The sequence below is a fragment of the Pedobacter sp. GW821-FHT01D05 genome (assembly GCF_059422505.1).
Genome location: NZ_JBWKXA010000008.1, coordinates 1 through 115,343 on the forward strand (window position 1 = coordinate 1; position 115,343 = coordinate 115,343).

The following is a 115,343-nucleotide window of genomic DNA, read 5'->3' on the forward strand; positions in this document are numbered from 1 at the left end:
AACGCTTACCAAGCTTTCTTCTTGTAATACTATTTGGAAGAAGAAAATCAGTTGGATAAACCAAAGGAGATGACGATACTTCAAGACCGTTTATCTCCTTACCTAGATTATAGCGGTCGTCATTCCCGCGCAGGCGGGAATCTTAATGCGTATTGCATGCTAGTCTTTAATTAATTATTAGAACCACCCACAACATAGATCCTGACCACAAAGTAGCTATTTGACTATCAAGAACAATAAACACAACTAATAAAACAAGTTCAGGAGGACGAACGCCCATGGAATGACGCCCGATTTTGAACTAAACAAAAAAACCAACAATCGAACACCTGTTCAACTGTTGGTCTTGTATACGTTTTCAATTAACAATTTTCAGTTCGCACAATCCAAACTGTCAACTGTTAACTGCCAACTGAATTATCCTTTCATAATCGAATGGCCCATTTTATCTCTTTTGGTGGTTAAATAACGCTCGTTATGTACGTTACTTGCAATTTCGATCGGGATGTTTTCCACCACTTCTAAGCCATAACCAATTAAACCAGCTCTTTTGGTTGGGTTATTACTCATTAAACGCATTTTAGTCACTCCTTCCGATCGCAGGATCTGTGCACCTACACCATAGTCGCGTTCGTCGCCTTTAAAGCCTAATTTAATGTTCGCTTCTACCGTATCGAAACCGGCATCCTGTAAGTTGTACGAACGTAATTTATTGATCAGCCCGATACCTCTACCCTCCTGGTTCATGTATACCACTATACCTTTACCTTCTTTTTCGATCATTTCCAATGCTTTGTGCAACTGCGGACCGCAATCGCAACGGCAAGACCCAAAGATATCGCCCGTTACACAAGAGCTGTGTACACGCGCTAAAATCGGTTCGTTGGCATTCCATTCGCCTTTAGAAATCGCTAAATGGGTGGCATTGTTATCTAACTGGGTATAAGCCGTCATTTTAAAATCGCCCCAAGCGGTAGGTAAATCGATGCTCACCTCTTGTTTAATCAAACTATCTATGGTTAAACGGTAAGCGATTAAATCTTCGATTGATATAATTTTTAACTGGTGCTGTTCGGCAATTTTAAACAAATCAGAAAGTCTGGCCATTTCGCCATCTTCTTTTAAAATCTCGACCAATAAACCTGCAGGTTTCATGCCCGCTAAACGCGCTAAATCTACCGCAGCTTCTGTATGACCTGCACGGCGGATTACGCCACCATCTTTGGCAATTAAAGGGAAAATATGTCCTGGTCTGCCCAGCTCTTCTGGGTTGGTTTTAGGATTAACCAGGGCCAGCATGGTTTTAGAGCGGTCGCTTGCAGAGATCCCTGTGGTACAACCGTGTCCAACCAGATCTACGGAAACCGTAAAATTAGTTTCGTAAGCGGCTGTATTTTTACCCACCATCAGGTTGAGGTTTAACTCTTTACAACGTTCTTCTGTTAGGGGCGCACAGATTAAACCACGGCCGTAAGTAGCCATAAAATTGATGATCTCGGGCGTTGCATTTTCGGCTGCCGTTAAAAAATCACCTTCGTTCTCTCTATTCTCGTCATCTACAACAATAATCACTTTACCAGCTTTTATATCTGCGATGGCCTCTTCTATTGTGTTTAATTTTGTTTGCATGTTATAAACATTATGGGGCAAATGGTGTGTAAAGCGTATTAAAATCAGTTTTTACCACAAACAATAACCCGTACAAATGTACAACCTTATTGAGCAATATTTGGATTAAAATATCATCTGTAAGTAAAGGAAAAGACGCCTATTTTTTCTTCTTTTTAAACAGCTGAACGAAGAGCTGTTTGTAATAATTTACATCAAACAAGGCCGAGTCTACGGTAGCTTTATAGGTCAAAAAGGCGGCCAGCGGCGATAAAACAATTACGGCAATCCACATCCCGAATATCGGGTTTAAATTACCTTCGCGTGCCGATTTTTCGGCCACTGTGGTAATAATGTGGTATACCAGGAAGAAACAAATGGCAACCACCACAGGTAAGCCCATGCCTCCTTTTCTGATAATGGCACCCAATGGTGCACCTATAAAAAACAACAGGATGCAAGATGCGGCCAGGGTAAATTTACGCTGGTATTCTACTGTGGTAAAAATAATCTCTCCGGTTAAATCGGTTTGGCGCGGGGCCCAGTTGGGTACGTGCTGCATAATATTCGCCACCGTATTGTTTGCATTATCGAGCGCCAGTTTCCGCGATCCGTTCGGGATACTCTTCAGTATTACATCATCAATCGCTTTCGGCACGGCTTTTACTTTGGTATAACCCTTAGTTACATTAAACTGCTTAAAGTTGCTGGTGAGGTTGGCAATGGTCCGCATTTGCAGCGTATCCAATTGTTTGGTCAGCGAGTCGCGCTTTTTCACGATCCCTTTCAGGTTTAACATGGGCGTACTGTTTCCGAAAGCATTCGGATCGGTGGTATTACCATCAAAAGACGACATATCGAAACGCGGTGAGGTTTCTTTAAAACGGTTCCGCGTAAAAATCTGCCTTGGGTTGTACATCCCATTTTTCGAAGATTGCTCTTCATACTGCACACCATTTTTAAGGTAAAGTACCAAAAACTTACCATCGGATGTTTTATTCATTTTACCCTCTCTGGCCAGAATTACTTTTGGAATCCCGTTATTTTCACGGTGATCGTAAATCATGATATTGTGCAGCGTACCATCTTCCTCTTTCGAATCGACACGGATGGCATAACCCGGAATGGCATTATTAAAAACCCCTGGTTTGATTAAAAATGAAAGTTTTTTGTTCCTGATATCGTACAGTAGCGAGCCAAATTTGAGGTTGGCTTTAGGCAGCATGTAGTTGGCAAAAAAGAAGGAGGCTATGGTGAGCATCAAAATCACCACAAACAGCGGACGCATGGCTTTCTGTAAAGAAATCCCCGCCGATTTAATGGCCACCAGCTCATAATTTTCGCCCAGTGTACCAAAAGTCATGATGGAAGAAAGCAGTACCGATAGTGGCAGTGCCATCGATACGTTGGCGGCCGAGGCATAATACATCAGCTCCAGAATGGTGTACCATTCGAAACCTTTTCCAATTAAATCATCAATCCATTTAAACAGAAAAAACATCAATAGAATAAACATCATAACAAAAAATGTTGCTATGAATGGCTTCACAAATGCTTTTATTAATAGAAGATGTATTTTTTTCACCTTACAAAGGTAAACAATACGAAGATAATATTACGCACCCAAAACGCTAATCAGATAATCGATCTGGTTATCCCAGATTAATTTTTTCTCTGCAAGAAGCTCATCGGTCGTAAAATCAGTAATCGAGAGGGCAACATCATTGGTTAGTTCGTCCTGTACAATTTCCATCTCAAAATAACATTGAGGTTCATCATCCAGCCACTTAAATTTAACGAGTTTATTTTCTTTAATGGAAACCAGTTTTGCTTTTTGCTGCTCATCGTCCCAGGTAAAAGTATATACCTGATCGCGGAAATTCACATCGTCCGCAAACCATTGCGATAAGCCGTTTGGTTCACTTATAAAACTATACAATATTCTTGGTGACGATCTAACTTCGTACTCTAGTGTAAATTTTTTCTTTTCTGCCATGTTAGTACACTACCAGGATAATTTCCGGACTATTTTTTAATATTATTTTTCTAAAGAAAGGTAATTTATTCTATATCTGCAACAATATAATTTTTATTGGTTCCAGGTGCATCAGTTCATTGGTCATTGGTTCATGAGTCAGTAGTCATTCCCCTCGTTAGTTCATACCAGAAGGCTATTTTGATGACGAACGCAGGGTGGTATTTGATTAATCGGCTCCTAATTTCTGCTCAACATCTGCAATACTAACCAATAAAAAATCTGATGTTTATATAAACCTGATATGATTAAGAAAAAGATGCCAAGTAGCTGACCCACTTTGCGGGGGAGTAAAGAATACCACTAAACCTGTTATAAAAAGCGGGCGTGAAGGTCTTTCAACATATAAGGAATTTTAGTCCATTTAAGTTTTCGATTGAACTGATATGAACCTGATCTGTCTTGTATGGTTAAGAAAGGCAGATAATTGTTGAAATTATTTCAATATAGAACAGGCAAAATGTTGTTTACCTTTCTCTACCTATTCTTTACCCTTTGTTTACCTTTTATTTACCCTTTCTGTACACCAAGTTAACCCCAGGCTTACCCCACGGTTACCTTTTCTTTACCCTGGCGTTACCTAATTTATTACCTAAAAGGTAAAGAATTGGCGAATATCAGCTATAGATAAGGTTACCTTAGGGATAACTTGGTAGCACCAAGGGGTAATCAATCTTTTTGAAACCATCAATTTTATCAGCACAAATGGCCAGTTGAAATATCCCCCGCACCTACCGTAAGCGATAAACTTGATCATATGCTAAGACCAGGAATGCGGTTAATTCTGCGGTATCTGCCGAAATGCTGCGTTTTGTTGTGTTGTTAATTTCTAAAAACAGGCTACCATTAAGACCTAAAATGGCTGCAACCGCCCTCCAAAAACAATCAAATTTACTGAGCAATAGGCCTTTAAAGTATTTTTCAAATTTCTTTTTAATAGAATGCATATTTATTCTATATTTGCAACTCTTAAAAATAACCACATCGATATTTACGTTATGTAGTAAATATTAAGCCCGGCGGGGTAGCTCAGATGGTTAGAGCGCAGGATTCATAACCCTGAGGTCGGCAGTTCGATCCTGCTCCCCGCTACCATAAGGAAACAGCATATCTTTGTTGTTTCCTTATTTTATACACACAAATCACTATATATCAATTAAATATACCTCTCCCATTACCGGTTCGACATTTTCCAACCAGTTAACCTCCACCAAAGTAATTTTGAGTCTAAAAAGGCCTATTTATCATACGCTGAGTGAATATTTGACTTGTTCGACTTTTCCTTAAGGATCTTTCTATCCATATGCGCATTTTTTTTGTTGTGAATCTTGGCCATGAGTATGATTTCTGCAATTGTAGATTTAAATGCCAATGAATTCATCGCAAGGATGCAGGAGCTTGTTTCAAAAGGGGGGATTGTTACCAGAGGAGTCCAGTTCAAGGAACAAGAGGTGCCACACTATATAGACCTTATAATTGAATATATGCTGAAGAATAATAAATTGCTTTCGGGCGAGGGTGTTCAACTGCTAAAAAAGCTAAAAAATGAGCGCCTAGACTTTGTCTCTATTTTAAATATTCGAGCTCATATTGAAGGCCTTTGGAGCATTAAGAAAAGAGTTGAAACGCACAGTGATCATATTGACCTATTGCGAATATCCACAGCCCTGCAAGCTTCAGATATACTGTTCACAGATAAAGCAAGAAAATCCGATTTGAGGGAACTGGAATTTGATGTAAAATATGGTACGAAAGTGCTATCGGGAACTAGCGAGGATATCGAATACTTTGAAAAATTCTTGCATAATTTGATTGAAACTAATGGTTCACTGAATCAAAAGCGGAACTAACCTCAAAACCATAAAATGTCAGTCAAAACAAAACAGGCAATTACAAAGTGCCTCAATAAAATTGCAGATGGCTCTTTCGATGAGGAGACCCTGAGGTCACTTCTCATCATATCCCGTGAGCACATAAAATCTAATGGACTTATAAAGGAACTTGCACATTTCGTCGCCCACAGTGACAGAAATCAAGGTATGTTTCATAAAAAGGTTAATAATAGGTATGCCAAACAGAAGCTGATGGATTCTCAAATGAAGGGTGCAGATGCAAAGGAGTTGATGGAAAAAATTAAAACTGAAGACGAGCTGAGTGACTTTCTTTTGGGTGGAATTTCGATTTATAAAATCGAGTCGAAACTTTTCCATATCCTATACTCGGATGGACTGGAAGATATCCCAGAAGCCCATTTAATAAAGTATACAAATTTCACAAAGACCGAGGTGAAAGAACTTTTTGATCGTCATTATTATAAAAAAGAAGGATTTCACTACCTGAGCACCTTGAAAACTAGATTGCTTAATAAAAAAATTAGTGAGCTGGAGAATATCAATGACGAGGAAAGAAAAACATTTGAAAAGCATAGATCAGGTTCAGAAATATTAATAGCTAATATTGAAAGTAAAATTGACCAAATCCAAAAGGTTATTCGAGGTGTAATATACTATACGTCAGTATTCGATTTAGAAACCTTCAACAACGAAATAGAGGCGAGTTTAACTATGGTTATAAAATCGTTCTCAATAGACTTAAAATACATACAGACCGTCAATAACCGCAGTCATGATATTTTACTTTGTATAATGTCACTGTTACATGATAGTAAGTTTATACTCTATGATAAAACTGAGGCAAGAAACTTTCTTGGTCTCTATCTTCATTCCCAGGATGATAATAATAGTCAGGACATGGATAGTCCATCAATCTATGAAAAAGGAGTATTGGCGCTATTTACCTGCGGGACGGGTGTTACTTTCCCTCTATATGTTTCTGATTTGCTTGTAAAGGAATATATCAGCGCTGATGAGTTTAACGAATTTCCTGAATTAAAAAGCTTTTCAGAATCACCGTGGATTACAGCAGAACGAATTGATGATAAACTTCAGCTTGTCCGTTAGCAGAATGTATTCCGCAGATTTTCAACAATGGAGAAATCAATCCGTATGTTAATACATAAAATTACGCTAACCATATGAATAGCAAACCTCACCACTTCAAATACAAACGCCTGACCAAGGCTGGAAACAGTTCCTTACGGCTAAGACCAGAATGCTTGCAGCCTACGATATACCAAAAGAACAAGGCAGTAACAGCCAGGTAAAAACTAGACATGGCCTAGTCACAGAAGCTGAATCTAGAAAATGGCTTAGCAAAACTGTATGGTATTACATCCGGCTTTATTATCTTGCCCGTCATTTCAAGTTCCGAGGACATGGTGTACTATGATGCGATCATATACGACCAGTTGGAATCACCGGTACTCTGGGTTCAGGACAATCCCCATTCTAGAAAGGCAAGGGCACATTGGCTCCACCTCACCAAAAGAACACAAACCGATAATCTGCTGGTTACAGCAAATTTACACAGCAAGTAAAATTGACAAAAACGGCGTAAATACACTTTAGTTTATGCAACCAAGATTAAGGGTAAACAGTTAAATCTCATTACAAATATTAATCGTCTAAAACAATTGGAGTTACCAGTTTCGCCTATTTCTTATCTGCAGAAAATAAATCGAGCTTTTGATTTATAGAAAGCATACACTTGAAAACCAGATCGAAATAAGAAAGCGCAATATCACGTGAGAATTCCTGTTGATAAAGCTGGGAAAATGTTGAAGATAACGTCGTGATCTCTGTTTTCACGCCAGGCTTGATCGGTTGCCCTGTTTTTAAGTTATTTTTAACCTCTTCAAAACTGAACATAAAACCAGTAAATTTTGTCGGTGCCTCTTTAATAATTTCTTTTGTCTCCGCATGGGAATAGGGATTTCGAATGTTCTTTCTAGCTGCCTCCAACTCATCAAATTCCTTCTGGATTAATAAACCCTCCTCTAAAGCAAGTTTTAAGGAGGTTGATAAAACGACACCATCATACTTCGTTATAGCCTCAACAGTAAGCTTGTTATATAAATCTGGCTCCGAGTAGTTTACTCCAAGTGTATACTTTTGAATTAGCGCCAATTTGATCAGTCTTTCCGCAAAATGATTGGTCGCAAAAATACTCACCTGAAATAGCTCTAGCATCAGGGATTTCAAAATTTCCAATCGAATTGAGGAAAGAGAAAGAAAATGATCAGCCTTTGGTTCGAGATATTTTGCGACCGACAGGTAATTTAGCTTAGTTTTCTCCGTAAATTCCTGAATAAATAATTGTTCCATAAATTATATTTAACTTAATTATTTGCTTCCCTTTTAGCTTATTATGATGCAAAAGGATCTGTGCATTAATTGATATATCGTGCACGACTGCAGTTATCCCATTAATCGCTTAGTCAATACCCATCCAAAAACCTGTTCAACTATGCAATTGGCTATTTCGATCATTCCGATAACTGCCTCAAGCTTGTTTTCCTCAGAAACATCACTATCCGTTCTTCCAATAAAGGTGCGCACCTTCCCATCTTTCATTTTACTAAACGCCGTTGCGCCATGGATATGCTTACTACTGAAATGTACAAAACCTGAGCTTTCCTCATATACTTTTTTCATCCAGGGATATCGTGATGTTTCTTTTTGAACCAAATAACGATCTGTCATCGGCTTATTATCCCGATCCTTCATCAGATCAATCCGTTCTCCTAAAAGGACTTTTCTGGCAAATTCATGCGGATTACTTACTAACCAGCTTGCTGTAAGGCGCAGATATGTATCCAAAAAGGGTCTTACCAAGTGGGCCGCAGAAATGTAATTTGAATTTCTCATAAGCGTAATGAAGCCAAAACTGAGCGACATGGCGCGATTAAGGACACCTGCCACATAAAAATCTAGATCGTAAAGGCCATTCCCTGAATACATCACCTCTTTACCCAGACTCAGGAATCTTTTATCGAAAGTTTCCAGGCGCTGCAAATAGAAAACAACCCATCCTTTCAGCTCATCATCTCTAGTGTCAGCGGGGATGACATTGTCTTGTAGCGATAAGCTTTGCCAGAATTTTCTTGCATTTAATTTGATAAACTTATCATTCCCTACATGCCAACACTTCTCTCCTTTCTTATTCAGAACCAAGCAGCCTAAATCGCATTCAACCTCATCAGCCTGGTCTGATTGGCTCAAGAATACAGGTTTCATTTCCTCGGGAATTTCTTTTACAGTCTCTTTCCAATTCATAGAAAAATAGCTTTTATTTTTTGTTAGTTTGATTAGCCGCCCTGATAAGGGCTCCAATCCATATAATGAGGCCTTGTGTAAAGCACAACATAAAATGTTCTCGCCTTAGGAAAATGACGCACAATTTGAATTTCTTTTTTATAGCGGAACTCAGCAGAAGAATCATAGCAGTATTGCCTGATCCTTCTAAGCAATTTTGTGTACAAATGAAATATAGCCATTGTCTTGTGAAATATCAACGTCCATTCTTCAAAGGAAACTCCATGTTTTGATCCATCTTTATCTGGCTCAAAATTATTAAAGCTGATAGATCTGCCTAGAATGGCATATTGAGAATGTGATATGGCGTTTCTGATTTGAGGAAAATGGCATTCTTCAAACCCCTTACTGAGCGCTGGCAGATTTTCCTTCAGCCCGGTTTTAATCTGATCTAAGAGCTGGCGACGTGAAAAACTTCCAGGCTTCGCCTTTCCAAATCCATTTATGCTGCAATGCCAATCATAACCTTTTCCCTCTACTAATCTTACCAACTGATAAAACTTTTTCAAAAAAGTTTCACCTTCCCAAATTTTAATGTAAATGAGCATTTCAATCTGAATGGTAAGCTCTTCAGCCGCTATCACATCCTTTAGCTCTGTGTCTGCCTCTATTCCCAAATCAACTGCTTTCTTATAATCCTCAAAACTCGCTACATCTACAGAATTTCCATAATGGGCAATAAAATTGTAGTTAGTCGTCTCACAATGCCCTGCCATGTCATCACCTATATTATAGTATTGCATAAGTTCTTCGGCTCCAGGATTTTCGAAGTCTTCCTCTTCTGATAAAAATGCCCCTTCCATAGCCAGGAGTAGGTCTCCGGGGTGAATTTGATTTTTATTTGCTAACTCAAATAGGCGATTGAAGGCCCCTTCGAGCTCTGATTCGGTTTGGAGTATGAGATCTTGAAAGAGCATTTGCTAATCTATTTAGATAAAAGTCAAATATAAGCTATTCAAACTCACCTTATGATTTAGCAATTCATTATATTTGTGCATTAAGGCAAAGGACCTTAAGATTTTAGGAGAACCTGTAAATGACTTCCCACGAAACAGCAAAGTAATTGGTTACATTCTGATTTTGTGTTTGATCCTATTGATATAAGAGTGCTTATTAATCAATACAGAGTAAGTCTTTAGTTCGAATCCCATTGTGTTCGCCACTCTGGGATTTTTTAAATTTAATATGCTCATTTTTCTACAATTTACGCTCACCGATATTAGGGGCCTCAATCATAACCTGGATGAGCTGCTTGATAAACCTGCCTGGCCATTGCCCGACCCTACGCAGTTTGTCAGGGGAACTGGTAAAATAAGGCCACGAAGGAAAAAAGGATTAAGGAGCTGGGTACATGAAGGCTATCTCTGTGATGTTAAGAAGGGAATTTCGGCACCTGCCATTTATCCTAGTTCGCAGATTCAATTAAAAAATGTTTACCGGAATTTCTATTCGGGAGATGAACAGGTATTGAACCGCTATGAATTTGTTTTTCGCACTAGTAAGATCCCTGGAACAATTTCCGATAATGAAATCAATCGTATTTTTGAGATTTTAGTAAACTCTACCGTAAAGATAAGGATCGGAAACGATCACATTCTCCAATTTTTGTTATCGATATCTACCAACTTAAAAAAGTTTTATAGGGCGAGCAGTACTTTTAAAGCCAAGCAATCTATACAGCAAGGCCTGAGTGATATCAAATTGTGTACACCCCAACTATATTTCCTATTAGACGAAGGAGAACAAGTAGATGAGCACGTGCTGTCCATGGAAAATATTTCGGGATCTAGTAAAGACTATCGCTTATTTACCTCATGGAACGAATATAAGGGGCAAAATATCAGATTATGGCTTCATGAGCGCTCAAATGCAACGGAGCCTGAAGTACACCGTCAACTTAGGATCAGCATACAACGTATTTTTGCTGAGCATTGCTGCTTGAAAAATGTTTTCGCATCCATGAACAGTGGTAAAATTTCAACCCTGCGCGGTACAACTCAATCCGAAAAGCTACAATGTTATTTCAATACTGCTATTTCTACTTTTTTAAAAGAGGAAAAAAAACTGCATCCCTCTAATGATCTTACCGGATTATCTGACGAGTTTTCAAAGATTTTTGATAATTTTCAACCAGGGGAACTGGAATTATTGCGGCAAAAAATATTAGTCTCTGATTTCAGGCCTGCCATTATTAATAAAACAGAAATATTTATGGGTAATTACAACTTTCAACATTCACAAATCGGCGCTGTTGGCGATCAAGCCAGCGCGAACAATGCAACTTTTAACCAGCAAACCAACTCTTTGCCAGCAAACACTGATTACGCCGTCCTTGCCAATGAGTTAAAAAAATTAACAGATTTTTTAACTGCTGAGGCAAAAACTGAAGAACAGCTGGCTGCTGTTACCAACATTACTCAAGCTCAGCTTGCCGCTGAACAGAAAGATGGTAACTCTGTTATTCACTATTTAAAAGAAAGTGGAAAGTGGGCGTTTGATACCGCTGTTAAAATTAGCATACCCGTTCTCTCGGCTATTTTCAAAGCTCAATTAGGCATGCCTTAAGCACGATTGGGATAAATAATGCACAGATCCTTGTTGGCTCTGTGCATTATCTATTAGCGAGCCTATTAAAATCTTTGGTTATTCTTCGGCTGAAGCTTTTCCGCTTCTAAGATCCTCAATCTTCTCATGCAGAACCTCAATTCTATCCGGTAGGATGAATAAAAATTCAATTAAGTAATCTAACAGGTCCATCAAAAGGATCGATGTTTCTGCATCCGGTTCCATCTCTTCGCTAAAATGTGCTCCGATATTTCCCATCTTACGTATCCCGTCAGCGATAGTAACTATTGGTTTATTAAGATCCACAATATCAGTTAATTTACTGAGCGCTTTACTCAAATTAAATGAACCATTTTGCTTATCAGTCTGTAGCATTTGAATCACCCCCTCTAGTAATCTTCTACTCATTACCGCAGCGGCAATCCACTGGTTGGTATTAAAAGATGTTAGCGTGGACTGATAGGATTTTTTAACCTGTGGCGTCAATGACTTTGCTGCATCTAAACCTGGCAAGGGTTGACGGGCCCGGGTAGCTGGGTGTACATATAGCGATCCTTTATCGGTATCTGATGGTGCATTTTCATCAACTACATAGAAAAACTTCATTTTTCCAGCACAATGCGGACAAATTGCTATACCAAAATTACCAATGGTATTTATTTCATTTTGCCATTTAATCTCTAAACTAACGAATATAACGCAATGAGAACAATGAATAGCAACGCGGGCAGGCATCGAAGTGCGGCTATTTGAAATAGATGATGTAAATTGAGACGGGTTAATATTAGATACCATTTTAATGTTTTATGTGTTAATGTATAATTAAATTTTGAAAAATGAAACCTTTTGGGAAGGAAGACTATCCATCAAAGCGCTTGTTAAATCCTAAAATTTTCCATTTGCTTAAGACATCTTTAAGCTTCAGACTTTGGAATTTGCAGTATAAGAGCTAGTTTGCTCAGATTTTAATGTATCCTTGTCAATATTCAATATCTTTTGATATTTTTCATTAAATATAGCTTTCAAGATATCATATACCTCCTTTAATAAGACTTCTAACTCACTATTAAATACTTCCAGTAATTTTTTAAGGTTAGCGACAACACGGTCAGTTCTACTTTAGCTACCACTTTGAAGTTCGATAGAAAGTCTGTATCATCGCCTATATCTAAACCAAGTAATACACTATACATTTCAACTGCCCTAAGCTCACTATAATCTATGTTTTTATGGTGGGCGATCATGTTCCTATCCTCTCTGTAAGGCTCTATATAGGCCTCTAACTTTAAAAGGGCATGGCGTAATCCAGGATAACTTTCTATTTTTTTCTTGTATTCTGTTTTGCCATTTTTGGGATGTAGTAAATATGCTGCTTTACACTTCTTTTGCTCGGCATTAAGACCCAAAACTAAATTAACCAATATCAATAACCTATCTAATACGCTTGTCGTTTTTAGCAAGTGTACCTCTAAATGATAAACAATATGATCATAGCGGGTAAATTCTTTTTTCTTGATTGCCGGGACTGAGCGATATGACGACATATAGCGAGCCGCTTGCTTTAATTGCTTTATTAGCAGCTCAACCTGGGAAAGCGCCAATAGGTTATCTCTTACATACTCTTCACTTTGTTCTAATGGCCTTTGCGGATTGAATCCACGTTTTTGTACAAGTGAGGGATCATCAATCATTGGCGCTGAAAGTCCTGTTAAGTGTTGCATGAATGATTCTTCGGCCATTTCTATATCTCTTTAATAAACTAAAGGTTTGATCTGCTCTGATTTCTTGTTTGGTATTATTATCTAAAGGTCTGGATTCAGGTTGTGTGACTAAGAGAAGCCATGCAATTCGTGTCGTTATGAACTTTCTAAAAGGCTCTCTTTAAATATTGATCCCTCTTTTGCTCTCGGCGCATTTGCGGCTTAACTGCTAAGACAGTTTTTTCTTTGCATTTGGGATAATGAACAACCGCGGCTTTTTTTACGGTTTATTTGAGCATATGTATCTACCTTGTGCTTAAATGGCCCCTAACCGATTCTCTTTATCAACCGACTAAACATCTTTGCAATAGCATTTTTAAACTTTAGCTGCTATGATTCCAAAGGAAGGGTAAACACCTGAATTTTGTCTTTCTTTGGTTTGTAATCTAAAATGTAACCAAGATCTTGCATTTGCATGATCAGATGAACGAACAGGGGGTCTGTTTTCAATTCGATCGTCTGGCCTCTGATGGCCAATCCCTGATAAGGTTCTGGCATCATTGATAGTATTCTCATCGTCTCCTGGTAAGAAAAGTTACTTACTACTTTTATTAAAAGCCTGATACTATCATCCTCTGAAAGGACTTTGGTCTCGAATATGGTCTTTAGCACAGTATTGTCAACGGTAAGCTCCTCTTGAACTATTTTCTGTAGGCCTAACGTTTTTAAAAGTTCCGCATTTGGACTGACCAGTAGTGCCGCTGCTTTATCTAACACTACATTTTTTTCCTCTAGGGTAAATATCGATGATCTTATAACTCCTATAACCAAAAGGTCATCAAGGCTGTACGTATCGATTTCGTCCATAAAGTCTTTACTCCATTTTTCTACCAAGGGGAACTTCAAACCTGACAGCTCGTCTCTCAGCTGGTCAAAGTTTTTAACCGTTAGCCTTAATTTCTTTTTTAAAATCAATGTTTTTACTTTGGCAACATTTAACCCTTGCAAATCTGCGTCCCGATAGTGGTAAGGTATTGATTTCATGATCAAATCATAACTTGCATCTGTTATGCTGTTACTTCGAACAAGTGCATAACAAAAAGCTTGAATGATTTTTTCATCAGGTATGGGGTTGCTTGTATCAATCTTGGTTTTCGAAAGGTCATCCGCGTTCTGGTTGATAAAGGTGATGAGTGCCTGGTTTAGGATATTTTTAGTTCTAAAAAAATAGTCTACCAAAGATGGCCAATTGGCATCGACCTTTTGCTCAGCCAGTAGAAATCCAATCATATCAAGATCTGGAATCTGAGCCAAGTCCTTTATTTTAGTTTTGACATGCAGGATGATCTCTTCTTTCTTATCCTGGTTTATATTCTCATGATTGATTAGTTTTATAAGTCCCTCCTGCTCTTCTAAATCATTTCCATCCAGCTTAAAATAAAGCTGCTCCAAGTAACTTTCCATATTGGAATCTACGTAGGCGATCAACTTCTCACAGCCGCTTTGTAAAATGGCGGTATAATTTGACTCGTTGAATTTCTTTTCTTCATAATGACCAAAAGCTGCAATAATCTCTCTGGTCATTTCCTCATTCAGCAGGTAAGCCGAATGGTCATATACATATTTGCTTAAAGCCTGGGGAGTGTCATGTAAATTTTGCCTGCTAAATTTGATGCTGAGCGTTTCGATAATTGAAGTGAGTTTGTCTTCTTCTACATCCATTTGTAAAAAATCTGCGCTTTGGGCAATTTCGGCTGACAATTTTGATTTATGGGCAAGCGACTTGATGTCATCAACATCGCAATATGCAATCACTTTTTTCAATAAATCAGCTGTTTCGATTTTTACATGTGTTTTTTTGCTAATCACCTGCCACATTTTTGGCCATACTTTGGCCAGCTGTTTAAAAAGTTCTGCCTCATTTGCACATCTTTGAAGATACTCGCTTAGGAAAGTTAAAGCATATGGAGATTCATTCGCAATTATTTTCAAGACTCTGGAATATTGCCCTTGGTAATTAAAATCATCAAGCAGGTAATCCAAAAGCTGAAAGTTAAGGATAGCAGGCTCAGAAAACTCAACTAAATCAATCTTTGTAATGAGTTTATCGATTTTATCCAGACCATAGTCAAATTCAGATATCAACTGCGCTTTGACATTAAGCAAAAATTCTCTATCGGCCTTGGTGATAGTCCCCTCGTAGAAAATCGATATAAAATCCTGATAATCCTCTGCTATATATCCCTTTCTCATTAAGATACTAACGAGCTGTAATTGTTTTTTATCTTCAATTTTAAGCTCCAGATCGCTCAATGCCATCACCTCTTTGAGCTTAGCGTGACTAGCATCGATCTTCTGCTGTTCCAACGTTTTAACCTGATCCGTTAGCTCTTTAATTTTGCGTTTTCCTCGCTCGGCTAGCAATGCCACACGATCTTCATAGCTATAAACAGTATCTACCAGGCGTTCAATTTCAGCAAATTCGACATTGACCGTTGCAACACTATTTATCCTGTAATAACTGCCATAATCATGAGAATAGTAAGTATAAGATGCTGTGCCATCTATGAGCGTTTTAAACTGATTTTCTTCCGCCATTTTAGAGGCTGAATCATTCTTTCCGTTAATATTAAAGCTAATGAAATTGTTCAGCCGCTCTGTATACTTTAGCACGTATAGCATATTCAGCTCTTTGATGTTCGGAACTCCTAAACTTTCTATTGAACTTATTTTTTGATTAAGCTTTACAATTTCCTGGTCCAGTGTTTCGAGCGCTTTTTTGATGAAAGCCTTTTTTTCATCGAATGCCCCATGGAGCACACCTTGATTCATTCCCAAGGCAATAAAATCATTTGGGTAAATGTTCTTATAGACAATCATTGCCAGTAATTTCCCTGGGTCTAGCCTCTCCAAACGGTTATGGTATACATGGTATTCATTAGTGATATTGTAAAGCAGGCGCATATCATCAATAAAAAATGAAACATCTTCAACTAAATCACCACTGATCAAATACTCATTTTTAACGACAATATCCATCAGTTTTTCATTCGAATTAGAGGAATTGATTACAGGAATAATTGGGATGATGAAATCAAAAAACTTCGTTCTATCCTTATCCTTAAACATATTATCCCGGACGGCATAAACAAAGACTATATCGCGGGTTATTTTTTTGGAGTTGTTTATTAGCAGGTTAAGCTCCCTAAGTTTAGTAAAAATCTCTGTCTGCTCAAACCTGTCCAGGTCCTCGATCACCACTACTGTATAATCTGTGACTTCGAAAAAATATAGTATTTCATCTAAATTGTCATTCAGAACAGATTTACTGATATTCTTACTGATCTCAATCTCAGCGTTATTGAAATTAAGCTTACTGATCGTGAGACTACTAATCAGCCTTAAGGATTTGCGGATGAGCAGAAAATATCCTGGGATCACGATCAGCAGGGAAACGATGAGAATAATGGTATTGGTAAGCTCGTAAAAGGAATAGCCAATGATATCTTCTAGAAAAGTTTTTTTGAAAAGCTGAATGGTAGCTAGAATCAGTAGGAACACCCCCGAAGTTATCCAGGCAATATTGGTATCGTTAAAGCTTTTGATTTTTTTAAACCTGGAGTCCGGGATAGTCTCATCTGCTTCTCTATAGAATATCTGCTGCAGGATGCTAAGCTCAATTAGACGTAGCATATCGGCGTGGCTGATCACCTCTCCGTTTTCTTTTGCTTTTTCGGCCTCCTCTTTGAATGTAGCCAGAGAAATATTCAGGAAAGATAAATCCGGATTGCTGTTGTGGTTTTGGAAAGTCTTCAATACTGTACTTTTCCCAGAACCATAGGTGCCGGTAATGGCAATATTTTTTATGTCCTCTGCTCCCCTGTTTTCAAGTGCCCATCTAAGTGCTCTTGCATAGGCTCCATCAGGATCCGCATCTCCTATTGGGGCTAGTGAATGGTATGCATGTTGGTCAGGCACTATGATGGCTGCCTGGGTTGGAGCCTCAAGCTGGGTAATATTACGGTTTACTTTTTCAGAAATAAATTTGAGTAGTGCTAATTTAATTTTCTTCATATAAAAATTGATGAATAGCAAATATAGTTAAAGCTCATATTGACTAATAAAAACATGGTCAGAACAAGTTACTTTTCATGAAAACGAATTCAAAAGTTATCCGACGCAACCGATTGAGCGAGGATAATTAACCAAGGGTGAGTACAAGGAAACTTGGCTTTCTAATTTGGAGTCTTTTTTTGGTCTCATCGTCATTATCCTTGTTGAACTGAGGAATGTTATTGAAAATAATCATCATCTTAATTGCTAATTCAAGGCATTCATTGCCTCATTAATAGGCTGGGTGTTATCTGTTGTCAATCTTAAGGTCCAATTGATTAAGATTTGGTGAAGTAATGGCGTATCACCAAAGACTGCCTGAACTTCGGGAAACAATCTTATGTAATCTGAAATAAACTTACTAAGCATCGCTGTAATATTTTTGGTATTAAAGATAGCCATACTGACGTGATCATTTCCCTTGTTGCTAAAAAGATCACGGTATTGAAAAACACTTACATTTGATGGATGGGCATATAAAGAAAAGTAAGTATAAAGCGATCCGGTAAGCTGAGCTTTAAAGCCCATAAATTGGATCATCTGTTGCCAATGCATTTTTGATGCTCTACCATTATCGAGATTGACCCGATATTCTTTTGCATCTATTGTTTTATCAATTAACTCCCTATCTTTCTCTGATAATACGGTATACGGTTCACATGTTTTGATTCGTTCGGTTATATCCGCAATTTCTGATGCTTCGATTGCCGCTTTCTGCTTATTTTCCTCTGAGGAATTCTCTCCGACGAATCTTTGCCTGTATTTTAAGCCTGCAAGAACCCACATTTCATAAAGCATTTCTTTCTCTGCTTCATTATATTCCGAGCAGTAGATGAGATGAAATGTTGCAGTTAACTCAACAACACTGCGTCCGGCAGAGGCAACAATAGTAGGATCAATAAAATTCCAGAGGCCGTTATGCTCTCCTGCATAATTGAGCCCATCCAGAAGCTGTCGCAGGTTAAGCATCTTGGTAAATACCATTTGCAGCACGAGTTTAGCTTCTCTCCTAGCTTGGATTGCGGGCTGATCTGTATGTTCGTTTATTATTTTAAATAATAGATTTATATAAATATCAATTACATCTTTGGAATCACTCAAATTTTCAGCAAACATCAAACGCTGGGATGCTTCTCGTAATTGGTCTTTGGTCATTATTTTTGATCGCGTTAGAAGACAAATATATTGATAATCCTAGATATAGCTACTCATCTCAAACCAAGACAAGACATTGAAATCAAAATAAAGCCAAACAAACTTCTCAATTTGAACAAAACCGTATTTATTATATTGGGCAGTAATCTGGGCGCATATTCTATGGACAGCGATTTGGCTTGATTGCCATGATGGGAAGATATTGGCGTTGTCAAAGTGAGAAGCCAATATCGATAAAATCTGAGATCGTTATTCCCCTTATTGCTTCTCCTGCCTCAAATGGATCGTCTAATTTGAATTTCCCTTTCGCAGCTCCATTTAACGCATAGTCATAACCACTGATACTGACAATGAGCCAATAATTTCTCCTCTTTTCTACAATGACTTCTTCAGCATAAAAAGGCCATTGTCTTTCAAAATCCCCTTTTCTAATTTTTTTTGATTTGATATTTGGATTGAATCGCCTATTCAGCGCATCCATTAACGTTCGCTTGTGTACGCGCCTGGGCTGTTGTTTAAACCTAGTAGTATCCTTTCTATAATCGGTTGTACCGACCTTATCTGGATAAAGCATAGCAAAATCAAAGACATTGGCTGAAAACCCCCTTGCATGATCCCCCAACGTCCCGAAATTAAACTGTCGAGCAAGCGCGGATACGAACTTTTCGAAGATGATGACAACAACGCGGGCAATGTCACCGAATATTTCATCCTCAAGATCTCGATTCTCATATTTAGAAATTCCTAATTGGTTAATAATCTTGCCCTCAAAAAGCTCCCAAAGTTCTTTAGGGTTTACACTTGGTTTGACTTTTCCTGTAATGACATCAAAGTTATGGTATCTCGCGAATTTCCCAAACTCTGACAAAATGTATATCAGTTCTTTTAAATCTTCATTTTTTTCAAGGAAGCGTCTATCTTCAATCAAATAGTAACGCTGATGATCATTGAAAAATTCCAACAAAATGCGTCGAAGCAAAGCTTCTAAATCATGACCTAGGTCTTTGATATATTGAAAATCCGGATATTTTCCATTTTTATTGTAGTATCCTAAACATATATACGACTTCATCAAGCGCTCAAAACCTTGGGAAAGTAACTGGAAAGGAAGGAAATAAAAGTTATTTACAAAATCAATATTTTGGATCTCTCCAAAACCCAGCCTGATGAGCCTATTTGCTGTTTCGATTTCTTCTAAAAGAGAAATATTTTTAAAACTGCTTGAGTTATTATCCATTGCTTCTGTGGTTGATTGTTAATATTTCTTCCCAAATTAATATTCTGGAATTAATTTATGATTGATTGGAAATCATCTCAGCTTCATGACCTGGGAATACGGCTATGTTCGCTAGGATAATATTAATATTTTTTTTTAATGTGCTTCTAAACTTGAAGGTATCTCCAATATTATTTTGTACTTTTTTATTTCTTTAATTTTATCAAACTGGCATCTATGGACAAACCACAACCCGTTGATCACATACCGCCATCAATTAAACTGGAGTTAAATTAAATCATTAATTATCTTGCGATTATAGATCTGGCAGAATGAGGTCAACTGGATTGGATTTCACATTAAATACCCGATGAACCAAGACTAAGTCTATCATGAAAAAGCACCAAAATTAGGGAGGAACCACTTTCGTTGAAACATACAATCCGGCATTTGAAAATAACAAAAGCTAACTATGGGTTCTGAATAATTTCAAGATCGCTATTAAGTCTTCAAAATCCTGTAACGTGATTGTGGTTGGGCTTCCATGAGAGATTGAATTTCTTTTTCCTACTAGTTGACCAATTCTTAGCAGATAAATATTATCCTTTGAAAATTTGAAAGCCATTGTGAAAGATATCTTACCCAACCCTCTCCGTGCTCTGACCTGACTAGTAGAGTTCTGAATTTGAAAATTGCGGTTGATTTCATCATGGACCATTCTATAATTTATGCCAACCTTCATCTTAATGAGGGCTCCACTAAGGTCAGTAATTTCTCCATGCGTGCCTGTAACCAACGCATCAGTATGCTGTTCGATAGGTAAAAATAAGCTGATAAAAGCTGTCTCCCACATGCCAAGCTTTAAGAGCTTAAAAAACTCATCTAGCGAATTTTGAGAATAAGCCATAAAGCTCCCATCACTATTACCGGTCTGGGCAATAGCTTGTTCTTTTAAAGTGAAGAATTCCCTTAGATATTTCTTTTCAAAACATTTAACAACCTGTCCTTTGAAGCTTTCATAGTTTTGGAGACTTAAATTATCTGGAATAAGGTATTTAGGAGATTCTTTTATATAGTAGCCGTCAGCTCCAAGATCTATCAGGTCTCGCATATTCCAGGCCTTGTTGGATGCTGTGAAAATCATTACCTGAGCGCCCTCATTAATGGCTTTAATCTCTTTGAGTATTTTAGTTCCGCTATAATAGCCGATTGGATGAACAGTTCCTGCAATATCTTCTTTCCAAGGTAGCAAACGCAAATCCAGTAAGATCAGATCCCAGTCTAAAACAATTTGAGCACGAATACTTGCCATAAAATCGTCTTCGGAAAGATTATAACCGGTCAGGGGAACAAAGGTTGCACCGTTAAAAATCTTTGTTAAGGCTTGAACCCAGCCTTTATCACCCTCGTCATCAATATGAAGTATTCTTTTCCCGGTAGCAGGTATTATGTTAGGGGTCGTTAATCCACCACTCGCCGGTGAAGCGGCTATTCGGGTTCTATTAATACTTAAAAGATATTTAAAATACAAGGAAGGTTTACGCTGTAAGGCAGGGGTAGAAGCGGTTAATGAACTTAAGTGGGCGATCTTATCGAGCTGTACAACACCCCACTCATTAGCCATTGAATGAGGTCCAATGGTTTCGGGGCCTTTTATAATCAGGTTGTCTAGAACTTTAGTCTTAAATTCAGATTTGGAAATAGCTGAGGTATATTTTAAGTGAGCTTCAATCTCCGCAATATCTAGAGGAGCCAATACGCTTCCCTCTGTAGCAGCAATTAGCGCATACCGATTATTTTGGTTTATCAACAGGGTTTCGAGTGAACTGTCAGAAACTAGAATGATGGGTATTAGATTATCATCTCCAATCCGTTCGCTAAGACGAATATGCAAAGCGATTCTTAATCCCAGCTCATTATTGCCACCTTCTCCAAGAGAAACGGGGACTACAAGTTTTTTGATCTGATTCTGTGAGAATATTCTTGCAACATAATCATCGATTTCTTTATCTGAGCGAAGATCTACATATTCGATGGAGGCTACGTCAATTTCATCTATGATTTTTTTGCTAAAAAGGCTATTATCGTCGTTAAGAATAAATGCTCCGCCCATATCTTACATAAAATTTAATAATCTTGTCAAGTAAATTTATATAGCTACGCCCGTCGAGATTGGCAAATTGTTTTTTAAGCTCTTCTCCGGACTCTGAAATTGCCGAGAACTTCTCGACCAAATCTATCGCATCCTTTCGAGCGACCTCTATTCCCTGAACTGCAATAATGTTAGCGATCTGCCCATGCAAATCTTCAAGTTCGCGGTGTTTAAAGTTTTTGCCATAGGCTAGGATTTTGAGCTCAATTTCGCCAGTCGCTTTGTAATGTAAAATGAAATCTTCAAGGTTTGTATAGAAAATTCTTTTATTAAGGCCAGAAATTTCTTTTTGTTTAATTTTTCCCTGTTCAAAGCCGGTGAAACTATTACTGAACAATACAAGAGGTCTCTCCTCTGCTCTTGCACCATCCTTGATCTTTTCGGCAACTTTGGTGCTGCCTTGTAAAATTTCACCCGCGGGATTGAAATCGGGAAAGGAATCATGTAGCAAAATGCATGCGGCAGATTTTAGCATACTAAAATCATCACCTTCGCTGCGCCTTTTCCAAACGGTAAGAACACCACTGTATGTACCATGGGCAATATAGTTGCAACCATACTCTCGCTGCTGCTCGCGCCTGTTATCATCAATGAGGAAAACCATCAGTAGAATCTTAATAAATGTGTAAATCCCGAAATGAGCTCTTTGTTGACTGGTCTTTTTTGGGAAAGGTTTTCTTTGTCGCTTAGCATATCAATTTCAAAATCTCCATCAGCAAAACTAGCTCTAACTGCCCAGTTGCAAAGTCCATGGAAAAGCTTTAGCGCATCTGAGAAATTACCGTTAAGTAATTCCTTGGGAATCGCATTTTTATAACAAATAGATCCGACATGGGTAATCTCCAGAACCTTCATAAGATTGCCGTTGACTTCTTGTTTACTGAAAGCAATATGGATAGTTTTTGAAGTCTTAATTCGATCAAGTATCCCATCTAAGAGATGCCTGACACCGCTTAGAAGCAGTTCAACATCTGTATAGAATTCAGCGGCCTCCAAATTTGAATAATCAATCTTTAATTCATAATAATCCTCTCCAAATTTTTCCCGTACCGTGCTTTCAATGTGATTACGTAAAGCGGGGGGGCGAAATTGGATGCTTTCTTTAAAGGGCCGGATTAAATTATCCCTTATCTGTTTTGAGCGGATAGGATGGGTTCCAGGATTCATGAGTACCCATTCCTTTATTTGCTTTGAACTCCAGCCAATATTAATTTCTACACGTTTCCCGTCTTCATATTTCCACCATTTTGGTTTTTCTTCGAACGCGAATTGATTGACTCTAGCGTATAATTGTTTGGTGATGTAATTTTCTTTAATGCCTCTGTAAAAATCTTTGGCTGCATACATCATTATCCTATCGTAATCAAACACCGCATCAACCATATCAAAATCATGAGTAAGGTATTTAAGTGCATCGCTGTCTTGAAAAAACCTTAGAAATCTTGCTAAATCCTTTGGTCGATGTTCACTAAAATCTCCCTTGTGCGTTGACGATGACTTCTGGTTTTTTTCAGCAAAACGCTTATTAGCTAGTTTTTTAAACCGTTTGGAAAGTTTAAGATACGTAGGATGATTTTCTCCTGTAACCATTTTCATATAATTCAGCCTGCCGTCGAGCGTTGAATGTAATGTCGATTTTATCTCCTTATCGGAAATCAACCTACAGTCTTTGAAAAATTTTATCTCAGCTTCTTGGTAACCATACTTTTCCCAATAGTATATATACATGCGCAAAGGCTTAAGATATTCCCTTTTAACATTAGTCTTTTCGTTTACGACGATTCCGGTAACCTCTTGACGGGCACTTTTGCCTAAAAGCCGGGTTTTAGATGCGTTGATTCGAAAGCCCTGTTCTGAAATAATTCTCACAAGTTCAATTAAGAAAGCAGAATCCTCTTCAAAAACATTGTTGCTACCTGAAAATGTGATATCATCAGCATAGCGCGTGTAAACCAATTGGTTTCCCTGAGCAAGTGATTCGAGTAAATTATCTAGATTTTGGCAAACCACATTGGAGAGTAAAGGGGAGGTTGGAGCTCCTTGAGGTAGTATCAACTTAAGCGCTGAATTTCGTATCCCTTTTCTCAACGGCGTTTTCATTGTACAAAGTCCAGAGATATGTTCTGCAATACTTTCTCTCTCTCCAGAGAGGTTAAACGGAGGACGCATTAGGGCTTCTTTAACCATCTCCCTATCAATAGAAGGAAAAAAATCTTTCAAATCTATGTTAAATACATATTTCTTGCCAACATGTACGACAGCGTTGGACACCACAGATGAGCCTTTCTTAAAGCCGTGTGAACTTTGATGTCCGTGAAAAACACAGGAAAGAAGAAAATTAATAAGCCGATGAATGAGCATAAGCTCGTCAGAAGGTGCACTGATATGGCGGTATCTGCCAGAACGCTTTTTTATAGAAAAATCATGATATGCTGGGCTAACTTTGCCAATTTCAAATTGACTCAAAATCTGGCAGCAGTGTTTCCGACCATGGTCATTTATATCTAGCAAACTCACCAGATGGACTAAGATCTGATAAAATTCCTGTTGCGAAGCACAGGCATGAAACTTTCTGGCGACTTCCTGCCGCTGTTCCTGGGTTATCTGCTTTAGTGGATCTTTCAAATTAGTAAAAGGATAGGGACTAGCGAATTCAATATATTAAGTCAAGATATAACCAGATTTCTATCTCATTATAAAGTGAACATTTCCCCTGGCCATAAGGCCCGGTGAATGTGCCGATCATTGGCCGCAGAACGACCCAGCACAGGATCAATTTCTTTGCCGTCCCTATCCATTCCAAATATAACATTTCATAACTAAATACAACAGAAAGCATCCCAAAAATGATTTTGAACGAACTGTCTACTTCTCCCATAGCTTATCACCAACCCGATTGTGAAAAACACTTACAATAATTTCTTTTTCCTATACTGTCCCTCAATTTTATTCTTCAACACTTTTTCAAAATTTACTATCGCTTCGCAATGTTCATACAGGGTCGATTTTCCGCCGATTAACTCTACCAAAACGGCAAAAAGCCTTGAAAATCGAACCTTTTCTTTGAAAGGAGCTCAAATTCAAGGCTTTTTCTTTTTATGAAATTTTCTTATGAAAAGAAAAAAACAGACATAAACCTGTTATTCATTGAAAATAAGGCAATCCTGCTTGAGTTAACCCAACCTGCAACATTGGCTCATATATATGATTATCAATTAATTAAGGTTCGACTTTTTTATCACTATCACTCCTCACCCACGCTTCTTTTTTCTCTTGCGACGATTTCTCGATACGGTCAACCAATTCATGAAGCGCAACACCATCCTCGAAATCCGGCGCTTTTCTTGAACCCGTACGGATATCTTCAGCGATCAAGGCATACAGATGGCCAACATTCCGGGCGCCTGAAAAAGACGGCCATCCGCTGTAGACACCGGCAGGCGGGGTAAGTGTTTTCAATTTTTTTTCTTCTCCTCTCGCGCCTTTAATAGCCAGCTGAACAATTTGGCCATGGCCATTTTCACCGGTTACCTGCAAGTCACCGTCTGTACCGTTAATCTCCCATAGTAAGTTAGTTCCCCTTGTTATGCCACCACGATAATGCACAGATAAGGCAGCACCGCTTTTGAGTGTACCATGTATCAATATCTGATCCTGGGTATTTTTAGGCTTTAACGCTCCTGTATCGGTCAACCTGACCTGGTCAAACTGGGTCAGCATCCGGGCCGACAACTCTTCAATGTTACCCAATACCTCCGTTAGGCCCACCAGCGTATGGGCTAAAGGTATGGCTTGCATTGTTGCACCATTAGCCTGATCATGGAGGTAATAAAGATCCGCTTCTGTTTCATTTCCCCAGCTACCACCGGCGCCAATCAACGTAGTGGATAATACCTTACCTACATAGCCATCTGCTATAAGCTGCTTCAGGTAGGCCACCTCCGGCGCGTAGCGCATCTGTGTTCCAATTGCAGCGATAACGCCTTTCTGCCTGGCCAACGCTGCCAGTTTCCTGCCTTCCCCTAGTCCGTTTCCCAAAGGCCACTCGCAAAAAACATGTTTGCCGGCATTCAGTGCTGCGCTGACCAGTTCAAAGTGATAGGGGACTTTTACGGTTACCACAACCAGGTCAATCTCGTTTGAGCTAACCAGTGATTGCGCATCCTTAAAGGCAAGGGGAAGATTTAAGGACTGTGCTGTTTTTTTTGAGCTCTCGTAACTTCGGTTGGCCACTCCAATGATCTCGAAGTCATCAGACAATGACCTTAATGCGGGTAAATGGGCTGCTGCTGCCCAGTGGCTGTCGGGATTAAGCCCGATGAATCCTATGCGGATTTTTTGCTTATTCATATGATGGGTGTTGTTAAAACATAAACTATTCAGCCTTTGCATAAAAATATTGCATAAGGGGAATCCGCCAGCTGACAGCGGCAGATTTGATCGGTTCGTAGCTGAAGATCTCTTTGCCCCTATCCTTAATCGTGATCCTGAAAGGCTGTTTAAGTTTTTTGGTAAAATGGGTGATGGTGAGGTATTCCGCCAGGTCTTCGTGCCAGCTGGAGGTAGCGTATAGTGAGACAAAAGGCTTTTTGGCAGCTGATTCATAGATCTCCCTTGCGAGATGTATAGGCAATAGCCTGGCCCCGCCACGAAAGCGGCTGCGCAAGGTGAGGGTGTCAGCAAGGTTTGCATTTAGCGCAGTCCGGTCGGTCCAGATGCCTTGTGTAAAGTTTTTTTTCAGGTCTGCCTCCCTGTCAAAAGTCCCCCTGGTTTTATTCATTCCCAGCAGGTCAAGGGAGCCATCTACAACATGGGTCGCCTCGTGCAGGAGTACATAAAGTATTGCGTCAAGCCTGCCTGCATCGATGGAAACCTGCAAATTTGGGTTATCTTTTTCATAATAGCCCATTTCCTTCCAGGTTAGCCACTGGGAGACATCCTGTTTTAAAATCTCGGCCCTAAAAGTGATGGTAAAAACCGGGAATGGGCTCTCCGGGTTCATCGTTGCAGTCAGCGCTGTATTGGGCATGTTGTCCAGAAAACTGATGCCCAACAGGTGGTCCTTCAGGACACGGGCATGTAACGGAGGAAGCATTTTAAAGGCCCTGACGACCTTAACACTGTCGGCTTTGCTAAGTCTGTGGCGTGTCGGGGACATCCCAGCATCCCGGAATTTCTGGATTACTTCGGGCGGTGTATTCCCGATCCTTGCGGTCAGTGGTTTAGAAGGATCAAGCCCGTACTTTTTTTGAACAACTGTTTTATGCTCACTTAGATCAAGGCTTGTCGATTGCCCCTTGATGATCAGGGGAGAAATGAAAAGTATGCTGAACAGTATCAGTATTGTGGTGCAGGTATTTGTTTTGATTGACATTTGGATTATGGTAAAAAAATAGCAATGCTGCCGGAGAAGAACAATTTCCATTGCTGCATTGCTATGGTCAGGTGATTGGCAATTGTATTCAGGCGGACGCGCTTTAACACCAGCTATCCGGTGATTTTTAGTGATCCGACCAGCCCGTTCTGAAACGTAAAATTAAAGCGCAGGACTGCCGGGCTACCGGGAAATGTTCCCGAAACCTCCGCTTCAAGTACCGAGCCATTTGCGCTATCATTATAACTGATCGGTTTTAGCACGCTCTGATATTCCTGGTTCGACTTTTCTATCCAGTTCTGGATTTCCTGTTTTCCGTTATGTGTCTTTCCTTCGTCGAATACTACTGCATCGTCTGAAAAAAGGGAAGCATAAGCTGCTCCGTCGTGGATGTTCTGTGCTTCCACTAAGTCTGATATTAATTTTGGTAGGTTCATAATATTTATTTTTAAATTAACATATTGATGTACAAATTTCGATAGTACCTGCATAACCTGCAATAAGGGAACTACGATTCAGATAGGGAATAATTTATCCCTATTGATTGTTAGCTGGTCTACATGCGTCCGAGCGAACTGCAACGTAAAATACCAGATGCAAGCCGCCGTGTCATCAACATCCAGCTAAAAGAACTGGAGGAACATGAACTGGTGACCAGGACGATCTACCCGGTAATGCCTCCAAAAGTTGAGTATACACTTACCGATTTCAGCTGGACGCTGATACCTTTACTTGCTGCTATCGGACACTGGGGAGATGAAAATCAGCAAAGGTTAAAGCGGGCCATACTGAAGGGATATCCGGACTATGATCAATCAATGGCGATTTAAATCGCTATGACATGGGGTTAACCGGCATCGATTATTCCTGGCAGCAGCTAATCAGTCGCTGATTCCATCCCTGTCAGGTAGCCTTTGAATCGATGCGCCCATCTGAATGATATGTAATCTTCTGCTCATCTGACAGGTCGTTCAAATGCGGAAACTGGCCATCTTTAAACTTCCGGTACAGCGGAGCGATTTCTTCCATCGAGTCGGCTACGAAAGGTCCGTGCTGGACAACCGGAACATGATGTGGTTGTCCAGCATACAGCACAAAATGCGTATCCTCATCCGGTGCCTCCAGGGTAAGCCGGCCACTGCCTTTTTCGTTCGTTCTTTCCAGCCATCCAGCTTGCCCGGAACTGATAATTTTGTCACCCACCTTTAGCCGGCCTTGAAGCACATAGACCAGGCCATGATACTGCAATGGAATTTCCTGATTTACCAACGCAAGCTTTTTCAGCCTGGATTCAATCAGGATAAATGGTGTATGGGTTTTCAAGGGAGAGACCAAACCGTTGCTGCTGCCACCGTAAACACGGATTTCATATTCACCGGTCTTAATTGTTGGCACATCTTCGAGTAATATTTTTTGCAAAAAAGGCTGGGCATACCGCTGTTCAGGTGGTAATACCAGCCACACCTGTAAGATACGCAGTTTTTGCTTTGAAGTGATCTCCTCGGTGTGGATGATTCCCTTTCCCGCCGTCATCAGCTCAAAACTTCCCGTTTTCCATTCCCTGTCATTACCTTCCAGCACCAAAGTCAGGGTCTCAAATCCAGCGTGGGGATGTGCTCCCCCCACTGGCGCTCCGCCGGGCAGGTCCAATATGTCATCCATAAACAGGATAAAAGGATCGCTGTCTTTGTAGCTGACACCATCAAGGACAGCCATCGCCTTATGCCCATTGCCCAAAAATCCATTGTGCCAATGGTTTTCAGTGATTATTGATATGCTTCTGTTTCTCATGGTTGTTCGATATTTTTTGCCGGAAAAATTCTCTGTCCCAGTTCAGGGAAACGCACGATAGCCGTGACCCAAAGCAAAATCTGGACAGAAACTGCCATTGCTATGGGTTGCTGGTGCTGCAGGTGGGTTACAATGGCTCCACCCAGATAAGCCACTAAGAGCATTGTTCCCAGCACCCCTGTTCTTGGAATGATGAAAAGCAGCAGCGAGAGGATTTCGATCACACCGATGAACTGATAAGTGGCAGTATTGACCCCGAACGCAGTGGCCTGTGCCGTGGCAGTTTCATTCAGCGTAATTTTCATTATGGCACTCATCGTGAGGAGCAGGCCTAAGATGGCCGTCAAAATCCATCCCGTAACTTTGATTGTTTTCTGTGACATGACTATCAATTGTTGATTAAGTCACAAATTTCCGAACAAATACTATACATTTGTTATCTGTTACAAAAAGGATAGTACTTACAAAAAGAATAGTATATGGCAAATCATACGATCGAAAGTTGTGCAAAAGCCAAAATGGCAATACGCGATACGCTGGACATAGTGGGCGGAAAATGGAAATTAATCTTGATTTCAGTGCTTCAGAGCGGCAAAAAAGGATTCAATGAGTTATCCAGGGAAGCGGCCATATCCCCGCGCATCCTGTCCAAGGAATTGCAGGAAATGGAAATGAACGGATTGGTAAGCCGAAAGGTATGCAACACTAAACCCGTTACTGTCCAGTATGAACTTACGCCTTATAGCCAAACCCTTGATGATGTATTGACAGCGATGGAAAAATGGGGATTCCAGCACAGGAATAAAATCATCCAGGGGATAAAGTAATCACGAACTGGTTACAGGAATGGTGTACTAGGTTGTAGGGATGGTGCCGCCGTCGATTACGAATTCTGTACCCGTTAGATAACCCGCCCTTGGAGAAACAAGGAAGCCAACCAGCTCCACTACCTCTTCCGGCTCGGCGGGTCTGCCATACGGAATCCCGCCCAAAGCATCCATCACGCCCTGGGTAGCCTGTTCAATTGAAATTGCTGCGCTTTGCGATATTCGCTCCATCATTCTCTTGGTACCATCAGTCATGATCCAACCCGGAGATACCGTTATAACACCCTGACACTTTTCGAAGCCACCTCATTGGAAAGCCCCTTGCTGGAGTTGATCAGCCCTGCCTTTGCCGCCGCATAAGGAAGTATACTGTCATATAAAGGCAGCCTCCCTGTATGGATGCGATGTAAACGATCACACCTGTTTTCTGTTGGATCATCTGCGGCAGAAAACCCCTATCCAGGCTGACCGGAGCAAGCAAGTTGGTCTGCAAAGTCTCTTCCCAGTGTTCATCGGTCAAGGCACTAAAGCCACCAGCGGGAGTTTCACTGCCTCCTAAGCTATTCACCAGGATATCAAGTTTGCCGTATTTTGATCGTACTTCAGCCACCACCTTATCCGTTCCTTCTGCCCTGCTCAGATCCGCCGGAATAAAATGAAGATTCTCATCATATATCACAGGCTCGTTCCTTGCCGTAATGATGACCTGAGCTCCGGCAGCCAGTAACCTCTCAGCAATAGCTTTTCCGGTTCCCTTTGTTCCGCCTGTTTTCAGGGCAACCTTTCCTGATAGTTCGTTAGGCATTGTCATCAAACAAACCGGGCAGGCTGGTTCTCTTCATATCCAGAACCTGGTCAGAGGCATCCTTCCTTTACCAGTTGCTGCATTCGTCTATTCACCGATACCTTGCATTTTCTGCTGTCTTTTTCGCGCTTTAGCCAAATGGGTGTATTCCTAAGGCATTTGTAAATAACCTTTGTTTTGACACATCAACCGTTCCTTCAGGGGAAAATGTACAATACATCCTTCCATTTATCCATTCCAGCGGGGTAGCTGAAAAACGAATTTTGCAGGGACAAATAGGAACATGAGCAGAAGCTCGCTTCTAACCAGATTTCGATTTGCAGTTTAAACATAATTTGTGACCTAATGAAAACAAGACAAGACCGCACCCTGGGTGCATTCGAAAAAACGTTCTGGCTACTTGACCAGATCGATTCCAAAGACTTTGCGCTTGCCGCAGAAATAACAGGTACAGTAACAGTTGAGAAATGGAATCTCGCCATCTCCGCAGTACAGCGCAGACATCCCAACCTTTCGGTCAGGATCGTAATGGATGAATTTTCAAGACCAGTAAAACAGCACACAGACAAGCTGCCCATTCCATTTAGGGTGATCCATGTTGATGCTGACTACTGCTGGGAACAGGAAGTAGAAAAAGAGCTGGCGCAAAGATTTAACACCGCAGAAGGGCCGCTTATCAGGGTGGTGCTGGTACAAAAGCCGGATTCTACCGTGCTGATCATTGCTGCAAACCACACGCTCGCCGACGGCACTTCAGTAAGTTATCTGATCAGGGATCTGCTGAAAGCAGTAAACGGAACAGAACTGGAGAAATTTGAAAACCAACTGTCCAACGATCAAACTTTGGGTTTGCCCGATGACGAGCCAGTCCAAACTGTACCTAAAAATGAATTGGGAATAAGTCAAAGGATGGTTAGTCCCAAAGTATCATCGCTGCGGCTTTCGGCAGCGGCAACCGACCGCCTTAGAAACCGGGCCAGGGAAGAAAACACCACTGTTCATGGCGCCATCTGCGCAGCGGCTATTGTGGCATCCAGAAAGATGCGGTCGGAATGGTCAGAGGTTAAAATGGAACTGATTTCGCCCATCTGCACCAGGGGCGTATTAAATCTGGATGACAATTTTGGCCTTAATATCACCACACATCCGGTATTCTTTGAAAACGAACAGGCGCTATCTTTCTGGGAGCTGGCAAGACTCGCAAAAACAGGCCTTGAGGGGGCCTCAACCGTAGCGCACGTGCGCAATTACCTGGGGTTTTTCAGGGAATTAACCTTTGGCCATAACGATATCCAAAAAATGCTGGAGATCCTGAAGGGTGCATTTAACCATCAGATTATGGTGACCAATCTTGTTAACGTGAAATACGATACAGACTTTGGCCCACTGAAGCTCCATGCACTTTATGGCCCAATGGTGAGATCCGGAAAAGGAATGGAGCAAACAATAGGCGCAGTGAGCACCAACGGATCTCTTGCCTTAACCAATACCAGCGATACACCAATAAGTGGGCTGCTTAAAGAAATTGAATATATTCTTTTACAGGCATCTAAGGTAGATTTAACTAATTCCGGCAATTTCCAAAGTAATAACAATGGCGGCCAAAGCTGTCCGTTACGCTAATAAATAGTGCAGACCCGGTGGATGATATGCCGCCGGGTTATTATATTTATTCGCATTTCATGTTATTAAAATACTTATCACCCTTGCGTATGGGTAAAAGAAGCTGCATCACTATATGTTCTTTGCGCGAGTACAATTTGAATATGTTCATTCATTTTTTGATTTATAATGTTTCTTCTGCCAATACCGGCCCTCTACTTTATTTGTTACAACTTTCTCAAAATTAACCACTGCCTCACCATGTTCGTAAAAGTTAGACATATTGAAACTTGACTCTACTGATCAAAAGCTCACCGAAAGATGGTCTTTTGTTGTTAAAGCTATTTCATTTTATCTAGGCCGAGTCGGAGACTCTTTTTTATTGGCTAATCCGTAGAACTCCAGCGGAACGCTACAGATAGTGGGGCGCCTAACTCCACGGACAGTAGGTATACGCGAAGGCTCTACATAGAAATGCTAATCAAACGATCAGCGCTTACACTTTTGCCGAAATACCCATGCTGTAAGAAAACCACTATTTTTTGTAATAGAAAGTGCCTAGTTCTTCCGTGGGTTTCCAGTTCTCCTTTTGATAACCTTCAACTTTTAACTGCTCAAATAATGTTTTAGGTCCGGTTATGGTCATGGTGTACTGGTCTGTTTCCCGCATATTTTTGTCATCGAGGATATAAGCTAGCCTGTAGTCGTTTGGTTTAACCAGGGCTTCAATATAAGGTTTGAGAAATTCGTTGATCGCTTTCGGGTTCGAAAGTTTTTCGGTTTTTTTTAAAGTGATTTCGAAGCTTCCTTCGTAGCGGAATTGAGGCGCGTAGTAAAACAGGAAATTTGCATTATTTTTTTGCCTGGCTAAAAATGTTTCAAACTCTGCCTTTTTCCCAAAAGTCTTTTTTTGCACTTCATAATCGAAAGGAAACTGTTTATTTAAGGAGCTGATCTGTTCAAAATCAAAGGCGTAGCTGTGGCCATCATGCACCATGGCATTCTTTAATTTGGGGTTGATCGTCCAGTTACCTATCCTGATAAAATCTTTAATTACAAGCAATCCAAATCCATTAAACTCAAATGAATTAGGGGTTTCCGCTCCTAATTTAACATGCTTAACGAATTCCTGAATCTTCGCGGGATCTTCGATGATAAAGTTGTATGGCCGGTAGGTTTTCTGTTGATCGCTGTTCGGATACATTCCGATAATTTTTATTCCCGGTGTGATTTTAAGGGTATCGAGTAGTTCCTTTTGAGCTTGGGCCGATCCTATTGAAAAGGAGAGCAGCAGCAATAAAATATACTTAAAAGGGATCAATTTTGACTTTTGCGAGCGGTTATTGCGATTTGTTTTCATGTGAACGAATGGAGCGTTTGTGCCGGTAGGATTTTTTATCGGCGGCCTTACCGTTGATTTCTAAAGTAATGATAAATTGTAGCGTTTTATTTCTGGTGATGAAGATATAGATTCCGCCTTAAATTCGCAACAACCGCTTCCTTGTTTCATCATAATTTAATATAGACATAGTCTTCTACAGGAAATTCCGATTTCCCAGTCCGTCCATAGCGTTAAGCCCAGTGCCGCTAAAGATTATGAATAATGTTGAGCTTGTAAACTCAGCCTGATCTAAACCGAGTTAGAGATTTTTTCTATTGACTAATCCTTAGAACTCCTGTGGAATTCTAAGGATAGTTGGCTGTTGGTATTATCTGTCGTTAAACATAACTATTCTGAAAAAATGTTATTTTAGCAAAAATTATGCTCCGTGAAATTTCTTATCAAAACGCTCCTAGTATTTATTTGCCTGTCTTTTGTATTCAACCAAGCACATAGCCAGCTTAAACAGATTTACAAAGATGATAATGAGGACAATGAAGTCCGCAAAATCTGTTTCTATTCTAAAACAGAAGGCTATATTGCTTTTAGAGATTGGATTGGCTATACCACCGATGGAGGACTTTCATTTCAGAAGAAAAGAATTACACTATCCAATGTTAACTACAATGGCTTTTCTACAAACCTGACCTTTGGTTTTGCAATTTCAGGAGTTAAGGCATTCGATAAAAGCAATCTGATGGTATACGGGGACTATGGGCTGGTACCTTCAATTCTTACCTCAGCGGACGGTGGAGAAACATTTAAACTTGTCTTCCATCAGCAAAGCAGCAATACGAAATTTTCACACATTGTCGATATGGTTTTCCCCGACAACGGCAGCATCGGGTACGCTGCAGATGAAGATCGAGTACTTAAAACAACGAATAAAGGCCAGACCTGGGCTGAAATCTATAGATCAACAGATGCCGGGTATAAACAGATCGAATCATTTGGTACTTTTGTTGCAGTTATAGGTCATGAGGAAATCATCCGATCAACAAACAATGGCGTCTCCTTTGCAAAAACCAACCTTCCAACAGGTTTTTCATCCTCAATAATTCGAAGTGTAAGCCACTTATCCTCCTCGAAAATCTGGTTGAACTTTCAGAACTCATATGGTTATATTTACTATAGCGCTGACGGCGGGGCTACCTGGAGCTTAAAGAACAATCCTGAAAATGCCCCCCAGCTCTTTGAAAGATTAAAATTTTTTGACGATAATTTGGGATATGGTCTAGGGGCAAATTATACAGTTTACAAAACTTCAAACGGTGGCAAAAACTGGGAGCCTCTTCCCAGGGATAACAGTTTTAGTTATCTAAGTTATACCCATTATGATGCCCAATTCTGGGATTCAAATACCTTTTGGGTTGGAGGTGGCTATGGTTTTATCGAATCTACTACAAATGGAGGCGGCACTCCTATTCTTAACCCAATTTTTACCATCGATATAAGCACACTCCCAACGACAAATACTGTAAAACTACAGAATTATTCAAAGTCCGACTATAGTTTTGAATGGCTACTCAACGACGTGAGTATTGCCAAAACATACGATGCATCTTTTCAAAGAGACAATAGTAACTTAAAGAACAAAATTACCCTGATAGCTAAAAGCGGTTCGCAAACTATTTCCTTAACCAAGGAAATTGTGCTTCCACAAGGAGTACAAATAAAAGATTTTACCCCTAAAGATGCTGGCGTGGGTGCTACAGTTACGATAACAGGAGTAAATTTTACCGGTGCTACTAAAGTTAGCTTTGGGGGGACAAATGCTAGTTCATTTACAGTGATTTCGCCTACTACTATTACAGCAAAAGTAGGTGCTGGTAAATCAGGAGAGGTGTATGTAAGTGGCCCCAGTGGCTTTTCTTCACTACCTGGTTTTAACTACCTTCCCCCACCAACAATAGCTTCCTTCTCACCTGGCAGTGCTGTTAAAGGTCAAACAGTAACAATTATAGGCAACAATTTCACAAATGTCACCTCGGTAACTTTTGGAGGAACCCCTGCATTATCTTATGTAGTGCACTCTTCTACCAGAATCGATGCAGTAGTGGCTGATGGTGAATCAGGAAACCTGGCTGTTTCTACTTTAGGCGGAACTTCGGTGTTGCCAGATTTTTTGATGTTACCCACGATTGAATCATTTACGCCCTCAAGCGGCACAAATGGTGAACTTGTTGTTATTAAAGGATCTGGTTTTTCGGGAACTACGGCTGTTAGCATAGGCAACACCCCTGTTAAATCCTTCACCGTAAACAGCACATCTTCCATTTCAGCTATTGTAGGCGCAGCAGAAAGCGGACCGGTAAGAGTGACAACTAAAAATGGATCACATACGATGCCAGGCTTTACTTTTTACAATCCGCCCAGAATTACTGATTTCACTCCGCGTTTTAACACTATTGGAGGTAGCATTACCATTACCGGCAGCAACTTTAGCAATCTAATTAATGGGAACATTGTCATGTTTGGTGACGTTAAAGGTAAAGTACTCAGCAGCACCGCTACAACTATAGAAGTAGAAGTGCCAAAAGTTTCCACCTTTAAGCCTCTTTCTGTAACCACAAATTCCCTTACTGCCTACAGCAAAAGTCCCTTTATACAATCCTTAACTGGCGAAAACAGCATAGCCGACAATTCCTTTGCCGAAAAAATTGATCTACCTATCTCCTCTAAGCCCAGCGATTTTAAACTCCATGATTTCGATGGTGATGGCTTTTTAGATATTATTGTTTTAATCAAAGGCTTAACTGACCGTAATGAATTAGCCGTTTATCGAAACAAGGGCTTAGCTGGTGAGGCGAAATTCGATGAGCGGGTTAGCTTGCTTTTCAAATCATCGGAGCTTGTTTTCAACGCTTCAGATATCGATGGTGATGGCAAACCTGACCTTGCAGTTAAGGATGCCACTGTAATACAGGGCATATTTATTTACCAGAATACCTCAACCCCAGGAAAGATTTCCTTTTCATCACCAACAGTGCTTTCCACGGGCAATACACCTTATTTCGGCTTCAAAGACCTTGATGGTGATGGAAAACCAGATTTTATTACTGGTGGCATTATCAGGAAAAATACTTCAAGCCCTGGCAATATCAGCTTTGCAAATTACGGTGAGATTTACAGCCCGATTGTGGAAATTAACGATTTTGATAATGATGGCAAGCTTGACCTAATTACCTTTTCCTCATTAAATAAATTTGAAATCTATAAAAACGTCAGCACTTTAGACAAAATTCTGTTTACCAAAACTTTGGAAGTGCCAAGCGATAGGCCGTCGGAATTTGCGGCTCTCGATGTAGATGGAGATCATAAAATAGATATTGTAACCATCAGTAGCAGCCTCAATGAGCTTAACATCCATACAAACATTGGAAATAATTCGTTCCTCTTTTCTGCCCCTTTAAAATATCAGGTAGCAGTAAGTCCAACAAATCTCCATTTTCACGATTTGAATGGTGATGGCCGGCCCGATGCTTTCTATAACAGTGAGATCAACAAATCTGTAGCAGTATTAACCAATATCAGTTCAATCGGGAATCCAAAACTAACCCAAAAGGTTAGCTTCAACACACTCAGCAATGTAAAAACCATTGAAGCTGGCGACATCAATCAGGACGGAAAGCCCGACATCATTTTCCAGAGTGAAGAAAATGCCGTAATTGCTTATCTCAAAAACAAGGTAAGCAACACCCCTTTTGTATTATCCTTCTCTCCTTCAAACGCTAAAAAAGGTGACCTCGTCATCATTAGCGGGGCAAATTTCAATGGTGTTACCGAGGTTAGTTTTGGGGGAAGTCAGGCAGCAAAATTTGTGATCGATTCTCCAACACAAATTACGGCAACCCTTGGCTATGGTGCTACCGGCAATATTACTGTTAGCAATCCCTTCGGGTCTTCGAGCTTGCCTGGTTTTTCGTATGGCTTACCGCCCATCATTAATTCCATTTCACCAATAAGGGCCAATGCCGGAACATCTATAACCATAACTGGAAAAAATTTTAGCGAAACTCCTTCGGAAAATAAGGTATTATTCGGCCTAGCTTACGGTACAGTAACCGCAGCCACCACCACAACGCTCACCGTTACCGTTCCCTCCAAAGCAACATATGCTCCTATTTCCGTGTTCACCAATGGATTGTTTGGGTCAAGCATTAATTCTTTCATGCTCACATTTCCGGGAGATTATACTGGTTTTACGGAAAAATCTTTTGCCCCAGCCATTCGCCCACAGTCTGGCTATAAGAAAGGAACCGTAGGGGATTTGGATGGCGATGGATTACTGGATATTATCTATGCCCTTAACAATGTGAATGATAAATCGTTCCACATATATCATGCAATTAAAAAGAATGGCGACATTTCCTATGAGAAATCATTGGTTATTCCTATGATCAACACACCTGAAACCAGTATTGTCAGCGATATGGATGGAGATGGAAAACCAGAACTGGTTACTTACTCTCCCTATAGATTCCATGTGTTTAAAAACGCTTCCATTCCAGGTAAAATTTCCCTTATTGAATACGATTTTGTCGCGGGCGAAAGCTCATTTCAAACACTGAGTGACATAAAAATTGGCGATTTTGACGGTGATGGGAGAATAGATGTTGCCATAGCAAACTACGCGGATAAAAAAGTATCTATTTTCAGAAACGAAAGCACCGATGGAACGTTAAAATTCGGAGAACGAATAGACCTGCCAGGGCAGGGATGGGTAACCAAAATTACATTACAGGATTTCAACAATGATGGAAAGCTTGATTTGGCCTATTCGAGCCGTAATTCAAATCAACTTGTCATCCATAAGAACACCAGCGTTGGCTCTCAGATTACTTTCGATCCAGCAATTGTATTTCCAGTTACAAACGAGGCAGTAGATGTAGTTGCTGGCGATCTTGATGATGATGGCAAAACCGATCTGCTGGTTGCTTCCAACAGTGTTCTAGCTTTCAGAAATACCAGCTCAATAAGTACAATCAGCTTTGCTGCACCGCTGAAGTTTGCAGATGAAGGTTATATCATTCCAATGATTAATCTCTCTGATCTAGATGGAGATGGGAAAGTCGATTTATTTACCGCAACCGGCGCTGTGTCTATATTAAAAAATATCAGTCAGCCCGGAACAATATCCTTTGCTGGAGCCGTAAAATACTCCCAGCCTCATAACCCCATACTGGGTATGGCGGCCGATCTGGATGAGGATGGCAAACCGGATATCATCACCTTTTCGGAGTTTTCATCTTCTGCAGTACTTTTTAGCAAGCCTATTATCAAACCTGTATTAAGTTCTTTGTCGCCGGCATCAGGACCAGAAGGTCAAACAGTAAGCTTAAATGGATTCAATTTTAGTTCGGTTACTGGTGTAAGTTTTGGAGGAGTACCTGCATCGTCATTTAAAATCGAGTCCCCTACCCTCATCACTGCCGTAGTTGGCGCAGGAGGAAGTGGACCTGTTACTTTAACCACTTCAGAGGGGACCAACGACTATCTTCAGTTTAAATATACACCTCCGCCAGTAATTACTTCTTTCAGCCCGATGGTTGCTGAATTTGGAGAAACAGTTATCATAAAGGGTAAATACTTCACCGAAGCAACGGAGGTATGGTTTTCATTAAAAACGCCTTTTACTGTGCTAGACGATAATACAATTTCGGTCAAACTACCTTCGTCAGAGTTTGTCCGCTCGGGAGATATAATTGTGAATACACCTTATGGAACTTCTACCATGGCAGGATTTGTCTTGGCAAAGGCACCGGTGATTTCGGCCGACAAGGGCGCCCCATACTATCTCAACACAAAATTAAGCCTAAGCGCAAATTCCGGTACGAGTTTCACCTACGAATGGCGAATAAATGGGACAATTGTCCCTGGAGCTACTTCAAGTACCATCGTTGTAGATGAAGGCGGTTCATACACTGCTGCTATCCTGCACAACAATAAACAACTTATTTCTCAACCCTTCACTTTTACATTATTAAACACGCTTCCTTCAACTATTTTTAAGGTTAAGGCAACAAATGAGACTTGTAGATCATCTAATAACGGAGAGATTTCGATCAGTGCCGGAACGGATATGAACTATAGTGCTATCATTACCGGTACAGCCTACAACAAAACCTATAACTTCAGGTCGAACCTCAATGTAGGCGCTCTCCAGGCTGGCACCTACAGTGTATGTATTACCGTAGCGGAGTATACAGATTACAAGCAGTGTTTTGAGGTAGTAATTACCGAACCTAAAGACCTTGCTCTGTTTTCTTCAATAGTGAATGATAAAACTATTACCCTTAATTTAGGTGGTGCTACTACCTATCATATTGATTTAAATGGCGAAAAGTATACCACAAAAAATAATCAGATTACATTAGCTCTTCAACCAGGAAACAATAATCTAACGATATCTTCAGATCTCAGCTGTCAAGGCATCATCAAAAAAAATATATCGCTGGCATCAGGAATAACCGCCTATCCAAACCCATTTGATCAGATTTTAACTGTTGGCATGGGGCCAGAGTATTATCAAAAAGTGGTAAATATTGATGTATATGATTTAAGTGGCCGGCTGGTGTTTACCAAAAAGAAAATGCTTGATGGCGTAGAAATCACCCTGGATCTCTCATCATTTACCTCTGGTATGTATATATTAAAAGTTGCCGCCGATAATTTTGTTAGTCAAACCAAAATCCTCAAAAAATGAGTATCGTAAGATCAATTTTACTAATGCTTCTGGTATGTAGCCTATTTAGTTGCACTAAAAAGACTGTTGAGCCGGCACCACCTTCAGATCCGGTGTTACCTGCACCTAAGGAAACTACCAAAGCCCTATTAATTACACCTGCCAAAGATGAGGTTTGTATCACGGGCACATCTATTAGTAGCACCAGGAATACAATTAAATTTAAGTGGCATGAATCTGCATTTTCTGCAGGTTACATCGTAACGATCAAAAACTTAACCACCTCTGAATTGACAACTGGTACCACTAATGGAACAGAAATTGAAATGGCATTGACTAAAAATGCTCACTATTCATGGTCGGTGCAAACCAAATCGAGCTTAAATAACCTTACATTGGAAAGTGATATTTGGAAATTCTATAATGCGGGAGAAGCTACCTCTTCTTATGCCCCGTATCCGGCAGAATTAACTTTCCCATTAATGGAGGCTAAATTTTACGCCTCAGCAGGTAAAACAAATCTTATATGGATAGGTGATGATCCCGACCGGGATATTTTCGGCTACGACGTATATTTCGGAACGACAAGCAACCCACCATTGTACAAAGCAGACTATACAGGAACAACATTTCCTGTGATTGTAACTTCTGGAACTCTTTATTACTGGAAAATCATAACAAAAGACAGGTTGGGCAACAAGTCAGAATCTGCAGTTTTCAAGTTTACGATACTATAAGTGGAACACCTGCAAAAAACAAAGTATAAGTAAAATCGAGACGATAAAAATCATTGCTTAATAAAAGCATCTGTAAAGGTTGCTCCAAATCTGCCTTTCCATTTACTGCAGCGTCCAGCTATTCTTCTTCAAAATCTGTTTGCCGATATGCCAATACATGAGCGTCCGCTAGTAATACTGCCTTTCAATCTTATTCTTCAACACTTTTTCAAAATTTACTATGGCCTCGCAATGCGCGTGCAGGGTCCAACTTCCGCACATTGACCCTACTGATTAAAAGCTCATAGAAAGATTGTTTTTTTTGTTATAAATTGATTTTGTTTAGGCCTTAGCGAGACGCTACGACCAGAATGATAACTAATCCGGAGTCTGTCTGCTACGCGAAGATAATCCTGCAGCTAGAGGTATAAATCAATCCTTTTAATTAACTCCACACAGGCCCTACTATTATGATAAGGACATTTCCAGACACCTACCTTATCTTCACCTTGCATAACTTCATCCTGTTCATTTACACCCCAAAACCATTCTCCTTTTTGATAATTGATGATTTTACGTTTCACGGACTCCCAATTTTTCAGACTGATCTCCAGAAAGCTTTCATCTGTTGATAACTGCCATGCATTAAAAAACCCAACCATAGCCTCTGCCTGTACCCACCAATGCTTTTCCCTGACAAGATGATTCCTGGAAGGATCATATTCATACCACAGTCCTCCATCAGCGTCAAGGCCATTCTTGGCAGCTTCGGCCATCTTCACCGAAACTGTTTTTACCATGCCCGTCAGCGCCTCATCGTGAACAGCTTCTGCAGCTTCCAGCAGTAACCAGGCGGCTTCTATGTCGTGTCCATAAGAAACTATATCTGATTTGGCTTCCCAGTTCTCATCAAAAAACAAAATCAGGCTCCCCGTTTCCTTATTGATTATCTGCGTGGTAAAGCAGTGCACAAGCTCAATAATTTTACGTCTTAAGTTTTCATTCGGCCAGATCCGATAAAGCGTTGTAAAAGCCTCCAGAACATGAAGATGCGTATTCATCGTCTTTTTTTCGTTCGCGTCCTTCTCACTAAGCCTTAGATCATCTAAAGAATTCCATTCGCGGTTGAAGGCCTCGAGATACCCTCCTCTTTCAATATCATAACTATGTTTGATTAAGCCATTGTATAGCTCGATAGCCTTTTCTTTTGCAAAGGGGTTCTTGCTTGCACTAAAATACTCACTAAAAGCATAAATGGTAAAAGCTATAGCATAAACCTGCTTTTTGGTATCAACAGGGCTACCCTTAGCATCGAGCAGCCAATAAACACCCCCAAATTCTTTATCGATAAAATAGTCATTTATATATTGAAAGGCCCTATCTGCCATTTCCAGATATCCAGGATCTGCATTTAGATTGTAAGCAGCAGAAAACGACCATAGGATCCTTGCATTTAAAACACTTCCTTTTGGAGCAGAATAATCAATATTGTTATTATTATCAATCTTACCTACAAAGCCTCCGTTAACTTCATCAACAGTAAAGTTCTTCCAATAGCTCAGAATATTTTCCAGCTCCAGGCTTAACTCTTCTTTATATTTTATTAAATCCGATCTCAATTTATGCCTAAATTACAGAACCCACTTTATTTTTTTCAATATTGCCCAAAATCCGATCAACCGTGGCAGCTGAGCGCAATCCATCTGCTGGTGTGTTCATCACATAATCCACCAATATATCAAGTGTACTGGTTGCAACATGCATCCTTGTATCTGATGAGGCATAATAGATAAACACCGTTCCCTGCTCGTCCAAAATCCAGCCGTTGCTAAAAACCACGTTAGAAACATCCCCGATACGTTCTTCGCCTTCCGGAGCCAAAAAATAACCTGCAGGTTTATAGATCACCTTGGTCAGATCCTTTAGATCGGTCATAAACATGTATAGCACATAGCGTAAACCTGCGGCTGTATTTCTCACCCCATGGGCCAAAAACAACCAGCCATATTCTGTTTTGATCGGCTCTGGTCCCATTCCGTTTTTAGCTTCGTAAACGGTGTGATAGTTTTTATTGTCGACAATCAGTTCCTTTTCAATAACCGCATTTTCAATTGAAGCACTTAATCCGAACCCGATTCCGCCACCGGTCCCGCTTTCAATAAAGCCATCCTGCGGACGTGTATAAAAAGCATATTGTCCATCAACAAACTCTGGATGCAATACTACGTTCCGCTGTTGTGGCGAGGGGGTTTTCAGATCGGCCAAACGCTCCCAGGTCTTTAAATCTTTAGTGCGAACAATTCCACATTGTGCTACCGCCATCGATTGGTCGTGCGCAGGCGCATTAGGATCTTTTCTTTCCGTACAGAACAGACCGTACATCCAACCATCTTCATGCGCAACAATGCGCATATCGTAAACATTGGTATCAGGGTTATCCCCTTCCGGAAGCGTTACAGGCTCCTCCCAGAAATTAAAATTATCTATTCCGTTGTCGCTTTCCGCCACGGCAAAAAACGATTTCCGGTCGGCTCCCTCCACCCTTACAATTAAGATATACTTGTTGTTAAACTTAATCGCACCAGCATTAAAAGTTGCATTTATACCGATCCGCTCCAATAAATAAGGATTGCTCTGTGAATTAAAATCGTATTTCCAATTTAATGGTACATGTGCAGCAGTTAAAATAGGGTTTTCATACCTATCGAAAATCCCATTCCCCAAAGCCAGCTTCTTATTTTTAAGCGCAACTATTTTTTTGTGTTCTTCTTCTAACTGCTTTTTTCTTTTCTCAAAATCTATCATAAAAATATGCTATTATTTTTTTTAATCTTCTAATTTATTCCACCAGGTTCTTTTCAGGATCAATACGATTACAGCTAAAACAGCTACGGTGATAAACAGCGGCGTGTGCATACTCAATATAAAATACATTGGCAGAATGGTTAAACACAGCTGGGCAATTATCCCAAGTACTACATTAAACATATCGAGTTTAAATCTTTTATTCCCCTGAAAAGTTGGGTCTTCAGCAACAACAAGTTCATGAACGGGTTTCCAAAATCCCCATGGCCTTACAGTTTTGTAGAATGATTTTAAGACCGTTTCATCTGTTGGGGGAGCAGCGTAAGTACCTACGATACAGCCGATCATAGAAAGTACAAACAGTAATGGCCACCAGTAAAGTGGTAAACCGTGGGTAACATAGGGCATTGCCAGGGCAGCCGCTATCCCAACAGCCATTCCCCAGAAAAACCCATTGGCATTAAACCGCCACCAATACCATTTCAGGCAGTTGGCAGCTACATAACCACCGTACAGGCCACCGACGATCCATTGAAGGATATCGTTTACATTGTTGGCGAAGAAACCCAGAACTACCCCTATTGTTACCACTATTATACCAACGATATAATTCATGTTAATGACCTTCTTTGTACTGGCTTTTGGATTGATGTATTTTAAATAAATATCATTAACGATATAAGCCTGGGCAGCATTAAGCGTTCCGCTGAAAGTACCCATAAATGCGCCTAACAATCCTGTAAGTACAATACCTAAAATCCCGACCGGTAAAAAATTGTTGATTGTTGCGGGTAAAATCCTTTCAAAGTCTGTAACCCCGTCCGGCCCTTTTAAATAAATCTGGTTGTAATATAAAAGTGCGAGCACGGTTAAACCGATTACCATGGAGTAGCGGATGGGCAGTAATATGATGCTTACAAAGCCGGTCATTTTACTCGCCTCTTTGGGGCTTCTGGTACTGAGCACCTTCTGCATGTCGTAGTTTGGCGCCGGGCCCGCCAAAGAGGCAAAAACACCTTTCAAAAGCATCATTCCAAAGAAAATCCCGAACAGACTGAAACCGTCATCGGCAATTTTTTTATTGGCATCGGCGGCAATTTTACTCCAGTCCAGATCCAGTTTCCAGCTAAAAAAAGGATCGTCCCAGCCTTTGGGAACATTTAAAGTCTGTCCGTGGAGATGGTTCATGGCGATAACGGCAATTGCCAGACAGCCAACCGTCATAAAAGCATATTTGATCATATCGCCCAGAACGATACTGTGCATACCTCCTAAAATGGAATAAAACATAGCGAAAAGTGTAAATACGATCCCATAGAAATGGGGGACATACCTGGTGGGGATATCAAAGGGTACATAGCCTTTTACATAATCCCATGGGATGAAAATTTCCATGAATTTGCCCAGTCCGATAAAACCATAGGCCAAAAACCCAAAACAGCTGATCAATGCAAATGCAATTACAACAATATGAGAACTTTTTACTCCTTTACCTATTGAACCAAACCGTGTTTGCAGCCATTCTGCACCCGTATTTGCATTGCTTCTACGCAACCATTTACTTAGGAACATCATCATAAAAACCTGATTGAATACCGGCCAGAGCCAGGGAATCCAAATGCTTTTTAATCCATAAACAAAACATAATGCCACCATCCACATGGTTCCACTAATATCGAACATATCTGATGCATCACTCAAGCCGAGTTTATACCAAGGCAGTGATTTACCGCCCATCATATAACTTTCTTTATTCTGTTTTGCCTTTTTCCGGTACCAAAAGCCAATAAAAATCATTGTGGCGAGGTAGAGGATAATGATTAAGACATCTATTAATTGTAATTTCATTTATTTGGTTATTGCACTGTTGTATATGGTTATTTGTGTTATAATATTAATGAAATGATTTCCTTCCCACGCTATTTATAGATTGAATATCTTCTTAGCCCCTTTTGAAGAAGAATATTATTACCCTTTAAAAACCCCAGGAAATCTGGTGCGGAAACCTGACCGGGATAAGGCGCATAATAATGGTTGTCTTTTTCTTTTTCGCGACAGCCTGCATTTCGCCAGAATAGCACATAAGATGGTTTATTATCCTCAATTGCCTTAGAAAAAACACCTGTCCACCAAGCAGCATCAGGAATTTCCACAAAGCCTGTTTCAGCAAGCGCACTTAATTTTCTAGTCTTTTTGGCAATCTTGTTCTGGATGGCCAGGCAGGTGGAAACATCTTGCTTAAATAACACACCTTTTTCTATCCCACCATACTGATAGTAATCAAAACTGAGTACATCAATAAAATTATTGCCCGGATAGCGCTCCAGATACTGTTCTTCGGTTTTAAAATCACATGGATTAAACACATAAATCAGATTGTGCAGATGCTTTTTATCCCTTAAATACTGAACAGTAAACTGCCACAACGCCTCATATTCCTGAGGGCTGCAGGATTTTTTACCCCACCAGAACCAGCCGCCACCATTTTCATGGAATGGCCTGAATAAAATAGGAATCAATTTTCCGTCAGTTCCTTTCAATGAGTTTACAAATACAGAAAACCTGTCTAACCAGCTTTTATAAAGCATATGCTTTGCCCCTTTTGGAAGAATCGATCTAACGGCTACTGAAACGGTATCCCACGAGGTTTTTCCGTTAAAGGGATTATCCATATGCCAGCTCAGGGTATTTATTGCACCCATGTCATAGGCTTTTTTGATGTACCCCCGCATTTTTTCAAAGGGAACACCATCAATATTCTGCGTTTTACCCGTCTCCAGTCCCGAGACATCCCAGCCAAAAACAGCTGGATATTCTCCAGTTAGATCCTTGATATCGCTTCTGCCTTCCTGATATTTCCAACCAACACCATAGGCCATATCATCCTGGTGACCAAACAATACTTTTTTGCCAGAAAGCCTGATTAAATTCTTATATAGGTTTTTAGTTTCGGGCGTAGCTTTTCTATCTATTAACTGCCCGAAAACAGCAACGAAAAGCATACAAAAAAACAAGAACAACGGGACTATTTTTTTAATCATTCGAATCTATTTTGGCTAGTATTTTGGCGCTCATAATAATTATCTAAAATACCGATGTAATTAACATAAACAATAATACTATTTTAACCAATCAATATATAATACGTCTTATTTCACCTCCAATTACGGCTCAAAATATAAACAAACAAATATTTTTTTATTACATTGCATCAATGTTCTTTTATCTTAAAAATATTTTTTTCAGAACTAAAAGTTATGAATAACATCATTAAAGAAATTACCCCCCTTACCCAGAACGATTGTTTCACTATATTTTCCAGGGTAAAACAGGATTTTGATTTCCCGCTCCATTTCCATGAAGAATTTGAACTTAATTTAATTTTGAATGCACCGGGTGCTAAACGGATTGTTGGCGATAATATTGAAGAAATTACAGATATGGAACTGGTACTTGTTGGCCCTAATCTTTCCCATGTTTGGACTACCCACAATTGCAAAAGCGAAGAAATTACCGAAGTCACAATCCAGTGGCACAAAGACCTTTTTGATGACAAAATGCTGCGCAGGAACCAGCTAAGTTTTATCCGTAAAATGTTCGAACGCTCGGTTAGGGGTATTCTGTTCCCCCGTGAAACCATTGAAAAGGTTTACAAACGTATTTTGGATATAAACCAGCTGCAGGGTTTTGATTCTGTTCTTGAACTGATGAGTATCCTTCATGATTTATCTACCTCGAAAAGTATGCGGGTGCTATCAGATGCTACTTTTAACAACGACCAGGTATTAAATTACAACAGTAGAAGGATTGATAAGGCTTTCGAATTTATGAATGCCAATTTTGATAAGCCCATTACCCTGAAAGATTTAGCCAAACTGGTTAGCATGGCAGAGATTTCTTTCAGCCGGTTTATTAAAAAACGGACGGGAAATACCTTTATTGATAGCCTGAATGAAATTCGTCTGGGTCATGCTACCCGCATGCTTATCGAAACGACACATTCAGTAGCAGAGATTTCTTACAATTGCGGGTTTAACAACATTTCAAACTTTAACCGGCTATTCAAGAAAAAGAAACACTGCACACCTAAAGAATTTAGAGAGAATTTTTCAGGAACAAGGGTATTTATTTAAATCGGGCAGCCTGATTATTTATTCAGTTTTCTGAGTTGCTTCTTAATATATTTTCCTGCCGGTGTGAGCATTTCTGGCTTCCATTTCCCTTTCGGAGATGCTCCAGGTACCAGCAGTGCAGTGGTTTCTTTTTTATCGGTAATATTCCAGTTTGCCCAGCTCAATTTATTTTTCTCCATCCAGGAAAACCATTTATCCGTTTTTTCAACATCAAACTTACCGTCGCCATTGGCCTCTCCAACGCCCCACTCTGTTACAAAAACTGGCAGACCTGAAGAAATAGCCTCGTCGGCCCGCTTCATTAAAATTTCTTGATGGCTTGGTTCTGAAGCGTAAAAATGAAATGAATAAGCAATGTTGCTGAATCCTTTAATTGGATCTTTGGCCGCTACATCAATGTCCTGATCCCAATGCGGACTACCTACAACAATTATGTTTTCGGTATCGTATTTTCTGATTTCGGCAATCACCTGTACCGCATAATCTTTAACAGCCGGCCATGTAATTTTTTCTGGCTCATTAAATATCTCATAAATGATATTGGGTTTGCCAGCATATCTTTTAGCCATTTTTGCAAAAAACATTTTTGACTGATCCAGATGTTCGTTTGCATGGTGATCGTGCCAATCAATCAGCACATACAGATTTTTCTTAACTGCAGCATCGATTGTTCTGGTTACCAGTTCTTCCTGCTCTACCGGATTCTGCAGATAACCTCCATCTGGCTGTACCGCCATTGAAACGCGCAATAAGCTAATATTAAAATCAGACTGAAGCCAGTTTACAACATCCTGGTTATAATATTTTTTTCCTTCCCAAATGCTCCATGATAAACTTATGCCACGAAGTTGCGGCTGGATATTTTTACTGTTTAAAATTTTCCCATCAACAACTTTTAATGCGCCGTTGCGCTCCACCCAGTTTACATTTTGGGCAAAGGAGGTGATAGCGAAAAAGACAAATACTGAAAGTAACACAACTTTTTTCATAAGGAATCTATTTAATACGGTACACTGAAGGCATTTTATCGGCAAAAAGCGCAAAACCATCATTCTTAAAAGCCATAAAATCACTTGCCGCAGGATGCCCGGCATAGGGTGTCCAATAAGCATCTTTGGTATTTGCCCAAAGCAGTACATAAGCAAATTCCAGGTGCTGATTTTTCAGGGATTTTAGCAGTTGCTGCGTAAACCAATCTGTTTTGGTTAAGTTTTGCAGACCAGTTTCTGTCAGCGCTGCTAATTTATTATGTGCCTTAGCGTAATCGGAAACGATTTTAAATTTTGACGCTGCAATATCTGGCGAAACACCTGCTTTCATATCTTCATAATTATCGGTACCCACCAAATCTACGTATTCATCTCCAGGATAATAAGTTAGATACTGGGTTTGGGAATTAAAATTCCGGTCTGGAGACCATGCATAAAGAAAATTCCTTACGCCCAAATCGTCCCGAAGGTATTTAACCGTGTACTGATACATGGCAATATATTCTGCGGCTGAGCAATGTCCACTTCCCCACCAGAACCAGCTGCCATCCATTTCATGAAAAGGGCGAAAAATAACAGGAATCAGTTTCCCATCTGCACCAATAAGGGTTTTAGCGTAATCTGCTACAATTTTTAACGAAGCCTTAAAAGTTTCGTTTGCCGATCCGCCGGGCAAAACCTGGTTAACTGCCGTAACCGGAGAATCTGACCAATAAAACCCGCCCTTTGAAACCGGGTTTGCATAATGCCAGCAATAGGTATTTATTCCTCCACGGTTATAAGCCTCGATGGTGAGGGTGCGGGCGATCGATTTTTCGTAATCGAACCAGGCACCCGCTGCAAAATTTGTCATATGGATAAAATCGTGACCATAAACTGCAGGATAAACACCTGTAACCGTTTTAACATCACTTTGCGTGGAAGAAATCCCCGAAAACTGCTGTTCGTTAGCCCATTGCGATGCCGCACCTGTTACCCCTCTTTTCGTATCGTCCTGATGACCAAAAAGAACATTGTTTTTTGCAATCTGTTTCAGGTTATAGAAAAGGGAAGCGGTTTCGTCTGTTGCATTTTTATCTACCAACCAGGTTTTAACCGCTGGTAAATCCGTTACAGTGGTAACTGGCAAAACAGGGAGTATAGTTGGGTTTTCAACGGCCTCTTCTCCATTCTTTTTACAGGAAAAGAATGCAATAGCAGCCATTGCAACTCCGAAGCATATATTTTTTAGGTTCATGAATAGTTGGTTTATAGGGGCTGGATTACTTTTTTAAATGGGTTTGTATAGTTTTCCAGGTAGATTTATCCGAATCGAAAACAGCATTTAACCCTTGCTCTTCCTGCGGGGGATCGCCAGAGAATTCATCGCCGTCTTTCCAGAACAACTGTCCTGGTATAGGTCTTGATGTTCCTCCAAATGCCCAAAAATTACAGCCCGCAATTGCACCTTTATTCTTCCGGCTATCTGCCCACAATGCGAAAATATTTCCGAAATATTCATCCCGTAATTTGGTTGTTGATGATGGATCAAAAGCATGCCCATCCCTTGGCAGGCCAAACTCCTCAATTACAAGCGGTTTATTTAATTGCCGGGCAATGCTTTCATGCCTATTAATGTAAGCAGCTGTTTTTTCAATAACCAAAGGTAGGTTTTCAGCCGTGGGCGCATCTTTAAACCAGCCCCAGTTTTTTGGCCAGATGTGGATAGTTAAATAATCAATGTTTTTATCTGCATGAATCTCCTTAAACAAATCCCAATTCTCATCAGTCCCCATAAAACCTCCGGTGCCTATAGTAACAAGATGGTTCTTATCAATTGATTTAATAAAATTGGCAGTGGTAGAAATCAATTTTTTATAATTATCAACAGCATCAGTCCGCATTGGCCGTGGCTCATTTGCAAGCTCCCAGGCCATAATAGCAGGCTCATTAACATATTTTTTACCTGAGTAAGTATTTTTGTGCCCGAGTATAAATTTTAACTGCTTTTGATAATCGCTTTTACAGGCTTCGCAACTATAAAACTTACTCGTATAATCACGTTGCTCATCCCAATTCAACTTTCGTTTTAGTGTTTCATTATCAATCTGGCCGTTCCAGTTCAGGTATTGGAGAAAACCGCCGCTCCACTCCCAGTTATTGCTTAAAAACAAAACAGCATGCATCTTGCGTTTTGCCATTTCTACCAATAAAAAATCCAATCCTTTTAAAAGTTCAGCATTAAAAACCAAATGCTGGGCCTGCAATGCGGGTTTAACACGATCAACCCCATTAATTTTCCCTTCACCCTCTGAGCCAACCAGAACACGGAGGTTATTTATGCCCTGCGATTTCAAAAAATCAAGTTCTTTGACCAATCTCTGTTTTCCCCTAACAGGGTCTCTTTGTAAAGCAAGCAACCCGCCGTACCAGTAGTTTGCCCCCACATAATAGTAAGGAGCTCCATTAATTACAAACTGGTGGCCAAGCGATTTAACAAAGGCTGGTTTCTGAGCATTTGAAGCTGAAAAGGAAAGTATCAGCGTAAATAACAAAATAATCCTAAACATTCTTTTTTGAAAAAAATCCATATTTTTTTTTATTTCAGGGCATAAAAAACCCGGCACATCACTCCTGTTCTATGACGGGCCGGGTTAAAGTTATTTTAGTTTTATTTTACAAGAATCCAATCGTCTATATAGAAGCTTTCATCCTGCGCATCGGGTCCCTTAATCCAGAAACCCAAAACATTTGAAGGCGATCCTGTAGCCCAAAGCCCTAATGTAGAGAGTGAAATCTTATAGTAGTTCCAAACATTTGCTTTAACCGTTATTGGAGCAGACTGGTCTCCGTTTCCATAACCTCCGGCACGTTTATCACCAGTGATATATAAAGTATAATCCTGAGAACCGCCCTTGATGTAGAAAGATAAGTAGTTATAGCCCCCGGTACTAGGCAACCCCACATTCCAGTTGGCCACACCATTAGCACTCCAGTTACCTTTTGCATAATTAAGCTTCAGTGATTTTACACCTGATTTTGCCGCTGCTGAAGATACTTCACCACTTCCCCAAAAATTGCCACTCCAATTTGTACCATAATCTTCTGTAAAGAACTTATAGGCCAGATCGAGATTAACATAAACCTGCTTTGGCGCAACCTGTCCTCCTGGATAAGTTAGCAGTAAGGTTGTAGAAGTGAGCGTAGAGCTTGGCATTTTAAGCGTTAATTCGGTATCGTTTTTAGTTAAAATTGTTGCTTTAGCAGTGGAGGTGCCCAGTTGAATATCGGTAACACTGGCAAGCCCGATACCGGTTAAAGTAATTTCAGCGTTAGCAGAAAAATTATAGTTAGAAGCTTCTGTAACCGTTGGTGGAGGAAGTAATATCGAAAATTTATAATCCACCTTTCCGTAAAGGGTTGTAACTGACAAAGTATTACTTTGGGTTGGCCCAGCAGGGGTGTTTTTTGGAATACCCACCAAAATTGTACTATCTGAGCCCAAGGCTTTATTAAAATATACAGACAGCCCATTAAACGAAACCGTGGTAACACTTGCTAAATTCGTACCGATAATGGCGTACATATTCTGCAGATTCCCATCGGTTGTTGTCGAATCCATTGCAACAACTTGAGGCGTAGTATTCGGAAAGGTAACTGATGTCGCTTTTCCATTCGCATCGTAAGTGGTGATGGTTGTTGTTAATTTACTATCGATGTAAGATTTACTGATGGTACGTACCCTAGTAATGGTTGGCGCACCCTTTCCGCCTTCTGCATCATCTTTCTTACAAGATGCGATCCCCAAAGCTACCAATACAGATAACAGAAACGGGATTATGCTTTTTTTATTCATTAATATTTTCATTTCTTTTCTTTTTAAATGTGATACCCCAAAACCATATTTTATTTAAAAGTGTAAGGTACAGGCGGAAGGGCTAAAGCCGGATCGTTGGCAACCTCCGTAGCCGGGTAAGGCAACAGGAAATTTGCGTCGACAGGTGTAAAATATCCGTTTCCATATCTAACAGGAGGTGTGTCATTGCTTGAATCGCCCCTATCTTGTGCTTTAATAATTGCAATTGCTTTAGGATGGCTGGTTACATTAAAGCCATCAATACGGCATAAATCAAACCAGTAATCGCCTTCGATTGCAAATTCAAGCCTGCGCTCTTTTAGCAGATCCTGAAAGGTAAATGATGATACAACGCCTAAACCTGCTCGTTGCCTGATGGTATTGAGGTATTTAACAGCCGTTACATCACTTGTACTGGCTGTTAAGGGCAAACCTGTTGGACTGCTTCCTACAGATGCACCCAAAATTGCTTCCGCAGCAATTAGGTACATATCTGCTAAACGCAGCATATAAGTATTCATACCGGTAGATTGGAAAGCACTTTTACCCCCATTATCTGCAGGCGAACCGGTTACATATTTTTTGATCTGTGCATGTGTACCCTGAGAACCTGCATTTGCGGGAAGGGTATAACCGCCACCGGCCTGATTCAGTTCGGGATAATAATCGCCAGGCAGCATAATGGTTGCTTTTCTTCTCTGATCATTTGAAGAGTAGGCATCAATCAGGTCAAAAGTTGGAGCCAGCACACCATAACCATCGCCGGTCTGTGTAATGGCAGAACTATAGGCTAACGAAGCCTGCATTCCATTTCCAAAACCATAACCACCATTTGACAGCCACTGTAAAGCGATGATAGATTCTTTATTATTGTTGTTGGCAATCTTGAAAAGATCAGCATAAGTTCTGCCCGCAACATCTACGCCAAATAGACCAAACTCATGGCTGTTGATCACTTTTTCTGCCTGGGCCTTTGCATTTGCATAATCCTGCATATACAGGTAAACTTTTGCCATCAATGCAGATGCCGAACCACTGGAAACATGCCCGCTACCCGCAACATTGGGCGTACAGTTCGCTTCACCAAATTTCAGATCGTTGATAATGAACTTATAAACATCAGTTACCGGATTTGTACGGATTGTTGATGGACTACCTACGAAATCAAGGGGATTTTCGATAATCGGAACATTTCCAAAAATCCTAACCAGATGAAAATAGGCCAGTGCCCTTAATACATGTGCTTCGCCCAGCGCATTGTTTACAACCGAAACAGGAACTGAGGCAGGCACCGTTGGAAGATTGTAGATTACGGCGTTAGACTGTGCAACGACGGTAAACAATGAGTTCCAGGCCGCACTTAATTCAAAGTTACCGTTTGAAACTGAAAAGTTTCCAAAAGCCTTCACATCATCCGAACCGCTTCTTCCGTTACCGCTTGCCATTTCGGTTATTGCCCAGCTTACTTTTGTGTTCCAGCCAAACCATGGCGCGGCATAAAGTGCGTTTGTACTGGACTGAACCTGGGCCGCTGTGGTATAATATCCGCCAACGGTATATTGATCTTCAGGTGGCCGGTTAAAAAATTCTTTCTTACAACCTGTTGTAGATAAAGATACTAGGGTTGCCATTGCTATGATCTGTTTTATATATCGTTTCATATCGATCTCTTTAAATGTTAAAACTGTGCGTTTAATCCAAATGTAATGGTACGTGGAATCGGATATCTACCCATGTCTATATTGGTATAAATCGGGTTCTGGTTCAACGAACCGATCTCGGGATCCAGACCTGAATATTTGGTAAATACATATAGATTCTGACCACTGGCAAAAACATTCAAACGGCTTAGCTTTGCATGCTTAATCCATTTTTCAGGAAAAGTATAACCTAGCCTGATGTTCTGAACCCTTAAAAAGGAGGCACTTTCCAAAAAGCGGTCAGACATCACCAAGTTGTTGTTGGCTATACCGCCCTTTGGTGCAGGGATATCAGAATTTGGATTGCCTGGACTCCAGAAATTGCTGGAAGTAGCCAGCTGATTGGTATATAGCCCCGAAAGTCCTGCGATCTGATAATTTAATGCATTAAGGATTTTACCTCCATAGGATCCATTCAAAAAGATAGACAGATCGAAGTTTTTATAAGTGAAGTTATTGGTAATACTGTAGGTAAAATCCGGATTCGGGTTACCCAGCGCAACCTGGTCATTCGCATCCACCTTACCATCACCGTTGGTATCCTCATACATTAGATCACCCAGGTAAATCGAATTGGCAATTGAAGGATCGTTTGTAATCACTGCCGGCGATGTCCCCCCGGTTACGTTCTGAGGATGGGAAGCAATATACTGCAGGTCGGCAGTGTTTTTAATCACACCTTTAACTTTATAACCGAAGAACTCTCCTACAGGCCCGCCTTCGGTTGTTTTGGTTACAGGCAAACTGATAAAACTGCTGTTGATACTACCAATTAATGCCGGAGAACCGTTTAAGGATACTACATTGTTTTTATATTTCGAAAAGATTAAAGTTGTATTCCATTTGAAATTGTCATTTACAATGTTCTTTGTATTGATACTGAATTCGAAGCCTTTATTTTCTATCTGGCCAGCATTGTAATAAGGCGATTTAATTGCAGCCACATCAGAGTATTCGGCTGGTCCTCCGAGCAGGAACGCCGGAAGTGGTTTTTGGAAAAGGAAGTTTTTAGAGTTTTTAATGTAGTAATCAAAACTGGCATCAATTCTTCCTTTAAATAAACTAAAATCAACACCAGCACCTTTTTGAATGGCAGATTCCCAGGTTAAATCTAAATTGGCTACGTTGTTGGTTACAAAACCAGTGCCCAAACCTGTGGCAACTGCCTTAATTGATGAACCATAAAGATAGTTGGGAATGTTCTGGTTTCCGGTTTCACCATAGTTTAACCTGATTTTGATGTTATCGACTACAGATTTGGTGCTTTCCATGAACGATTCTTCCGATAATCTCCAGGAAATAGCCGCAGCCGGGAAATAACCAACTTTGTGCCCTTCGGCAAATTTCGAAGATTTATCAGAGCGGATACTTGCCGTGATACTGTATCTGTTATTATAGGTATAGATTGCCCTTGCCAGTAAAGATTCCATCACCTGACTGCCTTTATTCTGATCGATCAGAGCGGTGGTCTGATCACCAAAACCAAGTGTCTGAATGGTATTTCCCGATGCAAAATTTTCTATTTTGTTCGAAACCCCGCCCCAGGTGGCCTGCCAAACCTCATACCCGGCCAATGCGGTTAAATTGTGCTTGGTACCAAATGTATGTGCATAGTTTAAATACTCTTTCCAGCCCCAATAAGTACTATTGGAGTTGTATTGATCAAGCCGTGCCGTCTGATTTGAAAATGCCCCCCATTGATAAGTTGGCTTAAAAGTTTGGGCTTCCGACCAGTTAAAATCCCCATTCAGTTCCGAACGTAGGCTCAGGTCTTTAAAAATCTTTAAATCAGCATAAGCACTTCCGTTAATGTTATTGCTCAACAAAGTGTTTGTGAGGCTTAAAGCCTGTGCAACCGGATTAACTGTACCTTGCGCTAGTCCTCCTGCATCAAGCGTGGGCCCTGCAAAAGATCCATCCGCATTATAGATCGGATTATCCGGTGCACTGGAAAGTGCATTATAAACAATACCTGTATTACTGCCCAGGCCAATATTCTGGTTGGTACGTGCCGCGCCGATTGTACTACCGATTTTTAGCCAGTCTTTTACCTGTCCGTTCACATTGGTACGGAACGAGTAACGTTTGAAATCACTTCCAATAATGGTTCCTTCCTGCTTAAGGTAGCCTCCAGATACGTAATAATCGACACCGTCTTTTCCTCCCGAGAATGATAATTGATGATTCTGTTGAGGCGCTGTCTGAAAAATGGCATCCTGCCAGTCTGTACCAGGACCCAAAATACTTGGATCTGCAAACTCTATCCTTCTCTGCAAACCAAACTTATCGGCCAATGCATTTTGAAGATTCGCGAATTGCTTTAGATCCATCATATCCAAAAACTTACCCTGCTCCTGAAAACCATAATAACCATCATAACTGATCTTAGCACTACCATTTTTTCCACGTTTAGTAGTTACAATAACTACCCCATTAGCACCACGGCTACCGTAAATAGCCGTTGCAGAAGCATCTTTTAATATATCGATTGATTCTATATCGTTGGGATTGATCCTTGAAAGTGGGCTCACGCCTGTTTCTTCCTGACCACCGCCGGTCCGGGTCAATTGGGGAGACCTTCCGTTTCCGCTTTTATTGGTTGCATCTCCCAGGATAGGTACACCATCGATAACATATAAAGGCTCACTGCCCCCAAATGAAGTAATACCACGGATACGCACAGAAGTTGCGCTACCAGGGCCACCAGAATTTTGCGTAATGGTAACACCTGCAGCTTTACCCTGAATCAGCTGATCTAAACTTGGCTGGGGAATATTTGCAATATCCTTAGCCAGAACTGAAGACACCGAACCATTAACATCCTGACGTTTCTGTGTACCGTAACCTATTACCACAACATCCGACAAGGCTGTTGATGCTGATTTTAAGTTAACATCGATCTGTTTTTTGGTGCCGATTACGATTTCTTGACTTGTTGAACCGATAAAGCTATACACTAAAACTGTTCCACTGGCAGGTACCGTAATTGTATACTTTCCATCAATATTGGTACTGGTTGCTACAGCGGTTCCTTTTACCATAACACCTACTCCAGGTAAGGTTGTACCTTTTTCATCATAAACTGTTCCTGTGATTACCCTGGAGGCATTTTGCGCAGAGACCCTGGTTAGAAAGCCCATACACATCACAAACAGAATTACTATTCGTAAAGTTGTACTCATAATGTTTATATTTAGTTATTATTTGTTAACTCAAATTTAACAGCAATGTTAATCGCTTTTATAGTATTATTTTAACTTATAATAATCTAAAAAACACTATAATATAAATAAATAAAAGCTTAAAATAATCATTATCAACTAATTTAACCGATTATACGATTACAGTAAGCCTATACTTTTTTCTCCCAAATTAATTAATTATTGATACTATTTTGCTTATACCGACATAAAAGTCTTCTTGACTATACATAATGAATGCAGCCAGTTATGTGTAAATCAAGTAAAATACCTTTTAAAAACAGCTAAAAGCAATCCTTTGCAAAAAAGAAAACAATTAAGCAGAATAGTCCCTTCGGTTTTGGTCTTGTTAATTATACTTTCCAAACATTTGATGATAGTTTTCTGTCCTTTAGCCATTAAGATTTTTTGTTTCTATATTATTGTGGTACCCAAAATATAAATCCAACAATGAGACTCAAGATCTTCTATTTATTTACGGCATTAATCTGTCTATTCCAGGCAAGCCAGGCCAATATGGTCAAAAATTATACGGATACGCTTTATGCCAAAAAACTAAAACCTTACGGCAGGTACTTGCTCAATGATCAGAATAAATTGGAAATGATCAGCTCAGCAGTGCACTTTGGTTTTAAGTTTACTGGTGACAGTTGCGCTATATATGCCCAGTTAAATCAAAACCAAGGACATAATTATATCCAATATGAAATAGACGGCGTGTACCAGAAACGCATCCGTATTGAAGGGAATACCACTAGCCCCATAATTTTAAGCGTAAAAGGCCGTGGCGAACATACCATATGGATCTATAAGGCGACTGAAGCACACACAGGGGCAATTCAGATCTCAAAGATTGCAGCAAACCATATCAAAGCCATAAAAGTCCACAAAGCCCCCTTAATCGAGTTTATTGGCAATAGCATTACCTGTGGAGCTGCATCAGACACCACAGATTTTGCCTGTGGAACCGGCGAATACCATGATCAGCACAATGCCTATCTGGCCTATGGACCAAGGGTATCTCGAAAACTGGGAGCCAACTATATCATGAGCAGTGTAAGTGGTATCGGAATTTACAGGACCTGGAATATGGAAGGCCCTTCTATGCCACAGGTTTATGAGCAGATAGATTTTAAAACAGATACGCAACAAAAATGGGACTTCAAAAAGTATAGCCCTAAAATCGTCAGTATTGCACTAGGCACCAACGACCTTAGTAATGGCGATGGAAAAAACGCAAGAAAGCCGTTTGATGAAAAAATATTCCTAGACCAATATGTAAACTTCATTAAACTTGTAAAATCAAAATATCCAAAAGCACAGATCGCTTTATTAAGTAGCCCAATGGTGAAAGGAAAATCCCGTGATATACTTGAAAACTGTCTCAATACCATAAAAAAGAGAGTTGATTCCCTGTACCCATCAGGCCCAGGAGTTAAAACTTTTTTCTTCCCAGCAATGGACCCGCATGGATGCACAGGCCATCCCAGCACAGAAGACCATTTGATCCTTGCCGAGCAGCTTCTTCCTTTTTACAGAAAATTACTGGAATAAGGCTCCGGCATGCACCACAACAAAATCATTGTATTATTTCAGATATAGTCACATATAAACAACCATCTAAAACACGCTTACGCACACCGCATTTACAAGATCATCTACTAAAAGGAAATTAAAAACCTATTAATAATATTTAAACGACAATCTTATAAATTCTTTTGAAGCGATTGAAGTATAAATCCACGAATGCTTTCCACCGGCATAATCAAAGCGGATGTTCTGCTGTGCCTGGCAATATTGATCCCGCAAAACCTACCGGAGCGGTCAAATACCGGACTTCCACATTCAGCACTTTCTATTGCCGCATCGCTGATCAGGACATGATCAAATCCATCAGAGCGCTCGCTTCTTCCCCCCGCATACGCATAAGATGCGTGGTTCAGTATGGGCTGACCTTCTAAACAAGTTTCGACGGTTAAGGGCAGGCCATGCCGGATGATGTCAAGTTTAACGACATCACCTGCGTAATATGAGGTAAAGGCATTGATGAAATCCTCAGGTTTGACAATTGGTTTTCCATTGACCGCTGAGATATGATCATCCTGTTTTAATTTTGTGGTTATGGCTTTATTTTGCGGTATTTCAGTAATTAAAATTTTTCCGTCCTGATATTTAGCACCGACATCCAGATATCCGATACTGTTGCTCAAAGGAACCGCTAATGGCAATCCACTAAAAACGCCTATCTTTTTCAATTGGGCTGGAAGCACAGATATTAGCATTTTACCGGGGTGGTCTTCTCCTCCAAAGCGTTTGGGCGGTTTAGCACCTAACTGTATTCCGTAACTGATTTTCAGGCTTGGCTTCAGCAATATCAAATCGTTTCTTCGATCCCTGTTGATGACAGTGGATTCAAAAATTTTCCCCTCCACTAAAATCCGGGGATTGGCCGCAACCATTGAACTTTTACTGATGAGATAAGTTTCATTTTTGACACGGACCCAAGTACCCAATATTTTTTTTATTTGATCACCATCATTACTCATAACCACTGCCACGCTTTTTCCCTGTTTTGAAGTAATTCCGATTAGTGAGTCTATCGAAGGAAACGGCGGCATGAGTGATGGGTTGACTGTCTCCGGCAAAGAATCTGGCCAAGGCACTTTCTGATAATCTATAGGTTTATTAAGAGGGCCCCAGTATTTCAAAAAAGAATCCACAGGAATATCAAAATTTTGCGATTCATCCTCCTTTATGCGACTGTGTATACCAATGAGCCTGCCTTTGAGATCAAACAATGGACCACCGGAATCACCAGGCTCCATTTTTGCTGACGACTGAATAAAACCATTCCCTGTATCTGTATTAGATATTCTACCATAACGCACATTAGGTGTTGACTTGAGGAATGATGCGGGATAGGAAATGCTGATGACTGGCTGATTTAAAACCATTTCGCTGCCAGCGGCCATTTGTGCATAATCAAATTTCTCTTCTTTGGTTATTTTGATCATGGCCATATCGTACACTGCATTTTTTTCATCAATTCCTATACGGCCTAAGGGGAGCGCTGTGTATTTTCTACCGTCAACAAATGTAACCTGGTAAACCTGATTAGCTTTAATTGCATGTGCAGCGGTTAGGATATGCCCCTGTGCGGAAACAATAACACCACTAAAACCATCTGTTTCATATATTCCATCGGGCCTATTATTTTTCACAGTGTCCCATGCGATAATATACACACTAAAGGGCATTGCTGTGCTGACACCATTGGAAATAAGATTTTCAATCCTTTTACTTTTAAGATTCTGCTGGCCCGATACATTTGAAAAAATAAGCGCGAAGAGTAAGGTCGCGCTCCATTTTAAATTAGTCATCTTTTATGCTATTTAGATTTTAAGGGGTAAACTTCACTTACCTTATTATTGCTGAGTATGAGCTTTGCCGTGAATATGAATCGGGGGTCCTGATATTCCGTTACCGAACTTTCAATCGCTTTAAAGCTGCGGTTTACTTTTTTGTGAAAAAGAACTTTGCCGTTAGCAATAACGGTGACTGGCTGATCAAGGTTTACAAGATCATCATTCAGGTTAATTTCAAGCACTTTAAAGGTATTATGTAATATGGTAATCTGGTTGCCTTTACGGCCAACTTCGGCTACATCGCCAACTTTTGAGGATACAAGAGGGGCCGATAGCCAATAGAACCGGTGCTGCAACCGGTTATCCTGTACCCAAACAACCTTATCCGGAAAAGTATTTCTCTTATAATCTGCCATCCAGGAGATGGCGATGGTATCTTGATGATCAAGCCAATGGGGCTTATCAGGATACAGGTGAAATTCGTGGTCATAGCCTTTAGCATCCAGGTTGTGCAAACTATCGAGCTTCTTGTTGTATTTGATAGCGAGCTTGTTTCTGTTATATGCGGAATCTAAACCGCCAATGAATATTGAAAACGGCAGGTTACGCAGGTTACGCATATCAGCATCGCCGGGATGGCCGGCCATCATCGATGCGGCGGCAAAACGATCGGCCATACGGGGAGCCAATTGAAATACCCCATCCCCTCCCGCTGAATAACCAAGAATATAAACTTTATCGGGATTTACATCTTCCATTATCACACTGTAGCGGATTAGCGAATCGATGAAATTATCGATATGATCTTCATGCCAGAGGTTCCAGGTGTTCGTTGGTGCCCTGGGCACAATAACCAATCCTTCTTTGATATTGTACAGTGTACGTTGATTCTCCCATTGCTGATCATTTACTGCCACCGGAGCGTTACCACCACCATGCAGCGAGATATATAAACTTCTCCCGCCAACTGGTTTTGTTCCAAAAACCTTATAGGCAATGGCCATCTGGTATTGTTGAAACTTTATTACGCCCTCACTCCACACCTTCCGGGCAGCGGGCATTAATTTTTGCTTTTCTGTGTTCCACTGTTGCGTTGCAAACCTGTCTGCCCCGGTTCGGCTCATCATTTTCTGCGCTGCGCATGTACCGCAAAGTAACGCGATCACACATAGGGTTTGTAACTTCAGCAGGATGAGACTTTTGTTCTTTTTATTCATATGTTAATTCTTTAGCAGTTCCAGGATACCCTCATTTTCAATGATGATCATACCCTGTCTGTCGCTGGTGATCCCCGGAGTTAATTTGTAAGGATAGGTGGGCTTATTTCCGTTCATAACCGTCGGCATATAAGCAAATTGCACTGATAAATTTCCTTTTAAGGCTTCCCCAACTTCGATAATGTGTGTAGAAACGATAAAAGCAGACGCTTTATATTTCGCGAAAGCTTCGGTAACAGCCAGCGTTGCATCATAAGCATCTTTAACATTTGTACCTTTAAACAGTTCATCAAAAAGGACTACGAAACATTTTCCACTTGCCACTTGCTCAGCAGCACTTTTCACCCGCAAAACCTCGGCATAGAAATGGCTGTAGCCAGTTTGAAGATTGTCGGAAACATTTATTGAGGTATATAATCCATCGCGTACCGAAAAGATCACCTGATTGGCAGCAATTGGAAACCCCATATGCGCCAGGTAGATTGCTATACCAAGAGATTTCATTAAGGTTGATTTACCCGCCATGTTTGCACCGGTGAGAAAGAGTAAATTTGCATCATGGTCGAACCTTAAGTCGTTACTTACACCATTGCGTAAGGCCGGATGTCTCAGCCCGGTAATGTTTAATACATTTTCCTCTTTCTCCATGGCCTCTGCGTAACAGTAGCCCATCATCTTTCCGAGCTTACCTACATTGGCGTAAACATCGATTGAATACATGATCTTCAAAAGCTTATTGAGGGAACCTTTCAATGTCTGCTTGAGGAGGTGATCATAAACCGCAAGCTGATACGGTGCGAATTGCTCATTGGTATGTTGAGCAATTAATTTTCTCAAAAGAGGGTCATCTAATATTTCTTTGAGCCGCTCTTTATCCTGGTCAAATGGGGTATTCGAATTATCATTTAGAAGAACCGAAAGCGCCTGGGCGTATTTCAGCACTTTGATTGTTGCGTTCAACCCAGCTACGAGTTGATCATAACGTTCATCGCGGATCAATACCGACTGGCCTTTTTTAAGAAAGGAGTTAAATACGGCAACAATGAACATTTTTGGACTTTCGATTGCCAGATAGTTTTCAGTTGATTGGAAGTCTGCCCTTTCAAGCTGAAACGTAAAATCTTTCTCCTGGAAATAATGGAAAATATCCCGCCGTGCGTTGATAGCTGCAGCACTTGTCAATGGGTTTAGGAACATCGTCTGCAAGAGCTGTTCCCCCCCATCGGTTTTGGTTTTATTGAACAGGCTGAAAATAGATCCAGGTGTATATTTACCGAGCAGGTTTAGATCATCCTGCGTTTGTTTGTCAACGATTAAACTCATATGTCTTTAGCATTTGATTTGGCCAGTCCGGCATTTAAGATATCCAGGATGCCTTCATTATTGATAATAATCATACCATGCCTGTCTGCAGTTAAACCGGATTGCAGGGTATAAGTATATATCGGATTGGTTCCTTCCATTGTTGTTGGCAGAAATACAAACTTTATCTTTTCGCTTTGTTCCTTTAACACTTCTCCGGCTTCAATAATGTGTGTAGAGATCACAAACAGGCTCCCCTGTTTACGGGCAAAAGCGGCAGTAAAGGCTATAGTGGCTTCACAGGCATCTTTCACATTTGTTCCTCTAAACATTTCATCAAAAAGCACAAAAAGTTTTTTTCCCAGTTTCAGTTCGGATGCAATCTTTTTTGCACGGAGCACCTCTACATAAAAATGGCTCGCACCCATCCCCAGGTTGTCTGGCAGGTTAATGGTGGTATATATTCCATCCAGAACGGTGAATTCCATTTTTGCTGCCGGCACCGGAAATCCCATATGGGCCAAAAATATCGCGATGCTCAAAGATTTCATGAAAGTTGATTTTCCTGCCATGTTAGCACCAGTGAGAAAAACGACATTCTGTTCATCGCTCATTACTATGGAATTCGGAACTGCACGCTGAAGCTGAGGATGATAAACATCGTCAATTCTTATAAAGGAATTGCCCCCTGGTAAAGCCGTTGGGAAAACAAATTTCCTTTCCTTTGCCACTTTAGCAATTGAATAATAAACATCAAGTCTGTACAGGCATTGTAATAGTGTTAATATGGCATCCCTGTTAACAAACCTAAATAATTCATCATATGATATGAACTCCTGGCCTGTAGGCTTGTAACCCTCAACTTTGAAAGGCAGATCAGCAAATTCTTCAGATGATAAAATTCGCTGAATATTATTTTTTTCTGAACCGTACGGATGATCGGTTGCCAGATCAAGAGCATCCACAAACAGCTTAAATTCCCGAACAAACAGCAGGATAGCTGAGATACCCCTATAGATAGTCGTTGTCTGTGCATCGGGTGCTACGAAATTACCCAGCCGCTTTGTTACCGACTGATCGTATTCCGATAACTTACTCCTCGAATCTGTATTATTGATATATGATTCTATCGCACTGAGCAGTTCAGTAGATATTGGGAACTTTTCAGCACGACCAGCGAAATACTGGATGATCTGGCTACGCTGATTTATTTTATCAAAATCACCGATCGGATTAAGGAACATCTCTTCCAGAATAATTGATCCGCCATGTGTCCGGGTACTATTAAAAATTTCGTAAATTGAATTACTCCCCTGTCTTCCAAACAGGTTGAGGTCGTTAATCGTCTGTTGATCTGTAATTAAAGGCATATTAAATATCTTATTTTCTTTTTCGTCTGATCAGTATGATACTTCCGCATGCAAGTAGCAAACCAGGGATAATCCATACGAAAATCAATTTAAGCAGGTGGATCTGATCTTTATCTACCAGTAATACCGTGTCTTTTGGTGCCGGTCTGAAGCTACTGATAGGGAATTCGCCATAGCTCAGCCAGCTAAACACACCGATATTGAAAACAAAATTTGCTGTACGGAGATTGAACCTGTTCAATTCCTTATTTGACATCAGGTCTGCATCACCGATAACAATGATTCGCTGCTCTTTTTGAGCAATTTTTCGGGTTAAACTGACTGCCAATGGGAAAGCTTTTTGCAAATCACCTTTCTGTGGCTCAAATTGCACGGTGGCTGAGTCAGTCAGAAACCTTTCTCTTTTAAGCCAGCTGCTTTTCTGGTTTGTTACCAACAAAGGCTGGGTTTTGTACCATTTCGTGTTTTCGATAGACAGGGCTGTAGCCAATGGCATCGAAACCACTATGCTATCCTTGTGCGCCTGCTCCAGGGGCATGAAGAGCTTCGTTGCCGCGCCGGTTAAGTTTGGGGTAGCCAAATCCGGCTCCAATTGCTTGCTTTGCTGAACGATGGCTCCATCCATCAACTGAATACCAAACTGTTTGATTATTGGATTTAAAACATCCTGTTTATTGGGCTCTCCGGTAACGAGCAAATTACCACCGCCATTAATATACGCCTGCAAATTTTTAGTTGCGGCAGCACTCAGGCCAACTTTGGGATCTGCCATAACCAACACTGATATATCCTTGGGCACCGGCGTGGTGGCAAGGGAGATGGTGTCGACATCGAAGCCCTGATTAAGCAAAGACTGCCTGAAAACCTTTAGGTTTGTTAATGCCTGGTATTCACGGTCGCCTATTTTATTGATATTTCTTTCTAACTCTCCGGTAGCAAAAAGTATTTTAGGCATTTTTGCGCTAAGGAGTCTTTTAAGTGCTGCTGATATTTCCGTTTCCGATGGCCAGTGCTCATTATCAGGATATACCCGGAGGAAGGTCTTTCTCCCTTTATACTTGAGTTGCATGATATAAAAATTGGGCTCTTTGGAAAGATCGACTTCTTTTCGAATCTGCTCAGGTGTTAAAAACTGATTTATATTCATTTCTCTTGTCTGGGCGATCTTCTCCACTACCTGAGCAAGGGTTTTTCCTTTGTTCCCTTTCATGATATCCCCGCCTTGTGCCAGGGTATCGTAATACATCACACTTTTTAATTTAATATTATGTTTAAAGCGCACATAAGGTGCCCATGCGTTGATGTTTTTTTGATAAGATTCTGGATTTCCATCTTCCATGTAACCGCCCAGCAGGTTCGTGTATCCTGTTATTTCCAGCGGTTCATCACCAAGTTCTTTAATTATTTTCTGCGTATCTGGCTTTAGTGTATTAGATTTATTTTCCGTTACATCCGCATAAATAATCAGTTGTGGAATGGAACTGATGTAACCAATAAGAAGTGTTATTGCAATGATTGAAATATAATGTCCTGCTTTTACCATAGGCGAGACCGTTTGCATGCTAAATTTTAGCTTATAAATAGTAATGGTGAGAAAAAGGAATACAATGGCAAGAAAATAAATAATGCCGTTACTGGTAATTAAGCCTACCAGCATCCAGTCTGTTCTTCCGGATACCGAGAGAAAGAAGGTAATATCCCTTATAAACGGTATGCCCTTCCACAAGTCGGCAATGTTGTACAGAATACCGAAAATGACAAAGGTACTAACGGCAGCTACAATTTGATATGTTGTTAGGGAGGACATAAATAGACCTATAGCAGAATACGCACAAAGCAGTAAAAACAGGCCTAGTAAAGCGCTCAACAACATTCCGATATCTGGCGAATCTGCTGTGAAATAGCTGATGGATAGAAATATGGTTACTACCCCAAGCATGAGCACGCTCATGATTACCATGGCGCTGAATTTACCCAATACAATGTCTCGTATACGGATAGGTGAGGAATACAATAATTTGATGGTACCACTGCTCATTTCTTTACTGATTAATCCCATTGTTAAAAGTGGAAGATATAAGTAAAGATTCCTCATTACCGAGGCAAATAGCCCATTGGAGCCAAATACGGCCTGTCCAACTACACTAAAAGGAATTTTATATCCATCTGCCTGCATCTGGGCGATAGATTTCAGCGTAGCCATGTAGCCCAGGCCACATTGAACCATGAAAACGATAATAAGAAACCATGCAATAGGAGAATAAAACAGCATTTTAAGTTCTGTTTTTGCAATTTGAAGGATTGTTTTCATTAAGAAAATGATGTGAAATTAATGTTGTGAAAGTTGTTTGAATATTTCTTCTACCGAGTTTTTTTCAAGAGAGATTTCCTGCAGGCGCCAACCATTCTGAACACTTTCGGAAATAATGGTCTCTGTAATCTCCGCGTCGCCACTGAAAAACAGGCGGACTAATTTTCCATTAAGAATGTCGACCTTAAGTATCCCGGGAATCGCTTCGAGCTCAGCTACCAGAGGCATGTTTTGAAAAGAGACCAGCATGCTGTGCGGTTCCACATAGTTGTTGAACGCATCCATTGTATCTGAAAACACTATCTTTCCGTTTTCGATCATTTTGATATCCTTACAGAGCAGCTGTACTTCTGACAGAATGTGTGATGAAAATATGACTACCCTATCTTTAGCAATGTCCTTGATAAGCGATCGAACCTCAATAATCTGATTGGGATCCAAACCATTGGTGGGCTCATCCAAAACCAGTACATTAGGCTTATGTACAATTGCCTGGGCAATTCCCACGCGCTGTCTGTATCCACCTGAAAGATTTTTGAGCAATCGGCCGCCGAAATGGCTGATGCCGCAGCGCTCCTTCGCCTCTGCAACCGCATCTTTGCCAGGCTGGCCATACATATTGCGCAGTGCTGCGCAATAGTGAAGGTATTCATCAACCGTTAGGTCAAGGTATAACGGAGGATTTTGGGGAAGGAACCCGATTTCCATTTTCGCCCGTTTGGGATCTTCCCTGAAATTTATACCGTTGATAAATACATTGCCTTCTGTTTGATTGATTGACCCACAAAGAATGTTCATTGTAGTTGATTTACCGGCACCATTCGATCCTAATAACCCAACGATACCAAAATCATTGATTTCTATATTAATGTCGCGTATGGCCCAGGTGTTACTATAGCGATGAGATAGGTTTTCAATCTTTACTATACTTTTTTCCATATTTTATAAATTTTTAGGCGTACCAATCCCACTATTAATAATAGATTAGCCTTACCAATAGTGGGATATTAGAGTTTATTTGGGGTTTTGAACCAGTTCTGGATTTTGAGCAACAAGTTTTTCAGCGAACTGGAAAACATAAGCATTGCTGTTAGGTTCAAGTATGTAGGTCACATTGCCGATCATGCGGGTAACAGACTTCGCAAATGCCGCATCTTTATTCAGCCGCTTTTGATCGAACCAGCGCAGTCCCGTTCCGAAAAATTCTCGCCTGCGCTCTTCCACAACCCTTTGCAAGGCTTCCTGATCTGAAGTTGCCGTTACAGCTTGATAATCTGCCGGGCGGAATCTCATTTTTCGCAAATCGTTTACCATTGTAAGTGCCTCATCGCGCTTCCCTGTACGGGCTAAGCATTCTGCCCGTATAAGCCACGTTTCATTAACAGTCAAACCTACCGGAGATCTATCGTTATAATTATCCCTCGACCAAAAGCCCGTTCCCTGAAAAGCAGGGTAAAAGTTTGAACCTGGTCTGGTGAAAAGTTCATAACGCAGGTCTTTTTTATCGAGCAGATTCAATAAGGATGGGCTTAACTGTAGTGGATAAAAACTACTTCTGGGAACTTTCCGGAGTAAAACCTGCTTATCTGTATATTGCGTAGGAAGAATATTGGTTGTCAAAAACGTATTATAGTCATAAAGCGAGCTGTTCAATGAAAGTGATTGTTCCGCAGCAGTTTTGGCGGCCTCAAAATCGCGCATATTCAGGTAGGCTTTCGCCAACAATGCATAAGCAGCGGCCCGGTTAGGTTGAACAGTACTGGCCTGAACTACCGGAATAAGCGGTAAGGCTTCTTTAAGATCTTTGACGATTTGATCGTAGACCTCCCTCACCGATGCCCTATTAAGTTTCACAAACAGTTCTGGTGACAACAGTAAGGGTATAGCTGGATCTGTAGCAGCTGTTGCCGGATCATATTGTTTACCATACAAATTCGTTAAAGTAAAAAACGTAAACGCCCTGTTGATTAACGCCTCGGCATACAGCGCATTTCGCTGGTCCGGGCTACCGCCCTTGCTTTCTAAAACACCTTTTACCACGGTATTGTAAACGTATATTGCGTTGTACATAAAATTCCAGTCAAAATCATCGGTTTCACCGAAATAGAAAGGATTTTTCCATCCGTAAATAGCTGAATTGGTTGTGTTGTTCGCTAGTGAGGTCTGCACTTCCGGATCGGAAAGTTCGACATCATCACAGCTTAAAATGGCCGTATTTCCTGCCCCAACTTCCTGGTTGTTTCTGTTATTGAGCAATAGACGGTAATCCTGGGTGTAAACCAATACCCGCTGTCCCTGTACAGGCACATTTTCTACGTATTTGCGGCAGGAAAAGAGTGTAAAAGTTAAAACAGTAACCATTACTATTTTAAAGGTATATATTGATGCTGTTTTATACATTATAAGCTTAAATTAAGTTGAAACGAATAACTTCTAACAGGTGCAAGCTGAAAGGTATTTCCTGTGTTATAGACATAATCAGGATCAATTTTTTCTTTATTTGCAGTCCAGATCAGTCCGAGGTTACGGCATACAGCCGAGACTGTCAACATCTTTACCCCGATGGGTTTTAACAGTTTTTGTGGTAGTGCATAGCTTAGGCTAATCTGTTGAAGTTTGATATTACTACGGCTTCTGATCAGGTAATCAGACTCTGAATACCGGGTGATGCTGGTACCATAATAGTATCCCTGGTTAAAATCAGTGTTGATGGTTGGAACGTTTGTAAACAATTCGTCTCCAGGTTTGCGCCACCGCATCCCTAAATCACCTGCACGGCTAACATATACTGAATTTTCAGTTACCGAAGGTTTTCTGAAAACTCCGCCAAAGGCGTACTGGAATTGAAAACCAAGGCTGAATTGTTTATAGGAAATATTACTGCTATAAGCACCATAATAAGGCGAAGCTGTCCGGCCAGAATATTCCATAATATCGAAGTACTGAAACTCATCAACTCTTAGTATTCTTCCTGGAACCTTAGGATCCTCAATCAGCGTCTGTCCGGTATTATCCAAACCTGCAAATTTATAGGAGAATAAATAATCCTGAGGATAGCCATCATAAATTTGATTTCTTCCCAAATCGCCTATAGGCAGGTTAAAGCGCTCATCATGTACCTTATTGGTATTGTAAGAAATATTAATGGTATTGTTCCAACTCACATTTTTTGATTGCACTGGAATGAAGCTCAGTCCCAAATCAACACCCTTTCCATCTAACTTCGCTGCATTAAAAATAGTTTGGGTGAAACCATATGTACCATTAATCGGCAATTGGAAAAAAATATCTGTTGTTTTTTTCAGGTAATAATCTACCGTCGCCGAAACACGGCCGTTGAAGAGACCAACCTGGAGACCGTAATTAATCATGCGCGTTTTTTCCCAAGCCAGGTTTTCTCTTGCAGGTCTGTCAATTACAGCGTAGGGTAAAGATGATTCAAAATCGGTTCCGAGGAGAGAAATAACAGTTACCGGGGCATAACCCTGAGGCGCATTTCCGGTAAAGCCATAGGTAAAGCGGGTTGAAAGGTTGGTAAGCCAGTTCAAGTCCTTCAAAATCATTTCCTTTTTCATATTCCAGCTCAAACCAGCAGACCAAAGCGGGATTGCACGTTTTCTGCGTTCGACACCTAAGAGATTCAGATCATCAAACCTTGCACTTCCGGAAACGGTGTACTTACTGTTAAAGGTGTATGAACCACTTGCGTAGTAAGATAGTCCTCTGGTGGTTGATTCGACTACAGGTGAAGATGTTGCTCCGATACTAGGACGCTGACCATAGATATCCAGATAGCTTACGCTGGGGTTAACTGATCTGAAAGCATTAATAGACTTATCATAGCCATAGCGAAGTTCATTACTCGATTTACTGAAATTTTCTCTAATTTCATTGCCCATCAGCACATTAAGTTCATGTTTATCGCTCCAAGATTTGTTGATACTTAACTGACCACGGAGGTTATAACTTCTACCCAGGGCGTTGGCCAGGCTCAGGCGACCTCCATTAGGAATACCGTAAACAAGTGCCCCAGCTGCGTTTACGCTGGTAGCCCTATTGATCATTATGCGACTTTCGTAACTTTCCGGTTCCTGATAGTTTTCTCTTTCATTAAAATAACGACCAAGATTTCCTGATAAAGAAACACTTAACCAGGGCGTGATCTTGCCGGTAACATCAAGGTTCAGCGCAATATTGTTCGTATTGTTAACGGTATTATTGTAGTTGAGTTCATCAATGGCAGAATATCGGAAAGGAAGGTATCCTTTACTTTCGAAGTTTCTGGCTACCAATGGGGTACTGAACACATCGTAATATTTCGTACTGCCATCAGCATTAACCAATGCATCATAAGGGCGCATCCCCAGGGAGGTTTGGCTCATGGCACGAACTGCTGCAGCATTTAAAACATCCGAGGTATTATTGTAGCTTAGGTTAGCATTTATGGTTAAAATGCCTTTGAATAATGATGAGACTGAGCCCATATTAAATGCGTACCCTTTATTTTTGTTGCTTTTATAGAGCCTATCTTCGTTATAATAGTAACCCGACATATAATAGGAACTGTTTACCCCTCCGCCTGTGAGTGATAAGTTGTACTGTTGCGTTTGGGGCCGCTGTAAGAGGTATCTGGAAATTTGATCTTGATTATCGATATTAGCTAAATTAGCCAACTCCATATTCATCTGACTTTCTGTTATCTCTCCTCGTTTCTGACGAAAAATGATCGCCTGAGCCTGACTATTGTTTCCCGGAAATGTCCCTGATTGTATCGGAAAGGGGTCACTGATCAGATTCATATCGATCATGTCCTTTTCCAGATCGATATAATCCGCGACTGACATGGTCGAGCCATAATTGAGTTTAGGTTTAGCACTTGTACTAAAGGTGGTCGAGAAATTTATTGAAGGTGCAGTATTTGGTTTCCCCTTTTTTGTGGTAACTACAATTACCCCATTTGCAGCCTTTATCCCCCAGATCGCAGAAGCCGCCGCATCTTTCAAAAATGTAATTTGCTGAATATCATTAGGATTCATCAAATCCAGAGCGCCACCTGCTATAGAAACCTGAGACGGGAAACCATCAATAACCAAAAGCGGTTCGGTGCTCACCTGGCCATAATCACTGATAATGGTAGAAATACCCCGGATATTAATCGTACCATTACGGCTTTTACCGGCCTCGGTCTTGGTGGATATGTCTACGCCTGGAACCAGGCCCTGTAGCCGCTCAAGCAAACTTATGGTAGGGTATTGAGCAATATCTTTTGCAGTAACAATCCCGAATGAACCAGTAGCACGATCCCTGTTCAGATTTTGATAACCTGTGCTTACAATTTTCACTTCCGAAAGATCAGCAGAAACTGGTTTTAAAGTTACCACCAGGCTGGTTCTGTTCCTTAATGGTATGGTATCTGACTGATAGCCTATAAAGCTAAAAATCAGCGTTTCCTTACCCTTGAGGCCACGTATGTTGAAGGAACCGGATTCATCAGAGAGGTAGAGTCTTTTGGTCTGTTGAACAAGAATACTTGCACCTGGCATAGGCTCTCCTTTTTCATTTAAGATGAGGCCTTTCAAATCAACATCCTTGAAAAATGAGGTAACTCTATCAAGCAAAGACGGTGTTTTTCTGGATACCACAACAATTTTATTCTGAACCGTATATTCAAGCAATTCGTCCTTGAACAAAAGATCCAAAACATCAGTCAGTTCGGTTTTTTTAACATTGATGTTGATGGGTTTAAGTGATTTTAAAAGATTATCATCTGCAACAAAGTCGTAACCGCTCTGTTGCTTTATCTTGGCAAATACTTGAAAGATTGATGCATTTTTTTCAGACAATGATATCTTCTGAGCAAATCCCGAAGCGGAGACCTGCATCAATGTTGCTATTAAAATCACGATGGTTATTCGCATAATAAGCAAAATTTTAGTGTATACGACAGACGGTATACCTGTTTGTTTGGTATATTTTATATACATTTAGTTTAAAGTTTGTTTTTCAGTTTTACCTCTACTTTCCACGGCGAAGGTAAACTGTTGGTTTAGTTGATTATTTTCTGCTGACTATCGTCAAACTTTGCCAGGTTCCTTTAGCGGAATCTGGCTTTTTTATAGTTATTTAGTTACGAATACTTTCCTCCCTTCAATTCTAAAGTGAACTAATCTGGTTGATTCTAAAGCCATTAAAATCTGGCTTACATTTTTCGATCTTGAAACGTTGCCGGAGAATTTCCCTACCGGCACTTCTCCTTCATAAATTATCTCAATGGCATACCACCGGGCAATATCCTGCATAATATCCTTGATACCGACCCCGTTAAATATGAAATTCCCGTCTTTCCAGGCTAAAGCGTTTTCAAGATTAACATTTGAAACCATAATCTGGTCATTTTTTAATATAGACTGCTGTCCAGGACTTAGCTTGATTTCGTCGCTGTAGCGGATTTGGGTATCCTTATTCCAGGCCGCCGCCTGATACGAAACTTTTACGCTTCCCTCGGCAAGCGTGGTGGTCTCGAGGCGATCGTCGGGATAGGCTTTAACATTAAAATGGGTACCCAGCACCCTCACTTCCTGATGTTGCGACTTTACAATGAAAGGCTTCTCATCATCCTTGGCAACCTCGAAATACGCTTCCCCCTCCAGTTTAACCATTCTTTGTTTATTGGCGTTAAAGGCTGTATTGTAGGTAAGTGATGAGGCGGCGTTCAGCCACACTAACGAGCCATCGGGAAGTTTTAACCGATAGGTTTCCCCTTTGTTTGTCGCCAGGGTATTATTCCCGGCTAAATGATCACTTTCCTTATCAAGGATCTCATAAACAACCTCGCCTTTACTGTTCCTTGAGATTAGAAGTCCGGGTTCCCTGGCTATCACGCCGGCAGACGCAGCACCGAGTTTAATCGTACTTCCGTCTGCAAGTGTGAGCGTTGCAGCTACTCTTCCGGGAGGAATATCCGTAGCGGGTGAAATATAAGTAAGCTGTTGCTTTTGAGAATCAACAAAATGATAATATAGTAGAGATGAAACCGCAATAATCACCAATGAAGCGGCAATAGCGATTCTTGAGGTAAGGGAAAAAACCTTTCTCAAAGGTTGCCGCTTTGATATGATTTCCCGGTAAATCTGCGTTGCCCGAAGGTCGTCGATTTCACGAAGATGGATATCACTTAACTCATAATCCATTTCTAAAAGATCGAACAATCGTTTTTCGGCAGCATCATGTTTTAAAAATTCGCTGAATTCAGCCAGCTCTTCCATTGATGCTGTTTGATTGCAAAATTTTTGATATAAAGTAATGATGTGTTTGTCTTGGAAATCCATAATTACAGAGAGAAATTGTCACCCCTTTTTTATATCAATCCGCGAGAACAGATTATGGGGGTATAGAAATAAAAATAAATTACAACAATTTGAAAATAATGGCAATAATTACCGCATCGGTATTATTTTTCAGATAGGCACGAAGGAAACGGAGCGCGAGTTTCATATAAGCTTTAACCGTTTCGACGCTTAAATTCATAATATCTGCAGCCTGCTCATACTTGTAACCCTGATTTCGGCAAAGTTCATAAACCAGTTTCTGTTGAGGGGGAAGTGAGTTTACGCCATCATGAAGTTTTTTCCTCACATCGGATAACAAGATGTTCTCTTCTGTTTCATTGTGGTATTCTTTCCATTGTTTCCCCATCTCTACTTCTGCTTTTGACTCCAAAACCTTCCTTCTCAGTAACTGAAAGCTTCGGTTACGTGTGAGGGTAGTTAAAAATGCAGCCAGGTTGCTATTTTCCTTGAGATTTGAAGCGCTTAGCCATAGTTTAAGCATTACATCCTGGAGAACCTCTTCTGCATGACTTTCAGATTTCAATAAATATAACGCCCTGGAAAATACCATTTGCTGATAATGATCATATACTAATTTAAAAGCACTCTGATCCCCTGCAGAAATTCTACTTAGTATTTTTTCCTCATCTGGAAGGGGCTTTGGTGACATTGAATCAAAATTAGATTAGCAACAGTAATTTATTGATTAAACCTCTACAAAAACAATCGTACGCGAAATTTAAGCAAGAATAAGGATTTTGACATATAAAAAGGCACGAAAAACACAATTACCCAGCCTTTATAACAATAAGCATCTGTTTATAATCAATCTACTTAAAAAAAATAGCTATTTTATCTATTTTCAATGGAATTTCTACAAAATCGATCAAATTTTGCAGCCAGAAAAGACGTAAACATGTATAAACCGGTTAATGCCTCCGCAATTAGCCTTTTATCATCTAAATAGAAATGAAAATTAACCTCAACTAAACTGCTAATAACGCATCAAATTATTGGAATGGCGGGCAGGTCGTTAATTACCTTGCTAGAAAGATTGCCAGCTATCCTAAATTAAGGGAGTCAAGGCTAAATCCATTGACTCCCAGATTTCAGTATTTATTCGATATTTTTTTGGATGCTGGCTACGAAGCTCAACAGATTAGTCTAAGTATTTTGAATACAGGAATAGACCAGTTTCCCTCAGGATTATTCAGTATAGCTAAACCAGTTCGCATGGCGCTCGAGAGGGTACCAATGGAAAATGGAGGAGAGCTAGGATTACAAATAATGAAAAAATTATATTTTAGGACGCATTTGCATTTCCTGAAGATAAAGCTTGCAAAAGACAGGCGCTCCGACTTTGCAAGCTTATCACCCACTAATTGTTCGTCTTAAATAGATTTCGCATGAAATCACTCAAGGGCTGCCCTCTGAGCTTAGTTGCTAAGATTTTTCCTTTAGGATCCAAAATAAGATTAGAAGGTAATGCCATTACCGAATAGGCTTCGGCCAAAGGTCCCTTCAATGCAAGCGGATCATTGAGTTGCACCCAACTTAAACCATCATCAGCTACTGCCTGACGCCAATTCTTTTCATTAGTGTCCATGGAGATGCTTACGAAAACAATATTCTTGTCCTGATATACCGTATTTAACTGTTTGAGCAAAGGATGCTCCTCACGACATGGCTTACACCAGCTTGCCCAAAAATCTATAAACAGATATTTTCCCCTGTAATCTTTAAGGTCAAATTTTTTACCGTTGATGTCTCTCAATACAAAATCAGGTGCCTGTTTACCAACGGCAATGCCTTTAGACGCATCGATAAAAGCTTTGATACGTTTCGCATAATAGCTCCGTTTTGCACGTTCGGACAAATGTGCATAACAAGCTTCCGCCCTTAAGGCATCGGTACTGTTCATGTGGCTACTGATAATCGCCAGGCTGGCAGCAGCAGCATTAGGATATTCTTTGACGAACGATAAAGTCAGGCTATCAATCTTACGGTGAAAATCTAGATAGACACGGCTGTTTTTATCATAAAAATCTGTTGAAGTTGCCTTCAACTGGTCTCGGTATTCACCGGTTATTGCTAGTTTTTTCTTATTAAACGTATTGAAAAGCACATCTTCCTTTGCGCCGGAGACTTCCGAATAGTAAAATTTGGCAACGTTACCACGTAGATTTATAGTCTCATTGTCCAATAGAACAATCTTCAACTGCTGATTAATGGAGTTACTTAATGTACATTGCAAAGCTTCGGGCAGGCTACCTTTAAGTAATATCCTGTTGTCTTTAACCAGTGCCGAATCTGCAAATCTTTTTCCCGAATATTCGTAACTCAACGAAACTTTGGTGCCATTGGGCGCTATCATTTCTCCCTCGATCACGTAGCCCCCGGTTCTGAAAGCAGTAGTCGTGAGTGCAAAAACAAGAATACTGCAACAGATAATTAGACCAGGTATTATTCTGGTTGCTTTTAGCGTAATATTTTTCATATCAATTTTATAATGGATTTATGTATGCTCTTAAACAGTTTGCTACTGCTACTTTATATCGACTATCTTTCCTGATTTGATGACCATATGGATAGCCCTTAGCTCCTTAATATCATTTAAAGGATCGCCGTTCAGCACCAGTAGATCCGCCATCTTACCGTTTTCAATTGTTCCGATGTTTTTTTCCTGGCCAATTACCCTGGCAGAAACAACAGTTGCGGACCTCAATGCATCTATGGTGCTAAAACCGCACTTATCTACAAAGTAATTTAACTCATCCAGCAATCTGGGATGAGCACTTTTTAAGTCCACAATCTGGTCGGTTCCAGCATTTATGGCCACACCTTCTTTATAGATCTTTTTCAACAATGTGAAAATCCAGGGATCGCGCTCCTCAGAAACGCAAAGTGTAGCATCGAGTATGCTATTATTGGCCTTCATAATATCTGAAAATGGCTTTATATCTAAAGTATTGATCACACTATCTTTGTAACTAAGTGGCGTTTTTCTTTTGAAAAAGAGTGTGTCTGTAAGCAGGTTTTCTAACATAAATACGTGCGAAAGCACTTCCATCCGGGAAGAAGCCACATCCATTGGATTTGCCGGGTACATCATTACGTGCCCCCAGGTTTTAAGCCCGTGTTGTTTTGCGGCAGCAACAACTTTTGGCAACAGCACTTTATCAAATGAATGATATAATTTAACGCCTGTTGCCCCACAAGCCTTTGCCTCTTTCATGGCGCTATCCAAATTGGTCTTTTCGGTAACCAACTGTCGCCATGGCTCATAGGGTTCTTTATGGAGATTAATCCCCCTGTTGTAGAACCAATCACCGGCCATCACCACTGCAAAATACACGCTGGCTCCCTGACGCTTACCGCTGTTAATCGCACGCTGTGCTTCGAGCAGTGATGCACCATCGCCTGAGGCATCTCTCACCGAGGTTACCCCATGTTGCAGGTAGTAATTTAAATGACTGTAGGTATTTTCTATGTTGTTTTTAGTTTGCGCAGTGACGTGAACGTGGCCGTCTATCAATCCCGGAATAAGATATTTTCCGGAGAGATCCACCACCTTCGCATTTTTCCAGTTCTTCCGGCCATAATCTATACTCAAGATTTTGCCCTGGGAAATTGCAACATTCCTTCCTTTCCTATATCGACCTTTATTGATATCGAGCACGTTTACATTTTTCAGTATCAGTAAAGCGGTATCTGCCGGCATTTTCGTTGCCAAAAGTAGCTCTGGGTTAGAGAAAAGAAAAATTGCGATTATGATGAGTGACTTTAATGTTGTTTTCATACATTTTTGATTAAGTAAATGAAAACGCAGAGGCATCCACCATCTGCGTTCCACATTATAACTACCTATTTAAAAAGCGAACTAATAATTTAAGCCTGGAATTGGAGATTCGTTGATGATTTTATCCAACATCTGCTTCAGGTACTCTAAATGTATCCTGGTATCCTTATCTTTAGCTTTAGGAATGCCGCTGCCAATATCTTTTCTCAATTCTCTTAAGTGCGCAAATGCCAATGCCTTCACGTTTGAATAAAGTAGTACATCAGTTGGGGTAACAGCTGCTAAAATATTATCGATTGAGCCTTGAAGTGCGAAACGTTTATTGTACATCGTGATAATACTGCCTACATACATTTTTTGCAATGCCCTTCTATACTCATCAGTTGGAGCACCTGTGTATAGTTCAGTAAAAATGCCTTTTTTCAAATCCGTCAACCATTCGGACGGTGAATAAGCACCCTTACCATAATCTCTCTGATTGATCATCATCCGGTATAATCTGGATTGCGAGGTAACCGTCGCTACAATTTCCTGCTGGAGGCGTTGAACGCTGTTACCGCTATATCCTGGTTCAATCTTGTTAAGGATATTTTTATCTAACAACCAGGTTGGCGTCTTAAAAATCTGTTCGTTAAAAAACTTTATAGACTCTTTTTGCTTAGCAAGACTAACCGGTTGATAAATTGCACCAGGTTGATCTGATAACTTTTCAGTTACCATCACGCCCCCGAGGTTTTTTAACACATGGTTTGCGTAGCGGCCTAACTGTGCAACAGTTGCTTTGTACATCGTTGTAAGCTGAGTGTAATCTTCGCCTTCTTCACGGGTCCAGGCATCTAAATTTGGAACAATGCGTTTCAGGTTTTTTATACCATATAAACTGGCTTTAATAGGATCATCGCCCAAATCTTCTGACTGAGATCTTGGATCATAATCCCTTCCTTCGCCAGAAAACCACAACCTCTTATTCTTCGCCAAACGATCTCTGGTAATAACATTAAGTATCTTCTGCTCGTCCTTTGCTGCTCCTGTTGCCGGGAACGCCTTATAACCCCATTCTACTGCCCACTTATCGTAGTCGTTAATGCGTGGAAAAAGACCTTTTTCAGAAACCCCATCTTCGGGCTGTGCGACATAATTGAAACGGGCATAATCCATGATTGATGGGGTGTGTCCATTGGCTTCTACCCAGGCCTTATCTCTAAGCTTTTCTACAGGTACTGAGCTACTGGCCCCCATGTTGTGTCTCAAGCCAAGCGTATGCCCTACCTCATGAGAGGAAACAAAACGGATGAGCTGGCCCATCAATTCATCATCGAATTTATTTTTCCTGGCACGGGGATCTACCGCAGCACACTGGATCATGTACCAGTCGTGCACCAATGTCATTACGTTGTGGTACCATCCAATGTGGCTCTCTAATATTTCGCCACTTCTTGGATCAGATACGTTTGGTCCGTACGCATTAGCGTTTGACGAAGCAAAATACCTTACCACAGAATACCGGGCGTCTTCCAGGCTCATGGTAGTATCGCTTTCTGGCCACTCCTTACCGATGATCGCGTTTTTAAAACCTGCCTGCTCAAATGCCTTCTGCCAATCGTTGATACCCGCAATCAGATAAGGTCTCCATTTTTTAGGCGTAGCCGGATCTATGTAGTAAATAATCTGTTTTTTAGGCTCTACCAACTCGCCGCTTTTGTATTTAGCCAGATCTTCTTCTTTAACTTCCAATCGCCAACGGTTCACAAATACCTCATCTTTAACCGACTGTTGATCGTCAGTAAATTTTTTGTAGCTATTCACGAAATACCCTACTCTCGGGTCAGCATAACGTTTAGCCATTGGCGTTTCGGGCAACAATAAAAATGAAGCATTGATTTCCAAGGTAATCGCTCCGGCAATAATGGCTGCAGGTAAGTTAACTCCGGTAGAATTATAAGTTCTAATGGTTCTAATTTCTGTATTAATTGGAAAAGATTTCACGCTCTTCACATAAGAGCGATCTGCTGCTGGCGCACCCATCCCGTAATTTTTCTTACTATCAGGATTAAAAGTTACCAGCGGGTTCTCGCTTAATAATAAATCGGTTACTTCAATTACAATTGATGCAGAATCCTTGCCCAATGCCTTAATTGGAAAGGAGGCCAGAATGGGATTGATATTTGAATTGCTTACTGCTTTTGAAATCATATCTGCAGAGTCCGCTACGCTCACTTGCGCTGCAACCCTCATGAAAAGCCTGTTGTCTGGCCCTTGTTCCCAATAAATCATTCTCCTGCTAATTTCCTCTCCTCCAAAATTACCAGCTCCTGGTGTAGAACCACTTAACCGGGTTACCACAAGAATATCTTTTTTTAGAAGCTTCTTAGGAATTTCAAAAAAGTACTTTTCGGCAATTTTATGTACCGTCATTAAGCCTTTTTGTGAAACGGCTTTACTGGTAATGATATCCCTGTAGGGCTTCAATGCATTTTTAACGCTATCGGCCTTAGGTTTTGGCGCAGCTGTGCTGCTAGCTGTTTGAATTTTAGATTTACTTGGCTTTTTCCTGACCAATACGCAAGAGCTAATGCACAAAATAAGGCAAAACGTTATTACTCCCAAACTCGATAGCCTGGGCGTGTTTTTAAAAAATTTAGTATTCATATTATTTTATTTCCAGACTATTGTAACAAGTTTGGGTTAGTATTAAGGATAGATTGTGCAATGGGATAAAATTTAGCTTCTGGCTTCCAAGACGGCTTTAATGCACTTAACACGGCATCTGCCTGACCCGTTCTTTTAAGGTTAAACCAGCGAAATGCCTGTTCGCAGAAAAATTCTTTTCTGTATTCCAAAGCAATTTCCTGCAATAAAATGGTTGGATCAGTAGCTGTTAGTGCTCCTAAACCCGCTCTTTGCCTGGTTACGTTCAGATCACTAAGGGCACCGTTTATATTGGAATTAATTTTAACCCTTGCTTCGGCACGGATTAAATACTGTTCGGCCAAACGTAAAATGATTTGAGATTCGGTAACATTGGCAGCCACAGCTTCTGCCTGGGTGCGGTACTTGAATTTGGCTGGAACGACGTAAACGCTTCCTCCAATGGTCAGATCCCTCATCCACAAACTACGGCGTCTATCTGCTGTTCCTGTGAAAATATCAAGAAAAGTAGGGCGTAACTGAAAATTTAATGCTGTCAGCGTATTGGAACTTGGAAGAAAAGAGGCCGTTTCGGTTGTATACTGGTTTGTTGCCTGTAATGGTTGAGGAAGCTGCCAAATGCTTTCTGTACTATTTTTCACAAATAGCGCTGTTCCCATGGTAGCGGTGGGTACCATACTATATAAATTGGCAGCTTGAATAACTTCTGTAGCATTGCTTTCCGCCAGTGGATAGTTCTCCGTATAAAGGTAAACCCTGGCCAATAATGCTGCTGCTGTAAACTTGTTTACCCCAATTCTATCTCCCTTGGTAAATGAATAGTCTGCAAGAAGATCAGCCTTTGCTTCATTAAGATCTGTAATAATTTGCCTGTAGATATTGGCAACCGTTTCGCGGGATTGGTAAGCAGTAGTATTTACATCTGTTTGCAGTACCAATGGCACAGCTCCATAAAAGTTGGCCATAATAAAATAGCAATAGGCACGCATTAACTTCGCTTCTGCCAGCATTTGTTTGCTTACCGCCACTGAAGTACCAGAATACTTTGTTAAGCCTTCAATAATTGCGTTGGCACGGTAAATAACCTGATAAAAACCGGTAAAGGGTTCGGTAGATGCTGTTAATGCAACATAAGTATTTGCATTGAACTCTTGTAAATTTACAACAGATGCCAGATACCTAAGGTCATCTGCCATTAGCGAAGTATTAATGGGTAAACCAGTGGTTTGAAAGGTGATCTGTGCGAGTTGCCCATACATCCCTGATAGTGCGGATAGCGCTGTTCTGTCTTGGGTAAATATTGCCGCCGATGGAGTTTCGTTCAACGGGGGTTTAATTTCAATCATTTTCTCGCATCCCATAAGGAATATGGCTACTAGGCCAATAATATATTTGGTATATATGCTAGCTTTCATTCTCTTTATATTTAAAATGTACATTGTAAACCTGCAGTAATGGTTCGAAGTGGTGGAGTTGCTGCGCCTTGCGACTCAGGATCATAACCATCGTAATTGGTGATCGTAAATAAATTCTGTCCCTGAACGTAAAATCTTATGCTTTGCGCCTTGATTTTTGAAAGCAAACTGACCGGTAGGGAATAAGAGAGGCTAACGTTTTTCAGCTTGATGAAGGATGCATCCACTATGTTGGCATCAGAAGCAGAATAATTTAAAAAGGCTGAGTAGGCAGCAGATCCCTGAGTGCTTCTGGCATCCTGGGTGACCAATTTATCCTGAGATCCTAGTGCGATATAATCCCGCATCACCGAAGCCGATGCATTATAAGGAAAACCAGGAGGATAAAAAGTAGCTGCAAACATATTTTTACTTTTTTGCTTCACAAACTGAAAAGTAAAATCAAGATTAATGCCTTTGTAAGTAAGTGAATTTGTTAAGCCACCGAAATAATCAGGATAACTTGTACCTACATAGTATTGATCTCCACGACCCGTATCTAAAAAGCCCGTATTCACTACACCGTTCCCATTCAAATCTGCAAAATCTGGCAATCCAGTTGTTGGATTTATTCCCGTATATTTTAATGTATAAAACGAGGCTAAAGGTCTTCCTACAACATATCTGGTAAAATAACTGGTTTTATCTATGTCAGGATATGATAAAAGCTTATTCCTGTTTTTGGAGATATTGAAGGTAGAAGTCCATTTAAAATCTTTCTTCCTGATGTTTGTACTGCTCAAAGAAAACTCTAAACCACTATTTTGAACATTGGCAGGAAGATTGGCCTGATAGCTGGGAAAACCAGTTTGAGGACTTATCGGAAAATCCAATAATTGGTTTCCGGTACGATTTCTATAAGTTGCTGCCGTTAGGGATAATCTATCATCTAGAAAGCCTAATTCTAACGCAACTTCCAGTTTCTTAGTTTCTTCCCACCTAAATTCATTGTTTGCAATCCTGGAAGGTTGAAGGCCAACATAGCCGTTGTATACATAAGGGGAAGAGGAGTAGCTATCATAATATTGGTAGTTGCCTATCTCATCGTTACCAACAATACCATAACTACCTCTTAATTTACCGAAACTGAACCAGCTCAGCTTATTTTTCAGGAAACGCTCTTCAGAAAAAATCCATGCACTGCCAACAGAGCCAAAGTTCCCAAAACGATTGTCAGGTCCAAATCTAGAAGAGCCATCACGTCTAAATGATATATTAGCGATATATTTATTCTGAATGTTATAATTCACACGACCGAATACCGAAGCGTATTTAAAGTCGCTTGAGCCACTCGTAATTGTTCTTGTTGCTGCCGATCCGATGTTAGATAAAAATTCATCAGACGGAAAATCCCTGGCGTTAACACTATAGGGTTGTTTCGACTGTTTAAACTGCCATGATCCGCCAGCCAGGGCTTCCAGGTTGCCTTTCCAAAGCGCCGTTTTATAAGTTACCTGCGGCTCAAAGATATAATTGTTCGTATAAACATATGATTCTATTACAGAGCCTGTTGTTGGCGGATTAGCGCCCAAATTGTTTAGTGAACTTAACGGACGAACAGCCGTGGTCCTCATATCTGTTTTACTGTAACCCAAAGATGCCTTCACATCCAATCCTTTTAATACCGTATACTTCAGGTTAAGGTTAGTTAAAAAGTTACTACCCCTGGCATCATTACTTTGCAAAAGAAAGCCTAATGGGTTGTTAAAACCAGATGCCCAATATAATGAGCCATCTGGATTGTACAAAGGAAAGTTTGGCGGCAGGTTGTAAGCGTAGTTGCCAATCTCTGTGATCGCAATATCATTCTTATCGGCTGAGTACATCGATGAAACCGACAAAGCAAAGCGCTGATCTACAGAGGAGTGATTAAAATTCAAATGTGCACCTCCTCTTTGATACGATTGCTCTCCAGGATAAATATTGGTTTCTTTGTGGAATGTTCCGCTCAAATAGAAATTAGTACGTACATCACCACCCGAAATACTGGAAGTAATATCATGGGTGCGGGCCGTGTTTCCAAGTAAAATTTTGGGGAAATTCTGATCGAGATTAGGATCCCATGTTAAGTCGGCATCAAAAGCGCCTGGAACAGCCGCGGGGTTGTTAGCAAACGCCTTTCTTCTTAATGCCATATATTCGGTTGTACTTAACAACTCCACATAGTTTGCTACTTTAGACATACCGGTATTAGCGTTTACAGAAAACTGGGTTTTTCCAGCCCTCCCCTTTTTAGTGGTGATGAGGATTACTCCATTTGCGCCCCGTGAGCCGTAAATTGCCGTAGCATCAGCATCTTTTAGCACTTCTATGCTTTCAATATCAGAAGGGTTGATGATATTCATCGGGCTGGTATTGCCCTCTGCAGACAGGGCTGCTGTACCTGTAGCCGCAGCGCTGATAGGCTCGGAAAGGAACGGTACTCCGTCAATTACATAAAAAGGGCGGTTTACTTTTCCAACAGAATTAACTCCTCTTATCTGAACGTTGATAGCGGCACCAGGTAGTCCGTTGGTTTGTGTGATGGTTACTCCGGCCAGTCTGCCCTGCAAAGTCTGTAGTGCATTGGTTACCGGTTGTCTTTCAATATCTGCCGCACTAATGCCTACTTGAGATCCTGTGCTTAGTCTTTTGGTTGTTGTACCATAGCCAATGATCATCACTTCATCAAGTTTGGCCGGATCAAGCTCCATTCTCACTTCCATTTTAGCCTGAGCTGGCAATTCCTTAGTTTTATAACCTACATAGCTAAATATCAGGATGGGATTTTCATCCTTTGAAGAAATGAAAAAACGGCCGTTGTTCCCTGCAATAATCGTACGATTGGTTCCTTTCAATTTTATTATTACCCCAGGCAGAGATTTACCCTCCTCATCTAAAACCGTCCCAACCACTTCGGTATCCTGAAAATAGTCCGAAATCTGATTAATCAAATTACGTTCCTGTACGATTACGGTTTTATCTTCTATAGCGTATGTTAAATTTTGATTAGCAAAACAGGCTTTCAAGGCCTCTGCTACACTTACCCCCTGAAGTTTAACAGTAACTGGTTTAGCTTTTTCCATCATTCGCATATCAAATACGAAATCATATCCGCTTTGCGCCCTGATTGATTTAAATACAGATTCTAAATCTGCATTCCGCTGAATCAATGTGATTTTCTGAGCAGATGTAGAAGCGGTTACCTGCATCATGATGCCAAATATAAAGATGGTAACTAAACGCATAATACGGCGAATTTGTTGGACATGCCCCGAAAGGCCACCCATATTGGTAGTAAAAATTTTGTACATTTGTTTGGTTTAAGTTGAAGATTCTCAATAGTTCTGAAAGCTTAAAATCATTCTACGCCAGGGGTGTTCCAGCACCTCTGGTTTTAATTTTAAGCTCAATTTTAATGGTTTTTATTTTGTTACGGTTACCCTCCTTCCTTCAAGCTTAAAGTGAACACCGCCAGTTTTTTGAATTAATTTCAAAACTGACGATATGTTTTTATCTCTTGAGATCCATCCGCCTAGCTTTACTGTGCTGGGTGCAGATTGATCATATATAATTTCTACATCGTACCATCTTGCAATTTTCCTCATGGTAGTCCTGAAATCACTGGTTTTAAGGTTAAACTCATTATTTTTCCAATCCACAAAAGCAGTAGTATCAACATCCCTAACCTCAAGGGTCTTATTAAAGCTTATCGCCTGTTGTCCTGGACGGAGAATGGCATCACTGTTTACCTGTACCCTACCTTCGAGCAGTGTAGTCCTGACGCTTGACTCATCGGCATAAGCATTTACATTGAAATGTGTACCCAGTACCGTAACTTTTTGCCTGTCGGTGCTAACTATAAATGGCTGTGACTTACCTTTTCCGTCCGACACCTTCTTAACTGCGAAATAAGCTTCACCCTCTAATTTGATCAACCTGGCACCTGCATGGGCAAAAGATGTTGGGTAAGTAATCGACGAAGATGCATTGAGCCAGACCTGGGTACTGTCGGGGAGCAACACTTTATATCTACCACCTCTGGGCGTGCTAATGGTATTGTATCCGACTACATCCGTTTCGGTGTCACCCAGTTTCATATAAACCAATTCTCCATTTCCCTGTTTTGAAATACTAGCGCCATACTGTTTGATTTTGTCCTGACCGGCATGAAGGGTATCCAGATAAACCTCGGTTCCGTTGGCAAGTTTTAGCGTAGCCCTGTCCCTCCCCGGCGCAATATCAACTGACCCTGCGGCGATTTCGATGGGTCCGGCATTCTTAGCTCTTTGTGAAAACACGAAAAAGACCAGGGCCGGCACCAATAAAACGACTGCAGCTGCAATCCATCTACGGTATATTTTGAATGAAATCTTATGATTTGAGGGCTCAGATAAACGACGGTTACGTATGGAGCGCAAAATCCTATCCAGGCTTTCTTCTTCACCCGGGACAGGATGAGATTCCCGTTCATCCATGAATTCAGCCACCATCTGCTCAAGTTCACCGTCAGAGATATGATCCATTTTCTGCAAAAGTTCAGAGATTTCTTTCGCAGGCAAACGATTATCCAAAAATTTTGAGTAGCTACTATGTATATTTTGATTTTTATGTTCCAATATTATCGCTTTACATAGATAATACGTTTACAAAACAGACTTCCTCTACTCCATTTTAAAAAAAACTTATTTTTTTTATCATTTATCTAAAAAAAGACAAATCGCCAGCGCCAAAAAGCCATTTATTGACCCAAAAAAAGCTTTCTTTATTGTCTTTGTAGCTTTTACAATATGATTACTTACTGTTGAGGTAGATATATTTAGCTGATCTGCCACTTCTTCATATGATTTCCCTTCGATCTTGCAGAGTTTAAAAACCAGTTTTTGTTGCGGAGGTAAATCCTCAATCGCCCTGTTCAGTAAAATTTCACTTTCCTTATAAAATAATAGTTCCTCAGTCGGGTTGTATAGCTGAGCACTAGCCGATAGGATTTCATCCTGAAGACGTTGATCTCTGGCAGCTTTGCGATAAAAATCACTAACTGTATGGTTGGCAATAGTAAAAATGTAGTAATTAAATGGTTTATCAATATCAATAACCAATCTCTTATCCCAAATCTTAACAAAGACATCCTGCGTCAACTCTTCAGCCAACGGAATATGTTTTATCATCTTAACTAATTTCCTGAATATCAATTTGCTGTAATGTCTATAAAGGACTTCAAAAGCAGCTACATCACCGCCTTTCAAGGCAGTTAATAATTCTTTTTCATCGTCAAGAAAATCCATTTAAAGATTAATTTATTAAATGCCCCACAAAGAGAGTTTTCACAGAAGCAACAGGTTTGTTAGGTTTAGTTAAAGTCATCAATTACTTGCGGCATTCCGCTCAACTGAATTATTCTTTCAGTCACAAAATTGATAGACAACATTCAAATATACCGATTGGCGCTTAATTTAGAGACTATTACCCGGCAAAAATATTGGAAAATAAATTAACTGGGTATCCCCTGACGCCGTTTCATCGTTTTTACATAAATGATATTCTTTAATGGACAAATTATTTGAAGAGATTGAAGAACGCTGAAGCGGTACAGCAAAACCCGTATCAGACCCGTTCCACCAGGCGTAGAAAAATAAGGACAAAGCATATTTTATTCAACTGACAGCCAAATCTGTCAGCTTCACCATGATTGAAAACTGTTTCCTGTTTTTTTTTCATAAGTTTAAACGATGGATAAAAATGAGCGACGAATTTCCTGGTATAGTTCGCTGTTAATCGCCTTATTGGTAAATACACCTAAGTTGCTGGCTTTACGCGAAAAAGGAATTTTGGCGCAATACTGGCATTTTAATCCTTTGGAACTGCTGTATCAGTTTTTATTCAATCTGCTCTTCTGTGGGCTAATATTTCAATTAAACCTGAATCCATCTTCAAAGCTTAGTATTTATCGTGAAAAAAATAAAATTAGTCTGTATATCATTTCAAATGCATTAATATTCTTTTTTGCTGTCTTTGTAGGAGGTGTGCTTCAAAACAAATTATTTTTTACGCCACAATTGCCGAAGGTTTACCTGGCAGGCAACTTCGTGCGATTATTCTTGAGTAGTATCTTAACTGGCATTCTGATTAAAATTGTCCTGCTTGTCCGTTCCTCTAAAAATAAAGAAGTAGAAAACGAGCAGCTCAAAATGGCCTACATGCAAACAGAACTGGAGCTTTTGAAAGAACAGATGAACCCACATTTTTTATTCAATTCTTTAAGTAGCCTCTCAGGTGTAATAAGGGAAAACCCTGCCTTGGCACAAAAATATGTCCGCGATTTATCTACCGTTTTTCGCTACGCTTTAAATCGTTCCAAAAATAATCTGGTAACACTTAGTGATGAATTAACGATGCTCAAGGCATTCGCCCGGCTCATTACCATGCGTTTGGAAAATGCCTTTAAAATGGAAATTAATATTCCCGCCGAAGTGCTGAATTATAAATTACCCCATTTGACTTTACAGCCTTTATTAGAAAATGCGGTGAAACACAACGCAGCAACCCTAACAAAGCCCTTAAATGTAAAGTTGTATATGGATGATGACCTGCTGGTTCTAAGCAATAACCTCAACGAAATTCCAACACCCGAAAGCAGCAACGGAATGGGACTTGCAAACCTGAACGAACGTTTTAAAATTATGGTAAAACAAGAAATCGAAATAAGCAAAAGCCAAAACGGATTTCTGGTAAAAATCCCTTTAAAAGCATGAAAACCATCCGTACTGTTGTTGTAGAAGATGAGGCTGTCACTTCAAGGAACCTCATTCACTTATTGGGAGAAATAGCGTACGATATTGATATAGTTTCGGCATTAAGTACAGTTGAAGAAGCAATCACCTGGTTTGCCGGCAACGAAAACATGTACGATTTAATTTTTATGGATATCAGGCTCGCCGATGGATTGTCTTTTGATATTTTCAAACGAATCGCCATCGATAAACCTGTTATTTTTGTAACCGCATATAACGATTACGCCATCACGGCTTTCAGAAACAATGGTATCGATTACATCCTAAAACCTTTTGACGAGGAAGAAATTGCCAATGCTGTTAACAAATACAAAAGATGGATGGGCAGTGCTACACCATATGTTTTGCCTGTATTTGCAGATTTAGCTGCACAAATTGGCAACCTTTCAAAATCTCACAAAAAGTCTTTCCTTATTCATTACCGTGATAAACTGATACCTGTAGAAACGGCTAAAATTTCGTGGTTTTATACGGCTAATGAAATCGTTTACGCCAGAACAAACGACGACAGGCAGTTTGTGATGGACTTTACCATGGAACAGCTGGAACAACAGCTTGAGCCGGATACTTTTTTCCGGGCAAACCGCCAGTTTCTGATCAACCGCCAGGCTATAACCGAAGTTGAATTTTATTTCAATGGAAGATTGTTGGTTAAAGTAAAACCAATAGCAGAAATGCAAATCCTGATCAGCAAAGCCCGTGTGCCTGAGTTTAAAAAATGGATGAACACTTAAATCGTTTCACCCCTTTGTTTTTCAGCTTCACCTGTTTTTAGGCCGCATCCAAATTCATTTTTATTCACCTTTATCCTGTCTTAACAAGGCAGCATTTAGTTAGATAAAAATGAAAAATCACATCGGTCCATATCGCATTTACATCCTGTTATTCCTTTTTGTGTTAATTCTTGCCGAAATCATCTGGAGCTGGAAGAAAGAAAAAGGCACTTATGATGTTAAGGAAACTTTTTCCAACCTCGCTATTTTTGCAGGTTTTCAGTTTTCAAAATTCATATTTGCAGGTTATCAGTTAACCATTCTGGGTTTCTTTGCAAATCTGACACCCATTAAATTGCCGCATAATGCCTGGGTTTTCGGTTTAACATTTATCGCTGCAGATTTTATCTATTATTGGTTTCATCGCTTTTCACACATCTGGAAACCGCTTTGGGCATTTCATTTGGTCCACCATTCGGCCATGCACATGAACTTAACGGCAGCCTACCGCCTCAACTGGTTTTCGGCAATTGTTAGTCCCTTGTTTTTTATCCCGGCTGCATTATTTGGTTTGCCTACCGATTTTATTGTGATTTCTTATGCGCTTAACCTTACTTACCAATTTTTTCTACACACTGAAGCAGTTGGAAAATTAGGCCTGGTTGAGCATGTAATGGATACACCGTCATCGCACCGGGTTCACCATGGAAGCAACCCGATTTACATCGATAAAAACTTTGGCGGTGTCTTAATCATCTGGGATAAGCTATTTGGCACTTATCAACCGGAAACAGAAAAAGTACGGTATGGCCTAACTACCGGTTTTTTAAGTTATAATCCCTTCCGCCTGGTGGCCCAAGGTTTTATCAACTGGTTTAAGCCAAAAAGTTCAACCCAAGGCAATAACAATTCAACCCCGAATCTTTCTGTTTCAACCGAAAAGCAGAAACATGCATTAAATTAATCCGTCTATTTAATAAAAAACACATGATGAAAAAGTTCATTTTAATTATCAGTATCGCGTTCTGGGCTGCACTGCCCGCAAATGCCCAAAGCAGAATAGTTGTAAGAACACCTGCTAAAAGAATCATTGTACATACCCGCCCGGTGAATGTTAGGCCTGTTGCAAGGGTTGTCGTAGTAAAAGCCGCACCAATTGTAGTGGCAAACCCTACTTTGAGAAGAAGGGTAGTTGTTGTTCATCACTAATCTTAAGCAATTTTCATATTTTTAAATCAATAGAAATCAAATCATGAAAACCCCTAAAATCACAAATATATTTGTTGCTTTATTGGCCTTATCAGTTTCCGGTTTAAGCTCGGCGTTTGCTCAAAACAAAGCAAATGATTTAAAGAATAAAACACCCGAAGAGCGGGCTAAATTTCAAACGGAAATGATGAAGAGTAAGTTCAACCTAAATGCCCAACAGCAAAGTAAAATTGAAGTCATAAACTTAAACTATGCTAAAAAGTTCGAGCCGGTTATAAAAAGCACCGATAGTAAAATAACACGCTTTAAACAAGCCATGTCTTTACAGAAGGCGAAGGATGAGGAGCTGAAAAAGGTATTTACAGCCAGCCAATATCAGCAATACGAAAAGTTTCAAGAGGCGTTAAAAAGCACACTAAAAGATAAAATGTAATATGAAACCATCATGATTTTTCAAACCACACAGTGGTATGAAAAAATCTGATAGCTTCATCACAATTGAAAACAAATTTATACAGATGAAAAATTTATTCAGACTTTGCTTTTTACTATTGATTTTATCAGCTTGCACTAAAGGAGGCGATTCGCCATCAACAGAACCTATAGATGATGATTTAGATGGGCCAATTTCTCGACCTGCATCTGGATATGGAGCTGATGGCAGTTACAAGGTTGCAGAGATCAATTTTGCAAACCCAACCTATTCCGGAACCAATGTAACTATTTTCTATACTGCCGGGATTAGCTCACCCAAAGGAACTATTTTCTATTCACATCCTTATGGCGGGGAAGATAAAAACTATGCAAAGGGCCTTTTCGAGTTCATTGCAAAAAAAGGTTTTGTAGTGGTTTTTGTGCCCTATCCAACAACCGGAGTTAGTATAGATGATAGATATAACACACTCTGGACAGGCTTTTTAAAGGCAGCAACAGACTATCCGAATCTTATCGACAAGACCCGCGTTGGCTTTATGGGGCATTCTTTTGGTGGAGGTGCTTCAATTGCCCTTGCTTATAAAGCGTTCACCGATTATGGATGGGGACAAAATGCCCGTTTCCTTTTCACCATGGCACCTTGGTATAGCTATCAGATTACCAATGCACAACTTCAGAATTTTCCTGCCAATACAAAAATGATTGCTCAGGTTTATGATGAAGACATTGTTAACGACCACCGTTTAGCTATAGATATCTTTAAAAACATTAGCATTGCCGCGGCAGAAAAAGATTTCATCTACATGAAAGCAGCCACAATTGCAGGTTACACTTACCACACGGAACACACCATGCCAAATACAAGAACAGCATTCGATGCCTATGATTATTATGCCATTTACCGCCTGCTCGATGCCATGATGGATTATAGTTTTAATGGCAATCAGGCCGCAAAAAATGTGGCTTTAGGAAACGGTTCAACAGCACAAATAACCATGCCTGGGTATAAAAATGAAACTTTGCCACCGTTAGAAGTAAGTGATAATCCGGTGCCTAAATATGCACAAAGCCGATATGAATTTCAGTGCGGCAGTACAGTTAACCCCAGAATTGGAAATTGTAATTAAAAATATGAAAAAGTTGATTTTTAGTATCTTGATTTTATTTTGTTGCGGAAATTTAAACGCACAGAACTTCTCTAAAATCGATACCTGGCTACAGGAACACGCCGATGTAATGGGCGGCAGAGTTTACCTCGTACTCTATAAAGACGGGAAAATTTTATATAGCAAAGGCGTGAGCGAACTTTCTGCAAAACAGAAAATGGTGGGTAAAATCTTAGCCAGGAGACAAGGCAAAACTGCCGATTTCAGCGATTACACCGCTACAACCCGGCAGCAGATTGCCAGTTGCAGTAAATGGCTGAGCGCTGCCTTGGTAATGACCTTTGTTGATGAGGGTAAGCTGAAACTTAGCGATACGGTTGGCAAATATCTTCCGGTTTTGTCGAAATCGGGCAAAGGGAGTATCACCATTAGCGAATGTTTATCGCACATGACTGCCATAAAATCTCCTGATTTAAAAGAGAGTTTAAGCGAAATGCGACAAACCAATAGCATGGATGAGGCCATCCAAATGATTGCTGCTTTGCCTATGGAGGGCGAACCAGGAAAGGTTTTTAGATACAGCAATACCGGATTACAAATCGCCGGAGCAGTAATTGAAAAAATCAGTGGCAAGAGCTTCGAAACCTTATTTGCCGAAAGAATTGCCAAACCTTTGGATATGAAAAATACTGATTTCGGGAAAGGTAAAGTTGCATTGCCTGCAGGTGGGGCGAGCAGTACACCAAACGATTACATGAATTTTCTTACTATGATTGTAAATAAAGGCATTTTTAATGGCAAGAGAATTCTATCAGAGAATAGTGTGAACCAAATGCAAATTAATCGTGTAACTGGTGAAGTTAACAAAGTATACGCACCCACCGAAGCAGGAAATTTTGGCTATGGCTACGGCGAATGGGTGATGGAAAATAGTATAAACAATAAGCCCGGTAACGCTGTTACCAGTCCTGGCTTATTTGGCAGTTATCCCTGGATTGATAACCAAAAGAAAACGGCTGGCTTTTTAATGGCCTTTTACCTTAACAATAAAGGAAGACACCAATACTATGTTGAGTTGAAGAAGTTAGTTGATGAGGCCTTGAAGTGAAGGCAGTTTTTAAATGGGCATTACTGAAACGAAATGCCCGTTTTAACCATACATTATGATCTATCATTGCCAAGTAATTCCACAATTAGCAGTTATTTTAATGCTTCTTCTTACTACTATATTGCCCTTTGGCTTTATTCGCTAAAACCTTTCAAAATTTACAGCTGCCTCACAATGCTTGTAAAAGTTACGACATATTAAAGCCTGACAAATTCACTAAATCTCTTAATCGTTTATATAACCTTGCCCGCTTGCTCATCCGGGAAGTGGAAACGATAATTCCTAAAGAATTAATACCTACATTGATCTGTTAAAAAACTGGTGTAGAAAAGAATCTCATATCCAGTTTTCTCCTCTTGATCTATGCATAATTATATAAAACATAAGGAAAATTGTATAAAGCTAATTGCAGGTCTTTATATAGATTTGTTATATAAAAATTAACCTTGAGCGCTTTTAAATGTAGGTTCCCACTAACCTACATTGCTCAGTACCGGCTGAACGTAAATATATCCGGCTTTGCAGGACTAAAAATCCGGCGGGGACGGACTGTTGACTTGAATAAAATTGAATAACATGTGCTATCCTCCGGTATTAATTTTAAATCCTAAAAAATCGAAAACATGGAACATCGCTATAAAATAAGCGGAATGAGCTGTCAGGGCTGCAGGGCAAAAGTTGAAAATGCACTAAACTCGATTGATGGCATTTCTGCAAAGGTATCTCTGGAGCCTGCTGAAGCCATTATTAGCATGGAAAAACATGTACCAACCGAGAAATTGCAAAAGACACTATCTGCGGCGGGAAATTACGGTATTGAGATGGGATCTTATGAAAAAGAGGTTTTAAAAGCACCCGGGCAAATAAATAGTGTTCATTATGAATCGGAGCACCAACATCATTCGCCAGTTAAAAAAAACGATATAAACCAAGGAGGAGAAGTATTCTATTGTCCGATGCATTGCGAGGGCGAAAAAACTTATCCAAGAGTGGGACATTGCCCTGTATGCGGAATGGACCTGGTGAAACAGCCTGAAAAGAACCGGCCGTCACAGTTTACCTGTCCGATGCATCCCGAAGTTATCAGGAATGAGCCGGGAGCATGCCCAATCTGCGGGATGGATCTGGTTCCTACCGGAGCAGTTCTGGAAGAAGAAGATAAAACTTATGATTCGCTGCTCGGAAAGTTTAAGATTGCAGCAGCCTTTACTATACCCATTTTTGTCATCGCAATGACGGAAATGATTCCCAATAACCCGCTGTTTGATTTGCTGGAACTTAAATACTGGAACTGGATTCAGTTTGGATTATCCATTCCTGTAGTTTTCTATGCTACCTGGATGTTCTTCCAGCGCGCCTGGATATCGGTGATAACCTGGAAACTGAATATGTTCACCCTTATAGGAATAGGTGCGGGAGTAGCCTGGCTTTTCAGCCTGGTTGCACTGATTTTCCCCGATATTTTTCCTGCCCAGTTTAAAACGCACCACGGAACGGTCTTTGTTTATTTTGAAGCGGCAACGGTTATCCTGACATTGGTACTGCTCGGACAACTTTTAGAGGCCAGGGCGCATGGAAAAACCAATAGTGCCATCAAGGAGCTATTGAAACTAGCCCCAAACATCGCTACTAAAGTGGTTGGGGATAAGGAAGTGTCGGTACCCATTGAAGACATCCAGAAAGGAGATTTTCTAAGGGTAAAGCCCGGAGAAAGCATTCCGGTAGACGGCAGCATTGAGATTGGAGAAGCGGTAATTGATGAATCGATGATTTCAGGAGAACCGGTTCCTGTGGAGAAAAAAACAGGCGAAAAGGTAACTTCGGGAACAATCAACGGAAATAAGACTTTTGTAATGGTAGCTGAAAAGGTAGGCTCGGAGACCCTCTTATCCCAGATCATCGAAATGGTAAATTCTGCCAGCCGATCCAAAGCGCCCATCCAAAAGATGGCCGATAAGATCTCCGGGTATTTCGTGCCCGTTGTGGTACTCATATCCATTATAACATTTTTATTATGGGCATTGTACGGTCCCGACCCGGCTTATGTTTATGCCTTTGTAAATGCGATAGCGGTATTGATTATTGCATGCCCATGCGCCCTGGGGCTTGCAACACCGATGTCTGTAATGGTGGGGGTGGGCAAGGGTGCACATTCTGGTATCCTGATAAAGAATGCGGAATCGCTGGAGAAAATGAATGCTATTGATGTAGTTGTCATCGACAAGACCGGAACGGTAACAGAAGGTAAACCTTCGGTTGAAAAAGTGGTTAGCGTAAATTCAAGCTTTACCCAAACGGATATTCTTGAAAAAATTGTGGCTTTGAACAGTAGCAGTGAACATCCGCTGGCACAGGCAACTTTACGCTATGGCGAAGAAAACAAAATAGAGGTTAAGCCCCTAACAAGCTTTGAGGCAATCACGGGAATGGGCGTAACAGGCAATTTGGGATCGGAAATACTGGCTTTAGGTAACCAGAAATTAATGGAGCAGGTTAAAGCGGTAATAGACCCTGAATTAAAAGAGCAGGTTAAGGCCGCTCAAAAAGACGGCAAAACGGTCTCATATCTGTCTGTAGGAGAAAAAGCTGTCGGATATGTTGTGATTTCTGATCAGATTAAGCCTTCGAGTGCATCTGCAATTCAAAAACTCCAGGATGAAGGTATAAAGGTTATGATGTTTACCGGCGATAATGACGACACAGCTAAAGCAGTTAGCAAAACGCTGAAATTAGATGGCTATAAAGCCCAGATGCTTCCTGAAGATAAATTAAAGGAAATAAAAAGACTCCAGGCTGAAGGCAAGAAAGTGGCGATGGCGGGAGATGGCATTAACGACGCCCCCGCACTTTCCCAGGCTGATATCGGCATAGCCATGGGAACAGGAACCGATGTAGCCATACAAAGCGCAGGGATCACCCTTGTAAAAGGAGATTTGAACGGGATCGCAAAAGCAAGGTTATTGAGCCACAAAGTAATGGCAAACATCAAGGGCAATCTCTTTTTTGCACTTGGATACAACATTGTGGGTATCCCGGTTGCTGCGGGCCTGCTCTATCCTTTTTTCGGGATCCTGCTCTCACCAATGATCGCAGCCCTTGCAATGAGTTTAAGTTCCGTTTCCGTTATCCTCAATTCCCTGCGCCTGAGGAATGCAAATATCGATTGATTTTTTAGCAACGGGTAAACTGGACGAGAACTTTCTTACCAGACAGAAAATTGGCCGGAGATGCTCGGGTTATCTATAATTAGCCATGAGGCCACAACCAAATGTGGGGATCAATATTTATAAAATATTAAAATTGTTTTATGGGCAATCCTTTACCACCTTATCCTTTTACCTAATTATGAATCCATTCTAATCTTAAGCTACTTTCGGCCAGCAGTATCGAGTGATCTGGCAATATTTTGTATATTTCAGAGAAAGTGGCTCTTCTCCACTGTCCTTGGTAGCCTAAGCCACTGAAGTTATCCTCCCTATTATCTCATCCACAAAGATACGCCTTAAAGTTTCATTTCTAAGTATGCTGCTTCGATATGATTTCCGACGAAAATTAATATCTTGTCACGACTTAATTAACAATCATGCTCAATCTCCATCTGTCTGATTTAAATGTCTTAAACATTTAATAGCGAGTAAGGAATACTTAAAATGCTTGTTCCTTAAGCAGATAAAATTTCCTGTGCATTGTAATTTTATATATTTTGGAATTAACGGCAAACCTATGACGATACAATACTACAAAAGACATTTTGAAGAAAATCGGATTGAGAATTCTGAATTGTGGGGAGCTTGCGACTATTATTTTGAAACTAATCAAGACGGTGAGGTACTTCGGCAGATTGAGGTTTATGAAAACGGTAAAAGATTAAAATACAGCGAACAAATGAGTGAAGACGAGTTTGGTTTTCTTACAGACCAAGCCCTCGACCTTGTAGATTTTGAAGAATTCGCAATAAATCAAAATGACTTTGAACACCAATGGCAAAGGTAAATTATATGATTGGTGATGGCGGTATCCCATCATACCACGAGTATGAGGACTTTATCTATAATTAGTTCAGGAACCTTTAAAATACCATCATCATGACCACCTCTGAATATAAAAAGTTAAATAATTCTTTAACAAGTTTTGAACTCATTAAACAAAAAAGTGAGCAGTACTGGGAACAAATCGATTTGGAGGTTTCTTATGGATTTCAGATCCAACAAAACAGTAAGTGGAAAAAGGGGCTAACCGACGAGCAATTAATTGACTTTCAGAAGCAATTAGGCATACAATTTCCTGAATCGTTGAAAAGCTATTATAAAACAATGAATGGACTTGATAAACCTGGATTGGACAATAATGGAGGAAAAGGTGAAATTGAGTTTGGCCCAATTTTTTATTCGTACCCTGATGATATGGAAGAAATCAGGTCAAACATTAATTGGGTTTTGGAAGCTAATACAGTAACAAAGGAAGTTATTATTGAACAAAATGTACCACTTCTTTTCCCATATCTTGGTCATAGATTTCTTGTTCTGAATAAAGAGCAACGTGTACTTTCAATGCACAGCAGAGATATTATATATTGGGCATATAATTTATCCAAGGGAATTGCAAGGGATATATTTCCTTTTTTTACAAAAGGAAACTTAAAAGAACTCGATGGAAATTCTTTTTGGAATAAAAAAGTATTGTTATTGGAACAACTTAACAGCAAGTCTTTTTAAAACAAAAGTGCACTATAAAATATGACAGCAAAAGATTTATTACACAAAATTCTGGATTACAACCATTTGTGGTCTTCGCCGGAGAGAAACAACTCCAAGCCTGCGAAGACCAGACTTATGCAAATCGAACTGTTATTAGAAGCTTTCGGGCTAACAAAAAAATATGTAAATCCACTTGTTCAAATAAAGTATGCCTTTACTGGCAAAAAAGAAAAGTGGAACAGAGCACTGCGATTAAACGGGTTGACCAATCTTGAATATGTGTTACGTGGCGAGTTCCTTCGCGATAGAGAAAAGGAAGTAAATAAAGAATTATCAGATAAAGTACTTTTAAAAATACGCGATTTGTATCCCGACCTGACTGAATATATAAAAAACAAGCCTTTTGATATAGACTGGCTCTACAGTGACCTTCTCAGTTTTAGGCAAGAAGTTTATAATCTGACTTATCCAAATGGGGGTATGTTGGAAGGGTTTTCAGTTGGACTTCATTATAGCTTTTATCTACAAGCACAACTGAAAGAAATAGTAAAGAGTAATCTTTCCGAAATTGATGAAACGCTTTGGCAGATACTTGATCCTCTTAAAAGAGATGTAAGTAAAGATGAAATTAGTTATCCTGACGTAGACTTAGATAATATTGACCGTGAATGGAGAATGGAGAACTACTGAATCTCTTTTTTAAAAAAATTATTACTGCCGTAAATCCTCCATCGCCAAACCAAAAAACATTAACAATCAGCTTAAAAGACACCCCACAAATGAAAGAACAGGAAAATTATACCGACAATTTTAAAGAACAGAGAGACTTTTTTCAAAAGAACTTCCCACTGAAAATTGGTAAGCAGAGAATGGATGTGAATAGTGCAGACATTTTAAAAAACTCCTGCCCTGTTTGTGGTTACTTAACACTAGGCGAAAGAAATTCATTTGATATTTGTGGGATCTGTTTTTGGGAAGACGATGGCGTTGATGACTTTGAAGAAAATGAAGACAGTGGGCCAAATCATATGACCTTAAAAGAAGGGCGGGTAATTTTCCAAGAAGCTAAGCATAAACTATTGAACACCAAATTTAGTGATAACCATTTAATAGAAACATTGAAAAACAGTTTTATAACACTTGACCATTTCATTGAAGAAAACAATGCTAAGACAGATATCATTAATATGCAAAATGAAATACTTGACTTATTGACAAAAAACGATGTGTATGGACTGGAAAAACTATTCGACAAATAAAGCTGAAACACAGCAATATGAGCAGACTAAAAAAACATAGGGGACTTAGACGTTATTATAAAAACCTTAGGGTAAAAAACAGCAACTGGTCTGCATTGAACTTCGACGACCCTGAACATGCCTGGTTTGATTTATGGCATACACATTTTGATTGGCGTGGTTATGGCAATAATAGTTTTAAAAAACGCAAACCTCATCTCGACAAACTATTTAGACATTTTGATCTACTCGCAGAAAAAGCAAAGTCTTTGCAAACTGATTATCAAATATGGGCAACGTTGATTGATTTTGACAGCTATCACGATGCCTTATTTTTACACACTCCGAATCCGAACCATAGCAACTTTCCCTGGACAATAAAAGATCTTTCCAGAACAACTACTTTATCGAACAAGGAATTAAACTATTACATTGATGGCCTGACAGGTTATGAAAAACGATATGGGCAAGCAGATGAGGCCTTTTGTGTGCTTTTCAAGAAAAACCTTGGCATCCCAGTAGCACCAAATACCAAGCCCAACTAACGCTGCCGAAAATCGCTGGGTGTACACTGATATTTATCGCGAAAGCTTTTGGTAAAATTGGCCAAATCGTTATAGCCACATTTAAAAGCAATGTCTTTAATCCTTTCGTTTGAAATTAACAGCAGTTCGGCCGCTTTTTCGAGCCTTTTGGTTTTGATATAATTGGCTGGCGTATCGTTGTAGTGCCTGGCAAATTCGCGTTTAAAAGATGATAAACTCAAATTATTAAGTTGTGCCAGGGCTTCGATACCGAGTTGTTCAAACAGGTTGGCCTCAATAATTTGCTTAAACGTATAGGTAGCAGGCGAAAAAAGCTGTGCAAATATGGTTTGTATGGCCCGGGCATTAGCGGTTTGGGCCAGCAGCAGGATAATTTCTTTTAACTTTAAAACCAGTATATCTTCGTTAACCAGTGCCGGATGCTGAAAATAAAACAGCAGGCCTTCAATATATTTTTCAATTAAAAAATTATTGCTTAAAATTTCGACACTTTTGTTCGAAACCATCCGGTCGGGTGCCTGAAGGATGACCGGCACCTCCCGATCGTAGATCCGCTTTAAAATATCGGGATGAAAATTAACGACCATAATTTCGTTAATCCCCCCTTCATTTAAGTTACTGATGGTTTTGCTTGCCTGTATACAATTTAAAAACAAGGCATGTTTATGCGGTATATTTACCCGGTCTTCATCGCGGTGATATTGCATTTCGCCCTGTAACATGTACAAAAAGCAGGCATTATCGGTAATGGGAAAATCGAAGGTAAAAGGTGCCTTTATCCTGATGTTTTGGATAATGGATTTACCAAACAAATCGTATTTTTTATGGTCAATGATCATATTTTAAAAACCTTCAGCTATAAAAATAGAAAAACTAATGCATGGTTTGGCTTTTCTGCCCCCTTGCATTAGCTTATCCGGTGTAGCATATCCTTTATCCGAAAATCACAAGCTTTGTTTTACCGTATTTTAAGCGCATTGCGCTGTTTAATGTATTGGTAGATGGCACCGGCAATAAATGCGATTAAGAGCACCAGTAATGTTTGGGCAATGATAGGATCGGTAGGATTTTTGGCCAGTGGATGCCCCAGCGGAACCCGGGTAAAGGTTTCGTTCACAGTAGGAATGAGCGACAGAAAGAAGCTGAAAGAGAGCAAAAAATTCTCTATGTAGCGGGCCTTATTATTGACACTGCGCTTTACCGAAAGCCAAAAAGCCACCACCACTAAAATAAAAATGAATACCGAAAAAATATGCCCGGCATTAAAGCCTCCATGTTTGGAGATTCCCAATGCAGTTAAAGCCGTAACAGCAGTGGTATAAAAGTATATTTTGCCACTAAGCTGAGTTAAATCAATTTTGCCAAAGCGTACAAATGAAATGATTGCTGCTACAATGGCCACGATACCAATGATGGTATGAAAAATTCCTAAACCTGATAGTCCCATAGTCTTTTTTGTTGAGTATGTAATTGTTTTACAAAAATGGCTATAGTAAGATTAGGGGGCTTTGCTTATTCGTTCAATTCATTGGTAATCCGGTTCAAAATATTGGAGATGGTATTCGCTGGCTTTCCTTTCATGGCCACTGTAATTGCTCTATGAATATTGTAGTACTACATTCACAGCATGCAACAATTTTCTTATCTAAAACATTAAATCTTCATCTGAATAGAAAACACATTAAATTGGCGCATTTTTTACCGGCAATCTATAACATGACCGTAGGCACCCGTATTTCTTGGTGATATAAAGGGAATACCCAGATCTGCCGACCTCAAGATAAGTAAGGCCCCCATAAAAAACATAAACCATGGAATAAGCTTATTGGTGTTGAAACGGATGTATTTTTTCAGGAAGATCCCCCCTAACGAAATCATGAGCATCAGTGGCGTGGTACCCAATCCAAAAAGAAGCATAAAAGTACCGCCAGATTTAATACTACCAGTATTTAAGGCAGTTGCGAGTGCCAGATAAACCATTCCACAGGGGATGATGCCATTAAGCATTCCGGCAAACAATCCCCACAACGGCAAATTGAATACCTTTCCCATTAATCTGCTTAGCGGCTGGAGTACCCATGACTGGAACTTAGAAAACCTATTTCTATAAGCCGCATTAAACTGTAGCGCTGTAAATAAAATCAGTATAGAACCGATTAGGATACTCAACATTTTCTGATCGCTAAAAATGCGGATACTACTTCCTAAAGCACCCACCAACAATCCTAATACAGTGTACACGGCAATTCTGCCAAATTGGTACAACAAAAGCTGTAACCCACTTTGAAAGAAATCCTGCTTTCTGAATGGCATACCCAGCATGATCGGCCCGCACATTACGGCGCAATGAAGGCTTCCGAAAAGCCCCATCAAAAATGCCAGTGGCAAAAAATCCATCATAGGGTGATGTTATTTTTAAACAGATAATCTTTTCCTGAGGAGTGCCATTGGAGGTTTAAAAACCACCTTCCCTTGGGCATTTTAGTTTTATCAACCAGAATGAGATTGGCTGTTCCAGAAGTATTTCCTTTTAGTTTAATATCATCATCACTATTGCCAGGCCGCATTAAAATGAGATTATAGCTAGCACGATCTTTAATTTCAATAATAATCTGAGTTTTTGTAATGGTAATTTTAGGGCTTGCATTATCGTCTATAACGTTCACTTTGGCATTGTATTCTGCATTATAATTGATGCCCTTTTCGTAATAATTTTCTTCGATCAACGCATCCCGTCCGTGTACATGGAACATATAAACTACCATCCCCACAATAAACATCATGAATGCAATCATTCCCAACACTATTTTTGTTCCCCAGTTCATAATCTCTTATTTTTTAATCTTGGATGAGTGAGTTTTGAATGGCAACATAACTCCAGATTCAATCATTCAAAATTCAATCATTCAATCCTTCTCTCATTCTCTAACTCAATCATTCAATTCCTTCCGGTTGTGCGAAAAAACTTGTAGTTGCTGTGCTTAAAACTTCACCATTGGCAATAATTTCGAAAACAGCTTCGGTTTTATATTTTTTAATGGCATTATTTTTCCTGATCAGAAAGAAAGTAAGGTGTACTGAACCTTCTTTTGGCAAAACATCAGTTTTTTGGATAAAATCAATTTCATCACCATCATTTTGCGACCTAAATCTGAATTTTACTGCTTTATTGGTTTTGTTGATCAGCTCTGCATTATAAAGATTGCTCGTTTTATCTGCCCCCCTGCTTTGGTATAAAGTACCACTTGCTCTTAATACCGTGGTCTGGATATCTTCTCTTTTATAGATCAGTGAAGAAAAAACCATCATTACCACAAACAGTACCGCAGCATAACCGTAAGATTTTAAACCAATTTTATAGGGCTTACGTTCCTTAATAAAATCCTGGTTAAAAAAACCAATCAGATTTTTGGGCCTGTTTATTTTAAGCATTACCTCGTTGCAAGAATCGATACAGGCCGTACAGTTTACACATTCGAGCTGTGTACCTTCGCGAATATCGATACCCGTGGGGCAAACCTGCACGCAAAGCCCACAATCGATACAGTCGCCGGCTGTTAATTCATCGGCATTTTTCTGAAGATGCCCACGTGGTTCGCCCCTGGTGAAATCATAGGCTACTACCAGACTTTGATTATCTAACAAAACGCCCTGTAACCTACCGTACGGACAGATTACCGTACACACCACTTCGCGTACATAGGTAAATACCCCATAGAATATAAATGTAAATAGCCAGATGGATACAAAGCCAGAAATATGGCCTGATACGGGCTCCGTTATAATTTTAAGGAGTACATCCGAGCTGATCATGTATGCCAAAAAAGTATTCGCAATGGCAAAAGAAATCACCAGAAAGATGAAATGTTTACTGCCTTTTTTAAATATTTTAGCTGCATTCCAATCAGCCTGGTCTAATTTCCGCTGTTTACTGGCATCTCCTTCGATCCAGTATTCGATCCTACGGAAAACCATTTCCATAAAAATTGTCTGTGGGCAAGCCCATCCGCACCATAGCCTGCCCAACACTACTGTAAAGCATACGATGAACATAATAAAAATGAGCATCGCAAGGGCAAACAGGTAAAAATCCTGTGGGGTAAAAATCAATCCAAAGAATACAAATTTTCTTTCTATAAAGTTGAGCAGTACCAGTTGCTCACCGTTAAGCTTTACAAATGGACAGGCAAACAAAAATAAAAGCAGCACATAACTTACCCATTTCCGGTAGGTATACAACCTGCCTGATGGCTGTTTAGGATAGATAAAATTTCTGCCCCCGCCTTTATTTTCTTTTTTATTTTTTGGTAACATTGGCCTGATTTACACTGTCTGTTGCTGCCTTCATCTCATTGTCTTTTAAATCTTTCGCTTCGTATTTCTCACCCTGTGGTGCTTTTGCTCCTGCAGGATTTGTCCCTTTTAACGACAGAATAAAATTAGCAACAGCACTAATCTGTTTTGGGTTCAGGTTTTTCTCCCAACTGATCATTCCTTTCTCGGGCACCCCATATTTAATGGTTTTGAAAACATTGTTTATGCCTCCACCATGTATCCAATACTCGTCGGTTAAATTTGGCCCGATGATGCCCTGGCCTTTATCGCCATGGCATACCACACAGTTTGTGGTAAAAACAGTTCTTCCTTCTTCCAGCACGGTTGGTGTATTATCAAACTTAACCGAATTCTCATCAATGGTATTGGCCGATTTTTCGAGGTAGGCTGCTTTTTCTATCTTCGCTTTGGCCATTTCATTTTCGTATTCTTTATCCTGCAGGTCTCCATAACCACCAATGTGGTAATAAAAAAGATATGCCGCAGCAAAAATCATTGTACCGTAAAAAAGGAAGTTAAACCAAGCCGGAACAGGGTTGTTCAATTCTTTTATACCATCGTAAGCATGATCGATGACCAGATCCTTTTCTTCTTCGATTGGCCTTAAACTTAAAAGTTTTGTCCAGATTGAAGGTTTAACAGGCTGTTGCTTTAACCAGGTATCGTAATCCAAAACCGGCTCCTTTACAGGTTTGGTGTATGGTGTAGGATTTAACTGTTCCTGATACATTACCTTGAATGCATTTAACAAGGTTACTGAAACAACAAGAAGCACAACTGCAAAAACCAAGAGGATGATAATCAGTATTTCCGATTGGTTTAACCCCAAGCCTGCCTGAGCAGGTGTTACGGTTTCTGCGGCTTTCTCGTTTGCAGCAAAGGCTGTAATTGAGGTGAACAGGAATAAGAACAATAGTTTAATCTTCTTCATATGCAATAGATTGATTGTCTTGAATGGGAAGCTGGCTCATGACTTCGATATGTTTTTTATTTAGTTTGAACAGGTAAATACCCACGATTACAAAAAACACCATGAACATGAGCAGAGAGGTGATGAGGTATATTTCGCCACCGGCTAAATCTTTGATCTGGTTGAACATATTTTATTGATTTGAAGGAATGGTTTCTTTATTGGCTTTGATATCGGTACCCAAACGTTGCAGGTAAGCAATAATGGCTACTATTTCCCTGTCGCTTTTAACCTTAATATTATTCTGTTTTAGGTCGAGTGTAATTTTTTCGGCCTGAACTTTTAAATCATCGTTAGCTCGTTTATCATAACCATCGGGATAAGGAACGCCCAATGTTTGCATGGCCCTGATCTTGCTGGCTGTGGTTGTAATGTCCAGTTTCTGCTCAATCAGCCATGGGTATGGCGGCATAATACTTCCTGGCGACATTGAAGTTGGATCGACCAGGTGATTGTAATGCCAGGCATCAGAATATTTCCCGCCTATGCGATGAAGATCAGGTCCTGTTCGTTTACTCCCCCATAAAAACGGGTGATCATATACAAATTCTCCGGCCTTGCTGTATTCTCCATAACGTTCGGTTTCTGAACGGAAAGGCCGCACCGTTTGCGAATGGCAGTTTACACAGCCTTCTCTGATGTACAGATCTCTCCCCTGAAGTTCGAGCGCTGAATAAGGTTTTACGCTGGCTATGGTCGGCACGTTAGATTGAATTGTAAATGTTGGCATCATTTCTACCATGCCCCCAATTAAGATAATGATGAGTGATAACACCATAAATTTCATTGGCTTACGTTCCAGAACCCTGTGCCAGGCTTTATCTGCTGAAGAGGTTTCGATGATAACTTTGCTTAATGGCATGGCTTCTGCCGGTTCATTGGCAAGCAATTTAGCCCCTAACATGGTTTTGGCCAGGTTATAAGTCATTACAATTACCCCTGCTAAATACAGTGCACCACCAATTGAACGCAAAACATGCATCGGGATAATCTGTAGTGTAGTGGCTAAGAAATTCGGGTACTTTAATAACCCTTCGGGCGTAAATTCTTTCCACATCAGCCCTTGTGTAAAACCTGCCCAATACATCGGCACGGCATAAAAAAGGATACCCAAAGTACCTATCCAGAAATGGAAACCTGCAAGCTTTTTAGAATATAGTTCTGTTTTGTAAATACGTGGAATTAACCAGTACAGTACACCGAAAGTTAAAAAGCCGTTCCACCCTAAAGCACCAACGTGAACGTGGGCAACAATCCAATCGGTAAAGTGGGCTACACCGTTAATCTGTTTTAAAGATAATAACGGACCTTCGAAGGTGGCCATACCATAAGCGGTAAGGGCAACCACCATAAATTTAAGGGTTACATCTTCTCTTACCTTATCCCAGGCACCGCGCAAGGTTAACAGACCGTTAATCATACCGCCCCAGCTTGGTGCAATCAGCATAATGGAAAAGGCAACGCCTAATGATTGTGCCCAACCGGGCAATGAAGTATATAACAAATGGTGAGGGCCCGCCCAGATGTAAATAAAAATAAGCGACCAAAAATGCAGGATACTTAGTTTATAAGAGTAAACCGGTCTACCGGCCATCTTTGGCAAAAAGTAATACATCATGCCCAGGTAAGGTGTGGTTAGAAAAAATGCTACTGCATTATGCCCATACCACCATTGTACCAATGCATCCTGCACGCCGGCATACACATAATAACTTTTCATGAAAGAAATAGGCAGCTCAAAAGAGTTTACAATGTGCAATACCGCTATGGTAACAAATGTGGCAATGTAAAACCAGATGGCCACATATAAATGACGTTCTCTCCTTTTGAAAATGGTACCGAACATGTTAACACCAAAAACCACCCATATGATGGTGATGGCAATATCAATCGGCCATTCGAGTTCGGCATATTCGTGCGAAGTGGTAAAGCCAAGCGGCAGGGTGATTACTGCCGACAAAATGATCAATTGCCAGCCCCAGAAGTGGATTTTGCTCAGCACATCGCTAAACATCCGTGCTTTTAACAAACGCTGGAGCGAATAATAAACCCCCATAAAAATGGCATTGCCCACAAAGGCGAAAATTACGGCATTGGTGTGCAGCGGCCTGATCCGCCCAAATGTGGTATACTGACTGTCCATGTTCATTGCAGGTTTGAATAATTGCATTGCTGCGAGCAAGCCAACCGTCATGCCTATAATTCCCCAAACCAGGGTGGCAATACCAAAGTTCCGAACAATCTTGTTATCGTAAGTAAATTTTTCTAACTGCATAATAGAAGCTGAATTTTTGTATGTTTTGTACACCAAAGGTATTCTCCGGTGGATAGACAAAGGATGATGATGCTTAGCTAGAAAAGTGATCTTCTTCACTTTTTTCAACAATAACCTCATCATCGAAGAGCATGCGGATACCTGGGGTATGTACATCATCGTTCTGACCGGTTTTATAGGCCCAGAAAAACGCAGCCAAAAAAATGAGTGCCATTAAAACACTGCAGCCAACCAAAAAGTAAAGGATGTTCATATCAGTTTATTTTTACGGGCAAACCACCTGGTTGCCAAAGTGGTAAAGGAGATAATGGTAACTGTGCTAATCGGCATCAGTACTGCGGCTACCAAAGGATAAAGTGTGCCCTGCACAGCAAAGTAAATACCAATACAATTATATGCGATGGCTATTGCGAAGCTTGTTTTAATAATCTTCAGCCCGTCTTTACTTAACCGGATAAAATCTGGCAGAAAATTTAAGGCGCTGCCTTTGAGAATGGCATCGCAACCGGGGCTGAAACTGTTAATATTATCGGTTATTGCAACCCCAAAGTTGCTCTGTTTCAGGGCGCCGGCATCATTTAACCCATCGCCCAACATCATTACTTTATTCCCTTGCTGTTGAAGCTGTAGAACAGCATTCAGTTTTTGGTGCGGGCTCTGGCGGAACCTGATGGTTGTATTTTTCGTGAAAATGGTATCCAGCATCCAGCGGTCTTTATCGGTATCGCCGGATAAAACCTGCAAATCGAATCGAGAAAGTTTTAGAATCATTTGTTCCAGCCCTGGCCGCCATTGTTGCCTGATATCAAAACATCCTTTATATACATGATCGATCACAATATGCACCCCGCTCTCAGCGGCAGATGCTACTTGGATCGGCAGCATTGACAGATGCCCCGCATAAATACTTTGGCCGTTAATTCTGGCCGTTAAACCTTTTCCAATCACCTCTTTATAATCGCTGAGTGAGTAAAACCGGTCGACATTTAAGGCCTTAATGATATGCCTGCTCAAGGGATGTATAGAATTCCGCAACAATGAGGCAACAATAATCTTTTCTTCATCGGTTATAATTCCGCTAAAGATGATCGCTGCATTTTCATTACTGGTCAGCGTGCCTGTTTTATCAAAAATCATCGTATCGCATTTGGCAAGTTCCTCAACGGCATCTGTATTTTTCACATAAAAACCTTTCTTATCAAAAACCGATAAAATTGCGGATAAGGTAAATGGCGTGCTCAAAGCCAGTACGCACGGACAGGCTACAATAATCACTGCTGTAAATGCAGACCAGGCCTTATGGCTGTTGTTTTGGAACAACCAATATGCTGTGGCCGAAAATGCGATCAGGAAAACGCCCAGACTAAAATATTTGGCTACGGTATCATTAAAATTCTGCTTTTTGCGTTCATTTTTATAATGTTCTCGGTTCCACAGTCCGGTTAAATAACTCTGTGAAACAGGTTTGATCACTTCCAGTTCTATCGCTTCGGCGGTCTGCCTGCCACCCGCATAAATAATTTCGCCCAGAACTTTATGTACCGGTGCCGACTCACCCGTAACAAAACTCATGTCCATCCAGGCCTCACCTTTCATTAGAATCGCATCTGCAGGAACCAATTCTCCGCTCCTGATCCACAGCCGGTCGCCGATTTTGATTTCGTTTATAGATACTGGCTTTTCTTTACCGTTTTGCAAGGTGGTTACGGCTATCGGAAAATATGAACGGTAATCGCGGTCGAAAGAAATATGATGGTAAGTACGCTGCTTGAGCCATTTGCCCATCAAAAGTAAAAATACCAAACCTGTTAGGGTATCGGCAAAACCTGGTCCAGCGCTAAAAATGATTTCGAAAGCTGTCCGCAGAAACAGGACGGCAATAATCAATGCTAAAGGGGTATCCAGATTAATATGTTTATGCCTGATACTGGTAATTGCGGAGGTAAAATAATCACGTCCACAATAAAAAGCGGCAGGAATGGAAAAAGTAAGGTTTAGCCATCCAAAAAGTGATTGAAATTGTTTCTCGAAACCTGAAAGGCCAAAATATTCCGGGAAACTAAAAAGCATAACATTGCCCATTAAAAAGCCAGCGACAGCAATTTTTAGCACTAAAGCCTTGTCTACCGAGCTGCTGTGCGCTTTTACCACATCCTGCAGATTGATCGAGGGGCCATAACCGATCTGGTTTAAAGCTTCTACCAGTTGTCTTAACGAGATTTCCTCATGGTTGAAACTTATGGTTGCCTGTTTTTTAATGAAATCGATACGTGAATCGAATATGGCTGGATTGATTTTATAGAGGTGTTCCAACAACCAGATGCATGAACTGCAGTGAATGGCCGGAATGTAAAATGTAATGATGCTCGAACTTTCATGTTTGTAATCGAGCAGCTGGTCGATAATTTTTGGCTCATCCAGATATTCTAAATGGCTTTCATTTTTAAACTGCTGGCCTGGTGTACGATTGTACACATAATAATTACAAAGATTGTTTTCTGAAAGGATCTTAAAAACGGCCATGCAGCCAGCGCAACAAAAATCTTTATCTTCTGCCTGATATTTCACCTTGGGCAGATCTTCGCCGCAATGATAGCAAAGGGCACGTGTTGCAGTTTTATTTTGATCTTCCATTTTAGACTGTACTTAAATTGATGAGCTGAACAATTGGGTTTTTGGCTGTTTAAGCCACAGTTTCTCATCAAAGGCCATGCACACGTTGCGCAAAAAAGATCGCCCTTTGGTGGTAATCCTAATTTCCTTTTCGGTTACCCATACCAGCTTATCGCGTAACAAAGGCAAGAGCCTGCCATACACTGGCTCGGGAATACCTTCTTTATAGCTCGTATTTTCCCTGCACATCATGTTAAGGATATGTTTTCTTACCTCAAGATCTTCACCGGTAAGGAAATGCCCTTTTTCTACAGGCAATGTTGCTTGCGATATTTTATTGAAGTAGCTTTCTACCGTTTTGGGGTTCTGTGCAAAGGCTGTCCAGCTATCGCTGATGGAAGACACGCCCAATCCGATAAGTAAACGGGTATGCTGGTTGGTATAGCCCATAAAATTGCGATGGAGTTTCAGATCGGCCATCGCCTGGAACAATGAATCGGTTTTTAGTGCGAAATGATCCATACCAACGTCTTTATAACCAGCTTCATCCAGTAACTGCCTGCCAAGTTGGTATAAGGCAAACTTTTCATCCCCAATAGGAACATCTTCTTCCGCGTAATGTCTCTGACCGGGCTTTAACCATGGCACATGCGCATAACTGTAAAAGGCAATCCGGTCTGGCCGCATATCAATCACCTGTTTTATGGTGTCTGTTAATCCATTAACAGTTTGCCCAGGAAGGCCATAGATCAGATCAAAATTAACAGAGGTATAACCGATTTTCTTCGCTTCTGCCGTAACCTCAGCTACCTGCTTGGGCGTTTGAAAACGGTTGATCAGGAACTGAACTTTTGGATCAAAGTCCTGTATCCCTAAACTTAACCTCCTAAACCCAAGCTTGTAGAGTACTGTTAAATGCGTATTAGTCGTATTGGCAGGGTGTGCCTCAAAAGAAAGTTCTGCACCTGGCGCCAAGATTGCATGCTCCATAATGCCATTGATGAGGATTTCGAGGTTTTCTGCACTAAAAAAAGTAGGGGTTCCGCCACCCAGGTGCAGTTCCTTTAGTTTAGGTTTCTCCCTCAAAACTTCTACATACATTTTCCATTCTGCCAGTACAGCATTTATATACGGTACCTCTACACTATGGTTTTTTGTTATCCGGGTATTACAACCGCAATAGGTGCACAGGCTCTCGCAAAATGGAAGGTGGATGTATAGACTGATCCCTTCATCTTTATGGCTTTCATAGGTGTTGGCTACATTGGCTAACCAACCATTTGCAGTGAAATTTTCAATATCCCAGTAAGGAACAGTTGGGTAACTGGTGTACCTTGGTGTGGCAACATTGTATTTTTTAAGTAGTGCAGCAATTTCCATTATTTGAGCGCTTTTAGGGTAGAACATTCGTTTTGACAGCAGCACGCATTACCTACGCATTTACCCGCAGCCCATTGATCGAGGTTTTTGATCACCTGCCCCATCCGTTGTTTAGCGTCGGCATCACCAGATGCCAAAGGAACGTTTGCCACTTTGATCCCGGCAGAACCCGCAGCTTTTAAGTCGAGGTGATCTGTTTCGGAAGATGAGGTTGCAATATATTTTATGCCCAGGGCTTTTAGCCCCAGAATCATCGCCCCGCTCAGTTCATCGTTGTTAAAAACCAACAGGGCTTCCTTTCCGGTTGCAAATGAAAGCGTATCAATAGTTAAACTGTTGGCAATTATGGTAATGTCGTGTTTTTTATAATTGGCCAGTACCAACCATTCCTTTTCATCGGGTTTGATGTTGTAAGCTATAGCTTTCATATACAGAGTTTATAGGTACAAAACTATAGCGGAAGTAAGCCGCAACAGGTGAGGATGCTTAGAGAAAAAAATGATTTTAGTTACATTTCTTAATTTAGCGTTTAGCGGCAATTAAGCGATTTAAACAACGAACAAATAAAAAACCTAATTCGATTGCTTTACCGATAATCGCCACAGGCTGGCGCCCACTTCCAGTCACCCAATGAAGAATTAGACGATGAGCCATTGGCTAATTACCAGTGGACCAATAATCAATAAATTAATTACATTTCTTCACACAAACGTTTGTGTTTATTCAAAAAAAGCTCAAAAGCAATGCTATAAAACACTAATAATCAAATCGTTTAGAACAGCATTTAACAAAAATGATTTGTTTAACCCATATTAAGACTACATACAACTACAAAATTCACAAAAGCTGTATTACCTATAAAATGATGTCTTTTTCCGTTGCAAAATATAGCTGAATTGAGCAAACGTTTGCGCTGAGAATCTTAATTTTTATCAATTGTTAGTCGTTAACTTCAATTCTGGTTAGTGCAAAATATTCCTTGTTTTTTATTGCACTAATGTGTTTGGGTTGGATTAGCGGCCGAGTGTGACAATTATAAAACCGACAGTTGAAAATGGGGCTGGGTTAAGCAAAAAACTATCTGCATTACAGATTGGTAAAATGTGTGCAACTTAATTATAAACAACCATATACTAACCAAAATGAAAAAAACAAGTTCACTTGCCACAGGCCTGCTATTATTGCTTAGCCTGTATTCGTGTAAAAAAACAGAAACCCTCGCGGAAACAGAGACATCAAAAATTAAAAACGCCATTGCAGTTACCGAAAGTTTGGGCGGTTCGTCCCTAAACGTCGGTTTAGGTGGCAATGCCTATACCGCTGGCACAGGTGGCTTAATTAATGATACTGGTTTACATAATTGGACATCAGCCAGCACGATTACCAGTGTATGGTTCCGTTTAGGACTTACCGGAAGTTTAACGGTAGCGGTAAAAGGCACCGTACCTTCAGGAAGCAGTAACATCAAGGTAACTATTAACGGCACTGTATTTAATAAAACCATTACCGGTACCACTGCCACCACAACTACCATTGGTACCGTAAATATTACAGCTGCTGGCTATGTACGGGTAGATATACAGGGAGTGAGTAAAACAGGTAGTTACTATGGCGACATTTCCGACCTGGTGATTAGCGGGCCTGCTGTGGCTTCCAATGTGCAATATGCCAATACCGTAGCTGATTATTATTGGTCGAGAAGAGGCCCATCGTGCCATTTAAATTACACCGTACCATCGGGCACAGAATGGTTTTACAGTGAGCTGAATGTGCCCAGCGGACAAGACAAAATTGGTTCTTATTTCATGGCCGATGGTTTTAGCGGGGGTTACTTTGGCATGCAGGTTAACTCAGCTACAGAAAGAAGAGTATTATTTTCGGTATGGGATCCATCAACCGGCAGCACTACGTTGGTAAGGAAGGGAACTGATATAACCTCTAATGGGTTTGGTGGCGAAGGCACCGGCGGACAATCTTATCTCTTATTTAACTGGGTAGCAGGTACTACCTATAAATTCTTATTGCGGGGCAAACCCGATGGTGCGGGCGGATCGGATTATACGGCCTGGTTTTATGCACCCGAAAACGGTACCTGGAAGATCATAGCACAATGGAAACGTCCAAATACAACGGCATATTTAACAGGAATGTATTCGTTTATCGAGAACTTTAACCCAGACCAGGGCTACCTGCAAAGAAGTTGTAACTACGGTAATCAATGGTATAAAACCAGTAGTGGCAATTGGACAGAGGTTACCAATGCCAGTTTTAGTTACGATGCTACTGCATCAGCTGAGCAACGTATGGATTACCAGGGCGGCGTTACGGGTAATAGCTTTTATCTGAAAAATGGAGGTTTTTTTGCCTCTTATACAGCTTACGGAACAGCTTTGAACAGAAGCGCTACTGGCATAGCGCCAAGTGTTAATTTAACCACTTTACCATAAAAACAACCCTATCCCGGGAAATGTAAAGTATTACCCGGGATAGGATTAATTTGAAGTGGGCAGTGCGAAATCGATTAAGCACATTGCTGATCGAAATAGCTTGCTGCGACTCCTTCAAGCCCGGCCACACAATGGTCAAGTGAACCAATAATTGCGTTACTGTTTAATGTTTCTGAGTTTTTCGATTGAGCGGATATTTATGGCATTGCCTGTTTTATCGATCAGTTTTTCATCTTTAAAATCAGCAAGCATTCGGCTTACGGTTTCGCTGGCCGTACCTACCAATGCAGCAAGGTCATCGCGCGAAATCCGGATGGTACAGCTGTCGGAAGTACCATCACCAAATTTCCTTGCAACCTGTAGCAATGCTTCTGCCACACGCTTTCTTACTGAAGAATAGGCGAGTTGAAGCATCTGCTTTCCTTTATCGCGTACATTTCCTGATAGCAAAGTGATAAATGTTTTGGATACGGCCTGATGGTTGAGCAGGTACTCCATAAAATCGGCTTTGGGGATCTGTATAATGTCTGATTCGGTTAAGGTTGCAGCATTATCGGCATACACTTCGCCGTTGCACAGGCTTTCGTACCCAAAAAAATCGCCGTCATGATACAGATTGGAAGAAAGTTCCCTGCCATCCTTAAAACGTTTATATGTTTTTACCTGCCCTTTAACCAAATAATACAAATGGCTAGGTTCATCCCCTTCCACATAAATAATTTGCTTGTTGGCAATTGGCCTTAATTTGCCCTTTTTACGAAGCTCATCCATTACCGTTTCATTGTTGCCTGCACTTGAATTAAAGCCAGCTGATTGTTGTTTCTTTTTAAACCGGCTTTCTATAGCCTTAAAAAGTTCTATATCATCAAACGGTTTGGTGAGGTAATCATCTGCGCCCATCTCCATGCCTTTTCGCATGTCTGCCCGCTCGGTTTTTGCCGTAATGAAAATAAAAGGAATATTGGCCGTTTTCTGGTTTTTGTTCAGTAGGTATAGTACACCATAACCATCAAGTTCTGGCATCATGATATCACAGAGGATCACATCAGGCAAATGATTTAAAGCCATTTCTACACCTAACTTACCATGTTTCGCGGTAAAAGT

Annotated in this window: 87 protein-coding genes and 1 tRNA gene (1 of these 88 running past the window's edge); 25 read left to right on the forward strand and 63 right to left on the reverse strand. The window is 40.4% G+C overall.

Going from position 1 to position 115,343, the window contains the following annotated elements; translation table 11 throughout:
• Window positions 1-417: 417 nt before the first annotated feature.
• From AC07VK_RS22440 to AC07VK_RS22455, 4 genes are all read right to left on the reverse strand, one after another.
• Window positions 418-1,629, reverse strand: a complete 1,212-nt coding sequence (locus AC07VK_RS22440) for a bifunctional 3,4-dihydroxy-2-butanone-4-phosphate synthase/GTP cyclohydrolase II (protein ID WP_492963462.1) — start codon at window positions 1,627-1,629, stop codon at window positions 418-420.
• A 139-nt stretch (window positions 1,630-1,768) separates the two neighbouring features.
• The gene (locus tag AC07VK_RS22445) at window positions 1,769-3,124 is read right to left on the reverse strand and encodes an LptF/LptG family permease (protein WP_492963465.1); all 1,356 of its coding nucleotides are present in this window, start codon (window positions 3,122-3,124) and stop codon (window positions 1,769-1,771) included.
• Window positions 3,125-3,223: 99 nt separating this feature from the next.
• Window positions 3,224-3,604, reverse strand: a complete 381-nt coding sequence (locus AC07VK_RS22450; protein WP_029278206.1) for an START-like domain-containing protein — start codon at window positions 3,602-3,604, stop codon at window positions 3,224-3,226.
• A gap of 770 nt (window positions 3,605-4,374) precedes the next feature.
• On the reverse strand, window positions 4,375-4,590 hold the full coding sequence (locus AC07VK_RS22455) for a hypothetical protein (RefSeq protein WP_492963460.1): 216 nt from the start codon (window positions 4,588-4,590) through the stop codon (window positions 4,375-4,377).
• A gap of 71 nt (window positions 4,591-4,661) precedes the next feature.
• Here AC07VK_RS22455 and AC07VK_RS22460 point away from each other — a divergent pair.
• The 3 genes from AC07VK_RS22460 (at window position 4,662) to AC07VK_RS22470 (ending at window position 6,603) form a co-directional block, all read left to right on the forward strand.
• A tRNA-Met gene (locus AC07VK_RS22460) sits at window positions 4,662-4,738 on the forward strand.
• A gap of 245 nt (window positions 4,739-4,983) precedes the next feature.
• Complete coding sequence (locus AC07VK_RS22465; protein WP_494939832.1) at window positions 4,984-5,493, forward strand: hypothetical protein; 510 nt, start codon at window positions 4,984-4,986, stop codon at window positions 5,491-5,493.
• Between the two features lie 15 nt (window positions 5,494-5,508).
• The gene (locus AC07VK_RS22470) at window positions 5,509-6,603 is read left to right on the forward strand and encodes a hypothetical protein (protein ID WP_492963456.1); all 1,095 of its coding nucleotides are present in this window, start codon (window positions 5,509-5,511) and stop codon (window positions 6,601-6,603) included.
• Window positions 6,604-7,194: 591 nt separating this feature from the next.
• Here the strand turns inward: AC07VK_RS22470 and AC07VK_RS22475 are convergent.
• The 3 genes from AC07VK_RS22475 to AC07VK_RS22485 form a co-directional block, all read right to left on the reverse strand.
• Window positions 7,195-7,866, reverse strand: a complete 672-nt coding sequence (locus AC07VK_RS22475; protein ID WP_492963454.1) for a hypothetical protein — start codon at window positions 7,864-7,866, stop codon at window positions 7,195-7,197.
• Window positions 7,867-7,959: 93 nt separating this feature from the next.
• Window positions 7,960-8,817 (reverse strand): hypothetical protein, encoded by an 858-nt coding sequence (locus AC07VK_RS22480; RefSeq protein ID WP_492963452.1) that lies wholly within the window; start codon window positions 8,815-8,817, stop codon window positions 7,960-7,962.
• 32 nt (window positions 8,818-8,849) lie between these two features.
• Window positions 8,850-9,773 carry a hypothetical protein gene (locus AC07VK_RS22485; protein WP_492963450.1) on the reverse strand — a complete coding sequence of 308 codons (924 nt, stop codon included), beginning with the start codon at window positions 9,771-9,773 and terminating at the stop codon, window positions 8,850-8,852.
• Between the two features lie 268 nt (window positions 9,774-10,041).
• Here AC07VK_RS22485 and AC07VK_RS22490 point away from each other — a divergent pair, with 268 nt between their 5' ends.
• A complete protein-coding gene (locus tag AC07VK_RS22490; protein WP_492963448.1) occupies window positions 10,042-11,421 on the forward strand; it encodes a hypothetical protein in 1,380 nt (459 codons plus the stop codon).
• Window positions 11,422-11,499: 78 nt separating this feature from the next.
• Here the strand turns inward: AC07VK_RS22490 and AC07VK_RS22495 are convergent, their stop codons facing one another.
• The 11 genes from AC07VK_RS22495 to AC07VK_RS22545 form a co-directional block, all read right to left on the reverse strand.
• Window positions 11,500-12,216 carry a DUF4145 domain-containing protein gene (locus AC07VK_RS22495; protein WP_492963446.1) on the reverse strand — a complete coding sequence of 239 codons (717 nt, stop codon included), beginning with the start codon at window positions 12,214-12,216 and terminating at the stop codon, window positions 11,500-11,502.
• A 260-nt stretch (window positions 12,217-12,476) separates the two neighbouring features.
• On the reverse strand, window positions 12,477-13,160 hold the full coding sequence (locus AC07VK_RS22500; RefSeq protein ID WP_492963444.1) for a Cthe_2314 family HEPN domain-containing protein: 684 nt from the start codon (window positions 13,158-13,160) through the stop codon (window positions 12,477-12,479).
• Window positions 13,161-13,511: 351 nt separating this feature from the next.
• Window positions 13,512-17,195, reverse strand: coding sequence for a YobI family P-loop NTPase (locus tag AC07VK_RS22505; protein ID WP_492963442.1), 3,684 nt, complete (start codon window positions 17,193-17,195; stop codon window positions 13,512-13,514).
• A 246-nt stretch (window positions 17,196-17,441) separates the two neighbouring features.
• The gene (locus AC07VK_RS22510) at window positions 17,442-18,389 is read right to left on the reverse strand and encodes a hypothetical protein (protein WP_492963440.1); all 948 of its coding nucleotides are present in this window, start codon (window positions 18,387-18,389) and stop codon (window positions 17,442-17,444) included.
• Between the two features lie 211 nt (window positions 18,390-18,600).
• On the reverse strand, window positions 18,601-19,626 hold the full coding sequence (locus AC07VK_RS22515; RefSeq protein ID WP_492963438.1) for a hypothetical protein: 1,026 nt from the start codon (window positions 19,624-19,626) through the stop codon (window positions 18,601-18,603).
• 445 nt (window positions 19,627-20,071) lie between these two features.
• A complete protein-coding gene (locus AC07VK_RS22520) occupies window positions 20,072-21,718 on the reverse strand; it encodes a HEPN domain-containing protein (RefSeq protein ID WP_492963436.1) in 1,647 nt (548 codons plus the stop codon).
• Window positions 21,696-22,361, reverse strand: a complete 666-nt coding sequence (locus tag AC07VK_RS22525) for a hypothetical protein (protein ID WP_492963434.1) — start codon at window positions 22,359-22,361, stop codon at window positions 21,696-21,698. Before AC07VK_RS22525 ends, AC07VK_RS22520 begins: the two co-directional genes overlap by 23 nt.
• Window positions 22,361-24,382, reverse strand: a complete 2,022-nt coding sequence (locus AC07VK_RS22530) for a reverse transcriptase family protein (protein WP_492963432.1) — start codon at window positions 24,380-24,382, stop codon at window positions 22,361-22,363. Before AC07VK_RS22530 ends, AC07VK_RS22525 begins: the two co-directional genes overlap by 1 nt.
• A 594-nt stretch (window positions 24,383-24,976) precedes the next feature.
• Window positions 24,977-26,107: a Gfo/Idh/MocA family protein gene (locus tag AC07VK_RS22535; RefSeq protein WP_492963430.1), complete on the reverse strand. Its 1,131-nt coding sequence runs from the start codon at window positions 26,105-26,107 to the stop codon at window positions 24,977-24,979.
• Between the two features lie 25 nt (window positions 26,108-26,132).
• On the reverse strand, window positions 26,133-27,131 hold the full coding sequence (locus AC07VK_RS22540; protein WP_492963428.1) for a hypothetical protein: 999 nt from the start codon (window positions 27,129-27,131) through the stop codon (window positions 26,133-26,135).
• Window positions 27,132-27,244: 113 nt separating this feature from the next.
• Window positions 27,245-27,568 (reverse strand): nuclear transport factor 2 family protein, encoded by a 324-nt coding sequence (locus tag AC07VK_RS22545; RefSeq protein WP_138820248.1) that lies wholly within the window; start codon window positions 27,566-27,568, stop codon window positions 27,245-27,247.
• Window positions 27,569-27,691: 123 nt separating this feature from the next.
• Here AC07VK_RS22545 and AC07VK_RS22550 point away from each other — a divergent pair, with 123 nt between their 5' ends.
• Window positions 27,692-27,961, forward strand: a complete 270-nt coding sequence (locus AC07VK_RS22550; protein ID WP_492963426.1) for a winged helix-turn-helix transcriptional regulator — start codon at window positions 27,692-27,694, stop codon at window positions 27,959-27,961.
• 73 nt (window positions 27,962-28,034) lie between these two features.
• Here the strand turns inward: AC07VK_RS22550 and AC07VK_RS22555 are convergent, their stop codons facing one another.
• Window positions 28,035-28,922, reverse strand: coding sequence for a pirin family protein (locus AC07VK_RS22555; RefSeq protein ID WP_492963424.1), 888 nt, complete (start codon window positions 28,920-28,922; stop codon window positions 28,035-28,037).
• A complete protein-coding gene (locus AC07VK_RS22560; RefSeq protein WP_492963422.1) occupies window positions 28,919-29,305 on the reverse strand; it encodes a DoxX family protein in 387 nt (128 codons plus the stop codon). The genes AC07VK_RS22555 and AC07VK_RS22560 overlap by 4 nt, the downstream gene beginning before the upstream one ends.
• A 96-nt stretch (window positions 29,306-29,401) precedes the next feature.
• Between AC07VK_RS22560 and AC07VK_RS22565 the strand changes: the two genes are divergently transcribed.
• Window positions 29,402-29,749, forward strand: a complete 348-nt coding sequence (locus AC07VK_RS22565) for a winged helix-turn-helix transcriptional regulator (protein WP_138820243.1) — start codon at window positions 29,402-29,404, stop codon at window positions 29,747-29,749.
• Between the two features lie 27 nt (window positions 29,750-29,776).
• Here the strand turns inward: AC07VK_RS22565 and AC07VK_RS22570 are convergent, their stop codons facing one another.
• Window positions 29,777-29,983 (reverse strand): SDR family oxidoreductase, encoded by a 207-nt coding sequence (locus AC07VK_RS22570; RefSeq protein ID WP_494939833.1) that lies wholly within the window; start codon window positions 29,981-29,983, stop codon window positions 29,777-29,779.
• Between the two features lie 100 nt (window positions 29,984-30,083).
• Window positions 30,084-30,554 (reverse strand): SDR family NAD(P)-dependent oxidoreductase, encoded by a 471-nt coding sequence (locus AC07VK_RS22575; protein ID WP_492963418.1) that lies wholly within the window; start codon window positions 30,552-30,554, stop codon window positions 30,084-30,086.
• 345 nt (window positions 30,555-30,899) lie between these two features.
• Here AC07VK_RS22575 and AC07VK_RS22580 point away from each other — a divergent pair, with 345 nt between their 5' ends.
• Window positions 30,900-32,177: a condensation domain-containing protein gene (locus AC07VK_RS22580; protein WP_492963416.1), complete on the forward strand. Its 1,278-nt coding sequence runs from the start codon at window positions 30,900-30,902 to the stop codon at window positions 32,175-32,177.
• A 514-nt stretch (window positions 32,178-32,691) separates the two neighbouring features.
• Here AC07VK_RS22580 and AC07VK_RS22585 read toward each other — a convergent pair.
• Window positions 32,692-33,516, reverse strand: a complete 825-nt coding sequence (locus tag AC07VK_RS22585) for a hypothetical protein (protein WP_492963414.1) — start codon at window positions 33,514-33,516, stop codon at window positions 32,692-32,694.
• 409 nt (window positions 33,517-33,925) lie between these two features.
• On the opposite strand from AC07VK_RS22585, the gene AC07VK_RS22590 reads away from it, so the two are divergent.
• Together AC07VK_RS22590 and AC07VK_RS22595 are read left to right on the forward strand one after the other, a co-directional pair.
• Window positions 33,926-40,243: an FG-GAP-like repeat-containing protein gene (locus tag AC07VK_RS22590; RefSeq protein ID WP_492963412.1), complete on the forward strand. Its 6,318-nt coding sequence runs from the start codon at window positions 33,926-33,928 to the stop codon at window positions 40,241-40,243.
• Window positions 40,240-40,959 carry a hypothetical protein gene (locus tag AC07VK_RS22595; protein WP_492963410.1) on the forward strand — a complete coding sequence of 240 codons (720 nt, stop codon included), beginning with the start codon at window positions 40,240-40,242 and terminating at the stop codon, window positions 40,957-40,959. Before AC07VK_RS22590 ends, AC07VK_RS22595 begins: the two co-directional genes overlap by 4 nt.
• Window positions 40,960-41,357: 398 nt before the next feature.
• Here AC07VK_RS22595 and AC07VK_RS22600 read toward each other — a convergent pair whose 3' ends face one another.
• From AC07VK_RS22600 to AC07VK_RS22615, 4 genes are all read right to left on the reverse strand, one after another.
• The gene (locus tag AC07VK_RS22600) at window positions 41,358-42,557 is read right to left on the reverse strand and encodes an AGE family epimerase/isomerase (protein WP_492963408.1); all 1,200 of its coding nucleotides are present in this window, start codon (window positions 42,555-42,557) and stop codon (window positions 41,358-41,360) included.
• Between the two features lie 7 nt (window positions 42,558-42,564).
• Complete coding sequence (locus AC07VK_RS22605; RefSeq protein WP_492963406.1) at window positions 42,565-43,743, reverse strand: glycoside hydrolase family 130 protein; 1,179 nt, start codon at window positions 43,741-43,743, stop codon at window positions 42,565-42,567.
• A gap of 21 nt (window positions 43,744-43,764) precedes the next feature.
• The gene (locus tag AC07VK_RS22610) at window positions 43,765-45,591 is read right to left on the reverse strand and encodes a sodium:solute symporter family protein (RefSeq protein WP_492963404.1); all 1,827 of its coding nucleotides are present in this window, start codon (window positions 45,589-45,591) and stop codon (window positions 43,765-43,767) included.
• Between the two features lie 71 nt (window positions 45,592-45,662).
• On the reverse strand, window positions 45,663-46,784 hold the full coding sequence (locus tag AC07VK_RS22615; protein ID WP_492963402.1) for a glycoside hydrolase family 26 protein: 1,122 nt from the start codon (window positions 46,782-46,784) through the stop codon (window positions 45,663-45,665).
• A 216-nt stretch (window positions 46,785-47,000) separates the two neighbouring features.
• On the opposite strand from AC07VK_RS22615, the gene AC07VK_RS22620 reads away from it, so the two are divergent.
• Window positions 47,001-47,876: a helix-turn-helix domain-containing protein gene (locus AC07VK_RS22620; RefSeq protein ID WP_057930526.1), complete on the forward strand. Its 876-nt coding sequence runs from the start codon at window positions 47,001-47,003 to the stop codon at window positions 47,874-47,876.
• Between the two features lie 14 nt (window positions 47,877-47,890).
• On the opposite strand, the gene AC07VK_RS22625 is transcribed toward AC07VK_RS22620, so the two are convergent.
• The 6 genes from AC07VK_RS22625 to AC07VK_RS22650 form a co-directional block, all read right to left on the reverse strand.
• Window positions 47,891-48,865 (reverse strand): glycoside hydrolase family 5 protein, encoded by a 975-nt coding sequence (locus AC07VK_RS22625; RefSeq protein ID WP_492963400.1) that lies wholly within the window; start codon window positions 48,863-48,865, stop codon window positions 47,891-47,893.
• A gap of 7 nt (window positions 48,866-48,872) precedes the next feature.
• Entirely contained in the window at window positions 48,873-50,102 is a 1,230-nt protein-coding gene (locus tag AC07VK_RS22630) for a glycoside hydrolase family 26 protein (protein ID WP_492963398.1), read from the reverse strand.
• A 25-nt stretch (window positions 50,103-50,127) separates the two neighbouring features.
• Entirely contained in the window at window positions 50,128-51,435 is a 1,308-nt protein-coding gene (locus AC07VK_RS22635; protein WP_492963396.1) for a glycoside hydrolase 5 family protein, read from the reverse strand.
• Between the two features lie 80 nt (window positions 51,436-51,515).
• Window positions 51,516-52,712, reverse strand: a complete 1,197-nt coding sequence (locus tag AC07VK_RS22640; RefSeq protein WP_492963394.1) for a cell shape determination protein CcmA — start codon at window positions 52,710-52,712, stop codon at window positions 51,516-51,518.
• Between the two features lie 38 nt (window positions 52,713-52,750).
• On the reverse strand, window positions 52,751-54,331 hold the full coding sequence (locus tag AC07VK_RS22645; protein WP_494939834.1) for a RagB/SusD family nutrient uptake outer membrane protein: 1,581 nt from the start codon (window positions 54,329-54,331) through the stop codon (window positions 52,751-52,753).
• Between the two features lie 47 nt (window positions 54,332-54,378).
• On the reverse strand, window positions 54,379-57,582 hold the full coding sequence (locus AC07VK_RS22650) for a SusC/RagA family TonB-linked outer membrane protein (RefSeq protein WP_492963391.1): 3,204 nt from the start codon (window positions 57,580-57,582) through the stop codon (window positions 54,379-54,381).
• A gap of 468 nt (window positions 57,583-58,050) precedes the next feature.
• On the opposite strand from AC07VK_RS22650, the gene AC07VK_RS22655 reads away from it, so the two are divergent.
• Window positions 58,051-59,154 carry an SGNH/GDSL hydrolase family protein gene (locus AC07VK_RS22655; protein WP_492963389.1) on the forward strand — a complete coding sequence of 368 codons (1,104 nt, stop codon included), beginning with the start codon at window positions 58,051-58,053 and terminating at the stop codon, window positions 59,152-59,154.
• A 152-nt stretch (window positions 59,155-59,306) separates the two neighbouring features.
• Here the strand turns inward: AC07VK_RS22655 and AC07VK_RS22660 are convergent, their stop codons facing one another.
• The 17 genes from AC07VK_RS22660 to AC07VK_RS22740 form a co-directional block, all read right to left on the reverse strand.
• Entirely contained in the window at window positions 59,307-60,980 is a 1,674-nt protein-coding gene (locus AC07VK_RS22660) for a trypsin-like peptidase domain-containing protein (protein ID WP_492963387.1), read from the reverse strand.
• 8 nt (window positions 60,981-60,988) lie between these two features.
• Window positions 60,989-62,182 (reverse strand): dienelactone hydrolase family protein, encoded by a 1,194-nt coding sequence (locus AC07VK_RS22665; RefSeq protein WP_492963385.1) that lies wholly within the window; start codon window positions 62,180-62,182, stop codon window positions 60,989-60,991.
• A gap of 3 nt (window positions 62,183-62,185) precedes the next feature.
• Window positions 62,186-63,505 carry a MutS-related protein gene (locus tag AC07VK_RS22670; protein WP_492963383.1) on the reverse strand — a complete coding sequence of 440 codons (1,320 nt, stop codon included), beginning with the start codon at window positions 63,503-63,505 and terminating at the stop codon, window positions 62,186-62,188.
• Window positions 63,502-64,854, reverse strand: a complete 1,353-nt coding sequence (locus tag AC07VK_RS22675; RefSeq protein ID WP_492963381.1) for a MutS-related protein — start codon at window positions 64,852-64,854, stop codon at window positions 63,502-63,504. Before AC07VK_RS22675 ends, AC07VK_RS22670 begins: the two co-directional genes overlap by 4 nt.
• A 10-nt stretch (window positions 64,855-64,864) precedes the next feature.
• The gene (locus AC07VK_RS22680) at window positions 64,865-67,165 is read right to left on the reverse strand and encodes a Gldg family protein (protein ID WP_492963379.1); all 2,301 of its coding nucleotides are present in this window, start codon (window positions 67,163-67,165) and stop codon (window positions 64,865-64,867) included.
• An 18-nt stretch (window positions 67,166-67,183) separates the two neighbouring features.
• Window positions 67,184-68,104, reverse strand: a complete 921-nt coding sequence (locus tag AC07VK_RS22685; RefSeq protein ID WP_492963377.1) for an ABC transporter ATP-binding protein — start codon at window positions 68,102-68,104, stop codon at window positions 67,184-67,186.
• A 75-nt stretch (window positions 68,105-68,179) separates the two neighbouring features.
• Window positions 68,180-69,565 carry a RagB/SusD family nutrient uptake outer membrane protein gene (locus AC07VK_RS22690; RefSeq protein WP_492963375.1) on the reverse strand — a complete coding sequence of 462 codons (1,386 nt, stop codon included), beginning with the start codon at window positions 69,563-69,565 and terminating at the stop codon, window positions 68,180-68,182.
• On the reverse strand, window positions 69,565-73,083 hold the full coding sequence (locus AC07VK_RS22695) for a SusC/RagA family TonB-linked outer membrane protein (RefSeq protein WP_492963373.1): 3,519 nt from the start codon (window positions 73,081-73,083) through the stop codon (window positions 69,565-69,567). The genes AC07VK_RS22690 and AC07VK_RS22695 overlap by 1 nt, the downstream gene beginning before the upstream one ends.
• A 201-nt stretch (window positions 73,084-73,284) precedes the next feature.
• Complete coding sequence (locus tag AC07VK_RS22700; RefSeq protein WP_492963371.1) at window positions 73,285-74,493, reverse strand: FecR family protein; 1,209 nt, start codon at window positions 74,491-74,493, stop codon at window positions 73,285-73,287.
• A 79-nt stretch (window positions 74,494-74,572) separates the two neighbouring features.
• Entirely contained in the window at window positions 74,573-75,163 is a 591-nt protein-coding gene (locus AC07VK_RS22705) for an RNA polymerase sigma factor (protein WP_057930542.1), read from the reverse strand.
• Window positions 75,164-75,871: 708 nt separating this feature from the next.
• A complete protein-coding gene (locus AC07VK_RS22710) occupies window positions 75,872-76,990 on the reverse strand; it encodes a redoxin domain-containing protein (RefSeq protein ID WP_492963369.1) in 1,119 nt (372 codons plus the stop codon).
• 48 nt (window positions 76,991-77,038) lie between these two features.
• Window positions 77,039-78,292: an amidohydrolase family protein gene (locus AC07VK_RS22715; protein ID WP_492963367.1), complete on the reverse strand. Its 1,254-nt coding sequence runs from the start codon at window positions 78,290-78,292 to the stop codon at window positions 77,039-77,041.
• 81 nt (window positions 78,293-78,373) lie between these two features.
• On the reverse strand, window positions 78,374-80,761 hold the full coding sequence (locus tag AC07VK_RS22720; protein ID WP_494939835.1) for a zinc-dependent metalloprotease: 2,388 nt from the start codon (window positions 80,759-80,761) through the stop codon (window positions 78,374-78,376).
• Window positions 80,762-80,958: 197 nt separating this feature from the next.
• Window positions 80,959-82,356: a RagB/SusD family nutrient uptake outer membrane protein gene (locus tag AC07VK_RS22725; protein WP_492963363.1), complete on the reverse strand. Its 1,398-nt coding sequence runs from the start codon at window positions 82,354-82,356 to the stop codon at window positions 80,959-80,961.
• An 11-nt stretch (window positions 82,357-82,367) separates the two neighbouring features.
• Window positions 82,368-85,688, reverse strand: a complete 3,321-nt coding sequence (locus AC07VK_RS22730) for a TonB-dependent receptor (protein WP_492963361.1) — start codon at window positions 85,686-85,688, stop codon at window positions 82,368-82,370.
• A 111-nt stretch (window positions 85,689-85,799) separates the two neighbouring features.
• Complete coding sequence (locus tag AC07VK_RS22735; protein WP_494939836.1) at window positions 85,800-86,936, reverse strand: FecR family protein; 1,137 nt, start codon at window positions 86,934-86,936, stop codon at window positions 85,800-85,802.
• A gap of 135 nt (window positions 86,937-87,071) precedes the next feature.
• Window positions 87,072-87,662 carry an RNA polymerase sigma factor gene (locus tag AC07VK_RS22740; RefSeq protein ID WP_492963358.1) on the reverse strand — a complete coding sequence of 197 codons (591 nt, stop codon included), beginning with the start codon at window positions 87,660-87,662 and terminating at the stop codon, window positions 87,072-87,074.
• Window positions 87,663-88,106: 444 nt separating this feature from the next.
• Here AC07VK_RS22740 and AC07VK_RS22745 point away from each other — a divergent pair, with 444 nt between their 5' ends.
• The 13 genes from AC07VK_RS22745 to AC07VK_RS22805 all read left to right on the forward strand — a co-directional run bounded on the left by AC07VK_RS22745 (window position 88,107) and on the right by AC07VK_RS22805 (window position 100,219).
• A complete protein-coding gene (locus AC07VK_RS22745; protein ID WP_492963356.1) occupies window positions 88,107-89,129 on the forward strand; it encodes a sensor histidine kinase in 1,023 nt (340 codons plus the stop codon).
• A complete protein-coding gene (locus tag AC07VK_RS22750) occupies window positions 89,126-89,902 on the forward strand; it encodes a LytR/AlgR family response regulator transcription factor (protein ID WP_492963354.1) in 777 nt (258 codons plus the stop codon). Before AC07VK_RS22745 ends, AC07VK_RS22750 begins: the two co-directional genes overlap by 4 nt.
• Window positions 89,903-90,011: 109 nt before the next feature.
• Entirely contained in the window at window positions 90,012-90,845 is an 834-nt protein-coding gene (locus AC07VK_RS22755) for a sterol desaturase family protein (protein ID WP_492963352.1), read from the forward strand.
• Window positions 90,846-90,868: 23 nt separating this feature from the next.
• Complete coding sequence (locus AC07VK_RS22760; protein ID WP_492963351.1) at window positions 90,869-91,090, forward strand: hypothetical protein; 222 nt, start codon at window positions 90,869-90,871, stop codon at window positions 91,088-91,090.
• 43 nt (window positions 91,091-91,133) lie between these two features.
• Window positions 91,134-91,523: a DUF4890 domain-containing protein gene (locus tag AC07VK_RS22765; protein ID WP_492963349.1), complete on the forward strand. Its 390-nt coding sequence runs from the start codon at window positions 91,134-91,136 to the stop codon at window positions 91,521-91,523.
• An 85-nt stretch (window positions 91,524-91,608) separates the two neighbouring features.
• Window positions 91,609-92,652 carry an alpha/beta hydrolase family protein gene (locus tag AC07VK_RS22770; protein ID WP_492963347.1) on the forward strand — a complete coding sequence of 348 codons (1,044 nt, stop codon included), beginning with the start codon at window positions 91,609-91,611 and terminating at the stop codon, window positions 92,650-92,652.
• Entirely contained in the window at window positions 92,585-93,739 is a 1,155-nt protein-coding gene (locus AC07VK_RS22775) for a serine hydrolase domain-containing protein (protein WP_492954314.1), read from the forward strand. The genes AC07VK_RS22770 and AC07VK_RS22775 overlap by 68 nt, the downstream gene beginning before the upstream one ends.
• Before the next feature lie 623 nt (window positions 93,740-94,362).
• Window positions 94,363-96,906: a heavy metal translocating P-type ATPase gene (locus AC07VK_RS22780; RefSeq protein WP_492963345.1), complete on the forward strand. Its 2,544-nt coding sequence runs from the start codon at window positions 94,363-94,365 to the stop codon at window positions 96,904-96,906.
• Between the two features lie 556 nt (window positions 96,907-97,462).
• Window positions 97,463-97,732 (forward strand): hypothetical protein, encoded by a 270-nt coding sequence (locus AC07VK_RS22785; RefSeq protein WP_492954312.1) that lies wholly within the window; start codon window positions 97,463-97,465, stop codon window positions 97,730-97,732.
• Between the two features lie 92 nt (window positions 97,733-97,824).
• Window positions 97,825-98,454 (forward strand): SMI1/KNR4 family protein, encoded by a 630-nt coding sequence (locus AC07VK_RS22790; protein ID WP_492963343.1) that lies wholly within the window; start codon window positions 97,825-97,827, stop codon window positions 98,452-98,454.
• Window positions 98,455-98,475: 21 nt separating this feature from the next.
• Window positions 98,476-99,126, forward strand: coding sequence for a hypothetical protein (locus AC07VK_RS22795; protein WP_492963341.1), 651 nt, complete (start codon window positions 98,476-98,478; stop codon window positions 99,124-99,126).
• Entirely contained in the window at window positions 99,105-99,695 is a 591-nt protein-coding gene (locus AC07VK_RS22800; protein WP_492963339.1) for a CPCC family cysteine-rich protein, read from the forward strand. Before AC07VK_RS22795 ends, AC07VK_RS22800 begins: the two co-directional genes overlap by 22 nt.
• Window positions 99,696-99,712: 17 nt before the next feature.
• Window positions 99,713-100,219 (forward strand): hypothetical protein, encoded by a 507-nt coding sequence (locus tag AC07VK_RS22805; protein ID WP_492963337.1) that lies wholly within the window; start codon window positions 99,713-99,715, stop codon window positions 100,217-100,219.
• On the opposite strand, the gene AC07VK_RS22810 is transcribed toward AC07VK_RS22805, so the two are convergent.
• The 12 genes from AC07VK_RS22810 to AC07VK_RS22865 form a co-directional block, all read right to left on the reverse strand.
• The gene (locus AC07VK_RS22810) at window positions 100,216-101,058 is read right to left on the reverse strand and encodes a helix-turn-helix domain-containing protein (RefSeq protein ID WP_492963335.1); all 843 of its coding nucleotides are present in this window, start codon (window positions 101,056-101,058) and stop codon (window positions 100,216-100,218) included. The genes AC07VK_RS22805 and AC07VK_RS22810 overlap by 4 nt on opposite strands.
• Before the next feature lie 119 nt (window positions 101,059-101,177).
• Window positions 101,178-101,666 (reverse strand): hypothetical protein, encoded by a 489-nt coding sequence (locus AC07VK_RS22815; protein WP_492954306.1) that lies wholly within the window; start codon window positions 101,664-101,666, stop codon window positions 101,178-101,180.
• A 251-nt stretch (window positions 101,667-101,917) separates the two neighbouring features.
• Entirely contained in the window at window positions 101,918-102,619 is a 702-nt protein-coding gene (locus AC07VK_RS22820; RefSeq protein ID WP_492963333.1) for a sulfite exporter TauE/SafE family protein, read from the reverse strand.
• Window positions 102,616-103,044 (reverse strand): FixH family protein, encoded by a 429-nt coding sequence (locus tag AC07VK_RS22825; protein WP_492954304.1) that lies wholly within the window; start codon window positions 103,042-103,044, stop codon window positions 102,616-102,618. Before AC07VK_RS22825 ends, AC07VK_RS22820 begins: the two co-directional genes overlap by 4 nt.
• A 109-nt stretch (window positions 103,045-103,153) precedes the next feature.
• Window positions 103,154-104,533 carry a cytochrome c oxidase accessory protein CcoG gene (gene ccoG / locus AC07VK_RS22830; RefSeq protein ID WP_492963331.1) on the reverse strand — a complete coding sequence of 460 codons (1,380 nt, stop codon included), beginning with the start codon at window positions 104,531-104,533 and terminating at the stop codon, window positions 103,154-103,156.
• The gene (locus AC07VK_RS22835; protein WP_492963329.1) at window positions 104,517-105,485 is read right to left on the reverse strand and encodes a cbb3-type cytochrome c oxidase N-terminal domain-containing protein; all 969 of its coding nucleotides are present in this window, start codon (window positions 105,483-105,485) and stop codon (window positions 104,517-104,519) included. Before AC07VK_RS22835 ends, ccoG begins: the two co-directional genes overlap by 17 nt.
• Window positions 105,472-105,654, reverse strand: a complete 183-nt coding sequence (locus AC07VK_RS22840; RefSeq protein WP_492963327.1) for a hypothetical protein — start codon at window positions 105,652-105,654, stop codon at window positions 105,472-105,474. Before AC07VK_RS22840 ends, AC07VK_RS22835 begins: the two co-directional genes overlap by 14 nt.
• 3 nt (window positions 105,655-105,657) lie before the next feature.
• A complete protein-coding gene (gene ccoN / locus AC07VK_RS22845) occupies window positions 105,658-107,799 on the reverse strand; it encodes a cytochrome-c oxidase, cbb3-type subunit I (RefSeq protein ID WP_492963325.1) in 2,142 nt (713 codons plus the stop codon).
• A 73-nt stretch (window positions 107,800-107,872) separates the two neighbouring features.
• Window positions 107,873-108,052, reverse strand: coding sequence for a cbb3-type cytochrome oxidase assembly protein CcoS (gene ccoS, locus AC07VK_RS22850; RefSeq protein WP_492954299.1), 180 nt, complete (start codon window positions 108,050-108,052; stop codon window positions 107,873-107,875).
• Window positions 108,049-110,433: a heavy metal translocating P-type ATPase gene (locus AC07VK_RS22855; protein ID WP_492963323.1), complete on the reverse strand. Its 2,385-nt coding sequence runs from the start codon at window positions 110,431-110,433 to the stop codon at window positions 108,049-108,051. The genes ccoS and AC07VK_RS22855 overlap by 4 nt, the downstream gene beginning before the upstream one ends.
• A gap of 12 nt (window positions 110,434-110,445) precedes the next feature.
• Window positions 110,446-111,792, reverse strand: a complete 1,347-nt coding sequence (gene hemN / locus AC07VK_RS22860) for an oxygen-independent coproporphyrinogen III oxidase (RefSeq protein WP_492963321.1) — start codon at window positions 111,790-111,792, stop codon at window positions 110,446-110,448.
• Window positions 111,792-112,220 carry a lactate dehydrogenase gene (locus AC07VK_RS22865; protein ID WP_492954296.1) on the reverse strand — a complete coding sequence of 143 codons (429 nt, stop codon included), beginning with the start codon at window positions 112,218-112,220 and terminating at the stop codon, window positions 111,792-111,794. The genes hemN and AC07VK_RS22865 overlap by 1 nt, the downstream gene beginning before the upstream one ends.
• 714 nt (window positions 112,221-112,934) lie before the next feature.
• On the opposite strand from AC07VK_RS22865, the gene AC07VK_RS22870 reads away from it, so the two are divergent.
• The gene (locus AC07VK_RS22870) at window positions 112,935-114,239 is read left to right on the forward strand and encodes a DUF3472 domain-containing protein (protein ID WP_492954295.1); all 1,305 of its coding nucleotides are present in this window, start codon (window positions 112,935-112,937) and stop codon (window positions 114,237-114,239) included.
• A gap of 156 nt (window positions 114,240-114,395) precedes the next feature.
• On the opposite strand, the gene AC07VK_RS22875 is transcribed toward AC07VK_RS22870, so the two are convergent.
• On the reverse strand, window positions 114,396-115,343 hold the 3' portion of the coding sequence (locus tag AC07VK_RS22875) for a response regulator (RefSeq protein WP_492954294.1). It continues 84 nt past the right edge of the window; 948 of the gene's 1,032 nt are visible here — the last part of the coding sequence; the start codon falls outside the window, past its right edge — the gene reads right to left on this strand; it ends in the stop codon at window positions 114,396-114,398.

Excerpts from the sequence above, each read along its gene's own strand:
- AC07VK_RS22440 (WP_492963462.1), bottom strand. The coding sequence starts at position 1,629 with ATGCAAACAAAATTAAACACAATAGAAGAGGCCATCGCAGATATAAAA.
- AC07VK_RS22445 (WP_492963465.1), bottom strand. The coding sequence starts at position 3,124 with ATGTTTATTCTATTGATGTTTTTTCTGTTTAAATGGATTGATGATTTA.
- AC07VK_RS22450 (WP_029278206.1), bottom strand. The coding sequence starts at position 3,604 with ATGGCAGAAAAGAAAAAATTTACACTAGAGTACGAAGTTAGATCGTCA.
- AC07VK_RS22455 (WP_492963460.1), bottom strand. The coding sequence starts at position 4,590 with ATGCATTCTATTAAAAAGAAATTTGAAAAATACTTTAAAGGCCTATTG.
- AC07VK_RS22465 (WP_494939832.1), top strand. The coding sequence starts at position 4,984 with ATGATTTCTGCAATTGTAGATTTAAATGCCAATGAATTCATCGCAAGG.
- AC07VK_RS22470 (WP_492963456.1), top strand. The coding sequence starts at position 5,509 with ATGTCAGTCAAAACAAAACAGGCAATTACAAAGTGCCTCAATAAAATT.
- AC07VK_RS22475 (WP_492963454.1), bottom strand. The coding sequence starts at position 7,866 with ATGGAACAATTATTTATTCAGGAATTTACGGAGAAAACTAAGCTAAAT.
- AC07VK_RS22480 (WP_492963452.1), bottom strand. The coding sequence starts at position 8,817 with ATGAATTGGAAAGAGACTGTAAAAGAAATTCCCGAGGAAATGAAACCT.
- AC07VK_RS22485 (WP_492963450.1), bottom strand. The coding sequence starts at position 9,773 with ATGCTCTTTCAAGATCTCATACTCCAAACCGAATCAGAGCTCGAAGGG.
- AC07VK_RS22490 (WP_492963448.1), top strand. The coding sequence starts at position 10,042 with ATGCTCATTTTTCTACAATTTACGCTCACCGATATTAGGGGCCTCAAT.
- AC07VK_RS22495 (WP_492963446.1), bottom strand. The coding sequence starts at position 12,216 with ATGGTATCTAATATTAACCCGTCTCAATTTACATCATCTATTTCAAAT.
- AC07VK_RS22500 (WP_492963444.1), bottom strand. The coding sequence starts at position 13,160 with ATGGCCGAAGAATCATTCATGCAACACTTAACAGGACTTTCAGCGCCA.
- AC07VK_RS22505 (WP_492963442.1), bottom strand. The coding sequence starts at position 17,195 with ATGAAGAAAATTAAATTAGCACTACTCAAATTTATTTCTGAAAAAGTA.
- AC07VK_RS22510 (WP_492963440.1), bottom strand. The coding sequence starts at position 18,389 with ATGACCAAAGACCAATTACGAGAAGCATCCCAGCGTTTGATGTTTGCT.
- AC07VK_RS22515 (WP_492963438.1), bottom strand. The coding sequence starts at position 19,626 with ATGGATAATAACTCAAGCAGTTTTAAAAATATTTCTCTTTTAGAAGAA.
- AC07VK_RS22520 (WP_492963436.1), bottom strand. The coding sequence starts at position 21,718 with ATGGGCGGAGCATTTATTCTTAACGACGATAATAGCCTTTTTAGCAAA.
- AC07VK_RS22525 (WP_492963434.1), bottom strand. The coding sequence starts at position 22,361 with ATGGTTTTCCTCATTGATGATAACAGGCGCGAGCAGCAGCGAGAGTAT.
- AC07VK_RS22535 (WP_492963430.1), bottom strand. The coding sequence starts at position 26,107 with ATGAATAAGCAAAAAATCCGCATAGGATTCATCGGGCTTAATCCCGAC.
- AC07VK_RS22540 (WP_492963428.1), bottom strand. The coding sequence starts at position 27,131 with ATGTCAATCAAAACAAATACCTGCACCACAATACTGATACTGTTCAGC.
- AC07VK_RS22545 (WP_138820248.1), bottom strand. The coding sequence starts at position 27,568 with ATGAACCTACCAAAATTAATATCAGACTTAGTGGAAGCACAGAACATC.
- AC07VK_RS22550 (WP_492963426.1), top strand. The coding sequence starts at position 27,692 with ATGCGTCCGAGCGAACTGCAACGTAAAATACCAGATGCAAGCCGCCGT.
- AC07VK_RS22555 (WP_492963424.1), bottom strand. The coding sequence starts at position 28,922 with ATGAGAAACAGAAGCATATCAATAATCACTGAAAACCATTGGCACAAT.
- AC07VK_RS22560 (WP_492963422.1), bottom strand. The coding sequence starts at position 29,305 with ATGTCACAGAAAACAATCAAAGTTACGGGATGGATTTTGACGGCCATC.
- AC07VK_RS22565 (WP_138820243.1), top strand. The coding sequence starts at position 29,402 with ATGGCAAATCATACGATCGAAAGTTGTGCAAAAGCCAAAATGGCAATA.
- AC07VK_RS22570 (WP_494939833.1), bottom strand. The coding sequence starts at position 29,983 with ATGATGGAGCGAATATCGCAAAGCGCAGCAATTTCAATTGAACAGGCT.
- AC07VK_RS22575 (WP_492963418.1), bottom strand. The coding sequence starts at position 30,554 with ATGCCTAACGAACTATCAGGAAAGGTTGCCCTGAAAACAGGCGGAACA.
- AC07VK_RS22580 (WP_492963416.1), top strand. The coding sequence starts at position 30,900 with ATGAAAACAAGACAAGACCGCACCCTGGGTGCATTCGAAAAAACGTTC.
- AC07VK_RS22585 (WP_492963414.1), bottom strand. The coding sequence starts at position 33,516 with ATGAAAACAAATCGCAATAACCGCTCGCAAAAGTCAAAATTGATCCCT.
- AC07VK_RS22595 (WP_492963410.1), top strand. The coding sequence starts at position 40,240 with ATGAGTATCGTAAGATCAATTTTACTAATGCTTCTGGTATGTAGCCTA.
- AC07VK_RS22605 (WP_492963406.1), bottom strand. The coding sequence starts at position 43,743 with ATGATAGATTTTGAGAAAAGAAAAAAGCAGTTAGAAGAAGAACACAAA.
- AC07VK_RS22610 (WP_492963404.1), bottom strand. The coding sequence starts at position 45,591 with ATGAAATTACAATTAATAGATGTCTTAATCATTATCCTCTACCTCGCC.
- AC07VK_RS22615 (WP_492963402.1), bottom strand. The coding sequence starts at position 46,784 with ATGATTAAAAAAATAGTCCCGTTGTTCTTGTTTTTTTGTATGCTTTTC.
- AC07VK_RS22620 (WP_057930526.1), top strand. The coding sequence starts at position 47,001 with ATGAATAACATCATTAAAGAAATTACCCCCCTTACCCAGAACGATTGT.
- AC07VK_RS22625 (WP_492963400.1), bottom strand. The coding sequence starts at position 48,865 with ATGAAAAAAGTTGTGTTACTTTCAGTATTTGTCTTTTTCGCTATCACC.
- AC07VK_RS22630 (WP_492963398.1), bottom strand. The coding sequence starts at position 50,102 with ATGAACCTAAAAAATATATGCTTCGGAGTTGCAATGGCTGCTATTGCA.
- AC07VK_RS22635 (WP_492963396.1), bottom strand. The coding sequence starts at position 51,435 with ATGGATTTTTTTCAAAAAAGAATGTTTAGGATTATTTTGTTATTTACG.
- AC07VK_RS22640 (WP_492963394.1), bottom strand. The coding sequence starts at position 52,712 with ATGAAAATATTAATGAATAAAAAAAGCATAATCCCGTTTCTGTTATCT.
- AC07VK_RS22645 (WP_494939834.1), bottom strand. The coding sequence starts at position 54,331 with ATGGCAACCCTAGTATCTTTATCTACAACAGGTTGTAAGAAAGAATTT.
- AC07VK_RS22650 (WP_492963391.1), bottom strand. The coding sequence starts at position 57,582 with ATGAGTACAACTTTACGAATAGTAATTCTGTTTGTGATGTGTATGGGC.
- AC07VK_RS22655 (WP_492963389.1), top strand. The coding sequence starts at position 58,051 with ATGAGACTCAAGATCTTCTATTTATTTACGGCATTAATCTGTCTATTC.
- AC07VK_RS22660 (WP_492963387.1), bottom strand. The coding sequence starts at position 60,980 with ATGACTAATTTAAAATGGAGCGCGACCTTACTCTTCGCGCTTATTTTT.
- AC07VK_RS22665 (WP_492963385.1), bottom strand. The coding sequence starts at position 62,182 with ATGAATAAAAAGAACAAAAGTCTCATCCTGCTGAAGTTACAAACCCTA.
- AC07VK_RS22670 (WP_492963383.1), bottom strand. The coding sequence starts at position 63,505 with ATGAGTTTAATCGTTGACAAACAAACGCAGGATGATCTAAACCTGCTC.
- AC07VK_RS22675 (WP_492963381.1), bottom strand. The coding sequence starts at position 64,854 with ATGCCTTTAATTACAGATCAACAGACGATTAACGACCTCAACCTGTTT.
- AC07VK_RS22680 (WP_492963379.1), bottom strand. The coding sequence starts at position 67,165 with ATGAAAACAATCCTTCAAATTGCAAAAACAGAACTTAAAATGCTGTTT.
- AC07VK_RS22685 (WP_492963377.1), bottom strand. The coding sequence starts at position 68,104 with ATGGAAAAAAGTATAGTAAAGATTGAAAACCTATCTCATCGCTATAGT.
- AC07VK_RS22690 (WP_492963375.1), bottom strand. The coding sequence starts at position 69,565 with ATGTATAAAACAGCATCAATATATACCTTTAAAATAGTAATGGTTACT.
- AC07VK_RS22695 (WP_492963373.1), bottom strand. The coding sequence starts at position 73,083 with ATGCGAATAACCATCGTGATTTTAATAGCAACATTGATGCAGGTCTCC.
- AC07VK_RS22700 (WP_492963371.1), bottom strand. The coding sequence starts at position 74,493 with ATGGATTTCCAAGACAAACACATCATTACTTTATATCAAAAATTTTGC.
- AC07VK_RS22705 (WP_057930542.1), bottom strand. The coding sequence starts at position 75,163 with ATGTCACCAAAGCCCCTTCCAGATGAGGAAAAAATACTAAGTAGAATT.
- AC07VK_RS22710 (WP_492963369.1), bottom strand. The coding sequence starts at position 76,990 with ATGAAAAATATTACGCTAAAAGCAACCAGAATAATACCTGGTCTAATT.
- AC07VK_RS22715 (WP_492963367.1), bottom strand. The coding sequence starts at position 78,292 with ATGAAAACAACATTAAAGTCACTCATCATAATCGCAATTTTTCTTTTC.
- AC07VK_RS22725 (WP_492963363.1), bottom strand. The coding sequence starts at position 82,356 with ATGAAAGCTAGCATATATACCAAATATATTATTGGCCTAGTAGCCATA.
- AC07VK_RS22730 (WP_492963361.1), bottom strand. The coding sequence starts at position 85,688 with ATGTACAAAATTTTTACTACCAATATGGGTGGCCTTTCGGGGCATGTC.
- AC07VK_RS22740 (WP_492963358.1), bottom strand. The coding sequence starts at position 87,662 with ATGGATTTTCTTGACGATGAAAAAGAATTATTAACTGCCTTGAAAGGC.
- AC07VK_RS22745 (WP_492963356.1), top strand. The coding sequence starts at position 88,107 with ATGGATAAAAATGAGCGACGAATTTCCTGGTATAGTTCGCTGTTAATC.
- AC07VK_RS22750 (WP_492963354.1), top strand. The coding sequence starts at position 89,126 with ATGAAAACCATCCGTACTGTTGTTGTAGAAGATGAGGCTGTCACTTCA.
- AC07VK_RS22755 (WP_492963352.1), top strand. The coding sequence starts at position 90,012 with ATGAAAAATCACATCGGTCCATATCGCATTTACATCCTGTTATTCCTT.
- AC07VK_RS22760 (WP_492963351.1), top strand. The coding sequence starts at position 90,869 with ATGATGAAAAAGTTCATTTTAATTATCAGTATCGCGTTCTGGGCTGCA.
- AC07VK_RS22765 (WP_492963349.1), top strand. The coding sequence starts at position 91,134 with ATGAAAACCCCTAAAATCACAAATATATTTGTTGCTTTATTGGCCTTA.
- AC07VK_RS22770 (WP_492963347.1), top strand. The coding sequence starts at position 91,609 with ATGAAAAATTTATTCAGACTTTGCTTTTTACTATTGATTTTATCAGCT.
- AC07VK_RS22775 (WP_492954314.1), top strand. The coding sequence starts at position 92,585 with ATGCACAAAGCCGATATGAATTTCAGTGCGGCAGTACAGTTAACCCCA.
- AC07VK_RS22780 (WP_492963345.1), top strand. The coding sequence starts at position 94,363 with ATGGAACATCGCTATAAAATAAGCGGAATGAGCTGTCAGGGCTGCAGG.
- AC07VK_RS22785 (WP_492954312.1), top strand. The coding sequence starts at position 97,463 with ATGACGATACAATACTACAAAAGACATTTTGAAGAAAATCGGATTGAG.
- AC07VK_RS22790 (WP_492963343.1), top strand. The coding sequence starts at position 97,825 with ATGACCACCTCTGAATATAAAAAGTTAAATAATTCTTTAACAAGTTTT.
- AC07VK_RS22795 (WP_492963341.1), top strand. The coding sequence starts at position 98,476 with ATGACAGCAAAAGATTTATTACACAAAATTCTGGATTACAACCATTTG.
- AC07VK_RS22800 (WP_492963339.1), top strand. The coding sequence starts at position 99,105 with ATGGAGAATGGAGAACTACTGAATCTCTTTTTTAAAAAAATTATTACT.
- AC07VK_RS22805 (WP_492963337.1), top strand. The coding sequence starts at position 99,713 with ATGAGCAGACTAAAAAAACATAGGGGACTTAGACGTTATTATAAAAAC.
- AC07VK_RS22810 (WP_492963335.1), bottom strand. The coding sequence starts at position 101,058 with ATGATCATTGACCATAAAAAATACGATTTGTTTGGTAAATCCATTATC.
- AC07VK_RS22815 (WP_492954306.1), bottom strand. The coding sequence starts at position 101,666 with ATGGGACTATCAGGTTTAGGAATTTTTCATACCATCATTGGTATCGTG.
- AC07VK_RS22820 (WP_492963333.1), bottom strand. The coding sequence starts at position 102,619 with ATGATGGATTTTTTGCCACTGGCATTTTTGATGGGGCTTTTCGGAAGC.
- AC07VK_RS22825 (WP_492954304.1), bottom strand. The coding sequence starts at position 103,044 with ATGAACTGGGGAACAAAAATAGTGTTGGGAATGATTGCATTCATGATG.
- ccoG (WP_492963331.1), bottom strand. The coding sequence starts at position 104,533 with ATGTTACCAAAAAATAAAAAAGAAAATAAAGGCGGGGGCAGAAATTTT.
- AC07VK_RS22835 (WP_492963329.1), bottom strand. The coding sequence starts at position 105,485 with ATGAAGAAGATTAAACTATTGTTCTTATTCCTGTTCACCTCAATTACA.
- AC07VK_RS22840 (WP_492963327.1), bottom strand. The coding sequence starts at position 105,654 with ATGTTCAACCAGATCAAAGATTTAGCCGGTGGCGAAATATACCTCATC.
- ccoN (WP_492963325.1), bottom strand. The coding sequence starts at position 107,799 with ATGCAGTTAGAAAAATTTACTTACGATAACAAGATTGTTCGGAACTTT.
- ccoS (WP_492954299.1), bottom strand. The coding sequence starts at position 108,052 with ATGAACATCCTTTACTTTTTGGTTGGCTGCAGTGTTTTAATGGCACTC.
- AC07VK_RS22855 (WP_492963323.1), bottom strand. The coding sequence starts at position 110,433 with ATGGAAGATCAAAATAAAACTGCAACACGTGCCCTTTGCTATCATTGC.
- hemN (WP_492963321.1), bottom strand. The coding sequence starts at position 111,792 with ATGGAAATTGCTGCACTACTTAAAAAATACAATGTTGCCACACCAAGG.
- AC07VK_RS22865 (WP_492954296.1), bottom strand. The coding sequence starts at position 112,220 with ATGAAAGCTATAGCTTACAACATCAAACCCGATGAAAAGGAATGGTTG.
- AC07VK_RS22870 (WP_492954295.1), top strand. The coding sequence starts at position 112,935 with ATGAAAAAAACAAGTTCACTTGCCACAGGCCTGCTATTATTGCTTAGC.